Origin of the sequence: Lentzea sp. NPDC051208, assembly GCF_040682435.1 — a bacterium.
GTDB classification, from domain to species: Bacteria; Actinomycetota; Actinomycetes; order Mycobacteriales; family Pseudonocardiaceae; genus Lentzea; species Lentzea kristufekii.
This window is the reverse complement of the sequence record NZ_JBFBAW010000014.1, coordinates 1-112,309: the sequence shown is the minus strand read 5'-3', so window position 1 is coordinate 112,309 and position 112,309 is coordinate 1. Positions and strand designations below refer to the sequence as shown.

At 68.5% G+C, this 112,309-nt stretch carries 117 protein-coding genes and 1 tRNA gene (1 of these 118 cut by a window edge); 56 read left to right on the top strand and 62 right to left on the bottom strand.

Translation table 11 applies throughout. The features are described 5' to 3' along the window. Positions 1–243, bottom strand: the 5' portion of a protein-coding gene (locus tag AB0M48_RS30880; protein WP_363848759.1) for a hypothetical protein. 126 nt of this gene lie to the left of the window's left edge; 243 of the gene's 369 nt are visible here — the first part of the coding sequence; its start codon is at positions 241–243; its stop codon lies beyond the left edge, outside the window. Positions 244–553: 310 nt separating this feature from the next. Here AB0M48_RS30880 and AB0M48_RS30875 point away from each other — a divergent pair, with 310 nt between their 5' ends. Beyond that, the gene (locus tag AB0M48_RS30875) at positions 554–892 is read left to right on the top strand and encodes a hypothetical protein (protein ID WP_363848757.1); all 339 of its coding nucleotides are present in this window, start codon (positions 554–556) and stop codon (positions 890–892) included. Between the two features lie 12 nt (positions 893–904). Here the strand turns inward: AB0M48_RS30875 and dnaB are convergent, their stop codons facing one another. The 6 genes from dnaB to AB0M48_RS30845 form a co-directional block, all read right to left on the bottom strand. Continuing rightward, positions 905–2,932 carry a replicative DNA helicase gene (gene dnaB / locus AB0M48_RS30870; protein ID WP_319983419.1) on the bottom strand — a complete coding sequence of 676 codons (2,028 nt, stop codon included), beginning with the start codon at positions 2,930–2,932 and terminating at the stop codon, positions 905–907. A 597-nt stretch (positions 2,933–3,529) separates the two neighbouring features. After that, positions 3,530–3,982 carry a 50S ribosomal protein L9 gene (rplI, locus tag AB0M48_RS30865; RefSeq protein WP_363848755.1) on the bottom strand — a complete coding sequence of 151 codons (453 nt, stop codon included), beginning with the start codon at positions 3,980–3,982 and terminating at the stop codon, positions 3,530–3,532. 17 nt (positions 3,983–3,999) lie between these two features. Next, complete coding sequence (rpsR, locus tag AB0M48_RS30860) at positions 4,000–4,239, bottom strand: 30S ribosomal protein S18 (RefSeq protein ID WP_030480165.1); 240 nt, start codon at positions 4,237–4,239, stop codon at positions 4,000–4,002. Positions 4,240–4,297: 58 nt separating this feature from the next. After that, positions 4,298–4,810: a single-stranded DNA-binding protein gene (locus AB0M48_RS30855; RefSeq protein WP_084401535.1), complete on the bottom strand. Its 513-nt coding sequence runs from the start codon at positions 4,808–4,810 to the stop codon at positions 4,298–4,300. 29 nt (positions 4,811–4,839) lie between these two features. Then, entirely contained in the window at positions 4,840–5,214 is a 375-nt protein-coding gene (gene rpsF, locus AB0M48_RS30850) for a 30S ribosomal protein S6 (protein WP_258946620.1), read from the bottom strand. A 101-nt stretch (positions 5,215–5,315) separates the two neighbouring features. Next, positions 5,316–6,248 carry a hypothetical protein gene (locus tag AB0M48_RS30845; RefSeq protein WP_363848752.1) on the bottom strand — a complete coding sequence of 311 codons (933 nt, stop codon included), beginning with the start codon at positions 6,246–6,248 and terminating at the stop codon, positions 5,316–5,318. 131 nt (positions 6,249–6,379) lie between these two features. Between AB0M48_RS30845 and AB0M48_RS30840 the strand changes: the two genes are divergently transcribed. From AB0M48_RS30840 to AB0M48_RS30830, 3 genes are read left to right on the top strand one after another with little or no spacing between them, the layout of a single operon-like run. Beyond that, the gene (locus AB0M48_RS30840) at positions 6,380–7,150 is read left to right on the top strand and encodes a deoxyribonuclease IV (protein WP_363848750.1); all 771 of its coding nucleotides are present in this window, start codon (positions 6,380–6,382) and stop codon (positions 7,148–7,150) included. A 23-nt stretch (positions 7,151–7,173) separates the two neighbouring features. Next, positions 7,174–8,550 carry a hypothetical protein gene (locus AB0M48_RS30835; RefSeq protein WP_363848748.1) on the top strand — a complete coding sequence of 459 codons (1,377 nt, stop codon included), beginning with the start codon at positions 7,174–7,176 and terminating at the stop codon, positions 8,548–8,550. 18 nt (positions 8,551–8,568) lie between these two features. Next, positions 8,569–9,576 carry a GDSL-type esterase/lipase family protein gene (locus AB0M48_RS30830; protein WP_363848746.1) on the top strand — a complete coding sequence of 336 codons (1,008 nt, stop codon included), beginning with the start codon at positions 8,569–8,571 and terminating at the stop codon, positions 9,574–9,576. Here the strand turns inward: AB0M48_RS30830 and AB0M48_RS30825 are convergent. From AB0M48_RS30825 to AB0M48_RS30815, 3 genes are all read right to left on the bottom strand, one after another. Beyond that, entirely contained in the window at positions 9,488–11,101 is a 1,614-nt protein-coding gene (locus AB0M48_RS30825) for a glycosyltransferase 87 family protein (protein WP_363848744.1), read from the bottom strand. The genes AB0M48_RS30830 and AB0M48_RS30825 overlap by 89 nt on opposite strands. Before the next feature lie 101 nt (positions 11,102–11,202). Continuing rightward, positions 11,203–13,737, bottom strand: a complete 2,535-nt coding sequence (locus AB0M48_RS30820) for a transglycosylase domain-containing protein (protein ID WP_363848742.1) — start codon at positions 13,735–13,737, stop codon at positions 11,203–11,205. 347 nt (positions 13,738–14,084) lie between these two features. Next, positions 14,085–14,483, bottom strand: coding sequence for a DUF5318 domain-containing protein (locus AB0M48_RS30815; RefSeq protein ID WP_030480154.1), 399 nt, complete (start codon positions 14,481–14,483; stop codon positions 14,085–14,087). A gap of 164 nt (positions 14,484–14,647) precedes the next feature. Between AB0M48_RS30815 and AB0M48_RS30810 the strand changes: the two genes are divergently transcribed. Together AB0M48_RS30810 and AB0M48_RS30805 are read left to right on the top strand one after the other, a co-directional pair. Then, positions 14,648–15,184 carry a PadR family transcriptional regulator gene (locus AB0M48_RS30810; protein WP_030480153.1) on the top strand — a complete coding sequence of 179 codons (537 nt, stop codon included), beginning with the start codon at positions 14,648–14,650 and terminating at the stop codon, positions 15,182–15,184. A 31-nt stretch (positions 15,185–15,215) separates the two neighbouring features. Further along, positions 15,216–16,301 carry an inositol-3-phosphate synthase gene (locus AB0M48_RS30805; RefSeq protein ID WP_363848739.1) on the top strand — a complete coding sequence of 362 codons (1,086 nt, stop codon included), beginning with the start codon at positions 15,216–15,218 and terminating at the stop codon, positions 16,299–16,301. Between the two features lie 40 nt (positions 16,302–16,341). Here AB0M48_RS30805 and AB0M48_RS30800 read toward each other — a convergent pair whose 3' ends face one another. After that, positions 16,342–17,076 carry an SDR family oxidoreductase gene (locus AB0M48_RS30800; RefSeq protein ID WP_363848737.1) on the bottom strand — a complete coding sequence of 245 codons (735 nt, stop codon included), beginning with the start codon at positions 17,074–17,076 and terminating at the stop codon, positions 16,342–16,344. 94 nt (positions 17,077–17,170) lie between these two features. On the opposite strand from AB0M48_RS30800, the gene AB0M48_RS30795 reads away from it, so the two are divergent. After that, a complete protein-coding gene (locus tag AB0M48_RS30795; protein WP_363848735.1) occupies positions 17,171–17,752 on the top strand; it encodes a hypothetical protein in 582 nt (193 codons plus the stop codon). Here the strand turns inward: AB0M48_RS30795 and AB0M48_RS30790 are convergent. Then, entirely contained in the window at positions 17,701–18,330 is a 630-nt protein-coding gene (locus AB0M48_RS30790; protein ID WP_363848733.1) for an HAD family phosphatase, read from the bottom strand. The genes AB0M48_RS30795 and AB0M48_RS30790 overlap by 52 nt on opposite strands. A gap of 66 nt (positions 18,331–18,396) precedes the next feature. Between AB0M48_RS30790 and AB0M48_RS30785 the strand changes: the two genes are divergently transcribed. From AB0M48_RS30785 to AB0M48_RS30765, 5 genes are all read left to right on the top strand, one after another. Beyond that, positions 18,397–19,563 carry an MFS transporter gene (locus tag AB0M48_RS30785; protein ID WP_363848731.1) on the top strand — a complete coding sequence of 389 codons (1,167 nt, stop codon included), beginning with the start codon at positions 18,397–18,399 and terminating at the stop codon, positions 19,561–19,563. Positions 19,564–19,627: 64 nt separating this feature from the next. Beyond that, entirely contained in the window at positions 19,628–21,649 is a 2,022-nt protein-coding gene (locus AB0M48_RS30780; RefSeq protein ID WP_363848729.1) for a PhoX family phosphatase, read from the top strand. Between the two features lie 129 nt (positions 21,650–21,778). Next, the gene (locus tag AB0M48_RS30775) at positions 21,779–23,878 is read left to right on the top strand and encodes a PhoX family phosphatase (RefSeq protein WP_363848727.1); all 2,100 of its coding nucleotides are present in this window, start codon (positions 21,779–21,781) and stop codon (positions 23,876–23,878) included. Positions 23,879–23,993: 115 nt separating this feature from the next. Continuing rightward, a complete protein-coding gene (locus tag AB0M48_RS30770) occupies positions 23,994–24,533 on the top strand; it encodes a DUF3455 domain-containing protein (RefSeq protein ID WP_363848725.1) in 540 nt (179 codons plus the stop codon). 139 nt (positions 24,534–24,672) lie between these two features. Next, positions 24,673–25,119 (top strand): DUF3455 domain-containing protein, encoded by a 447-nt coding sequence (locus tag AB0M48_RS30765; protein WP_363848724.1) that lies wholly within the window; start codon positions 24,673–24,675, stop codon positions 25,117–25,119. Here the strand turns inward: AB0M48_RS30765 and AB0M48_RS30760 are convergent. Beyond that, positions 25,092–26,267, bottom strand: a complete 1,176-nt coding sequence (locus AB0M48_RS30760; protein ID WP_363848722.1) for an MFS transporter — start codon at positions 26,265–26,267, stop codon at positions 25,092–25,094. The two genes, AB0M48_RS30765 and AB0M48_RS30760, sit on opposite strands and share 28 nt — an antisense overlap. Before the next feature lie 12 nt (positions 26,268–26,279). On the opposite strand from AB0M48_RS30760, the gene AB0M48_RS30755 reads away from it, so the two are divergent. Then, positions 26,280–26,957, top strand: coding sequence for an SDR family oxidoreductase (locus AB0M48_RS30755; protein WP_363848720.1), 678 nt, complete (start codon positions 26,280–26,282; stop codon positions 26,955–26,957). A gap of 29 nt (positions 26,958–26,986) precedes the next feature. Here AB0M48_RS30755 and AB0M48_RS30750 read toward each other — a convergent pair whose 3' ends face one another. Beyond that, complete coding sequence (locus AB0M48_RS30750) at positions 26,987–28,300, bottom strand: amidohydrolase (protein WP_363848718.1); 1,314 nt, start codon at positions 28,298–28,300, stop codon at positions 26,987–26,989. Between the two features lie 221 nt (positions 28,301–28,521). Here AB0M48_RS30750 and AB0M48_RS30745 point away from each other — a divergent pair, with 221 nt between their 5' ends. Continuing rightward, positions 28,522–28,728: a hypothetical protein gene (locus AB0M48_RS30745; RefSeq protein ID WP_363848716.1), complete on the top strand. Its 207-nt coding sequence runs from the start codon at positions 28,522–28,524 to the stop codon at positions 28,726–28,728. Positions 28,729–28,894: 166 nt separating this feature from the next. Here the strand turns inward: AB0M48_RS30745 and AB0M48_RS30740 are convergent, their stop codons facing one another. From AB0M48_RS30740 to AB0M48_RS30725, 4 genes are all read right to left on the bottom strand, one after another. Then, positions 28,895–30,058: a histidine kinase gene (locus AB0M48_RS30740; RefSeq protein ID WP_363848714.1), complete on the bottom strand. Its 1,164-nt coding sequence runs from the start codon at positions 30,056–30,058 to the stop codon at positions 28,895–28,897. A gap of 295 nt (positions 30,059–30,353) precedes the next feature. Then, positions 30,354–31,460: a nitric oxide synthase oxygenase gene (locus AB0M48_RS30735; protein WP_363848712.1), complete on the bottom strand. Its 1,107-nt coding sequence runs from the start codon at positions 31,458–31,460 to the stop codon at positions 30,354–30,356. Positions 31,461–31,592: 132 nt separating this feature from the next. Further along, a complete protein-coding gene (trmB, locus tag AB0M48_RS30730) occupies positions 31,593–32,237 on the bottom strand; it encodes a tRNA (guanosine(46)-N7)-methyltransferase TrmB (protein WP_319983590.1) in 645 nt (214 codons plus the stop codon). Between the two features lie 68 nt (positions 32,238–32,305). Then, positions 32,306–32,710 carry a hypothetical protein gene (locus tag AB0M48_RS30725; protein ID WP_363848711.1) on the bottom strand — a complete coding sequence of 135 codons (405 nt, stop codon included), beginning with the start codon at positions 32,708–32,710 and terminating at the stop codon, positions 32,306–32,308. A gap of 260 nt (positions 32,711–32,970) precedes the next feature. On the opposite strand from AB0M48_RS30725, the gene mycP reads away from it, so the two are divergent. After that, positions 32,971–34,113 carry a type VII secretion-associated serine protease mycosin gene (mycP, locus tag AB0M48_RS30720; protein WP_363848709.1) on the top strand — a complete coding sequence of 381 codons (1,143 nt, stop codon included), beginning with the start codon at positions 32,971–32,973 and terminating at the stop codon, positions 34,111–34,113. Here mycP and AB0M48_RS30715 read toward each other — a convergent pair. The 3 genes from AB0M48_RS30715 to AB0M48_RS30705 form a co-directional block, all read right to left on the bottom strand. Beyond that, a complete protein-coding gene (locus AB0M48_RS30715) occupies positions 34,079–34,981 on the bottom strand; it encodes an ABC transporter ATP-binding protein (protein WP_363848707.1) in 903 nt (300 codons plus the stop codon). The two genes, mycP and AB0M48_RS30715, sit on opposite strands and share 35 nt — an antisense overlap. Before the next feature lie 93 nt (positions 34,982–35,074). Next, positions 35,075–35,836: a hypothetical protein gene (locus AB0M48_RS30710; protein WP_363848706.1), complete on the bottom strand. Its 762-nt coding sequence runs from the start codon at positions 35,834–35,836 to the stop codon at positions 35,075–35,077. Positions 35,837–35,841: 5 nt separating this feature from the next. Then, positions 35,842–36,753: an ATP-binding cassette domain-containing protein gene (locus AB0M48_RS30705; protein ID WP_363848704.1), complete on the bottom strand. Its 912-nt coding sequence runs from the start codon at positions 36,751–36,753 to the stop codon at positions 35,842–35,844. A gap of 130 nt (positions 36,754–36,883) precedes the next feature. Here AB0M48_RS30705 and AB0M48_RS30700 point away from each other — a divergent pair, with 130 nt between their 5' ends. Next, positions 36,884–37,318, top strand: a complete 435-nt coding sequence (locus AB0M48_RS30700; protein ID WP_363848702.1) for a PPOX class F420-dependent oxidoreductase — start codon at positions 36,884–36,886, stop codon at positions 37,316–37,318. Positions 37,319–37,428: 110 nt separating this feature from the next. Here AB0M48_RS30700 and AB0M48_RS30695 read toward each other — a convergent pair whose 3' ends face one another. Then, positions 37,429–38,217 carry an HAD-IIB family hydrolase gene (locus tag AB0M48_RS30695; protein WP_363848700.1) on the bottom strand — a complete coding sequence of 263 codons (789 nt, stop codon included), beginning with the start codon at positions 38,215–38,217 and terminating at the stop codon, positions 37,429–37,431. 48 nt (positions 38,218–38,265) lie between these two features. Between AB0M48_RS30695 and AB0M48_RS30690 the strand changes: the two genes are divergently transcribed. The 3 genes from AB0M48_RS30690 to AB0M48_RS30680 are packed head-to-tail and all read left to right on the top strand — an operon-like array spanning position 38,266 to position 40,176. Further along, on the top strand, positions 38,266–38,793 hold the full coding sequence (locus tag AB0M48_RS30690) for a TetR/AcrR family transcriptional regulator (protein ID WP_363848698.1): 528 nt from the start codon (positions 38,266–38,268) through the stop codon (positions 38,791–38,793). After that, positions 38,793–39,272 carry a pyridoxamine 5'-phosphate oxidase family protein gene (locus tag AB0M48_RS30685; RefSeq protein ID WP_363848696.1) on the top strand — a complete coding sequence of 160 codons (480 nt, stop codon included), beginning with the start codon at positions 38,793–38,795 and terminating at the stop codon, positions 39,270–39,272. The genes AB0M48_RS30690 and AB0M48_RS30685 overlap by 1 nt, the downstream gene beginning before the upstream one ends. After that, on the top strand, positions 39,256–40,176 hold the full coding sequence (locus tag AB0M48_RS30680) for an SDR family oxidoreductase (RefSeq protein WP_363848694.1): 921 nt from the start codon (positions 39,256–39,258) through the stop codon (positions 40,174–40,176). Before AB0M48_RS30685 ends, AB0M48_RS30680 begins: the two co-directional genes overlap by 17 nt. Positions 40,177–40,184: 8 nt before the next feature. Here the strand turns inward: AB0M48_RS30680 and AB0M48_RS30675 are convergent, their stop codons facing one another. Both AB0M48_RS30675 and AB0M48_RS30670 read right to left on the bottom strand, forming a co-directional pair. Beyond that, a complete protein-coding gene (locus AB0M48_RS30675) occupies positions 40,185–40,841 on the bottom strand; it encodes a response regulator transcription factor (RefSeq protein ID WP_363848692.1) in 657 nt (218 codons plus the stop codon). Between the two features lie 9 nt (positions 40,842–40,850). Continuing rightward, entirely contained in the window at positions 40,851–42,005 is a 1,155-nt protein-coding gene (locus AB0M48_RS30670; protein ID WP_363848690.1) for a sensor histidine kinase, read from the bottom strand. Positions 42,006–42,142: 137 nt separating this feature from the next. On the opposite strand from AB0M48_RS30670, the gene AB0M48_RS30665 reads away from it, so the two are divergent. Together AB0M48_RS30665 and AB0M48_RS30660 are read left to right on the top strand one after the other, a co-directional pair. Then, entirely contained in the window at positions 42,143–42,811 is a 669-nt protein-coding gene (locus AB0M48_RS30665; protein WP_363848689.1) for a hypothetical protein, read from the top strand. After that, on the top strand, positions 42,808–43,176 hold the full coding sequence (locus AB0M48_RS30660) for a GntR family transcriptional regulator (RefSeq protein WP_363848688.1): 369 nt from the start codon (positions 42,808–42,810) through the stop codon (positions 43,174–43,176). Before AB0M48_RS30665 ends, AB0M48_RS30660 begins: the two co-directional genes overlap by 4 nt. Here AB0M48_RS30660 and AB0M48_RS30655 read toward each other — a convergent pair. Beyond that, positions 43,161–43,610, bottom strand: a complete 450-nt coding sequence (locus tag AB0M48_RS30655; protein WP_363848686.1) for a hypothetical protein — start codon at positions 43,608–43,610, stop codon at positions 43,161–43,163. The genes AB0M48_RS30660 and AB0M48_RS30655 overlap by 16 nt on opposite strands. 54 nt (positions 43,611–43,664) lie before the next feature. Here AB0M48_RS30655 and AB0M48_RS30650 point away from each other — a divergent pair, with 54 nt between their 5' ends. The 3 genes from AB0M48_RS30650 to AB0M48_RS30640 are packed head-to-tail and all read left to right on the top strand — an operon-like array spanning position 43,665 to position 47,346. Next, entirely contained in the window at positions 43,665–45,167 is a 1,503-nt protein-coding gene (locus tag AB0M48_RS30650; protein ID WP_363848685.1) for a dynamin family protein, read from the top strand. Then, the gene (gene grpE / locus AB0M48_RS30645; protein ID WP_319983374.1) at positions 45,164–45,529 is read left to right on the top strand and encodes a nucleotide exchange factor GrpE; all 366 of its coding nucleotides are present in this window, start codon (positions 45,164–45,166) and stop codon (positions 45,527–45,529) included. The genes AB0M48_RS30650 and grpE overlap by 4 nt, the downstream gene beginning before the upstream one ends. Beyond that, the gene (locus tag AB0M48_RS30640; protein ID WP_363848683.1) at positions 45,526–47,346 is read left to right on the top strand and encodes a dynamin family protein; all 1,821 of its coding nucleotides are present in this window, start codon (positions 45,526–45,528) and stop codon (positions 47,344–47,346) included. The genes grpE and AB0M48_RS30640 overlap by 4 nt, the downstream gene beginning before the upstream one ends. Here AB0M48_RS30640 and AB0M48_RS30635 read toward each other — a convergent pair. Both AB0M48_RS30635 and AB0M48_RS30630 read right to left on the bottom strand, forming a co-directional pair. Beyond that, positions 47,308–47,445 (bottom strand): DUF397 domain-containing protein, encoded by a 138-nt coding sequence (locus tag AB0M48_RS30635; RefSeq protein ID WP_363848681.1) that lies wholly within the window; start codon positions 47,443–47,445, stop codon positions 47,308–47,310. The genes AB0M48_RS30640 and AB0M48_RS30635 overlap by 39 nt on opposite strands. 48 nt (positions 47,446–47,493) lie before the next feature. Beyond that, the gene (locus AB0M48_RS30630; protein WP_363848679.1) at positions 47,494–48,330 is read right to left on the bottom strand and encodes a helix-turn-helix transcriptional regulator; all 837 of its coding nucleotides are present in this window, start codon (positions 48,328–48,330) and stop codon (positions 47,494–47,496) included. A gap of 111 nt (positions 48,331–48,441) precedes the next feature. Here AB0M48_RS30630 and AB0M48_RS30625 point away from each other — a divergent pair, with 111 nt between their 5' ends. From AB0M48_RS30625 to AB0M48_RS30610, 4 genes are all read left to right on the top strand, one after another. Then, on the top strand, positions 48,442–48,681 hold the full coding sequence (locus tag AB0M48_RS30625; RefSeq protein WP_363848677.1) for a hypothetical protein: 240 nt from the start codon (positions 48,442–48,444) through the stop codon (positions 48,679–48,681). A gap of 43 nt (positions 48,682–48,724) precedes the next feature. Then, a complete protein-coding gene (locus AB0M48_RS30620; protein WP_363848676.1) occupies positions 48,725–49,411 on the top strand; it encodes a DUF6802 family protein in 687 nt (228 codons plus the stop codon). A 311-nt stretch (positions 49,412–49,722) separates the two neighbouring features. Continuing rightward, positions 49,723–51,534 carry a phosphoenolpyruvate carboxykinase (GTP) gene (locus tag AB0M48_RS30615; RefSeq protein ID WP_363848674.1) on the top strand — a complete coding sequence of 604 codons (1,812 nt, stop codon included), beginning with the start codon at positions 49,723–49,725 and terminating at the stop codon, positions 51,532–51,534. A gap of 74 nt (positions 51,535–51,608) precedes the next feature. Beyond that, the gene (locus AB0M48_RS30610; protein WP_363848672.1) at positions 51,609–51,818 is read left to right on the top strand and encodes a hypothetical protein; all 210 of its coding nucleotides are present in this window, start codon (positions 51,609–51,611) and stop codon (positions 51,816–51,818) included. Between the two features lie 287 nt (positions 51,819–52,105). Here AB0M48_RS30610 and AB0M48_RS30605 read toward each other — a convergent pair whose 3' ends face one another. The 6 genes from AB0M48_RS30605 to AB0M48_RS30580 all read right to left on the bottom strand — a co-directional run bounded on the left by AB0M48_RS30605 (position 52,106) and on the right by AB0M48_RS30580 (position 56,956). Beyond that, entirely contained in the window at positions 52,106–52,948 is an 843-nt protein-coding gene (locus AB0M48_RS30605; protein WP_363848671.1) for a septum formation family protein, read from the bottom strand. Beyond that, positions 52,945–53,280 carry a hypothetical protein gene (locus AB0M48_RS30600; protein ID WP_363848669.1) on the bottom strand — a complete coding sequence of 112 codons (336 nt, stop codon included), beginning with the start codon at positions 53,278–53,280 and terminating at the stop codon, positions 52,945–52,947. Before AB0M48_RS30600 ends, AB0M48_RS30605 begins: the two co-directional genes overlap by 4 nt. Continuing rightward, the gene (locus tag AB0M48_RS30595) at positions 53,277–54,191 is read right to left on the bottom strand and encodes a hypothetical protein (RefSeq protein ID WP_363848667.1); all 915 of its coding nucleotides are present in this window, start codon (positions 54,189–54,191) and stop codon (positions 53,277–53,279) included. Before AB0M48_RS30595 ends, AB0M48_RS30600 begins: the two co-directional genes overlap by 4 nt. 71 nt (positions 54,192–54,262) lie before the next feature. Continuing rightward, positions 54,263–55,897 (bottom strand): monocarboxylate uptake permease MctP, encoded by a 1,635-nt coding sequence (gene mctP / locus AB0M48_RS30590; RefSeq protein ID WP_363848665.1) that lies wholly within the window; start codon positions 55,895–55,897, stop codon positions 54,263–54,265. Then, entirely contained in the window at positions 55,897–56,163 is a 267-nt protein-coding gene (locus tag AB0M48_RS30585; RefSeq protein ID WP_363848663.1) for a DUF3311 domain-containing protein, read from the bottom strand. The genes mctP and AB0M48_RS30585 overlap by 1 nt, the downstream gene beginning before the upstream one ends. A gap of 106 nt (positions 56,164–56,269) precedes the next feature. Continuing rightward, positions 56,270–56,956, bottom strand: coding sequence for a GntR family transcriptional regulator (locus AB0M48_RS30580; RefSeq protein WP_363848661.1), 687 nt, complete (start codon positions 56,954–56,956; stop codon positions 56,270–56,272). A 96-nt stretch (positions 56,957–57,052) separates the two neighbouring features. Here AB0M48_RS30580 and AB0M48_RS30575 point away from each other — a divergent pair, with 96 nt between their 5' ends. Then, positions 57,053–57,832, top strand: coding sequence for a 5-oxoprolinase subunit PxpA (locus tag AB0M48_RS30575; protein ID WP_363848660.1), 780 nt, complete (start codon positions 57,053–57,055; stop codon positions 57,830–57,832). A gap of 276 nt (positions 57,833–58,108) precedes the next feature. On the opposite strand, the gene AB0M48_RS30570 is transcribed toward AB0M48_RS30575, so the two are convergent. From AB0M48_RS30570 to AB0M48_RS30535, 8 genes are all read right to left on the bottom strand, one after another. After that, complete coding sequence (locus AB0M48_RS30570) at positions 58,109–59,008, bottom strand: ROK family protein (RefSeq protein WP_363848658.1); 900 nt, start codon at positions 59,006–59,008, stop codon at positions 58,109–58,111. 11 nt (positions 59,009–59,019) lie between these two features. Further along, positions 59,020–61,188 (bottom strand): NEW3 domain-containing protein, encoded by a 2,169-nt coding sequence (locus tag AB0M48_RS30565; protein WP_363848657.1) that lies wholly within the window; start codon positions 61,186–61,188, stop codon positions 59,020–59,022. A 53-nt stretch (positions 61,189–61,241) separates the two neighbouring features. Next, a complete protein-coding gene (locus tag AB0M48_RS30560; protein ID WP_363848655.1) occupies positions 61,242–63,350 on the bottom strand; it encodes a hypothetical protein in 2,109 nt (702 codons plus the stop codon). A gap of 30 nt (positions 63,351–63,380) precedes the next feature. Beyond that, positions 63,381–64,148 (bottom strand): amino acid ABC transporter ATP-binding protein, encoded by a 768-nt coding sequence (locus AB0M48_RS30555; protein ID WP_363848653.1) that lies wholly within the window; start codon positions 64,146–64,148, stop codon positions 63,381–63,383. Continuing rightward, positions 64,145–64,942 carry an amino acid ABC transporter permease gene (locus AB0M48_RS30550; RefSeq protein WP_363848651.1) on the bottom strand — a complete coding sequence of 266 codons (798 nt, stop codon included), beginning with the start codon at positions 64,940–64,942 and terminating at the stop codon, positions 64,145–64,147. Before AB0M48_RS30550 ends, AB0M48_RS30555 begins: the two co-directional genes overlap by 4 nt. 69 nt (positions 64,943–65,011) lie before the next feature. Beyond that, positions 65,012–65,830: a basic amino acid ABC transporter substrate-binding protein gene (locus AB0M48_RS30545; RefSeq protein WP_363848649.1), complete on the bottom strand. Its 819-nt coding sequence runs from the start codon at positions 65,828–65,830 to the stop codon at positions 65,012–65,014. A 241-nt stretch (positions 65,831–66,071) separates the two neighbouring features. Then, positions 66,072–68,726, bottom strand: a complete 2,655-nt coding sequence (locus AB0M48_RS30540; RefSeq protein WP_363848647.1) for a glucosidase — start codon at positions 68,724–68,726, stop codon at positions 66,072–66,074. A gap of 78 nt (positions 68,727–68,804) precedes the next feature. Then, positions 68,805–70,223 (bottom strand): M20/M25/M40 family metallo-hydrolase, encoded by a 1,419-nt coding sequence (locus tag AB0M48_RS30535; protein WP_363848645.1) that lies wholly within the window; start codon positions 70,221–70,223, stop codon positions 68,805–68,807. A 354-nt stretch (positions 70,224–70,577) separates the two neighbouring features. Here AB0M48_RS30535 and pdhA point away from each other — a divergent pair, with 354 nt between their 5' ends. The 3 genes from pdhA to AB0M48_RS30520 are packed head-to-tail and all read left to right on the top strand — an operon-like array spanning position 70,578 to position 74,196. Further along, positions 70,578–71,774: a pyruvate dehydrogenase (acetyl-transferring) E1 component subunit alpha gene (pdhA, locus tag AB0M48_RS30530; RefSeq protein WP_363848643.1), complete on the top strand. Its 1,197-nt coding sequence runs from the start codon at positions 70,578–70,580 to the stop codon at positions 71,772–71,774. After that, positions 71,774–72,799 carry an alpha-ketoacid dehydrogenase subunit beta gene (locus tag AB0M48_RS30525; protein ID WP_363848641.1) on the top strand — a complete coding sequence of 342 codons (1,026 nt, stop codon included), beginning with the start codon at positions 71,774–71,776 and terminating at the stop codon, positions 72,797–72,799. Before pdhA ends, AB0M48_RS30525 begins: the two co-directional genes overlap by 1 nt. 14 nt (positions 72,800–72,813) lie before the next feature. Then, positions 72,814–74,196, top strand: a complete 1,383-nt coding sequence (locus AB0M48_RS30520) for a dihydrolipoamide acetyltransferase family protein (RefSeq protein ID WP_363848639.1) — start codon at positions 72,814–72,816, stop codon at positions 74,194–74,196. Between the two features lie 76 nt (positions 74,197–74,272). Here AB0M48_RS30520 and AB0M48_RS30515 read toward each other — a convergent pair whose 3' ends face one another. Next, positions 74,273–74,797, bottom strand: coding sequence for a hypothetical protein (locus tag AB0M48_RS30515; RefSeq protein WP_363848637.1), 525 nt, complete (start codon positions 74,795–74,797; stop codon positions 74,273–74,275). Between the two features lie 136 nt (positions 74,798–74,933). Between AB0M48_RS30515 and AB0M48_RS30510 the strand changes: the two genes are divergently transcribed. After that, entirely contained in the window at positions 74,934–75,854 is a 921-nt protein-coding gene (locus tag AB0M48_RS30510) for a MerR family transcriptional regulator (protein ID WP_363848635.1), read from the top strand. Positions 75,855–75,923: 69 nt separating this feature from the next. After that, positions 75,924–76,250 (top strand): hypothetical protein, encoded by a 327-nt coding sequence (locus AB0M48_RS30505; protein WP_363848634.1) that lies wholly within the window; start codon positions 75,924–75,926, stop codon positions 76,248–76,250. A gap of 5 nt (positions 76,251–76,255) precedes the next feature. Here the strand turns inward: AB0M48_RS30505 and AB0M48_RS30500 are convergent, their stop codons facing one another. The 3 genes from AB0M48_RS30500 to AB0M48_RS30490 form a co-directional block, all read right to left on the bottom strand. Further along, entirely contained in the window at positions 76,256–77,413 is a 1,158-nt protein-coding gene (locus AB0M48_RS30500; RefSeq protein ID WP_363848632.1) for an acyltransferase, read from the bottom strand. A gap of 105 nt (positions 77,414–77,518) precedes the next feature. Further along, the gene (locus tag AB0M48_RS30495) at positions 77,519–78,733 is read right to left on the bottom strand and encodes an acyl-CoA dehydrogenase family protein (protein ID WP_363848630.1); all 1,215 of its coding nucleotides are present in this window, start codon (positions 78,731–78,733) and stop codon (positions 77,519–77,521) included. Positions 78,734–78,743: 10 nt separating this feature from the next. Beyond that, complete coding sequence (locus AB0M48_RS30490) at positions 78,744–79,373, bottom strand: SCP2 sterol-binding domain-containing protein (RefSeq protein WP_363848628.1); 630 nt, start codon at positions 79,371–79,373, stop codon at positions 78,744–78,746. Between the two features lie 101 nt (positions 79,374–79,474). Between AB0M48_RS30490 and AB0M48_RS30485 the strand changes: the two genes are divergently transcribed. Continuing rightward, positions 79,475–80,110 carry a TetR/AcrR family transcriptional regulator gene (locus AB0M48_RS30485; RefSeq protein ID WP_363848626.1) on the top strand — a complete coding sequence of 212 codons (636 nt, stop codon included), beginning with the start codon at positions 79,475–79,477 and terminating at the stop codon, positions 80,108–80,110. Here the strand turns inward: AB0M48_RS30485 and AB0M48_RS30480 are convergent. Both AB0M48_RS30480 and AB0M48_RS30475 read right to left on the bottom strand, forming a co-directional pair. Next, positions 80,099–80,863 carry a MaoC/PaaZ C-terminal domain-containing protein gene (locus AB0M48_RS30480; RefSeq protein WP_363848624.1) on the bottom strand — a complete coding sequence of 255 codons (765 nt, stop codon included), beginning with the start codon at positions 80,861–80,863 and terminating at the stop codon, positions 80,099–80,101. The genes AB0M48_RS30485 and AB0M48_RS30480 overlap by 12 nt on opposite strands. 11 nt (positions 80,864–80,874) lie before the next feature. Then, on the bottom strand, positions 80,875–82,110 hold the full coding sequence (locus AB0M48_RS30475; protein WP_363848622.1) for a 3-oxoacyl-ACP reductase: 1,236 nt from the start codon (positions 82,108–82,110) through the stop codon (positions 80,875–80,877). Between the two features lie 54 nt (positions 82,111–82,164). Here AB0M48_RS30475 and AB0M48_RS30470 point away from each other — a divergent pair, with 54 nt between their 5' ends. Continuing rightward, positions 82,165–83,370 carry an acetyl-CoA C-acetyltransferase gene (locus tag AB0M48_RS30470; RefSeq protein WP_363848620.1) on the top strand — a complete coding sequence of 402 codons (1,206 nt, stop codon included), beginning with the start codon at positions 82,165–82,167 and terminating at the stop codon, positions 83,368–83,370. 79 nt (positions 83,371–83,449) lie between these two features. Beyond that, entirely contained in the window at positions 83,450–83,710 is a 261-nt protein-coding gene (locus tag AB0M48_RS30465) for a hypothetical protein (RefSeq protein ID WP_363848618.1), read from the top strand. 36 nt (positions 83,711–83,746) lie between these two features. On the opposite strand, the gene AB0M48_RS30460 is transcribed toward AB0M48_RS30465, so the two are convergent. Further along, complete coding sequence (locus tag AB0M48_RS30460; protein WP_319983341.1) at positions 83,747–84,361, bottom strand: SIMPL domain-containing protein; 615 nt, start codon at positions 84,359–84,361, stop codon at positions 83,747–83,749. 154 nt (positions 84,362–84,515) lie between these two features. Here AB0M48_RS30460 and AB0M48_RS30455 point away from each other — a divergent pair, with 154 nt between their 5' ends. From AB0M48_RS30455 to AB0M48_RS30435, 5 genes are all read left to right on the top strand, one after another. Then, entirely contained in the window at positions 84,516–85,709 is a 1,194-nt protein-coding gene (locus tag AB0M48_RS30455) for an ATP-binding protein (RefSeq protein WP_363848616.1), read from the top strand. Positions 85,710–85,868: 159 nt separating this feature from the next. Next, positions 85,869–86,015 (top strand): hypothetical protein, encoded by a 147-nt coding sequence (locus tag AB0M48_RS30450; RefSeq protein WP_169746017.1) that lies wholly within the window; start codon positions 85,869–85,871, stop codon positions 86,013–86,015. Positions 86,016–86,244: 229 nt separating this feature from the next. Beyond that, positions 86,245–87,096 (top strand): NAD(P)-dependent oxidoreductase, encoded by an 852-nt coding sequence (locus AB0M48_RS30445; protein ID WP_363848613.1) that lies wholly within the window; start codon positions 86,245–86,247, stop codon positions 87,094–87,096. 52 nt (positions 87,097–87,148) lie between these two features. Then, positions 87,149–88,519 carry a S28 family serine protease gene (locus AB0M48_RS30440; RefSeq protein WP_363848611.1) on the top strand — a complete coding sequence of 457 codons (1,371 nt, stop codon included), beginning with the start codon at positions 87,149–87,151 and terminating at the stop codon, positions 88,517–88,519. A 14-nt stretch (positions 88,520–88,533) separates the two neighbouring features. After that, a complete protein-coding gene (locus tag AB0M48_RS30435; protein ID WP_363848609.1) occupies positions 88,534–88,878 on the top strand; it encodes an NTP pyrophosphohydrolase in 345 nt (114 codons plus the stop codon). A gap of 160 nt (positions 88,879–89,038) precedes the next feature. Here the strand turns inward: AB0M48_RS30435 and AB0M48_RS30430 are convergent, their stop codons facing one another. Then, complete coding sequence (locus tag AB0M48_RS30430) at positions 89,039–89,812, bottom strand: HAD family hydrolase (RefSeq protein ID WP_363848607.1); 774 nt, start codon at positions 89,810–89,812, stop codon at positions 89,039–89,041. A 21-nt stretch (positions 89,813–89,833) separates the two neighbouring features. Then, positions 89,834–90,496, bottom strand: coding sequence for a TetR/AcrR family transcriptional regulator (locus AB0M48_RS30425; RefSeq protein WP_363848605.1), 663 nt, complete (start codon positions 90,494–90,496; stop codon positions 89,834–89,836). A 97-nt stretch (positions 90,497–90,593) separates the two neighbouring features. On the opposite strand from AB0M48_RS30425, the gene AB0M48_RS30420 reads away from it, so the two are divergent. After that, on the top strand, positions 90,594–91,511 hold the full coding sequence (locus AB0M48_RS30420) for an SDR family NAD(P)-dependent oxidoreductase (protein WP_363848603.1): 918 nt from the start codon (positions 90,594–90,596) through the stop codon (positions 91,509–91,511). A 28-nt stretch (positions 91,512–91,539) separates the two neighbouring features. Continuing rightward, a complete protein-coding gene (locus AB0M48_RS30415) occupies positions 91,540–92,208 on the top strand; it encodes a dienelactone hydrolase family protein (RefSeq protein WP_363848601.1) in 669 nt (222 codons plus the stop codon). Here the strand turns inward: AB0M48_RS30415 and AB0M48_RS30410 are convergent. Continuing rightward, positions 92,205–93,257, bottom strand: coding sequence for an NAD(P)-binding domain-containing protein (locus AB0M48_RS30410; protein ID WP_363848599.1), 1,053 nt, complete (start codon positions 93,255–93,257; stop codon positions 92,205–92,207). The two genes, AB0M48_RS30415 and AB0M48_RS30410, sit on opposite strands and share 4 nt — an antisense overlap. A 78-nt stretch (positions 93,258–93,335) precedes the next feature. Here AB0M48_RS30410 and AB0M48_RS30405 point away from each other — a divergent pair, with 78 nt between their 5' ends. Then, entirely contained in the window at positions 93,336–94,229 is an 894-nt protein-coding gene (locus AB0M48_RS30405; RefSeq protein ID WP_363848597.1) for a pentapeptide repeat-containing protein, read from the top strand. Between the two features lie 30 nt (positions 94,230–94,259). Continuing rightward, the gene (locus AB0M48_RS30400; RefSeq protein ID WP_363848595.1) at positions 94,260–94,658 is read left to right on the top strand and encodes a DUF4259 domain-containing protein; all 399 of its coding nucleotides are present in this window, start codon (positions 94,260–94,262) and stop codon (positions 94,656–94,658) included. Positions 94,659–94,715: 57 nt separating this feature from the next. Here the strand turns inward: AB0M48_RS30400 and AB0M48_RS30395 are convergent, their stop codons facing one another. Together AB0M48_RS30395 and AB0M48_RS30390 are read right to left on the bottom strand one after the other, a co-directional pair. After that, the gene (locus AB0M48_RS30395) at positions 94,716–95,273 is read right to left on the bottom strand and encodes a PIN domain-containing protein (RefSeq protein WP_363848974.1); all 558 of its coding nucleotides are present in this window, start codon (positions 95,271–95,273) and stop codon (positions 94,716–94,718) included. Between the two features lie 18 nt (positions 95,274–95,291). Then, positions 95,292–95,783 carry a helix-turn-helix domain-containing protein gene (locus AB0M48_RS30390; RefSeq protein WP_363848593.1) on the bottom strand — a complete coding sequence of 164 codons (492 nt, stop codon included), beginning with the start codon at positions 95,781–95,783 and terminating at the stop codon, positions 95,292–95,294. Between the two features lie 91 nt (positions 95,784–95,874). Between AB0M48_RS30390 and AB0M48_RS30385 the strand changes: the two genes are divergently transcribed. From AB0M48_RS30385 to AB0M48_RS30370, 4 genes are all read left to right on the top strand, one after another. Further along, positions 95,875–97,689, top strand: a complete 1,815-nt coding sequence (locus AB0M48_RS30385; protein ID WP_363848591.1) for an NHL domain-containing thioredoxin family protein — start codon at positions 95,875–95,877, stop codon at positions 97,687–97,689. A gap of 36 nt (positions 97,690–97,725) precedes the next feature. Then, on the top strand, positions 97,726–98,019 hold the full coding sequence (locus tag AB0M48_RS30380; RefSeq protein ID WP_084401587.1) for a co-chaperone GroES: 294 nt from the start codon (positions 97,726–97,728) through the stop codon (positions 98,017–98,019). Positions 98,020–98,095: 76 nt separating this feature from the next. Beyond that, complete coding sequence (locus AB0M48_RS30375; RefSeq protein WP_363848589.1) at positions 98,096–100,090, top strand: VanW family protein; 1,995 nt, start codon at positions 98,096–98,098, stop codon at positions 100,088–100,090. A gap of 46 nt (positions 100,091–100,136) precedes the next feature. Then, positions 100,137–100,928, top strand: a complete 792-nt coding sequence (locus tag AB0M48_RS30370; RefSeq protein ID WP_363848587.1) for a DUF1206 domain-containing protein — start codon at positions 100,137–100,139, stop codon at positions 100,926–100,928. Here AB0M48_RS30370 and AB0M48_RS30365 read toward each other — a convergent pair. Beyond that, a complete protein-coding gene (locus tag AB0M48_RS30365; RefSeq protein ID WP_363848585.1) occupies positions 100,918–101,364 on the bottom strand; it encodes a hypothetical protein in 447 nt (148 codons plus the stop codon). The two genes, AB0M48_RS30370 and AB0M48_RS30365, sit on opposite strands and share 11 nt — an antisense overlap. A gap of 228 nt (positions 101,365–101,592) precedes the next feature. On the opposite strand from AB0M48_RS30365, the gene AB0M48_RS30360 reads away from it, so the two are divergent. After that, positions 101,593–101,769: a hypothetical protein gene (locus AB0M48_RS30360; protein WP_363848583.1), complete on the top strand. Its 177-nt coding sequence runs from the start codon at positions 101,593–101,595 to the stop codon at positions 101,767–101,769. Positions 101,770–101,865: 96 nt separating this feature from the next. Next, on the top strand, positions 101,866–102,204 hold the full coding sequence (locus AB0M48_RS30355) for a hypothetical protein (RefSeq protein ID WP_363848581.1): 339 nt from the start codon (positions 101,866–101,868) through the stop codon (positions 102,202–102,204). A 58-nt stretch (positions 102,205–102,262) separates the two neighbouring features. Here AB0M48_RS30355 and AB0M48_RS30350 read toward each other — a convergent pair whose 3' ends face one another. Further along, positions 102,263–104,098, bottom strand: a complete 1,836-nt coding sequence (locus tag AB0M48_RS30350; RefSeq protein WP_363848579.1) for an acyl-CoA dehydrogenase — start codon at positions 104,096–104,098, stop codon at positions 102,263–102,265. A gap of 238 nt (positions 104,099–104,336) precedes the next feature. Continuing rightward, positions 104,337–104,975 (bottom strand): response regulator transcription factor, encoded by a 639-nt coding sequence (locus tag AB0M48_RS30345; RefSeq protein ID WP_363848577.1) that lies wholly within the window; start codon positions 104,973–104,975, stop codon positions 104,337–104,339. A 242-nt stretch (positions 104,976–105,217) separates the two neighbouring features. On the opposite strand from AB0M48_RS30345, the gene AB0M48_RS30340 reads away from it, so the two are divergent. Further along, a complete protein-coding gene (locus tag AB0M48_RS30340; RefSeq protein ID WP_363848575.1) occupies positions 105,218–106,726 on the top strand; it encodes a sodium:solute symporter family protein in 1,509 nt (502 codons plus the stop codon). Here the strand turns inward: AB0M48_RS30340 and AB0M48_RS30335 are convergent. Next, entirely contained in the window at positions 106,686–106,952 is a 267-nt protein-coding gene (locus tag AB0M48_RS30335; RefSeq protein ID WP_363848574.1) for a hypothetical protein, read from the bottom strand. The genes AB0M48_RS30340 and AB0M48_RS30335 overlap by 41 nt on opposite strands. Positions 106,953–107,042: 90 nt before the next feature. Between AB0M48_RS30335 and AB0M48_RS30330 the strand changes: the two genes are divergently transcribed. Continuing rightward, positions 107,043–107,459 (top strand): hypothetical protein, encoded by a 417-nt coding sequence (locus AB0M48_RS30330; RefSeq protein ID WP_363848572.1) that lies wholly within the window; start codon positions 107,043–107,045, stop codon positions 107,457–107,459. Positions 107,460–107,540: 81 nt separating this feature from the next. Here AB0M48_RS30330 and AB0M48_RS30325 read toward each other — a convergent pair whose 3' ends face one another. From AB0M48_RS30325 to AB0M48_RS30310, 4 genes are all read right to left on the bottom strand, one after another. After that, on the bottom strand, positions 107,541–107,912 hold the full coding sequence (locus AB0M48_RS30325; RefSeq protein WP_363848570.1) for a hypothetical protein: 372 nt from the start codon (positions 107,910–107,912) through the stop codon (positions 107,541–107,543). 167 nt (positions 107,913–108,079) lie between these two features. After that, a complete protein-coding gene (locus AB0M48_RS30320) occupies positions 108,080–108,496 on the bottom strand; it encodes a roadblock/LC7 domain-containing protein (RefSeq protein ID WP_245983082.1) in 417 nt (138 codons plus the stop codon). After that, the gene (locus tag AB0M48_RS30315; RefSeq protein ID WP_363848567.1) at positions 108,496–109,194 is read right to left on the bottom strand and encodes a hypothetical protein; all 699 of its coding nucleotides are present in this window, start codon (positions 109,192–109,194) and stop codon (positions 108,496–108,498) included. Before AB0M48_RS30315 ends, AB0M48_RS30320 begins: the two co-directional genes overlap by 1 nt. A gap of 425 nt (positions 109,195–109,619) precedes the next feature. Beyond that, a tRNA-Gly gene (locus tag AB0M48_RS30310) sits at positions 109,620–109,690 on the bottom strand. Between the two features lie 72 nt (positions 109,691–109,762). On the opposite strand from AB0M48_RS30310, the gene dcd reads away from it, so the two are divergent. After that, positions 109,763–110,344 (top strand): dCTP deaminase, encoded by a 582-nt coding sequence (gene dcd / locus AB0M48_RS30305; protein ID WP_266035997.1) that lies wholly within the window; start codon positions 109,763–109,765, stop codon positions 110,342–110,344. On the opposite strand, the gene AB0M48_RS30300 is transcribed toward dcd, so the two are convergent. Next, complete coding sequence (locus tag AB0M48_RS30300) at positions 110,341–111,321, bottom strand: cation diffusion facilitator family transporter (RefSeq protein WP_363848566.1); 981 nt, start codon at positions 111,319–111,321, stop codon at positions 110,341–110,343. The two genes, dcd and AB0M48_RS30300, sit on opposite strands and share 4 nt — an antisense overlap. A gap of 212 nt (positions 111,322–111,533) precedes the next feature. Here AB0M48_RS30300 and AB0M48_RS30295 point away from each other — a divergent pair, with 212 nt between their 5' ends. Beyond that, on the top strand, positions 111,534–112,085 hold the full coding sequence (locus AB0M48_RS30295; RefSeq protein WP_363848565.1) for a MarR family transcriptional regulator: 552 nt from the start codon (positions 111,534–111,536) through the stop codon (positions 112,083–112,085). Positions 112,086–112,309 lie beyond the last annotated feature (224 nt).

The window sequence follows — 112,309 nt, the reverse complement described above, 5'->3', positions numbered from 1 at the left end:
CGACCCGTCCCCGAAGTCGTGCTCGGCCAGCACCGCCAGCACCGCGTCGCCGAACCGCGCGACCGTGAAGTCGGGCCGGAGGTTCCGCCGCAGGCTTCGCGCCGCGGCCAGCACGTCGTCCGGCCCGGTGATCAGCACCAGCGTCACGAGCGTGCCGCGCGTGCGGGCGCGGATGAGCGCCTGCTCCAGGCGGTCGAGCAGCAGCGCGTGTCCGGGCAGCCCCGTGAGCGGGTCGTGCAGCACCCTCCGGTTCTAGTCGAGCCCAGGTCCGTTGACCAGCACCGCAACCCGCACGGGTGGGTCAATTCAGCGGCGCTTTCGCCGCCATCGGCGCCCCGTCGCTCGCAACCAGCTTCATCACCGCTTTGGCGACGGCGTCCAGATCGTCGCCGATCACCTGCTGGCCGCCAGTACGTGTCGCGGCTGGAAAAGCCGCCGCGGGGACTGAAGGAACTCCTTCGCCCGTAGCCCGCCGAGCCGGCCTCTGGGCTGGGCAGGTGAAGCCGTCTCATCGGCAGCGGGGTTCGCTTGCCGCAGCCATAGCCTGACCGCCATGGAGATCTCCGAGCTGAGCACCGACAGGCTGCACGAGTTCGCCGTTTACCTGGCCGCTGCTGAAGCAGCCCGCGAAACGCCGTACCGAATCAAGGTCGACGAAGAGGATCGGCGCTTCCGCCTGGAGATCAACGGCAAGCTCGCGCGGGTGTTCGCCCGCCGCACCGCACAGGAACGCCCGATGCGGCGTGGCACCCGGCAAGACACCGATGGAGCCCACGCGCTGGTGTTCGTGGACCTGTCCTCCGGCACACCGGCGTTCTACGTGACGCCACCCGAGGTGGAACGCGGCGAGGTCGAGCGGCACCGCTCCTGCTGGGAGCGGTTCGCGGGCTGAGCCCGGCGCGGCCTACGTCTGGGCCAGGTCCGTGAAGCGGCTGTAGTGCAGCTGGTGCGCCACGACGATGGTGGCGGTCGGGCCCGCGCGGTGCTTGGCGATGATCAGGTCGGCCTCGCCGGCGCGCGGGTCGTCGCGTTCCCAGGCGTCGGGGCGGTTGACCAGGATGACCATGTCGGCGTCCTGCTCCAGGGAGCCCGACTCGCGGAGGTCGGAGAGCATCGGGCGCTTGTCGGTTCGCTGTTCCGGGCCTCGGTTGAGCTGGGAGATCGCGATGACCGGGACGTGGAGTTCCTTGGCGATCAGCTTGAGGTTTCGGGAGAACTCCGAGACCTCCTGCTGGCGCGACTCGGTCTTCTTGCCCGACGACATCAGCTGGAGGTAGTCGACGACGACGAGCTTGAGGTCGTGGCGCTGCTTGAGGCGGCGGGCCTTGGCCCTGATCTCCATCATCGTGAGGTTCGGGCTGTCGTCCACGAAGAGCGGGGCCTCACTGATCTCGCTCATGCGGCGGGCCAGGCGGGTCCAGTCGTCGTCGCTCATCGTGCCGCCTCGCATGTCGCTCAGGCGGATGCGCGCCTCGGCGGAGAGCATGCGCATGACGATCTCGGTGCGGCTCATCTCCAGGCTGAAGATGGCGCTGGTCATGCCGTGCTTGACCGAGCACGACCTGGCGAAGTCGAGGCCCAGCGTCGAGTTGTGGGTCGGGATCATCGTCTCGCCCGCGAGGTACAGGTGGTCGTGGTTGTCGACCTGCACGCACCTGACCGGGACGGAGGCGACCGGGCGGACCGCGACGATCTCCACCTGGTCGTGCTCGCCCAGGCCGGCGATCAGCTCGTCGACGTCGCGGCGCAGGCGGGCGAAGCGGCCGTCGATCTGCAGGGCCGCCAGCAGTTCCGCGCGCTGCTTGTGGGACGCGCGCAGGTACGCGGCCGGGATGTGCGGGTCGTCGGCCAGGTCGAGTTCCTTGGCGACGCGCAGTTCGTCGTCGGTCAGCTCCATGTCGCCCAGGCCGGACAGGAACAGGCCGAGCGCGCGGGGGGACAGCGGCAACGACGCGGTCGGCAGGTCCCAGGCCGCGGACATGCGCACGAACATGCGGCACAGGCCGACCCGTTCGAACAGCTGCGCGGTGGTGCGGATCGCCCAGAAGCCGCCGGTCTCGCTGCACGACTCCGTCAGCCACTGGTGCTCGGCGTCGGCCACGATCACGGTGCCGTCGGAGAACTCGACCTCGAAGCACGGGCGGCCCGTCATCACCTCGGTCGCGGCGACCACGCGGGTCGGACGGCCGTCGGCGCCGATCAGGAACTCGCCCACCGACACGGAACCCATCGTCGTCCAGCCGGTCGGCGTGGGCAGCGGGGTGTCCAGGGCGAGCGCCTTGCCGACACCGGGGCGGGCCGCGACGATGATCATCTGGCCACCGTGCAGGCCGTTGGTCAGGGCGTCGAGGTCGGCGAAGCCCGTCGGGATGCCCTGCGACATGCCGCCTCGGGACGCGATGGCGTCGATCTCGTCCATGGTCGGCTGGAGCAGGTCTTCGAGGGCGACGTAGTCCTCGGTGGTGCGGCGGTCGGTGACCTCGTAGATCGCGGCCTGCGCCCGGTCGACCACCTCGTCGACGTCCGCGCCCTCGGCGCCGTTGTAACCCAGCTGCACGATGCGCGTGCCGGCCTCCACCAGGCGGCGCAGCACCGCCTTCTCGGCCACGATCTCGGCGTAGTAGCCGGCGTTCGCGGCCGTGGGGACCGTCGCGATCAACGTGTGCAGGTACGGCGCGCCACCCACGCGCAGCAGCTCGCCGCGGCGTTCGAGCTCGGCCGAGATGGTGATCGGGTCGGCGGGCTCGCCGCGGCCGTACAGGTCGAGGATGCAGTCGTAGATCGCCTGGTGCGCAGGGCGGTAGAAGTCGTTGGGCGCGAGTGCCTCGATGACGTCCGCGATCGCGTCCTTGGACAGCAGCATGCCGCCGAGCACGGACTGCTCCGCCGCGAGGTCCTGGGGCGGCTGACGCTCGAATGCGGGCTCAGCCATGCCCCGGTCGTCCACGAGCGCCACTGCCGAATCACCCCTGCGAGAAGTCGAGAGCCGGTGCCTGGATCACCTAGTTGTACCGCGCGGCACCGACAATTTCGGACGGCCACGCTGTGCGATGGCCTTGCCCTGACAGCGACGCTAGAGGGACCCGTCCGGAGCAAGCAAACCAGCGTGTGGATCGCCCTGTGGACAACTGGGGGACAACTTGTGGATGGTTGCCCACAGGGCTCACGGAGCTGGGGACAACCTGTTGACAACCAGTGGAGTGACAGAAGTAACTGCAGCTCAAAGGCTGTGCACAAGTTGTGGAAAAAGTTGTGCGCCACACCCTCGGCGTGTCGCGAAAAACACCCTCTTCGGCGTGTCGCGACCACGCTGAACACCCGGTTTATCCACAGGAAGTGGACAGGGCGGCAGTGCTCCGAACGAGCGAAAGCGCCACCCGCCCGGAGCATTCCGGGTGGGCAGCGCTTCAGCAAACCGAACCGTGGGCGATCCCAACCAACGTGTGGCATCGGGGCCTGCGGGGTCGCCTCCGCAACAGACACCCGAAGCCGAGCACTGCGAAGCCGCGTCAGCGGCGAGCAGGGCTAGCTACTCGGCGGAGGTGACTTCGAGCGGCAGGGCGACGGTGACCTCGGGGTGGAGGCGAACCGTGACCGAGTGCTTGCCGGTGGTCTTGATGTGACCCGGCAGCTCGATGGCGCGCTTGTCCAGGACCGGACCACCGGCGGACTTGACGGCAGCCGCCACGTCCGACGCGGTGACCGAGCCGAACAGCTTGCTGCTGCCGGCGGCGGCCTTGGCCTTGAGCGTCACGGAGAGACCCTCGAGCGCGGTCTTGATCTCCTTGGCGTGGTCCAGGTCGCGCACGCGGCGGGTGTCCTGCGCGCGGGTGATGACCTGGATCTGCTTCTGCGCGCCACGGGTCGCGACGATCGCGAGACCACGCGGGAGCAGGTAGTTGCGGCCGTAGCCGTCCTTGACCTCGACGATGTCGCCGGGAGCGCCAAGGCCGGAAACGTCAGCGGTGAGGATGAGCTTCATCGCGGTGTCTCCTTCTCTCAGCGAGCGGTCGAGGTGTAGGGCAGCAGGGCCATCTCACGGGCGTTCTTCACGGCAACAGCGACGTCGCGCTGGTGCTGCGAGCAGTTGCCGGTGACGCGGCGGGCACGGATCTTGCCGCGGTCCGAGATGAACTTCCGCAGCAGCGTCGTGTCCTTGTAGTCGATCAGGGACGCGCTCTTGTCCTTGCAGAAGGCGCAGACCTTCTTCTTGGGCTTGCGCACAGGCGGCTTGGCCATGTGTCTCTAACTCCTGGTTACGCGGTGAATGAAGTACTGGATGACCGGTGCAGTCGGTCTAGAAGGGGGGCTCGTCGGCGAAGCCGCCGCTGGAACCGGCCTGCGGGGCAGAACCCCACGGGTCGTCCGCGGGCGCGCCGCCGCCACCGCCGCGAGACTGCTGACCGCCGCCGCCGCCGAAGCCGCCGCCACCGCCGCCGTCTCCACGGCTGACCTTGTTGACCTTCGCGGTCGCGTAGCGCAGCGAGGGGCCGATCTCGTCGACCTCCAGCTCCACGACAGTGCGCTTCTCGCCTTCCTTCGTGTCGAAGGAACGCTGGCGCAGCCGTCCGGAGACGAGCACTCGCGAACCGCGGGTGAGCGACTCGGCCACGTTCTCGGCGACCTGCCGCCACACGTTGCACCGCAGGAACAGCGCTTCGCCGTCCTTCCACTCGCCCGACTGCTTGTCGAACGTGCGGGGCGTGGAGGCGACCGTGAAGCTGGCCACCGCCGCACCGGACTGGGTAAAGCGGAGTTCGGGGTCGGCAGTCAGGTTTCCGACTACCGTGATCGTCGTCTCACCAGCCATGTCTTGGGAGCTCCCCTAGTCGAGGTTCGTCAGGCCCTGGCGGCGGCGCGGGCCGCCGACTTGGCCGACTTGGCGTCCGACTTGGCCTTGGCCTTGGCGGCCAACTTGGCGGCCTTGGCGGGCTCGCGGCGCAGGACCTTCGTCCGGAGCACCGTCTCCTGCAGACCCAGCTGGCGGTCCAGTTCCTTCACCGCGTCCGGCGTCGAGGTCAGGTCGAGCACCGCGTAGATGCCCTCGCTGCTCTTGTTGATCTCGAAGCTCAACCGGCGCTTGCCCCACACCTCGACCTTCTCAACGTTTCCGCCCGTGGTGCGGATGACGTTGAGGAACGTGTCGAGCGACGGTGCGACAGTGCGCTCGTCGAGACTGGGGTCGAGGATGACCATCACTTCGTAATGACGCATGAGGACCACTCACCTCCTGTGGACTCGCGGCCACGGGCTTTCCGTGGCAGGAGGGTCGTCGCGTCAGCAACTGACAAAGGTTAACAGAGCGCGTCCGGCGACTACGCAGGGGTGCGGCGCAGCGCCCAGGTCCGCACCAGCGCACCGGTGACCAGGGCGAGCATCAGCACCGCGACCAGCACCGGAGCGCCGACACCGCCGGGTCCGCTCAGCCTGGGCAACGCCGTGGCGCGGCCGGCGGCCAGCACCGAGTCGCCCTCGACACCGGTGCCGTTGGACGCGCGGGGCACCTGCGAGCCGTACCGCACACCGGGCGACGGCGAGTAGAGGCCGGGCATCGCGAACGGCAGCGAGCCGTAGCTGAACAGCGGCACGCGGCCGAAGTTCGAGCCGATCGGGTAGAGCGCGAAGTCGCGGTTGCTGGGAGCACCCGCGCCCACGCCGGGAACGCCGGGCTGGGTGCCCGGCTGGGTGCCGGGGTTGGTCCCCGGCTGCGGCTGGGGCTGCTGACCAGGCGGTTTCGGTGCGCCGGGGATCGCGCCGGCGGCCTGCTGCGAGGCGTCCGCGACGGCCTTGGCGCCGTCCTGGACGGGCGCGACGGCCTGGTTCACGCCGACGACGGTCACCTGGCAGCCCTGCGTCAGGGTGGCGCGGACGGTCTTGTCGAGCGTGCCGAGGATCGGCCCGAGCAGCGGGATCTTGTTCACCTCGACCATCACCGCGTTGGCGATCGTGCCACCGCTGATGGTCGTCGTGCCGACCTGCACCGCGCCGATCGGCATGGGCTTGGCCTGCGCGAACGCCTGCTTGAACGGTTCGGCGAGCGGCGGCCCGAGCAACGGGACGGCGCGCACGAGGTCCGTGATCGGCTGCGTCACGGCGGCCGGACTCAGAGAGACGGGGGTGCCGGGCGCGCCCTGCACGGTCGTGGCACAACTGCCGACCACGATGGGATCTGCCGCGTGCGCGACCCCGCCCACCGAAGCGGACGCCAGGGCCAGCAGCGCCGTGGCGGCGACGCTCAACAGCCTCATGCGAACCCCTTTCCTACTCTCAAGTAACGACCGTAGGTCCTGGTGGTGACGTAGACCATCCCCAGTTTTTTCGATTACTCCTATCGGCGGCGGCTGCGATGGCGTTGTGGGCGCCGACTACCCTCCTGCGTATGCGCATCGGGGCCCATGTACGCGACGACGACCCGGTCGGCGCCGCGGCCGAACGCGGGGCCGAGGTCGTCCAGTTCTTCCTGTCGGATCCGCAGGGGTGGAAGAAGCCCAAACCCCACCCGCAGACGGAGGCCCTGCTCGCCTCCGGCCTGGACGTGTTCGTGCACGCCCCGTACATGATCAACATCGCGTCGCTGAACAACAAGATCCGGATTCCGTCCAGGAAGAACGTGATCCAGCACGCGGAGGCCGCCGCGACGGTCGGCGCCAAGGGCCTGATCGTGCACGGCGGCCACGTCACCAAGGGCGAGGACCCGGCGGAGGGCTTCGCGAACTGGCGCAAGTTCTTCGAGCGCCAGGTCGCCGAGGGCGGCTTCGCGGTCCCGGTCCTGATCGAGAACACCGCGGGCGGCGACGGAGCCATGGCCCGCACGTTCGACTCCCTCAAGCTGCTCTGGGACGCGGTCGGCGAGTTCGGCGCCGGCTTCTGCCTCGACACCTGCCACGCGTTCGCCGCCGGTGAGGACCTGGTCGGCATCGTCGACCGGGTGAAAGCGATCACCGGCCGGATCGACCTCGTGCACCTCAACAGCTCTCGCGACGAGTTCGGTTCCTCGCGCGACCGGCACGACAACATCAAGACTGGCACCATCGACGCCGACCAGTTGGCGGCCGTGGTCGCCGCGGCCGGATGTCCCGTCGTGGTGGAGACGCCCGACGAGGGCCAGGCCGACGACATCGCCTTCCTGCGCGACCGCGCCGGCCGGTGAACACGGTGCACGAGGTGGTGAGCGTGACGCCCGAGCGAGGCGACGCCGGGCGTTTCGTGAACCGCTTCGGCAGCGCTGCCGCCGCCGTGCTCGTGTTGCTGTGCGGGCTCACGCTGCTGCTGGGCTTCGTCAACAAGGACCGCTGCACCGGTCCCGCGTTCGACCAGTGGGGCCGCACGCAGCCCGACTACGACGAGCGCAACAAGGAAGACGTCTGCTACTCCGACATCCAGCACCTATGGATCGGGCGCGACATCGACCGGCACGTCTTCCCGTACGTCGACGGCAACATCAACGACAAGGGCATCCTCATCGGGGGCTCGGTCGAGTACCCGGTGCTCTCCGGCCTGCTCATCTGGGCGGGTGCGATCTTCGCGCACAACGACGCGGAGTACCTGCTCTACTCGTCGCTGCTGATGGCGCCGTTCGGCCTGCTCACGGGCTGGCTGCTGGGCAAGCTGGCCCGCTGGCGCGCGTTGCTGTGGGCGATCGGGCCACCGCTGATCCTCTACGCCTTCCACAACTGGGACCTGCCCGTCGTCCTGTGCTCGGTCGCCGCGGTCTTCGTGGTGCACCGGTGGAACCGGCCGCTGGTCGAAAGAGCGACGGTCGCGTCCGTGCTGCTCGGGCTCGGGTTCGCGTTCAAGGTCTACCCGGCCGCCTTCGTGCTGCCGCTGATGCTCTTCGTCGCCACCGGCGGCTGGCGCGGCCAGGAGATGCCGGACGGCAAGAAGGTCGACGTCGTCGGCGCGGTCAAGGTCGGCCTGGCCTCGATCATCACGGTCGTGCTCGTCAACCTGCCGTTCGCGATCGCCGGTTACGACGGCTGGGCGGCGTCGTTCGAGTTCCAGTCGCTGCGCAGGGTCGACATCACCACGAACTCGATCTGGTACTGGGGCCTGCGGCCGTTCATCGGCGACGACGCGATGCAGTCGCTGGTCGGCGTCATCTCGCCGATCACGATCCTGCTCTCGTTCGCGATCGCCGCGGGCTACGGCTGGCTGCGGTTCCGCCGTGAGGGCAGCTACCCGTGGATCGCGGTGTCCGGCGCGATGCTGTGCGGCTTCATGCTGCTGCACAAGGTCCACTCACCGCAGTACACGCTGTGGCTGGTGCCGTTCCTCGTGCTGCTGCGCGTGCGGCTGGTGTGGGCCTTCGCCTACTTCGCGGTCGACCTGGCCATGGGCATCGGCATCTTCCGCTGGTTCTGGGCGATCGAGTTCGGCCAGCCGGCCGGGATCTACGACAGCTTCTCCGCGCAGGCCGTGATGATCGGCGTGTGGGGCCGGGCCGCGTTGCTCGTGGCGCTGTTCGTGGCCTTCCTCAAGGCCAGGGACGTCACCGAGGACGACCGGGAAGACCTGAAGTTCATCCGCGGGGCTGTGGCAGCGAAGAGCTGATCGCCGCAGACTTCATCCGTGAGGGTGATCATCGTGCTGGCGTTGTTGCTGGCCTGCGGTGCCTCCGGTGTGCCCGTGCGCTCGGAGGTGATCCGCTGGCTGCCCGTGTGGCAGGCCGTGCCGACGGTGTCGGGTTCGGTGCCGGACCAGGGCGTGCGCACGACGGTCGACCTCGCGGCGGGCGGCACCTCGGTCCGTGTGCGCCTGTCCAACCTGATGGGCATCAAGCCGGTCCGCGTCGAGCAGGTGATGGTCACCGCGAACGGTGAGACGCGGCAACTCACGTTCGGCAGGTCCAAGGGCGTCACGATCAGAGCGCGCGCCGAGGTCTACAGCGACGCCGTGCAGCTCGAGGTCACCAAGACGCTGGAGATCAGCACGTACGCCCCCGCCGGTACGCCCTGCCAGGCCCGTGCGCATCGCACGATCACGTCCGCGCGTGATCAGATCTGCCTCGTCTCGGCCGTCGAGGTCGCGGGATTCACCGCGCCGGGCGCGGTCGTGATGTTCGGTGACTCGATCACCGAGGGGTTCTACGGAGACACCTGGCCGTCGTTGGTGCGAAGCGACTACGCGGTCCTGAACGCGGGCATCAGCGGCAACGGCGTGGTGCTGGGCAACGCACCGATGGTCACCCGTGTGCACCGGGACGTCCTGTTCAGCAACGAGGTCCGCAAGGTCGTGCTGCTGGGCGGCATCAACGACATCCAGGGCGGCGTCAGCGCGGAGAACGTCATCGCGGGCATCCGCACGGTTCAGCTGCGATGCCGCAACGAGGGCGTGGAGTTCCACGTCGGCACCATCACGCCGTGGCGCGGCTGGTACACCTGGACCGAGGAGAGGGAACAGCAGCGCCAGAAGGTGAACGCGTGGATCCGCGCCACCTTCCGCGACGCCATCGACTTCGACGAGGCCGTGCGCGACCCCGCCGATCCGCTCAGACTGCGTCCGGAGTTCGACTCCGGTGATCATCTGCATCCGAACGGGAACGCATTCGGTGCAATGGCTCGCCTCGTGCGGGTGTGATCAGCCGGCGGTCCGGCGCGTCGGCCAGCACGCCCGCCAGCGGGTCGTCGCCCGCCTGCCGCACGAGGTCGCGCTCCGGGTGGTAGATCTCCTTGAGGATCATCACGCACAACATGACGACGGCGGCGTCGCGCAACAGCACCGCGCCGAGGAACCAGTCGATCGGCAGGCCCTTGTTGTCCGTGCCGAGGTAGAAGTACATGCGCGGCACCCACACCAGCGCGTCGACCGTCATCCACGCCAGCAGCAGCTTCCAGCGCGGCAACGCCAGCACGGCCAGCGGCACCAGCCACAGCGAGTACTGCGGGCTCCACACCTTGTTCGTCAGCAGGAACGCCGCCACGACCAGGAACCCGAGCTGCGCCAGCCGTGGCCGCGTCGGTGCCGAGAGGGCCACGTAGGCGATGCCGGCGCAACAGACGAGGAACAGCACCATGCTGACCGTGTTGAGGATCGTCGGCGGTTGTCCCTGCGTCAGTCCGGGGTCGAAGCCCTGCCACCCCGTCCACTGCACGAGCACGTTGTAGAGCGTGTCCGGGTCCGCGTTGCGTTCGGTGTTGAGGCGGAAGAACTCACGCCACCCCGTCTGCGAGGCCGGGTTCAAGGCGATCGGCGCGTTGACGAGCGCCCACGCGCCTATGGCCGCGGCCGTGGTGGTGAGACCGACCTTGATCCTGTTGGACCGCCAGCACAACAGCAGCAACGGCCCGAGCAGGAACAACGGGTAGAGCTTCGCCGCACCACCGAGCCCCAGCAGCACTCCGGCGAGCACGGGTTTCTTCCGCGCCCACGCCAGCAGCCCGGCCGTCGCGAACGCCGTCGCGATCGTGTCGAAGTTGGTGAACGCGTGCACGACGACCAGCGGTGACACGGCCACGATCGCCGCGTCCCACGTCCTGCGCCGCGCGATCCTGGCGACCGAGAACACCGTCACCAGCCACGCGACCGCCAGCCAGAACGCCGTGACGTTGAAGAACACGATCACGGTCATCGGCATCCCCGGCACGAGCGCCACGAGCCCCTGCGCCACGCGCGCGTTGAGCCACATGAACAAGCCGGTGACCACCGGGTACTCCATGTACCGGACGTGCTCGGTCGGCTTGCCCTCGTCGTCCTTCCACGACGTGATGTACGGGAAGGAACCGCGCTGGTCGAGCCGTTCCGCGGTGTAGAGCGGCACCGTGTCGGAGTAGCAGAGCGCGGTGAACTGCTTGCTGCCCCGCCAGTCGAGCTGCACGACGCCCTTGTCGTCGGTGTACTGCTGGATGCACGGCGACTTCTGCACCCAGCCCAGCAGCAACGTGACCACGGCGAGCATCAGGATCACCCGCAGCGCCGTCCAGAAGTAGTTCCGGCCGACCTGCGCGTGCTCCCCGAGCGGACCGCCGAACGGTCTGCTCAGGCCGCGCGCGAGGGACTCGGTCCACGTGGGTGCGACGCGTTCTTCGCGGGTGAGCGAGTCGGTTTCCTCGGCGAGATCCGTCTCGGAGACCTCGGCGGGACGCTCGGCAGGGCTGCTGGGCACGGGGCGGATGTTACGGCCAAGACCGTTTCGCCGTGGTCAACATCCCAGGTACCGCACAAAGCGAAGGGGCCCGGTGCGTGTGCACCGGGCCCCTTCACTGGTCAGCCGTCTCCTGGACTACCGCCCCTGGGGCGGCCGCTGGTGGACGTACCGGGGTCGTCGGACGGATCGGGGCAGTTGATGCCCGGGATGCAGCCGGGGTTCGGCGGCTTCGTCTGCGACGGCTTGGACGGTTCCGTGCTCAGCGACGGCTGGGTGTTGCTCGGCGGGTTGTTGCTGCTGGGCGGAGCCGACGGCGGTTCGGACTTGCGCGGCGGGTTGAAGTTGCCCAGCGGGACCGGCTTCGGGAACGCCTCCTTCTGCACGCCCGCGAGTGCCCCGTCCATGAACTTCTTCCACATCTGACCGGGCAGTCCGGAGCCGAAGACGGCCTTGCCGGTCTTGTCCTTGATGGCCACGTTGCCCTGGTCCTTGCCGACCCACACGGAGGCGGACAGCTGCGGCGTGTAGCCGACCATCCACGCCTTCGAGTTCTGGTCGAGGCTGCCGGGGAGCTCGTGGGTACCGGTCTTGCCCGCGCACTCGCGGTTGCCCGCACACCCGATCTTCGAGAAGGCCGGGATCTCCTTCAACGTCTCGGTGACGTTGTCGGCGATGTCGCGGCTCTTCGTCTCGACCGGGTCGAACGCCGGCACCGGCTGGTCGACGTGCTGGTAGAGGACGTCGCCGGTGGGGCCCACGATCTTCGAGACGAAGAACGGCTGGCGGTAGACGCCGCGAGCCGCGAAGGTCGCGTACGCCGAGGCCATGTCGAACGGCCGCACCTGGGCGCTGTCGGCGCCGATGGCGATACCGGCCGTGGGGGCGTTGCCGCCCTCGCCGATCAGGGTCTGCTTCTCCTGGCCGCCGACCTTCACGACCTTCGGGATGCCGGCCGCGTGCGCCGCGTCCGCCACGGCCTTCGTGCCCGTGCCCTCAGGACCCGCCACCATGTCGTAGAACACGGTGTTGAGGGACTCCTTCATGGCCTGCTTGATCGGGCACTGCTTGCCGCACGTGCTGTTGCTCGCGTTGCGGACCTCGATGCCGGCGATCTTGCGCGGGGTGGCGTCGTAGGTGTCGCCGATGCCCTTGCCCGCCTTCAGGGCTGCGACCAGGTCGAACGGCTTGAACGACGAGCCGGCCTCCTGGATCGTGCCCTTGGCGTAGTCGATGCCCTTGAGGCCGTCCTTGCCCGGGTAGTAGGCCCTGACGGCGCCGGACTGCGGCTCGATCGCGCTGAGCGAGGTGCGCAGCTCCGGGTCCTGGCCCGCCATCACCGAGTCCACGGCGTCGAGCGCGGCCTTCTGCATCTTCGGGTCGATCGTCGTGGTGACGGTGACGCCGACCTTCTGCGCCTTCTCCATCGTGAGGCCGACGAGCTCGCTGTCGATCTCGTTCTGGACCTGCTGGCTCACGCGGGCGAGCGGGCCTTCGAGGGTCGCGGGCTGCGTCTGCTCGAACGGCAGAGGCTTCGGGAACTGGCGGGCGTCGTAGTCGGCCTGGCTGATCCACTTCTTCTGAAGCATCTGGTTCATCACGAACTCCCAGCGCTTCTTCGCGTACTCCTCGTCCTCCGACCACGAGGGGGTCTGGATCATGCCGGCGATGAGGGCGGCCTCGGACGGAGTGAGTTCCGCCATCGGCTTGTTGTAGTAGACCTGCGCCGCGGCCTTCATGCCGTTCGCGCCACGACCGAAGTACACCGTGTTCATGTACGCGGTGAGGATCGTGTGGTGGTCCGACTCGTTGCTCATCTTGAAGGCCTTGACGAGCTCCTTGAACTTGCGAGTCAGCGTCGCGTCCTCTTGACCGGTCGCCTTCTTGATGTACTGCTGCGTCAGACCGGAACCACCCGAGCTGCCGCCGGTCGCCTGGATCCAGACGGCGCGGACGATGGCCTTGGCGTCGAAGCCGGGGTTGTCGTAGAAGTTCGCGTCCTCCGCGGCCATGACGGCCTGCTTGACGGTGTCCGGAAGCTCCTCGAACGTCAGCAGCGTGCGGTTCTCGCCGGGCGAGGTGATCTTGCCCATCTCGGTGCCGTCGGAGTACAGCAGCGTGATCGTCTTGTCCTGGCCGGCCGCGATGTCGTTCGGGCGCGGCCACTCGACGAGCGGGTACGCGACCGCGATGGCGATCACCGGGCCCAGGATCATCAGGCCGATCGAGACGAAGGCGGCGATCCTGATGCGCTTCCAGATCTTCTTCTTGCGCAGACGACGCTCCTCCTCTTCGGTGAGTTCCGGCTCGTCGTCGTAGTACTCGTCGTCGTCATCGTCGTGCACACCGGCCATGAGGAACTCGTCGTCAGGCTCGCGGTGGGTGATGAGCTCGGGCTCGCGCTGCGTCGGCCGGTTGACCGGCGGCATCTGCGTGGTGCGGTCCTCACCGGGGTTGCGCGGGGGCATGGCGGGACGGCCGGGGCCGCCAGGACCGCCCTGCGGGCCACCGGGACCCGCCGGTCCACCGGGGCGACGGGCACCGGGAGGCGGGGCGATGGGCATGCCGCCGGGAGGCGTCGGAGGACGGTTGCCCGGACCGCCGGGACCGCCCTGGGGACCACCGGGACCGCCCTGGGGACCACCGGGACCGCTCATGGGGCCCGGCGGACGCCCTGGTGCACCCTGCGGGCCACCAGGACCACCCTGCGGACCGCCTGGTCCGTTCGGGCGGCGCGGGGGCTGCTGCTGTGGGAAACCACCGGGTGGCGTGCCACCCTGGGGAGGGCGCGCGAAACCACCGGGTGGGGTTCCCGGTCGCGGCTGATTCGGGACATCGCGCCTCGCGCCGCCGCCATCCGGGTCGTCCCCGGTCGGCCACTGCGGCTCGCCTCCGCGCTGCCGGTCATCATGCTGGTCGTTCACGTGAAAAGGCCTCCCAGACCGGTGTGCATCAGCACACGGTTCGGTGGTCGTACTTCATTCGGAGCAGTGTCACCTGTGGGTCATTCCGCCGCAGTCCTCCTGCGTGGCTTTTCCAGCCCACGCTTCCCCAGGACGTATGACTGCACCAGGTGGTTCCAACTGCACGTGCGACAAACTTCAACTAGGTACACGGAGAACTCGTCGAAGAGGTTCGCCATCTTCACCAGTTCTTCAGGTGTCCGCGCCGAGCCGGCCGCGTGCTTGAGCTCGTCACCGTAGACCCACGACACGTGCGTGAGCGGTTCCTTGCGGCACACGGGGCACGGCACGTCGGTTGCCGTCCCGTGGAACTTCGCAGCTCGCAGCAGGTACGGGTTGGCGTCGCAGACCTCCATGGTGCCCGTGCGACCGGCATAGACCTCCGCCAGCAGCGCACGCCGCTGCAGCGAGTAGTCCACCACCTGCCGTTGGGTCAACACGTCACCAGAGTACGTGCCGGGCGCTTTTGGGTGCTGGGCCGTTCAGGGCAGCGCGCCCTGGCGCGGTATCACGGTGTGCCACATCCCACAGTTACGAGGAGCCATCGATGTATCGAACCGATATACTCACCACACCTATCGGTGCAGGCGCGAGGAGGTGACTCGTGTTCGAGTTCGCGCTGCTCGGCCTGCTGCACGAGGCGCCCATGCACGGCTACGAGCTGCGCAAGCGCTTGCATGACCTGCTCGGAGCGTTTCGCGCGTTCTCGTACGGATCGCTGTACCCAACACTGCGGCGACTCCAACGTGCGGGCCTGATCGTGGAGGAGGGGCCGGAGGAATCGGCTCTTTCTTGGGGACGTCGGGCGCGCAAGGTCTACAAGCTGACGCCGGAGGGCAAGGAGCGGTTCGCCGATCTCCTGGCCAACGCCGGTCCGCAGACCTGGGACGACGACTCGTTCGGAGTCCACCTGGCGTTCTTCTCGCGCACGCCGGCCGACGTCAGGATGCGCATCCTGGAGGGCCGCCGGCGGTGTGTCGAAGAACGCAGGGAAGGGCTTCGCGAGCGGCTCACGCGCACGGGTGAGCAGATCGACCGCTACACCCGCGAGCTGCACAGCCAAGGCCTGGAGAGCACGGAGCGTGAGGTGCGGTGGCTCAACGAGCTCATCGCGCACGAGAAGTCCGAGCAGGACGAGTAGTACTTCACTGTTGATCAAGGAGGACTCGGCAATGGGCGAAAACCGCCGCACCGTTCGAGTGGCCATCGTCGGGGTTGGCAACTGCGCGGCGTCGCTGGTGCAGGGCGTCCACTACTACCGGGACGCCGACCCGAGCACCCGCGTGCCCGGTCTCATGCACGTGCAGTTCGGTGACTACCACGTGCGCGATGTCGAGTTCGTCGCCGCGTTCGACGTGGACGCGAAGAAGGTCGGGGTCGACCTCTCGGAGGCCATCGGAGCCAGCGAGAACAACACGATCAAGATCGCGGACGTGCCGCCGCTCGGCGTCGTCGTGCAGCGCGGGCACACCCTCGACGGTCTCGGGAAGTTCTACCGCGAGACGATCGAGGAGTCCGACGCCGAGCCGGTCGACGTCGTCGCGGCGTTGCGCGAGGCCGAGGTCGACGTGCTGGTCTCGTACCTGCCCGTGGGTTCCGAGGACGCGGACCGCTTCTACGCCCAGTGCGCCATCGACGCCGGTGTCGGCTTCGTCAACGCCCTGCCGGTCTTCATCGCGTCGGACCCGGAGTGGGCGGAGAAGTTCCGCGCGGCCGGCGTCCCGATCGTCGGTGACGACATCAAGTCCCAGGTCGGCGCCACCATCACGCACCGCGTGCTGGCGAAGCTGTTCGAGGACCGCGGCGTCCAGCTCGACCGCACCATGCAGCTGAACGTCGGCGGCAACATGGACTTCCTGAACATGAAGGAACTGGAGCGCCTGGAGTCCAAGAAGGTCTCCAAGACCCAGGCCGTCACGTCCCAGGTGGACCGCGACATGGGCAAGCGCAACGTCCACATCGGACCGTCGGACTACGTGGCGTGGCTCGACGACCGCAAGTGGGCCTACGTGCGCCTGGAAGGCCGCGCCTTCGGCGACGTGCCGCTGAGCCTCGAGTACAAGCTGGAGGTCTGGGACTCCCCGAACTCCGCGGGCATCATCATCGACGCGGTGCGCGCGGCGAAGATCGCCCTCGACCGGGGCATCGGCGGCCCGATCCTCTCGGCGTCGTCGTACTTCATGAAGTCCCCGCCCGTGCAGTACTCGGACTCCGAGGCGCACGAGGCCGTGGAGAAGTTCATCCGCGGCGAGGTCTGATGCCGTGAAGGGCCGCTCTCCTCGTGAGAGCGGCCCTTCTTCACCGCTTCGAGAGCCGCAGCTTCTGCCAGCTGCCGTCCGCGGTCCACCCGCCGTCGACGGGCAGTGCGACCCCGTTGACGTACCTGGAGTTGTCGCCGGCCAGGAACCGCACGGCCTGCGCGATGTCGTCCGGCGCCGCGAACCGGCCCGCCGGCACGTGGTCCGTGATGTCCTCGTCGACGTAGTGGCCACCGGCCTGCGACTCGACGTCCATCTCGGTCTTGACCCAGCCGGGGCACACGGCGTTGACCCTGATCCCCCGCCCGCCCCACTCGACGGCGAGCGTGCGCGTCAACCCGATCAGCCCGTGCTTCGTCGTGTTGTACGCGGCCCGGTCCGCCACCCCCTGCAGCCCGGCGACGGACGCGATGTTGACGACGCTGCCGCTGCCCTGCTCGAGCATGATCCTGCCCAGCGCCTGCGTGAGCAGGAACGGCCCGGTCAGGTTGACCGCCATGATCCGTTCCCACTGCTCCAGGCTCGTGTCCTCGAACGGCACGATGCCCGCGATCCCGGCGTTGTTGACCAGCACGTCCACCCGGCCATAGGTGCCGGTCACGTGCTCGGTGAGCCGCTGGACGTCCGCGGCGCTGGCGACGTTGCCGACGATCCCGTCCTCGCTCTCCCGCAGGTCGAACCCGACGACGGCGAACCCGTCCTCGCGCAGCACGTCGGCGATCCGCAGTCCCATGCCCTGCGCCGTGCCCGTGACCACGGCAACTCGTTGCGTCATGCCCGCCACGCTAGGCAGCGGCGGCCGTGCAGGCACAGACACATTCGCGTGTTCGGAGTCTCAGCGAAAGCCCTGCTTCCGCTAGGTTCGGCCGGTGCGCACGCTGCTGGTCGCCCTCCCCGGCCTGGTCCTCGCCGGCATCGGCCTGACCCACCCCCACCACCTGGACGCGTCGACCGCGCTGTGGTGGCAGAACATGCACATCATCCTGGCGGTGATCTTCCCGCTGCTCGGTGCCGCGCAATGGGTTCTGCTGGACGACGTCCCCAAGTACGTCCGCTACCCGGCTCGCGCCGCGACCTTCGGCTACGTCGTCTTCTACGGCGCGCTGGACGCGCTGGCAGGGATCGGCGGCGGGGCGATGACGCTGGCGAACGGCGGTCGCACCAGTGCCGACCAGCCGTTGTTCAAGATCGGTAACCAGCTCGGAACCGTTGGTGCGTGGTGCTTCTTGGCGGCCAGCGTCGCGATCGTGGTGTACGCGCTGGTCAAGCACCGCCTCAAGGCGATCCCCGGCGCCGTCTTCCTGCTGTTGGGCAGCTACCTGTTCCTCAGCAGCCACATCTACTGGCCGAAGGGTGTCCTCGCCTGCACGTGCATCGCGATCGGGATGGCCGCGACCAGTTACGCCAGCGCGTCCGGCAGGCCGGCGATCGAGGACAGCACCCGAACCTGAGCCAGCACGTCCTCAGCGGGTGGGAAGTGCGGGTTCGGCACGGCGAGCACGGTCATGCCCGCCGCCAGGGCCGCCTTCAGGCCGTTCGTCGAATCCTCGACGGCGTAACAAGAAGACGCTGGAACGCCGAGTCGCGAAGCCGCCAGCAAGTACACGTCTGGTGACGGCTTGCCCGCGGCGCACTCTTCCGAGGACACCGCGACGGGCACGGGCAGCCCGGTCACATCGAGGAACACCTTGATCAGCACGGCGGGTGCCGAAGACGCGATCGCGACCGGGAAGCGCGACGCCACCGCGCGAACCGCGTCCACCGCGCCCGGGATCACCGGCAGGTGCGCGGCGTAGGCCTTCTCCATCTCGGCGATCACGCCGCCGGACGCCTCGGCGGGCGTCAGCTGGACACCCACGTCCGACACCAGGTACGCGCCCCACTCCGGCGTCGACATCCCCTGCATGGCGCGGGTCGCCTCGGCGGTCCACACCCCGCCGTGAGCGGCGGCGAAGGACTGGCGCACCTCGTCCCACACCTGCTCTGAGTCGATCAGCACGCCGTCGAGGTCGAAGATCACCGCATCCACGCCGTGAACGGTACCCTGTGGCGCAGGATACTTCGCCATGCTAATCAAATCGGTTAGGATGGCGAAGTGAATTTCAAGGCTCAGCCCAAGCAGGTGTGGATCACGGCGTTCGCCGCGGTCATCGCCTTCATGGGGATCGGGCTCGTGGACCCGATCCTGTTGTCCATCGCAGAGGGTCTGCACGCGACACCGTCGCAGGTCACCCTCCTCTTCTCCTCCTACCTCGGCGTCCAGGTCGTGGCGATGCTCTTCACGGGTGCCGCGACGGCCCGGTTCGGCGCCAAGCGCACGCTCGTCGGCGGGCTCGCGCTGATCGTCGTCGCGACGCTGCTGTGCTCGGCGGCGGGCAGCATCGGTCAGCTCGTCGGACTGCGGGCCGTGTGGGGGCTCGGCAACGCGTTCTTCATCGCCACCGCGCTCAGCGTCATCGTCGGCGCCGCCAGCGGCGGGCAGAAGTCCGCGATCCTGCTCTACGAGGCCGCGCTCGGCCTAGGCCTGAGCGTGGGGCCGTTGCTGGGGGCGCTGCTCGGCAGCTTCTCCTGGCGCGGGCCGTTCCTCGGCACCGCGATCCTCATGGCGGCCGCGCTGATCCTTTGTGCAACGTTCCTGGCGAAGGACTCGCACCTCGAACGTCCGAGGATCAGCGTGCTCGACCCGCTGAAGGCCCTCAGGAACCCCGTCCTGCTGCGCACCTCGATCGGAGCGGCGCTCTACACGGCCGCGTTCTTCACAGTTCTCGCCTGGTCGCCCTTCGTCCTGCGGTGGGGTGCCGTCGAGATCGGGCTGATCTTCTTCGGCTGGGGTGTGTGCGTCGCCGTCTCGAGCGTCTTCCTCGCTCCTCGGCTCGCGGAGCGCGTCGGCGAGAAGCGGGCGATCATCGGATCTGTACTGGCTTTCGCCGTGCTCATGCTGCTGATGGCGGTGCCCGGCAAGCCGTTGCTGGTGGTCGCGGTGATCGTGAGCGGCCTGGTGAGCGGGCTGCTGAACACGCTGTTCACCGGTGCCGCGATGAGCGTCAGCGACGCGCCGCGGCCGGTGGCGAGTGCCGGGTACAACTTCCTGCGCTGGCTCGGCGGCGCTCTGGCGGCGACGTTCGTCAGCCACCTGGCCCAGCCGTTCGTCGTCGCCGCTGTCCTCTGCGTCGTCGCCGCCGGACTGCTGACCCTCAACCGGACGGACACAAGGGACGTTCCGTCCGAAGCTGTCCTCGCGGGTGAACAACTTGTGGGTTAACAAAGCATGAACGGAAGCCTACGGTCGGTGCTGGTTCCCGCACCGACCGTAGGAGGCCACCACCATGATCCCTCTGCCACTCGTCAACCACCGCGTCGGCAGAGCGGCGGTGACATGCGAGTACCGCTGCGGGGACGCGTGCTTCCACGAGGTTCCGAACACCTCGGACAACCCCTACTTCGGCGATCTGATCAGCCGCCGCACCGCGCTCAAAGCCGGTGCCGTGGTCGCCGCCGCGGCAACGGTCGCACTGCCCACGACCGCTGCCGCCGCCGAGCCCGAGACCCGGAGCCACCGCCCGCCGAGGGGTCTCGACTTCAAGCCCGTCGAGATCAACACCAAGGACGAGGTCGTCGTGCCCGAGGGGTACGAGCAGGGCGTCGTGATCCGCTGGGGCGACCCGCTGTTCCCCGGCGTCCCCGAGTTCGACTTCGACGACCAGACCGCGGCCAAGCAGGAGAAGCAGTTCGGCTTCAACTGCGACTTCGCCGCCATCCTGCCGCTGGACCCGTTGGAACTGACCGGGATCATGGTCACCAACCACGAGTACACCAGCGAGCCGTTCATGTTCCGCGGCTACGACCCGAACAACCCCACCGAGGAACAGGTGAAGATCGCCTGGGCCGCGCACGGCCTGTCGATCTTCATGATCAAGCGCTCGCTGTTCTCCGGCCACTACAAGGCGAAGTTCAGCAAGTACAACCGCCGCATCACCGTGCACACGCCGTTCGAGGTGCGCGGCCCTGCCGCGGGCAGCGACCTGCTGAAGACCTCCGTGGACCCCACGGGCAAACGGGTCTTAGGCACGCTGAACAACTGCGCGGGCGGCGTCACGCCGTGGGGCACGATCCTGTCCGGCGAGGAGAACTTCAACCAGTACTTCGGCAACGCCGCCGGTCGCAACGACCCGAGGCTCACGAGGTACGGCGTCACCGGCACCGCCACCACCCGCAAGTGGGAGCGCTTCGACAAGCGCTGGGACCTCGCGCAGGAACCCAACGAGGTCAACAGGTTCGGCTGGGTCATCGAGCTCGACCCGAACGACCCGGACTCCACGCCGGTCAAGCACACGCACCTCGGCCGGTTCAAGCACGAGACCGCGAACATACGGATCGCCGACGACGGCCGCGTGGTCGCGTACTCCGGTGACGACGAGCGGTTCGAGTACATCTACAAGTTCATCTCCACCGGCAAGATGAAGCGGGGCAACAGCAAGGCCGCGCGCCGGCACAACATGACGCTGCTGGACGACGGCACGCTCTACGTGGCCCGCTTCAAGGGCGACAGCCCCGCCTCCGAGATCGACGGCACCGGAAAGCTGCCCAGCGACGGCAAGTTCGACGGCACCGGCGAGTGGATTCCGCTGGCGGCGGGCACCAAGTCGTTCGTGCCCGGCATGACCGCCGAGGAGGTGTACGTCTTCACGCGCATCGCGGCGGACAAGGTCGGTGCGACGAAGATGGACCGCCCCGAGGACATCGAGTGCCACCCGCGCACCGGCACGGTCTACTGCGCGCTCAGCAACAACGTCGAACGCGGCGTCACCCCGGGCAAGGAAGGCGCGACCGAGCCGAACCCGCGCGTCAACAACCGGCACGGCCAGGTGCTGGAGCTGGTCGAACGCCGCGGTGACGCGCTCGCCCTGACGTTCGACTGGGGCCTGTTCCTGGTCTGCGGCTTCCCGGAGGACCCGAACACCTACTTCGGCGGCTACGACAAGTCGCAGGTCAGCCCGATCTCCAGTCCGGACAACGTGGCGTTCGACCGGCACGGCAACCTGTGGATCTCCACGGACGCGGACGGCAAGCTCGACGGGCTGAACGACGGCCTCTACGGCGTGCCGCTGGAAGGCCCGGAACGCGGCCACCTCAAGCTGTTCCTCACGGTGCCGCGCGGCGGTGAGACGTGCGGTCCGGTGATCGGCGAGCGGGTGATCACGGTGTGCGTCCAGCACCCCGGCGAGGTGGACGGCGCGAACGCCGACAAGCCCGTCTCGAACTGGCCGGACCGGGGTACCTCGCGGCCGCGTCCGTCGGTCGTCGCGGTGTGGCGCAAGGGCCGTCGTCAGCTGGGTGAAATCGGTTGATCACCCTGCGTGCTGTGATCGTTCGGGAGTAGTACGAGTTCGCCCGCCGTTCACCTTCTGGACGGCTGGCGAACTCGTTCGGCTCTTAGGTTCGGCCAGTTCCCACACTGACCGATCTCGGAGGCCTGCGTGTCCTCACCCACCGATCGGGGCCGTCGCCTGCTGCCCCTGCTCCCGACCAACCACCCGCTCGGGCGTCAGGCCGTCACCTGCGAGTTCCGCTGCGGCAACGCCTGTGCCCACGAGGCGCCCAACACGTCGCAGAACGCGTACTTCGGTGACGTCGTCAAGGAGGTCGTGAGCCGCCGCGGCATGCTGAAGGCCGGTGCGGTCGTCGCGGCCGCCGGCGCCGGTGCGCTCGCGTTCTCCGGTGCGGCCGCCGCCGCCCCGGCGCACGCCGACCTCGACGTCGACCTGAAGTTCGGCGGCGGCAAGAACGACGACGGTCTGAACTTCGAGCCGGTGCAGCCCAACACCCTCGACCAGATCGCCGTGCCCCAGGGCTTCCAGCAGGACGTCGTCATCCGCTGGGGTGACGCGGTGCTGCCCGACGCGCCGAAGTTCGACTTCGACAACCAGACGCCCGAGGCGCAGGCCAAGCAGTTCGGTTTCAACAACGACTTCTGCGGTCTCGTGCCGGTGCCGGGCTCCTGGGACAGCTGGCTCATGGTGAGCAACCACGAGTACTCGTCCGAGTCCTTCATGTTCAAGGACTGGGCGGCGGACAAGGTCACCGAGCGCCACGCCAAGATCGCGTGGGCCGCGCACGGCATGTCGGTCGTGATGGTCGACCGCGAGCACCGCACCGGCAAGCTCGTCGTGTGCAAGGACGACATGAAGAAGTACAACCGCCGGATCACGGCCACCTCACCGTTCGAGGTGCGCGGTCCCGCGGCCGGGTCGAAGCACCTCAAGACCTCCGCCGACCCGTCCGGCAAGAAGGTCCTGGGCACGCTGAACAACTGCGCCGGTGGCGTCACGCCGTGGGGCACGATCCTGTCCGGCGAGGAGAACTTCAACCAGTACTTCGCCAACGCGAACCAGGTCGCCGACCCGGACACGAAGGCCAAGCTCGCCCGCTACGGCATGAGCGGTGGCGCGACAACGCGCCAGTGGGAGAAGTTCGACAAGCGCTTCGACCTGGCCCAGGAGCCGAACGAGGCCAACCGCTTCGGCTGGATCGTCGAGATCGACCCGCTCGACCCCAAGTCGACGCCGGTCAAGCACACCGCTCTCGGCCGCTTCAAGCACGAGGGCGCGAACGTCATCGTCGCCAAGGACGGCCGCGTGGTCGCGTACATGGGCGACGACGAGCGCTTCGACTACATGTACAAGTTCGTCACGGACGAGCGCATGCAGAAGGGCGACTCGAAGCGCGCCCGCGAGCACAACAAGAAGCTGCTGGACAAGGGCACGCTCTACGTCGCCAAGTTCACGGGTGACAGCCCGGCCGCCGAGATCGTCGGCGACGGCACGCTGCCCAAGGACGGCGAGTTCGACGGCTCGGGCGAGTGGATCGCCCTGGCGCACAACGACAAGTCGTTCGTGCCGGGCTTCACGGCCGAAGAGGTCTACATCTTCACGCGCCTGGCCGCCGACAAGGTGGGCGCCACGAAGATGGACCGCCCGGAGGACGTTGAGCCTTCGACGCACAACCGCCGGATCTACGCCGCGCTGACCAACAACACCGACCGCGGCAAGGCGGGCAAGGAAGGCCCGACCGAGATCAACCCGCGCAACGGCAACAGGCACGGCCACGTGCTGGAGATCGAGGAGCGCCGCAGCGACAACACGGCGCTGACGTTCTCCTGGAAGCTGCTGCTGGTCTGCGGTGACCCGAAAGACCCCGGCACGTACTTCGGCGGCTTCGACAAGTCGCAGGTCAGCCCGATCTCCTGCCCGGACAACGTCGCGTTCGACACGCACGGCAACCTGTGGATCTCCACGGACGGCAACGCCTTGGGCTCCAACGACGGCCTGTTCGCGGTGCCCGTCTCCGGCAAGCGCCGCGGCCAGGTGAAGCAGTTCCTCACCGTGCCCCTGGGTGCGGAGACCTGCGGCCCGGTCATCACCGAGGACTTCGTGCTGGTGTCCGTGCAGCACCCCGGCGAGATCGACGGCGCCTCGGCCAACAACCCGCTGTCGCACTGGCCGGACGGTGGCACCTCGCAGCCGCGCCCGTCCGTCGCGGTGGTGTGGCGCAAGGACCGTCGCAAGATCTGCGACTGATCGTGTGCCCTGGCTCACTCTGATCTTGTGAACCGGTGCAGCCGCCCGTCCGTGTGATGGGTGGCTGCACCGCGGACAGCCAAGTCCACATTGGTCGTCCACTTTGGAGTGAGTTGTGAATGTTCGTCTTGTTGTTGGTGTTGCTGCTCTTCTGGGTCTTGCTGCGTGTGGCACCTCCACCACCGGCACCGCAACGCCCACTCCCGTCGCTCAGGCGGAGAACGTTCCCGTCGCGGCGGCCGTCCAGGTCCCGGCAGGTCAGGAGCTGGTCGGCGAATACCGGGCCACGGGCGTCCAGACGTACTCCTGCACGGGCAACGCGTGGAAGGGTCTAGAGCCCACCGCGACGCTTGTCGACAAGAACGACGAGCCGATCATCATCCACTCCCGCGGCCCCGTCTGGATCTCCACGGTGGACGGCAGCGCGGTCGAGGCGGCTCCGGTCGACGGAGCCAAGAACGACGTCAAGGGCGCTGTCCCCGAGCTCCTGCTGAAGACCAAGACCGCACGCGGCGACGGCCTGTTCGGCAAGGTCACCTACGTCCAGCGCCTCGCGACCGAGGGTGGCCTCGCCCCGTCCGGCGGCTGCACGGCCGGCGCGCAGACGTCCGTTCCGTACAAGGCCCTCTACACCTTCTTCGCGCCCGCCAACTGAGACGGTACTGAACCGGCCCGGAAACCCGGCCGTACGCACTGAGGTGATGAAACGTGCTGGCATCGTCCTGGTCTCATCAACTCTTCTGGGCATCCTCGTGGGAGGTGCCGGCTCCACCGCCGCGCCAACCCCGGAAGCCATGAACGGGTCTGACGCGAGGGTCGCACCCGCGGTTCAGGTCCCGTCCGGCAACAAGATCGTCGCCAAGCTGTACGCCAAGGGCGTGCAGACCTACACCTGCACGGCCGGAGCGTGGAAGGGCCTGGAACCCGCCGCAACGCTGGCGGACCGGCTCGGCAGGGCGGTCGGACTGCACTCGCGCGGTCCGGTCTGGGTCTCCACCGTCGACGGCAGCGCGGTCGAGGCCGCCCCGGTCGACGGCGCTCGCAACGACGTTCCCGGAGCCGTTCCGGAACTCCTGCTCAAGGCCAAGTCGACCAGGGGCGAAGGAACGTTCGCCGGGGTCAGCTACGTGCAGCGCCTCAACACCAAGGGCGGCGTCGCACCCGCCGGCAGCTGCACCGAGGGCGCCCAGACCTCCGTCCGCTACGAAGCCCTCTACACCTTCTCCGTCCCCGCCCTCTGAACGAGCGCGACCACCGCTGCCGTGATCATCGTGATGCCGACGACCCAGAGGCCGGTCTTCTGGGTCCCGGTGACGTCACGCAGCCAGCCGGTCACGTAAGGCGCCACGAAACCGCTCACGTTGCCCAGTGAGTTGATCATCGCGATCCCGCCCGCCGCGGCCGCACCGCCGAGAAAACTCGTGGGCAGCGCCCAGAACGTGGGCAGGGCGGAACAGACACCGATGGCGCACACCGAGACGGCGACCATCGCCGCGACGGGACTGTCGAGGTAGAGCGCCACCGGAATCGCCGCACCACCCAGCAACATCGGCGCGGCGACGTGCCACTTCCGTTCTCCGGTGCGGTCGCCGTGCCTGGCCCACAGGACCATGGCGACCGCGCCGAGGACGTACGGGATCGCGTTGATCAGCCCGCGCTCGACGATCCCGGCTCCGGGCGCCAGCCCCTTGATGATCGTCGGCAGGAAGAACCCCAGCGTGTAGAGCCCGTAGACGATCCCGAAGTACACGAAGCTCAGCGCCAGGATCCGGGGATGCGTCAGGGCCTTCTTCAACGGCCAGTGCTCTTCGGCAGGCTCCTCCGGCGCGTCCTCGGGCTTGTCCGGCAGCCAGAACCACGTCACGAACGCCAGCGCGATCGCCGGCAGCCCCTCGATCAGGAACATCGTGCGCCAGTCCGTCCACTGGATCAGCAACGCGCTGAACGTGGACCCGATCGCCGTCGAGATCGGCACCGCCACCATGAACAGCGCGACGATCCGCGCCCGGTCCTTCTGCGGGTAGAAGTACGTCAGGTACAGGATGATCCCGGGGAAGAACCCGGCCTCGGCCACGCCGAGCAGGAACCGCAGCACGACCAGCACGGTCCCGTTGGGCACGAACGCCATGGCCGTGGCGACGATCCCCCAGCTGACCATGATCCGCGCGATCCACTTGCGCGCCCCGAACCTGTGCAGGGCCAGGTTGCTCGGCACCTCGAGCAGCAGGTACCCGATGAAGAACACGCCGGACGCGAACCCGAACACCGTCGCCGAGAGCTGGAGCTCCTCCGACATGCCGTTCGGCCCGGCGAACCCGATGTTGACCCGGTCCAGGTAGTTGATGAAGTAGAGCAGGCACAGGTACGGCAGGATCAACTTCCTGGGCACTATGGTCCCCCCATGAGTGATCGTCCGGTCGCCCTCGTCACCGGGGCATCCAGCGGAATCGGCTCGGCCATCGCCAGAAGTCTGGCCTCGACCCACGACCTGCTGCTAGGCGGCCGCGACGAGACGTCGCTGTCCCTGCTGGCCGCCGAGCTCCCCGGCGCGCAGGCCTGGCCGTTCGACCTGACGAACGTCGCCAGCGCCGACCTGACCGCCGTCTCACGCCTCGACGTGATCGTCCACAGCGCCGGCATCGCCCTGCTCGGCCCGCTGGCCGAGGCCTCCCAGGACGACTGGCGCAGGACGTTCGACGTGAACGTCTTCGCGGTGGCCGAACTGACCAACCTCGTCCTGCCGCAGCTGCGCGCGGCCTCCGGCCACGTGGTGCTGATCAACTCGGGCGCCGGCCTGAACGCCAACCCCGGCTGGGGCGTCTACGCGGCCTCGAAGTTCGCCCTGCGCGCCTACGCCGACGCCCTGCGCGGCGACGAGCCGTCGTTGCGGGTGACCACGGTCTACCCCGGCCGCACCGCGACGCCGATGCAGGAGGAAGTGCGGCGCCAGGAGGGCGGCGAGTACGACCCGTCGAAGTACATCGACCCGGCCTCGGTGGGGCGGGCGGTGGCGTCGGCCGTGCTGGCGACGCCCGACGCCCACATCACCGAGATCAACGTGAGGTCCCGGCCCCACTAGTTGTCCACAGGCTTGTCAACAACCTGTGGCTAGACGTTGACGCTGCGCAGTCGCCGTGCCACCGCGGCGACTCCGGCCTGCACCTCGTGCCGATCCACCCGAGTGGACTCCCCACCTGCGACGACGTGGTCGCCGGCCACCCACACGTCGGTGACCCGGCGCGACCCGGACCCCCACACGAGGTTCGCCAGCAGCTGCTCGTCCGGCGCGTCCAGGCCGGTGGCGAACGCGGGGTCGTCGGCGGCGACGTGCACGACGTCACCCCAGCGCCCGGCCTCCAGCGCACCGATGTCATCCCGCCCCAGCGCGGAGGCGCCGCCCCGAGTGGCCATCAGCAACGCCTGCGCGGCCCCGAGCACGGTCGCGTCCATCTTGGAGACGCGGGCGAGCAGGCCGGCCAGCCGCGCTTCCTCCAGCAGGTCCAGGTCGTCGTTGGACGCGGGGCCGTCGGTGCCGAGGCCGACCGCCACGCCCGCGGCCAGCATCTCGGGCACCCGCGCGATCCCCGAAGCGAGCTTCGTGTTGGAGCCGGGGCAATGTGCGACGCCGACGCCGTACGCCGCGTACAGGGCGATGTCGTCGTCGGACAGGTGCACGGAGTGCGCGGACAGCACCCGTCCGCCCAGCACGTCCGAAGCCTTCATCAGGGCCGGCACGGACCCGAACTCGGCGCGGGCGGCCTCGTCCTCGAACGCCGACTCCGCCACGTGCACCATGAACAGCGCGCCGCGGGCCCGTGCCTCGACCGCGATCGCCGTCAGCTGCGGAGCAGACAGCGTGTACGCGGAGTGCGGCCCGTAGGCCAGCTCGACCCGCTCACCAGGCCCGAACCGCAGGCCGTCGGCGTCGATCCACGCGGAGATCTCGTCGGTCTGCGACTTCCAGTCCATGCCCGGCACGTCGAGGATCGCCCCGCCGAACACCACCCGTGACCCGGCGGCCAGGACGGCGTCCGTCAGCTCGCGGCCGTGGAAGTACATCTCGGCGGAGGTGGTCACGCCGTGCCGCAGCATCTCGACGGCGCCGAGCAGCATGCCGGTGCCGACGTCGGCGGGGGTCATCCGGGCCTCGTTCGGCCACATGTGCTCCTGCAGCCACCTCAGCAGCGGCAGGTCGGAGCCCAGGCCGCGCAGCACCGTCATGGGGCTGTGCGCGTGGGTGTTCACGAGGCCGGGCATCAGGATCCCCGACAGCGAGCGGACCTCACCGTCGAAGGCGGGAGCATCGGAGTGGGCACCCACGTAGGTGATCCGGCCGTCGACGACGTCCACGACCGCGTCGCGCAACACGGCGCAGGACGGGTCGCAGGGCAGAACCACCGGGGCGTGCAGACGCAATGACATGGGACGAATCCTGCCACTGTGACGCCGATCACATGGGTGCATACATCTGGACGCGATGGGCATCCTCGCTGTGTCGGGCGCGGGCCGACCCCCAGGGTCCGCCCCGGCCTAAAACTTCTCCCCAACCGAGGGGCCCGTCACGCGTTGTGCGACGGGCCCTTTGTGCATCCAGAGCAACCACGGGCAGGACAGGGGCGTCTCAAGATCATGTCGAAGAAGCCGTGCACGTCCAGTGGACAGTTCCGCCGCGCGCAGAAGCCCGCCACCCCCAAGCCGCCGACCCGGCGCTGAGTTGGCATGATCACACTCCACGACCGGGCGTGATCATGCGGAGGCAGCCAGTGGCCGACATCGACCCTCAGAACGACGACCAGCAAAGCGATGTCGAGATGACTCAGGAGTTCGAAGTCATCCGCGACGACATGTGAGCCAGCGCCGCGACCGGCAACCCTCACCTCGTCTTCCGGCGCCCAGCAGGGCGCCTCACGGCACCGGACCCACGCCCGCAGCCAACCAGGATGAGGACGTGGGGCCGGCACCGCGATGCACCCGTCTGGACACCGAAATACGGGGCAAAGGCTGCCGGTCGCGGCGCTAGCTGATGGGCAGATCGGCGCGGACCGTCCACCCAGTCGGTTCGCGTCGGCCTGCGGAGAAGGTGCCGCCCAGCAGTTCCGCGCGCTCGCGCATGCCGACGAGCCCGTAGCCTCCCGAGCCGCCCACGGGCACACCCGACGCCACGCCGTCGTCGACCACGTCCAGGTGCAGCACACCGTCACTTGAGGACAGTGAGAGGTCCACAGAGGACACGGCTGCCGCGTGCTTCTGGATGTTCGTCAGAGATTCCTGCACCAGCCGCAGCACCGACCGCGCCAGCTCCTGCGGCACGGCGTCCTGCAGGTCGAACGAGAGCCGCACCGGGAGTCCGGACTCCGCCGCCAGCGACCGCACGTCGTCCACCAGGGACGAGGACGCGGCCGGTGTGGACGACTCGCCGTCCCGCAACGTCCCGACCAGCCGTCGCATCGCGGTCAGCGCCTCGTGGCCGGACGCCTCGATGGTCGGCAGCACCTGCTCGGCGGCGGCGCGGTTGATCTGGCCGGCCTGCGCGTGCACGACGATCGCGGTCACGTAGTGCGCCACCACGTCGTGCAGTTCGCGGGCGAGCGCCAGCCGTTCGGAGTTCTGGGCCGCCGCAACGGAAGCAGCCAGCTGAGACGTGCGTTCGTTGTCGCGGGCCCGGAAGTACAGGCCGGTGCCCACCGCGATCACGAACATGAGGACCGCGCCGAACAGGTAGCTCCCCGGGTCGGGTTCGTAGGTCCGGTAGTCCCGTGGCGCCACGACCGGATAGCTGATGACCTCCGCGGCCACCATCGCCGCGAGGACGATCGCGGTGCCCGACACCGCGTACCAGCGCGGCGCCTCGCGCACGACGATCGCGATGGTCGCCATCGCCGCGCCCGTCACCGAGATCGACGCACCGCTGATGAAGAAGTGCGGCTGCATGGACAGGTCGAGGAACCGCAGGTAGACGGCGGTGAAGACGATCGCCGCGGCGAGGGCCAGGGTCGCGTCGAAGGGACGCCGGGGCGCCAGCACGGCGATCGCGCAGATCACCGCGACACCGGGGGCCTGCCACCAGGGGTTCGTGTAGTCGGCGGTGAACAGCTCCAAGCCCGCGATGAAGGCGAGTGAGAGCGCCAGCGGCCACTGGCGTTTGGCGAGCAACCGCCAGTTCAGTTCCTTGCTCTCCACCCGACACACGGTAAAGCCGGAAGGCTGATCCCGCGTCCGACCGGGGTCTACCGCGGGGTCAGCCATAAGGCTGACTGGGCGACCTGCGGAAATACCCTCACGGCGGATGCCGGATCACGCCGCGGTCACGGACTCTGGAGGAGCAGGAGTCGGGGAAGTGGAGGACGCCATGTTGTCAGTTGTGTTCACTTGGGCCGCCGCGGTGGTCGGCCTGTTGGTCCTCGCGCTCATGGCACTCTCGGGCGTGATGATCGACTCGAAGCACTAGGTCCCGGGCCGGCGTGTGATGGGGAAGTCAGACGCTGGTCAGGGAATGGTGCTGGCGGAGGAGTTCCGCCAGCCTGCTCGTCGGTTGAGGACGGGTCTCGTCCAACGCGGCCGTGAAGCGCGCCGGAGAACCGTTCCGTGCGCGTGCCGCGGCTGCGGTGTCGAGCCGGAACGCGGGCCGCGCGGCCGAAGGCCGTTGGCGGGAACGCAGCCAGGCGAGGCGGTGCAACGCTTCCGCGTGGTGGTCGGTGATGGTGACGGCCGCCTTGTCGAACGAGTGCAGCACTGCAGCGTTCAGGTGAACGGTCGCGAAGTCCCGCCACAGCGTGCGTTCGGACGAAGTGTCCAAACCCAACGCATCGGCAACCTCACGCGCCACACCGTAAGCACCTTCCTCGGCCAGTGACCGCGTGCCGATCTCGGCGCCGACGAACCACGAGTTGAACGGCGCGGCGGGGTAGTGCACGCCACCGATCGACAGCCGCATGTTCGAGATGACCGGAACCGCGTGCCAGCGCAGGCCCATCTCGCCGAACCACGGCAGAGTCGGGTGCTCCAAGGGAACTTCGTGCACGATCTCGGACGGCAGCGTGAACAGCCGCGGCCCCTCGTGCTGCGTCTCCACAACCAACGGCAGCAGGTCGAAGCGTGAACGCCGCACCGGCGGACGCCAGCCCATGCCCTGCATGGTCTCGGTGAACTGGGTGTACCGGCGGTCCCCCATGCCGTCGGCGTACCCGGCGTACCGGATCAGCTGCTCGTTCCAGATCACCGGTCCGGGCGAGCCGGGTGCGTCCGGCGCGAAAACCGTTACCAGTGGCCGGATCTCGCCACCGTTGGTCGCGAGGCGCAGGTGTTCGACGCATTCGCCGGCGACGGCGGCGGCGTTGCGGTAGCCGCGCAGATCGCGGACTTTCAGGCGGCGCCAAGGCACACCTGAGGTGCACCAGCCGCTGTCTCGCAACGCGATCCGCGCGCCGTACGCGAGCTCGTTGGTCGTGTGGCGGTAGGTTCCGGTCTCGGCGATCTCGGCGCGCACCTGGGCGATGCGGGCGGACAGCGAGCCTGCGTCGGAGTGCGCCGCGTGGAACATGCGGACGAACTCCTCCGCGACGGGGAGGACGTCGGGGGTCACGGAGCGAGACGCTAAGCCCGGAACAGCCTCACGCGTCACTGCCACTCGGGGCATTTCGGGTGATCAACACCAGCCACTCCAACGAGTGAAGATTAGACCCAGGGTGCTCACCCGATCGGCTTGAGACCTCGATCAGGTGAGGTCGTTCCGCCGGAACATCAGGTCGTGCGAGACACGGTCTTCGTTCACCGCGCGCTGCTCGAACTTCGTGACGGGCCGCCAGTCCGGCCGCGGCGCCCAGCCGTCGTGCACGTTGGTCAGCAGCCGCTCGCCGGAACAGACCTCCAGCATCTGCTCGGCGTAGTGCTCCCAGTCCGTCGCGAGGTGCAGCACGCCACCGGGCTCCAGCCGGGACGCCAGCAGCGCCACGAACTCCGGCTGCACGAGCCGGCGCTTGTGGTGCTTCTTCTTCGGCCACGGGTCCGGGAAGAAGATCCGCACGCCGTGCAGCGACGCGGGCGCGATGTGGTCGGTCAGCAGGTCGACGGCGTCACCGCGCAGCACGCGCAGGTTGTCGAGTCCGCCGAGGTGCTCGGCGCGCAGCAGCAGCTGGGCGAGTCCTGGCTTGTAGACCTCGACGGCGACGTAGTTGAGCTCGGGCGCGGCGGCCACGAGCTGGGAGGTGGTCTCGCCCATGCCGGAGCCGATCTCCAGCAGCACGGGCGCGGAACGGCCGAACCAAGAGTCGAAGTCCAGGGGCCCCTCGGGCAACGACTTGACGTCGTTGCCCATCTTCTCCCAGTACGTGTCCCAGGCACGTTCCTGTCCCACGGTCATGCGCTCGCCGCGCTGGACGAAGCTGACGATGGAACGGGGGAACTCAGGCCTGGTCACGACGGGACATTCTAGGCAATGAGTTCGATGTCCTCGATCTGAGCACGCAGGTCAGCCACGGTGAAGTCGATCGCCTGGGGCCGGCCCGCCCCGCGATGGGCCGGAACGAGGTGCACGAACCCGCGATGCGAGTCGGTGAACTGCACGGTTGTCGGGGTGGCAGGCCCGTAGACACCGCTCTCGGACGGCACGTACTCCCAGTACCCGACCTCGCCGAGGTCGACCCAGGGCACGAATACCCAGCCGGGGCGTGCGCAGAGCAGTTCGCTCACCGCGTCCTCGACGGCATGACCTTCGGCACGGGAACGCAGCCGCCCCCGGTCTAGCGCACGCAGCCACCACGGCGCGGGAGCGTCCTCGACGTCCCGCACGGAGCGGTACATCGTGAGGACTTCGCTCTCCGGGGCGCGATTCACCCACGAATGGCGGGCGTCTGCAGGGGTGAGGGCGATTTCGGCAGGGTTGGGAGCTTCGAGCGCACTGGACCACTCGAGGCCGAGCATTGCTTCCACACGGACCACTGGCCACCTCCGCAGCGGGGATAACCCCATTCAACGGGAACTCAAACGCCGGTGATGTCCAGAATGCCGCTTTTCACGGCTTGTTAACAGCACCCTTACGCAACGTGTGACGCCAGGCACGTTGCGCCTTCAGGTGGAAACACGATGTAGCTGACGTGCACCTGCTCTCCGCGCTCGCCGTCGCGCTGCCGTTGCTGCTCGCCGGGCAGACGATCGAGGAACAGGAGTGGCACCTCGACGCGCTGGACGTCTACTCGGCGCAGGCCCAGGCCCGCGGGGACGGCGTGATCGTCGCGGTGATCGACTCCGGTGTCGACGCCAAGCACCCGGACCTCGCCGGACAGGTCCTGCCCGGAACGGGCTTCGGCCGCTCCAAGGGCACCGACGGCACGACCGACGCCGACGGCCACGGCACCGGGATGGCCGGGATCATCGCCGCGACCGGCAAGAACGGCGGGGCGCTCGGCATCGCGCCCGGCGCCAAGATCCTGCCGATCGCCAGTGCCGACGAGAAGGAGCAGTTCGGGCTCGAGGCCGTCGCCGAGAGCATCAGGTGGGCCGCCGACCACGGCGCCAAGGTCGTCAACATGTCGCTGGGCTTCTCCAGTTCGATGACGCCGACGCTGGTCAAGGCCGTGAACTACGCGATCGAGAAGGACGTCGTCCTCGTCGCCGCCACCGGCAACGACGGCAAGGAGGTCTCCGCGCCCGCCAACATCAACGGCGTGATCGCGGTCGCGGGCACGAACGAGGACGGCAAGCCCTGGGCGTCGTCCAACGTTGGTGCGGACACGGTGCTCGCGGCTCCGGCGGAGGGCATCGTGACGATCGCGCCGCAGAGCGTCTACGCCAGTGGCTATGCGGAGATGGACGGCACGAGCGCGGCGTCGGCGATCGTGTCCGGCGTCGCCGCGCTGGTGCGCGCGAAGCACCCGGACATGGCGGCGAAGGACGTCGTCAACGCGCTGGTCAAGACCGCGACCGACCTGGCGGACCCCGGCAGGGACGCGGCGACCGGGTTCGGCATGGTCAACCCGATGGGCGCGCTCACCGCGCAACTCCCGCGGGTGGAACGCAATCCGCTGCTGCCGCCGGTGCCCTCGACCGCGCAACCGACCCCGACGCTCGCGGCCCAGCGCCCCCAGCAGCCGGTCGACGTGGAGGACCGGCTGCCGTTCGTCGCCGCCGTCGCGGGCGGCACCGCCGTGATGACCGGACTGCTGATCGCGTTGCCCGCCATCCGGTCACGGCGTCCCGAGCCCGTCAGTGCGCGTGATACTCCACCGACTCCTTGGTGAGCTGCATGAAGGCCTCCTCCAGCGAACCGCGCTGAGGGCTGAGCTCGTGCAGCACGATCTGGTTCTCCGCCGCGAGCTCACCGATCTGCTGGGCCGCGATCCCGTGCACCACCAGGCTTCCGCTCGCCGAGTCGTCGGTCACCGTCGCGTGCGCCGCGAGGATCTCGCGCAGCTTCGCGGCGTGGGGTGACCGCACCCGGACGGTGTCCTGGGTGGCGTCGGCGATGAACTGCTCGGTCGAGGTCTGCGCGATCAGCTGACCCTTGCCGATGACGATCAGGTCCTGGGCGGTCTGCGCCATCTCGGACAGCAGGTGGCTCGACACGAACACCGTGCGGCCCTCGTTCGCGAGCCGGTGCATGAACTGCCGGATCCAGAGGATGCCCTCGGGGTCGAGGCCGTTGACCGGCTCGTCGAACAGCAGCACCTCGGGGTCGCCGAGCAACGCGCCCGCGATGCCGAGCCGCTGCGACATGCCGAGCGAGAAGCCGCCGGCGTTCTTGTGCGCGACCTCGGTGAGGCCGACGATCTCCAGCACTTCCCGCACCCGGCTGACCGGGATCTTGTTCGAGACGGCGAGCCACTTGAGGTGCGCCCGCGCGGAACGGTTGGGGTGCACCCACTTCGCGTCGAGCAGCGCGCCGACCTTGCGCAACGGCTGCTTGAGCTGGGCGTAGTGCTTCCCGTCGATCGTGACGTCGCCGCCGGTGGGGGTGTCGAGGCCGAGGATCATCCTCATGGTCGTGGACTTGCCGGCGCCGTTCGGGCCGAGGAAGCCCGTGACGCGGCCGGGCCGGACGGTGAACGACAGGTCGTCGACGGCCTTCGTCCTGCCGTAGTGCTTCTGCAACCGCACTGCTTCGATCATGGCCTCTCCCGGTTCGCTCGACAGAACTGACAGGGACCTGGGTCATCCCCCGACGGATGACCCAGGTCCCTCTCCCCCTTCATTCGGAACTGGTCACGCGTCCCGCCGCTTCGCGACGATCAGTGCGACCACCAGCAGCGCCACCGCGATGCCGGCGAAGTAGGCCAGCGATCCCCACTGGCTCAGCTTGAAGTCGATGCCCATGCCGGCCTGTTCCGCCCCCGCGGCTTCAGGTCCGCTCAGCATCAGGAAGTGGTTGGCGTTCTGGAACGGCAGCCACGCCTGGATCTTCACGCCGGCCTTCGGGATGATCCCGATCAGGCCTTCGAGCAGCATGTTCCAGACGAGCAGGATCGCCACGGCGCCGGCGGTCTGGCGGACGAGGATGCCCACCGCGATCGCGAGGATCGCGCCGATGCCGTAGAGCAGGCCGACGCCCGCGACGTGCCGCCACTCGGCGCCGGAGTTGATCGCGAGGTCCGAAGCGGGCGACAGCAGCTTGGCCATGCCGACCGAGCCGAAGGCGATGATCTCGCCGAGGATGGCGGCGATGAACGCCACCACGACGGTCTTGGCGACCAGCGCGGACGTCCGGTTCGGCACCGCGAGGAACGTGGCGCGGATCGTGCTGAAGCGGTACTCGGTCGTGACCGCGAGAGCCGCCATCACCAGCACGACGGACAGCGCGAGCTGACTGCTGCCGAACTGCGTGACGCCGAGGGACAGCTGGCCGTTGTCGGTGGACGCCGCGATGATCGCGGTGAGGCCGACACCCAGGACCAGGGCGAGTGCGCTGCACCAGTAGGGCGAGCGGGTCGAGAAGAGCTTGATTCTCTCAACTGCCAACAGGGTCATCAGACTCACTTCCCGATCTCTGCGTGGTACTCGACAGCATCGCCGGTCAGCTGCATGAACGCCTCTTCGAGCGAACCGCGCTGGGGGCTCAGCTCGTGCAGGACGACACCGTTGGCGGCAGCGATGTCACCGATCTGGTCACTGGTTGCACCCGATACGGACAACGCGCCGTCCGCACCGTCACGAACGGTGAAGCCCTTGTCGACGAGCAGCGGGCCGAGCTTGGAGAGCTGAGGACTGCGCACGAGGACGGTGTTACCCGTCGAGCCGTCGATGAACTCCTGCGTGCTGGTCTGCGTGATCAGCTTCCCCCGGCCGATCACGATGAGCTCGCTGGCCGTCAGGGCCATCTCCGACAGCAGGTGGCTCGACACCAGGACCGTGCGGCCCTCGGCGGCGAGGTTCTGCATGAACGTGCGGATCCAGAGGATGCCCTCCGGGTCGAGGCCGTTGACCGGCTCGTCGAACAGCAGCACCTTCGGGTCGCCGAGCAGTGCCGCGGCGATCCCCAGCCGCTGCGACATGCCGAGCGAGAACCCGCCTGCGTTCTTGCCGGCGACCTGCGTGAGACCGACGGCCTCCAGCACCTCGTCGACGCGGTTCTTCGGCAGGTCGTTGGACTTGGCGAGCCAGCGCAGGTGAGCGCGGGCGGAGCGGTTCGGGTGAACCCACTTGGCGTCGAGCAGCGCACCGACCGTCTGCAGTGGACGGTGCAGCTCGGTGTAGGGCTTGCCGTCGATCAGCACGCGGCCTGCCGTCGGACGGTCGAGCCCCAGGATCATGCGCATGGTGGTCGACTTGCCGGCGCCGTTCGGACCGAGGAATCCGGTCACCCGTCCAGGTTGGACGGTGAACGACAGGTCGTCGACCGCGACCGTCCTGCCGTATCTCTTGGTGAGGCCGATTGCCTCGATCATCGTCTGTCCCCTCTCGGTGATGGGACTACTTTGACGCTCCGAGGGGTCCTGCCACATCGGCCTGCGGTCTGCGGTCGCGTCAACTTCCGTCGACGGGTGCCGCTACCTCCGTCGTAGTTGAATGAGCCACATGGGATACACGGAAGCCCCGGACGGCTGGTGGCGCGAGTTCGTCCTGGCCAAACCCGCCCGCACCGGCAAGCTCGCGGTCACCCGCAAGGACGGCTCACCGCACGTCGCCCCGGTCTGGGTGGACCTCGACGGCCCCGACGTCGTCTTCCTGACCGCCCGCGACACGGTGAAGGGCAAGTCGATCCTGCGCGACGGCCGCGTGGCCCTGTGCTTCGACGACGAGACACCGCCGTTCAACTTCGTGACGATCACCGGCCAGGCCGTGATCGACGAGGACCCCGAGCAGCTCAAGTACTGGGCGGGCCGCACCGCGGCGCGCTACATGGGCGCCGACCGCGCCGACGAGTACGCCGAGCGCAACGGCGTGCCCGGCGAGATGGTCGTGCGGGTGAAGGTCGACAAGGTCGTCGCCGTGCAGAACGTGTCGGACTGAATCAGGTTGCCGTCCTGGCACCGGCTCGGCGACGCTGAACCGGTGCCAGGGCTGTGCGGCCGCGAGACCCACCCCGCCACGTACCGGCTGAGCGTGTTCGTCCCGAACCCCTAGCCGGGGAAGAAACGGTTGAGCACCTGGGCGGTGCCGTCCTCCAGCACGGTCGGCGCCACCTCGTCCGCCACCGCCTGCACGTGCGCCGGCGCCTGGCCCATCGCGACGCCGAGCCCCGCCCACTTCAGCATCTCGACGTCGTTGGACCCGTCGCCGATCGCGAGCGCGTCCGAGGCGTCGATGCCCAGCCGCGCGACGAGTTCGTCGAGCGCCGAGCCCTTCGAGACGTCCGGAGGCACCGCGGTCAGCCACGCCTCGGTGTGGTCGACGGACCACTCGATGCCGGGCAGCTCCAGCTCGCGCACGGCGAACGCCAGCTCGGCCGGCGTGTGGTCCCGCCAGCGCATGACCAGCCGCGAGGTGGGCACCGCCGCCATCTCCTCGAACGTCACCTGGGTCGTCACGCCCCACAGGTCACCCGGCAGGAACTCGCCCAGCGACAGGTTGCCGACGCCGGTCTGCTCGACCGCGAACACGGCACCGGGCAGCAGCGCCTGCAACGTCTTGACGGTCGGTCCCGGCTCGAACGTCACGCGTTTGGTCACCTCGTCCAGCGCCGGGTCCCACCACACCGCGCCGTTCGAGCACAGGGCGTAGGAGGCGGGCAGTTGCGGGGCCACCGCACCGATGCCGACGAGGCTGCGGCCGGTGCAGAGCACGACGACGGCACCGTGTTCGGTGGCGCGGGTGATGGCCGCTTTCACGGCGGGCGAGATGTCGTTCGAGCCGACAGCGGTCAGCGTTCCGTCGATGTCCAAGGCCACCAGACGCGGTCTCCAGTTCACGTGAAGCCACCCTATGCGAAGGTTAGTGAATTGTGGTTCACTAATGACGTGGCACGACCTCGCACCATCACCGACGAACGGATCCTGAACGCCGTCGCGGCCGTCATCGACCGTCGCGGACCGGAGTTCACCGTCGCGGACGTGGCGGCGGAGGCCGGGGTGTCGGTCGGGGCGGTGGCGAAGCGGTTCGGGTCCAAGAGCGGGCTGCTGCAGGCGCTCACCAGGGCGGGCACCGAGGAGGTCGTCCGCAGGATGCGCGAGGCGGGCACGGTCCGCGAGGCGTTGCTGACCTGGTTCGACCGGCTCGCCGACCCGGTGGTCGCCACGAACAACCTGGCGCAGCTCGGGGTCGACCTGATCGACCCGGAGCTGCGCGCGTTGCTGGCCCGGCACTACGCCGTGCTGGAACAGGAACTGGAAGTCCTCTGCGCGGCCGAGGCGTTGCCGCCCAACGCGGCCCGCGTCCTCGCCGCGCTGGTCTACGGGATCTCGATGGACTGGTCGGTGCGACCGCGTGGCGATCTGCTGGCGCGCACGTCCGAGGACATCGATCTGGTGCTGGAAGGGATGCGTTGATGGCTACCTGGGCGGAGTTCGCGGCCGAACAGCCCGACATGGCCGCGTTCGTGCAGGGCAGGTTCGCCGCGGACCGGCACGCGTTGATCGCGACGCTGCGCAAGGACGGCTCACCGCGGATCAGCGGTGTGGAACCGGACTTCGCCCGCGGCGAGTTGTGGGCGGGCATGATGCCGGACTCGCTGAAGTCGAAGGACCTGCGGCGCGACCCGAGGTTCGCGCTGCACTGCACCACCACGGTGGCCTCGATGACGGAAGCGGGTGACGCGAAGATCAGCGGCACCGCCGAGTTCTGGACGGACAAGGACGCCTATCTGAAAGACCTGTTCGACCGCACGGAATGGCAGCCGAAGCCGGAGGAGATCGACCTGTTCCGGTTCGACGTCACCGAGGTCGTGCAGCTCATCGTCGAGGGCGACGGAATGATCGTCCTCTCCTGGCACGAGGGAAGGGGAACTCGCCGTGTCGACAAGAAATGATCCCGATCTGAGCGGGAAGGTCGCGGTCGTCACCGGCGCCACGCGCGGTGCGGGACGGGCGATCGCCGTGGAGCTGGGGGCGGCGGGGGCCACGGTGTTCGTCGCCGGCCGGACCACGCGGACGCAGCAGTCCGAGGTCGGGCGGTCGGAGACGATCGAGGAGACCGCCGAGCTGGTGGACGCCGCCGGTGGCAAGGGGATCGCGGTCCGCTGCGACCTCACCGACCCGTCCGATGTGGACGCTCTCGCCGCGAGGATCGACAAGCTCGACATCTTCATCGACAACGCGTGGGGCGGCGAGAACCTCGTCGAGTGGGGCAAGTTCTGGGAACACGACCTCGACAAGCAGCTGCGGATGTGGCGCAACGGCGTCGAGACGCACCTCGTCGCGTTGCACAAGCTCATGCCGATCCTGATCAGGTCCGACGACGGGCTCGTGGTCGAGGTGACCGACGGCGAGGACGGCGAGGCGTACTTCGTGAACCTCTCCTACGACGCGGTGAAGAGCTCGGTGCGCCGGTTCGGTGAGGTGCTGGCGAAGGACCTGAAGGACCACCCGAACGTGACGGCCGTCGCGGCCACGCCGGGGTTCCTGCGCTCCGAGCAGATGCTGGAAGGGTTCGGCGTCACCGAGGCGAACTGGCGCGACGCGATCGAGAAGGTGCCGGACTACGCGTTGTCCGAGACGCCGCACTACCTCGGCCGCGGTCTCGCGCACCTCGCGGCGGACAAGGACCGCAAGCGGTTCGCCGGGCAGTGCCTCTCGTCGTGGAAGCTCAAGCGCGAGTACGGGTTCACCGACCTCGACGGCTCGCAGCCCGACTGGGGCCGCTGGTGGGACGAGGTCGTGAAGCCGCGGATGGAGGGCCAGACCGTGGACGCCGACCCGGAGAAGTACCGGTAGGGCACGCCCTACGCGTCGCCGGGGCGGACGAGACCGGTCTCGTAGGCCAGCACCACTGCCTGCACCCGGTCTCGCAGTTCCAGCTTCGCGAGGATCCTGCCGACGTGCGTCTTCACCGTCGCCTCGGACAGGAACAGCTTGCGGGCGAGCTCGGTGTTCGACAGGCCCTTCGCGATCAGCACGAGCACCTCGCGCTCGCGTTCGGTCAGCACGTCGAGCACCGAGGCGTCCCGGAGCTCACCGCCGCCGTCGCCGAGGAACCGGCCGAGCAGCCGCTTGGTCACCGACGGCGAGACCACCGCGTCGCCGGAGGCCACCGCGCGCAGGGCCGACACCAGGTCGGACGGCGGGGTGTCCTTCAGCAGGAACCCGCTGGCGCCGTTGCGCAACGCCGACAGCGCGTACTCGTCCATGTCGAAGGTGGTCATGACCAGCACCTTCGCGGTGTCGGCCTCGGCGATGCGCTTGGTCGCCTCCACGCCGTCCATCACGGGCATGCGGACGTCCATCAGGACGACGTCGGGCCGCAGCTTCTCCGCCATCTGCACGGCGTCGAGGCCGTCGGCCGCCTCGCCGACCACGTCGATGTCCTCTTGCGCGCCCAGCACCATGCGGAAACCCATCCGCATCAGTTCCTGGTCGTCCACCAGCAGCACCCGAATCACTTGATCACCCTATGCGGCTAGCGGGAATGTCGCGCGCACGCGCCAGCCCCCACCGGGGTTGGGACCCGCCTCGAACTCCCCGCCCAGCACCGCTGCCCTTTCCCTCATGCCGATCAGTCCGTTGCCGCCGGAGACCTTGACCACGTCGTGGGGCGTGCCGAACCCGTTGTCGGTCACTTCCAGCCGCAGTTCCTCGGGCGAGCGCGCCAGGCGGACCAAGGCGGTGGTGCCTGCTCCGGCGTGCTTGATGGTGTTCGTCAGTGCTTCCTGCACGATCCGGTACACGCTCAGGCCGACGCCCGCAGGCAGGTCGTCCACGTCACCGTTGATCTCCAGGCGCACCGGCACGCCGGCGGCCCTGGTGTTCTCGGCGAGTTCGACCACGCCACGCGCGTCGGGCTGCGGGGCCCACTGCGTCTCGGACTCCTCGCTGCGCAGAACGCCGAGCAGGCGGCGCATCTCGGTCAGCGCGAGGCGGCCCGTGTCGGCGATCGTGCGGACCGCCTTCTCGGCCACCTCCGGCTGGGACCTGATCGTGTACGCGGCGCCGTCGGCGTGGACGATCATCACGCTCACCGCGTGGGCGACGACGTCGTGCAGTTCGCGGGCGATCCGGGAACGCTCCTCGCCCACGGCGATCTTGGCCTGCTGGTCGCGTTCGGTCTCGAGCAGCGCCAGGCGTTGCTCCATCTCGTGCTGGTAGGCACGGCGCGCGCCGATGAACTCGCCCATCGCCCAGCTGAACCCGAAGATCACGAAGACCAGGAACACGAGGAACACGGCCTGGAGCTCGCCGACCTGGAAGATCGCCCAGAGCAGCGTGCCGGCGACCAGCCAGCCCAGGTAGATCAACGCCGTCTTGCGGTTCGTGTTCGCGACGAGCGTGTACAGCGCGATGGCCAGCGCGAAGTCGGACATGCGGACCGGGATGCCGTCGATGCCGCCGTGCGAGAAGAGCTGCAGGAACCCGCCCGCGAGGATCAGGTAGCTGGTGCCGAGCGGGTGGTGCCGGCGAAACGGCAGCGGTCCGAGCATCAGCAACGTCACCGCCAGATAGGCGGAGAACGACACTCCCTGGTCGACCACTGTGACCGCGATGCCCATGTCGAAGAGCAGCAGGATTCCGGCGATCAGGGAGTCCCCGAACGCCGGATGAGCCTTCATCCACAGACTGAACCGCCGCACTGGACAAGGTTAGGTGCGGGCCGAACTTCCGCGCGTCGCGCCACGGGCTGACGCTGCGTACGACTTCAGTGTGAGTTATTGTGTCGAGGGGTTGATACAAAGTTCGGGGGTTCGCCATGTACGACGTCCTGTGGGCCGCCGGCGTCGGTCTGTTCCTGCTGGTCGCTCTGTGGCCGACGCGGTCGACGGGCAAGCGCCTGCTGAAGAGCTGGAAGGTGTCCGATCCGACGCCGGCGCAGATCGACGACGCCATCCGCTACCTGAAGCGGCGGCGGTTGCTCTGCCCGTGGCTCTTCGTCGGGATGTCGTTCGTGCCGTTCGCCAGCGGTCGTGGTCTCGGGTCCTTCGCGGCGGTCGTGCTCGGGGGAACGTTGCTCGCCGAGCTGATCGCGTTGTCGCTGCCCCGCGAGGGCCGGCAGCGGGTGGCCACGCTCGCGCCGCGCGGCCTGTTCGACATCGGGTCGCAGTACGTGCTGATCGCGTACGCCGCGATCGTGCTGTTCGGGCTGGCCTGGCTGCTCGTGCGGCTTCAGATCGCGCAACTGCCCGTGTTCGTCGTGTCCGTCGCCGCGGTCGCGGTGGTCATGTGGGCGGCGGTGGCCCGTCCGGCGGACGGTGACGAGGAGGTCGACCGGGCGCTGCGCACCCGCAGCGTGCACGTGTCGGCGGGGATCGGGGCGGCGATGGTCGGCGCGCTCGTCGGCGGCCCGTTCCTGTTCGCCGGCGTCGTCGCCTGGGTCCTGATGGCCAACACGAACGTCGTGTCCAAGAAGATTGCCTGGTGACCGCACCCCGCATCGTCGTCGACGTCGAGAACGGTGTCCCGCCGTGGCGCCAGGTCCGGGACCAGCTCATCCGGTTGATCAACGGTGGTGTGCTGCCGGTCGGGTCCCGGCTGCCGACGATCCGGCAGCTCGCCGTGGACCTCGGCCTGGCCGCCGGCACGGTCGCGCGGGCCTACCGGGAGCTGGAGACCAGCGGGGTGCTCACGACAGGACGAAGGCAGGGCACCGTCGTGGCTGCCCTGCCTTCGCATTCACCGGACCCGCTCTCCGCCGCCGCGGCGGAGTTCGTCGCCATCGCTCGGTCACTCGGCGCCAGTGAGGGGGAGGCACTGAACGCCGTGCGAGCCCATTACTTGGGTGAGTAAGGCGACTCGATCTTGGGTGCGGATCGCGGTTCGTTGATGTGGGCCTGACGTTCCTCTTGCCGTTCCTCGTAGATTCGGTGTTCCTCGGCCATCTGGTCAGCGAGTTGCTGCTGCATCTGGCGGTCCCGAATCCTGGACAGGATCGCCATCGTCGCGCCGTGGGCCAGTGCCAGTAGCAGCAGCACGATGCCCAGCTTCACGACCACGTTCTTCACCGGGTCACCGGTCTCGACGTTGATGATCGACACCAGTGCCAACAGGCCGAGCACGACGAGGTGGAACAGCACGGCCGTCAGCTTCATCATGCTGCCGGCCTGCTCTTCGTCGTACGCGGCGCGCTTGAGGTATCCCTTGCCACCGCGGTAGATCAGCTGGCCGTCGATCGCGACCAGGACGATCCCCAGCACTAGGAACGTCACGTAGCTGTCACCCATGCGCTGTGGCTACCCGCGCACGGACGCACACAAACCGTGGCACGATCAGTGCCTGTGACGGCGTTGCAGGGACAACAACTGGCCGGACCGCTGTGCGCGGCGGTGGCCAACCTGTGCGTTGCCCTGCAACCGCAGGTCTCTCCGCAGACCGCCGCGGGATTCCAGGAAGTGCTGCGCCGTCTGCACGCGCCGTTGCAGGTCGCGGTCGCCGGCCGTATCAAGTCCGGCAAGTCGACGTTGGTGAACGCCCTGATCGGCCGCCGGGTCGCGCCCACCGACATCGGCGAGTGCACCCGCCTCGTCACGCGCTACCAGTACGGCACGGTCGACCGCATCGAAGTCGTGCTGCGGGACGGCAGGCGGCAGGTGCTGCCGTTCGACGCGAACGGCATGATCCCCGCCTCTCTTGGCGTGGAGGGCATTTCGCACATCGAGGCGTACCTGACGAACGCCGTGCTGCGCGACATCACCGTCATCGACACACCAGGGCTCGGTTCGCTGGACTCGGCGTCGGTCGCGCGCACCGAGGAACTGCTGGATCCCGTGTCGCGCAACGCGGTCGCCGGTGCCGAGGCCGTTCTCTACGTCGTGACGCAGGGCGTGCGCGCGGATGACCACTCGACGCTGGCCGCGTTCACCGCCGCGACCGCCTCCCGTGAAGCAGGCCCGGTCAACGCCATCGCCGCGTTGAACAAGGTCGACGCCGTCGCGCCGGAGACCGTCGAGGGCTCGGAAGGCGATGTCTGGAAGGCCGCGCAGATCCTCGCGGCGAAGCAGGCCGAACTGCTCAGGCCGCGGGTCGCCGACGTGCTGCCGGTGATCAGCCTGCTCGCCGAGTCCGCGGAGACCGGGGAGTTCACGTCGGCCGACGCGGAGGCGCTGCGGGCGTTGGCGGCCCTCGACGCGGACACCCGCACGATGATGCTGATGTCCGGAGACCTATTCACGTCGTGGGAGTGCGACGTCGCGGCCGGTGTGCGCTCCCGGTTGCTGGAGAAGCTCGACCTCTACGGCATCGGCCAGGCGCTCCAGGCGCTGGACGCCGAGCCCGCGCTGCCCGCCGGGGCGTTGCGGCGGGTGCTGTTCGACGCGTCCGGGTTCGCCGCGGTCCGGGGCCGGCTGGACGCGGTCTTCCGGGCGCGGGCCGACGGCATCAAGGCCGCGGCCGCGCTGGCCTCCGTCGCGTCGCTCGCCTCGGGCGACTCCGGCGAACGGCAGCGCGTGCACGACGCGATCGAGGTGCTGCTGGCCCGTCCCGAGGCGCACCAGCTGCGGCTGCTGGAGGCGCTGACGCTGGTCTCGTCCGGCGCGGTCGCGCTGGCCCCGGACCTGACCGAGGAGGTGTTGCGCGTCGGGAGCACCCGGGACGTGGCCGCTCAGCTGGGCATGCCGGGCAGACCGGGCGCGGAACTGGTCGCGTTCGCGCTGGAACGGGCCGGGTGGTGGCGCTCATTCGCCTCCTTCGGCGCGACTCCGGCGCAGGCTCGGGTGGCGCACGTCGTCCACCGGGCGTATTTCCTCATTTGGCAGCAACTACGTGCTGGGGGGCACCGATGAGCGTGAACGGAACCGAACCCGCCGATCTGGCGTCGGATGACGGTGTGGAGACCATTGCGGACGAGCTGCTCGACCAGGCGCTGGCCGAGCGCCGCGCGCTGGTCCAGCTGTGCCTGTACGCGCTGGACCGCGCCAGCGCGGGCGTGGTCGCACGCATCGAGGAAGGGCTGTCGTCCATAGGCGTCGTGGCGCTGCGGGTGGACGGTGAGCGGTTCGACCCGTCGCAGCACGAGGCCGGTGGCGCCGTGCCGACCGACGACCTGTCGTTGCAGGGCCTGGTCGCCGAGACCGAGGTGCCCGGCTTCTGCGACCGAGGCCGTCTCCTGCGGGCTCCGATCGTGACGGTCTACACGTCCCGATGAGCAACCTTTCGCAGACAGTCCGGCAGACCCGCGAACGCCTCACCTCTCTCGTGCGCGAGCTCGACCCGTCGATGGCCGACTGGGTCGCCCGTCGCGGGGCGCCCGAGGTGTCGTCGGTCGTCATCGTCGGTGAGACGAACCGCGGCAAGTCGTCGCTGGTCAACGCCCTGCTGTCGGCTCCGGGTCTCTCCCCGGTCGACGCGGACGTGGCCACCTCCACCTACCTCGTCTTCCAGCACGGCCCGTCCTGGGCGGCCCGTGCCTGCTATCCCGGCCTGCTCGCGCCCGTCGGCTTCCCGCTGCCCGCGCTGATCAACTGGGTCTCCGCCGCCCACGACCTGCCGGAGGGCGAGCTGCCCCCGCGTTACGTCGAGGTCGACGCCCCGATCCCGCTGCTGGAACGGATGTCCATTGTGGACACCCCCGGCGTCGGCGGCCTGGAGTCGGTGCACGGTGAACTGGCGCTGGAGGCCGTCACGTCGGCCACCGCCCTGATCTTCGTCGTGGACGCCTCGTCGCCCTTCACCCGCGGTGAGCTGGACTTCCTCAAGCGCGTCGGCGATCGGGTCGAAACCGTCGTCTTCGCGCTGACCAAGACCGACCAGTACCGCGGCTGGCGCCAGGTCCTCGACGCGAACAAGGCGTTGCTGGCCCAGCACGCCCCGCGTTTCGCCGACGCCCCCTTCTACCCGGTGTCGTCGCGCATGTTCGGCATGGCCGCCCAGGCCCCGAACCCGGACGCGGCCTCGATGCTCCGCGAACGCTCCGGCATCTCCGCGCTGCAGACCGCCCTGCAGGAACTCGTCACGGGCCGCGCCGGCATGCTCGCCGAGGCCAACGCCCTGCGCGCACTGTCGACCGTGCTGGCAGAGCTGGAAATCCGCCTCGAACACGAGAAGCGCGCTCTGTCCGTGGGCGAGGACGAGGCTGCGGTCCTTCGCGCCCGCCGCGAAGAACTGCAGACCGAACGCCGTTCCTCGACCCGCGGCTGGCAGGTCCGGTTGCGCGGCGAGGTCCAGCGAGCCCGCATCGAGAACTCCCACGAGATCTCCCGCCAGATGCGCGACCTGCAGACCTGGTACCGCCAGGCCATCGACGCGGCCGACCGCACCGCCCTGGCCACGTTGCCGCAGCAGGTGGACACCGCGCTGCAGGTCGTCTCCGGCCGCATCTCCACAGCGCTGTCCGTGCGTCTCTCGCAGGTCACCGACGCCGTGCTCGCCACGCTGTTCAGCGCCGAGGAACTGACCATGATCCGCGGCCAGTTCGCCCGCGGCGAGCAACCGCCGGTCGTGTTGCGCCCCAAGGAAAAGCGCCCGCCGACGGCCGAGGACAAGCTCCTCGTGTTCATGGGCGTCTCCGGCGGCCTGGGCGCGGGCAAGCTCGCCGTCATGCCGCTCGCGGGCCTCGGCATCGCCGCGCTGAACCCGATCGTCCTGCCCGTCACCATCGCCCTGGGCCTCGGCGCGGGCTGGTGGATGGCCCGCACCCGCACCCACACTGCCGAGAAGCAGCACGTCAAGCAATGGCTCTCCGACGCCATCGCCGACGCGCGCTCCACAGTGGACCAGCTCGCCGCCGAGCAGCTGATCGAGGCCGAGCAGGCCCTGTCGCTCGCGTTGGACGAGGCACTGGCCAAGCGCATCGAAGCCATCGAGGCCGAACTGCGCGAGGTCGACCGCGCGTTGCGGATGGAGGCAGGCGAACGCGGCCGCGAGCTGCAGGCCGTGACCCGGCAGCTCGCGGAGGTGGAGCAGGGACGCTCGAAGGCCGAGGAGCTACTGGGCCGGATCAGGTCCGTTCGGGACCGAGCCTAGGAACGCGAGCCACGCTCCCGGCGAGACAGCGAACGACGACCCCTCGGGATCCTTCGAGTCGCGAACGGACACCATGACGTCGGTGAGCGACAACTCCACGCACGCGCCTTCGCCTGAGCTATAGCTGCTTTTGATCCACGCGGTCAACTACGAGCTCCTCGCGAGAAATTCTGCCAACGCTGTCCGGGTGTCCCTCGGACTCCACGCGATGTCGGCAATTCGTTCGAAGAGCTTCCGCATCCGTTCCGTGTGGGACGGCTGATCGTAATAGATCGGCGGACCGTAAAGGCTGGTGGCGTAGGTAATGGGTGCGGATGCGTCGTACTCGAGGGAGACGAGTCCACCGCCGAGCCCTGGATTGTCGCATGTGTCCAGGCCGATGATGCGGATGTTGAGCGCCGGGTGCTGCTCCTGGAGCTGGAGCAGGTGCAGGACCTGCTCCCGCATCACCGACGCATCGCCGACGACGTGGAGCAGGGTGTCCTCCGTGAAGACGATGTCGATGGCTTCCGCTTTTCCCATCGACAGCACGTGGTGCTGGAGGTTCAGCCGGAAGGCGATGCGCTCCGCGGTCTCCTCGTCCGGGCGCAGGGAGCTGCCGGCGCGGTGCACACCGGTGACGTAACTCGGTGCCTGCACCACGCCCGGAATGATGCCGCACTCGTACCAGCTGATCCGCTTCGCCGCCGCGAGCAGGTCCATGAAGCGGACGTAGGAGTCGGGCAACGTGTCCAGGTAACCGAGCCGGGGCTGTCTGCGCCTGCTGGCCCTGCCGAGCGCGAGCACCGTGATGCGTTCGTCGTCGGTCACCCGGTAGAAGTCGAGCAGCCGGGTCAGCTCCTCCGTGCCCAGAGCTCCCTTGCCGTTCTCCACCTGGCTGAGCCTGCCCGCGCTGCGGCCGATCAGGTCGGCGGCTTCCTGCTGGGACTTCCCGGCGGCCAGCCGCAGGCGCTGGAGGGTGAGCCCCAGCTGGAGGCGCTCCACGGTCTGCCGGGCTTGACCCACTTGGTTGCCGTCCAATCATTCGCTTAGGCGAGCGACTTTAGCCTCAAGTAGCTCTAAAGTTAAGTCTAATGTCGGCGGTCTGGGGCGAAGATGAGGTTGACCATGGGCGTCAAGCGCGAGTGGCTCCTTCGCTGCAGCGACAGCTACGCGGACCGTGCGGTGTGCGAGATCAGCGTGAGCGCGGGTGCCGTGGAGATCGCCGGCCCCGACGGCCAGGCCTTCACGTTCGCCGGCCAGGAGATCGAGGAGTTCCGCGCGGCCCTCGACGCCGCGATCAGCCAGAGCGAGATCGACCGGCGCGAGGTTGGCGACGGAACCAAACCGGCATAACGTGGGTCATACCGGAACATGAGCAAGTAGGAGGTGTGTCCCGGTGTACATCGACGAGAACGGTGCGGCCGACGCCGAGCTGAAGGTCACCGTCGAGGATGAGGAGTACACCGCCGACGTCACCTTCGACCTCGACCACGACGGCGTGAACGACTCCGCCGTCGTCGAGACGGATGACGGCGGACATCTCGCGTTCACCGACACGAACGGCGACGGTGACGCCGATCTGATGAGCACGTTCGACAAGGACGGCAATCTCCTGAGCCAGGCGCGGTTCGAGGAGAATTCCGGCGAGTGGGTTGCCGTCGACCCGAACGACCCCCGTCAGGAAAAGACGAATTCTTCGCCCACGCAGGCGATTGTCGTGGACACCGACGACGGTGAACGAAACGTCGGGCAGGCCACCGAGGACACCGACGGAGACGGCAAGGCCGACACCGCCGTCGTCCGGGACGACGCCGGCGACACGTGGTTGTTCACGGACAAGAACGGCGACGGCAAGGCCGACCTGGCGACCGAGATCACACGATCGGGCGAGGTCACGATGTCGGAACACCGTGGTGACGACTGGGTCGAGGTCGAGCACGGGCACATCGAGTCCGACGGCCGGTACGTGACCGACTCGAAGAGCGGCATTTTGGACGACTCGGACGACTGGCTCGAGGAAGAACGGTTCGACGGAGTCGTCCGAATCGATTCCACAACCGGTCAGTGGATCAGTCCGAACTGACCCCGTAACTGAAGCGCAGGTCACAGGCCCCGGTGTGGTGAGAACCGCACCGGGGCCTCTTGTGTTTTTCCCACCTCAAGCCGGCCTTAACGCCGTCCGGGTGCTGAATCGATTACAGAATCGGTTTTGTGAGGGAACCGACAGGCTGGGGGTGCTTTACCTGCCATTCACCGGGCTAACCTCGGTCCATCCCACTTCACACACGCCCGGCCCCACCGGGCGTGTGGAGCTATTCCCGAGGACGACGAAGTCCTGCACCGGACCACCACGTGCTCGGGTTGCCGAGGCGTTCAGTCAGGAGACGAGACGAGATGACGGCAGTGACCATTCCCGGTCTCGAACAGGCACCTACCAACCACGCGCGTCTGCTCGCATGGGTTCAGGAAGTCGCTGAGCTGACCTGCCCCGACGAGGTTGTTTGGGCTGACGGGTCTCAGGGCGAATGGGACCGTCTCACGAAGAAGCTCGTCGACGCCGGCACGTTCGTGCCGCTCAAGAAGAAGCAGAACTCGTTCTGGGCGGCCTCGGACCCGACCGACGTCGCGCGCGTCGAAGAGCGGACCTACATCTGCTCCGTGCGCGAAGAGGACTCGGGCCCGACGAACAACTGGATGGACCCTTCAGAGATGAAGGCCATCATGACCGAGCTCTACCGGGGCTGCATGCGTGGCCGCACGATGTACGTCATCCCGTTCTGCATGGGCCCGCTGGACGCGGAGAAGCCGATGCTCGGTGTCGAGATCACCGACTCGGAGTACGTCGTCGTCTCCATGCACATCATGACCCGCATGGGCAGCAAGGCCCTCGCGCTGTTCGGTGAGGACGCTCCGTTCGTCCCCGCGCTGCACTCCCTCGGCGCTCCGCTGGAGCCCGGCCAGGAAGACGTGCAGTGGCCGTGCAACGAGACCAAGTACATCTCGCACTTCCCGGAGACCCGCGAGATCTGGAGCTTCGGCTCCGGCTACGGCGGCAACGCCCTGCTCGGCAAGAAGTGCTACTCGCTGCGCATCGCCTCGGCCATGGCGCGCGACGAGGGCTGGCTCGCCGAGCACATGCTGATCCTCAAGCTCACCTCGCCGGAGAACAAGGCCTACTACATCGCCGCCGCGTTCCCGTCGGCCTGTGGCAAGACGAACCTCGCCATGCTGGAGCCGACCATCCCCGGCTGGAAGGTCGAGACGCTCGGCGACGACATCGCCTGGATGCGTTTCGGCAAGGACGGCCGCCTGTACGCGGTGAACCCGGAGAACGGCTTCTTCGGCGTCGCGCCCGGCACCGACTACCACACCAACCCGAACGCGATGCGCACCATCGCGAAGGGCAACTCGCTGTTCACGAACGTCGCGCTGACCGACGACGGCGACATCTGGTGGGAGGGCATGGGCGAGCCCCCGGCCCACCTCACCTCGTGGAAGCACCAGGACTGGACGCCCGACAGCGAGGAGCTGTCGTCGCACCCGAACTCGCGCTACTGCACGCCGATCGAGCAGTGCGACATCAAGGCGCCGGAGTGGGAGGACCCGAACGGCGTCCCGATCTCGGCGATCTTCTTCGGTGGCCGCCGCGCCACGACGATCCCGCTGGTCACCGAGTCGCGCGACTGGCAGCACGGCACCTACATGGGTGCCACGCTCTCGTCCGAGACCACGGCCGCCGCGGTCGGCAAGACCGGCGTCGTGCGCCGCGACCCGATGGCGATGCTGCCGTTCATCGGCTACAACGCCGGCGACTACTTCCAGCACTGGGTCGACCTCGGCAAGCGCGCCGACGCCGACAAGCTGCCGAAGATCTTCTACGTCAACTGGTTCCGCCGCGGTGAGGACAAGCGCTTCCTGTGGCCCGGGTTCGGCGAGAACTCGCGCGTGCTGAAGTGGGCCATCGAGCGCCTCGAGGGCAAGGCCGCCGCGCAGGAGACGCCGATCGGCTACGTGCCGACCGCCGACGACCTCGACCTCGAGGGCCTGGACGCGTCGCGTGAGGACATCGAGGCCGCGCTCGAGTTCAACGCCGACGAGTGGCGTGCCGAGATCCCGCTGGTCGAGGAGTGGTTCGCGAAGATCGGCGAGAAGGTCCCGACCACGCTCCGCGACGAGCTGGAGAACCTGAAGCAGCGCCTGGGCTAGCAGGCCGAGGTGTTTCGAAGCCCCAGCGGTCAACGGCGACCGCTGGGGCTTCTCTTTGGGGTATCACTGGTGGTGTGACGCAGGACGACTTCCTCGGTGGGCTGAACTTCGACGGTTCGAAGCGCGATGTGGAGGTCGGTCCGTCGACTGGCATCGTGCGTTACTACCCGGTGCCGACCGCCCCGCCTGTTCACCCGTCGCGGTGGCGTTACGTGCTCGTCTTCGGTCTCGGTTTAGCCATCGGCGCGGTCGCCGGCGTGGTCCTGTGCAGCAATTTTCTCTGAATCACCGCAGCTCATCGTCCACAAGAGACGAAGTTGTCCACAGGTGTGGACGGCTTTGTGCACATGTTGTGGATAGCTGTGGACAAGCCTGGGGAGTTCTCCACAGGCTCTAGGAAACGGTCTTGCTCCAGGAATGAACCCGGCACCTTCCGGGAACGTCTTAAGTACGTGATGGCGGTCACAAAGATCGTCACTTGAGGCGGAGAGGGAGGTGTGCCGTGGGGATCGCAGGAATCGCGATGCTGGTGCTGTCCCTGGCTGCCGTGCTGATGGTCGTGATCGCCGGATCAGTTCGGGAGCGGGTTGTCGCGGATGCCGAGGAGGGTGCCGTTGAAGGTCTTGGTGGCCTCCGCGTAGCAGACGGCGTTCGTCCAACCCTCTGACCACGCCTGGGAGCCGGGGTTCCGCCACGCGGGGAACACGTCCGAGCGCTTGGTCGAACCGAGGTAGTCGTGCACGGCCTTGGTGCACTTCTCGTTCGCGATCGAGTTCATCTGCTCCTTGGACGGAGCGGGGTCGGTCGACTTGCCCAGCGACACGACACCGGCGGGCACTGCCTCGGCCATGTGCGCGGTGGTGCAGGCGACGACCTTGACCTCCTGGTCCTTCGACGGCGAACCCTGGGTGCAGGTCTGGAAGGTGCCGAAGCCGTTGGCCTTCAGCACGTCCTTCACAGAACCCTTGCGCGCCAGCGGCTTCTCGTCCGGGCTGATCTCCACGACGGTGCACAGCCGCCAGCGCTGGCCGTCCTTCCAGCCCTGCTCGTTCGGCCAGAACGCCCAGACGCGCAGGCGCGTCGAGTCCGCGTCGCCGCTGCCCAGGTACTCGGTGAGCGTCTGGCGGCACGGCGGGAGCGCCGCCTTGCGCAGCGCCTGCGTGTCCGGGTAGGTCGTCGGCAGGCCGGTGAGCTCACCGACGCTCATGACTTCGGCCTCGTGCGATTCGGTGCACTGCAGCACCTTCAGCTCGTAGGCGTTCATGCACTGCCCGGCCTTGGGCAGGGCCGGTGCGGAGGCGGAGGCCGTCGAAGGCAGGGGTCCGGGGACCGCCTGCCCTCCCACCTGGATCGCACACGCGGACAGGGTCAGCGTGCTCAGGACAATTGCCACCGCCAGCCGCACACGAGTCACACCACAGAGACTAGGGCCTTCACCTGATCGGCGATGTCCCGACGCTGCTTTTCGAACGCCGGATCGGTCAGCGCGGCCGGGTCGACCGGCTGCCCGAGCACCGGCGTGTGCAGGTGTCCACCGAGGACGTTCGTTGCGCCGTAACCGATTCGCAGCCGGTTGGCCCGGTACATGCTCTCGTTGGACAGGTAGTCACCGCCGCCACCGGACGCCGCGACCCTGCCGGGAGCGGGGTTGTCCGTGCGGCACGACTGCTGGGAGCCGACGACGATCCACTCGCAGAAGCTCAGGTTGTAGTTCACCGCGAACGGGCCGGTGCCCGCGTCGATCATCTTCTGGAACGGCAGGCTCGTCTCGATGAACTCGTCGACGGGCTGCGGCCAGCCGCGGCGTTCGGGACGCTGCCGAACGAACCGACGTTGTTGTTGTCCCCGAACCCACCGCGCCAGCGCGCCGCCCACCGCTCGACGTCGAACCGGCCGGGCCTGCCCTGGCTGATCGTCACGAACGCGTCGGGCTTCTGCTGCAACGCCGAACCGTAGAACTGCTCGACGATCCCCTCGTCGAACGCGCCCCACAGCACCGGCAGCACCGCCGCCTGCAGGACGACCTTGCCGTCCGGCGTCGAGATCTCCCGGCCGTCGAGCTGCAACGCCGCCGCGCCGGCCGGGTTGGCGCGCCGCACGTTCACGCCGGTGAGCTGGAACGGGTCGAAGCCGGTGACGGCGATCTTGCGCACGCCCGGCCTGCTGGGGAACGCCGAGTCGCTCAGGCCCCGTGAGGCCCAGTCGAACCGCTGGATGAGCTTCGCGCGGTCGTTCGGCTGCATGGCGAACTTCGGCTTCCACTGGCGCAGCGCGGAACTGAGCTGCAGCCGGGCCCAGTAGAGCGGGCGGTCGTCGTAGGCGTCGTGTGTCACGGGTGTTGTGCTCTGCGCGCGGGCGACCGCGGCCTTCCACAGCGCGTTGCCTTCGCGTTCCACGAACTGCTGCGCCTGCTTCGGCACGACCTGGCGGCACAGCTTGGTGGTGAAGTCCGTGACGCGGCCGTCGAACCCGGCCAGCTTCACCAGTGAGGGGCCGACGGCGGGGCCGCCGATGACGAGCGTGTCGTCGAGCCGCTGTTCTTCGACGGTGAGCGGCACGGAGGTGTCGTAGCAGTTGACGTCCTGCGCGTGGGCGACGGCAGGACTCAGGGTGAGGGCGATCGCGGTCAGCCCGACCAGTCCGGCGATGGTTTTCACGTACTCGATCCTCAACGCAAAGGGCCACCCGTCGTAACCGACGGGTGGCCCATAGTGTCGACGACTGCGTCTCAGTGGGCAGCGATGGGCTTGACCCTCGGGCTGTCCTCGTCGACGTGGTAGTCGGACGGATCGGTCTGGTCCGTGCCGTTGAACCACTTGGCCTTCTTGGCGATCAGCGTGACGATCACCGCGACCAGGAGGTTGACGAACACCGCGACGATGCCGACGTAGATCTGCGTCGTCGAGGCGCCGAACGGGTGCCACCCGAAGATCGAGATGTTGCCCAGCGGCAGCGCCGAACCGGCGAAGTGCGCCTTGCCGATGGCCGGGTTGCCGATCGTGTAGAGCAGCCACATGCCGTAGCCCATGCCCGCGAACCAACCGGCGATCAGGGCGTGCACGTGGAACCAGCGCGTGTACAGCGCGATCGCGACCGCCGGGAGCGTCTGCAGGATCATGACGCCGCCGATGAGCTGCAGGTCGATCGAGAACTGCGGGTCGACGAAGACGATGAACGCGACGGCGCCGAACTTCACGACCAGCGACGCGAGCTTGGCCTGCTTGGCCTCCTCCGCCGGGGTGGCGTTCTTCTTGACGTACTCCTTGTAGACGTTGCGGGTCCACAGGTTCGCCGCCGCGATCGACATGATCGCCGCGGGCACGAGCGCGCCGATGCCGATGGCCGCGAACGCGATGCCCGCGAACCACGACGGGAAGTTCGCGCCGAAGAGCTCGGGCACGATCGTGTTGGTGTCGGGACGGCCGGTCGCCTGGTTGACGAGCGGCTTGGTGCCCGCGCTGATCGCGACGAATCCCAGCAGCGCCAGCAGACCCAGCAGCAGCGAGTACGCCGGCAGCGCGACCATGTTGCGCTTGATGACGTTGCGGCCGCGGCTCGCGAGGATGCCGGTCAGCGAGTGCGGGTAGAGGAACAGCGCGAGCGCGCTGCCCAGTGCCAGCGTGGCGTACTGCAGCTGGTTGGTGCCGGTGAGCAGGATGCCGTCGGTCTTGCTGGGCGTGGCGTCGAACTTGGCCTGCGCGTCGTTGAAGATCTCGCCCCAGCCGCCGAACTTCGCGGGCAGGTAGACGATCGCCACCAGGATCACCAGGTAGATCAGGATGTCCTTGACGAACGCGATCAGCGCCGGCGCCCGCAGACCCGACTGGTAGGTGTAGAGCGCGAGGATCAGGAACGCGATGAACAGCGGCAGGTGTCCGAGGATGCCGGAGCCGTTGAGACCCATGCTGCGCAGCACGGCTTCGAGGCCGACGAGCTGCAGCGCGATGTACGGCATGGTCGCGACGATGCCCGTGATGGCGATGATCAGCGCCAGCCAGTGCGAGCCGTAGCGGCCCTTCACGAAGTCGGCGGGCGTGACGTACCCGTGCACGCGGCTGACCGACCACATCCGCACCAGCGGCAGGAAGACCAGCGGGTACAGGATCACCGTGTACGGCAGCGCGAAGAACCCGGTCGCGCCCGCACCGAACATCAGCGCCGGCACCGCGACGAAGGTGTACGCCGTGTAGAGGTCACCGCCGACCAGGAACCACGTGATCCAGCTGCCGAACTTGCGACCGCCGAGACCCCACTCGTCGAGGTGTTCGAGGGTGTCGCCCTTCTGCCACCGCGCAGCCAGGAACCCCATCACGGTGACGAGGAGGAAGAGAGCGCTGAAAACGATCAGCTCGGTCCACTGCATCAGTTCGCTCCCTCGTCCAGGTCGTCAACGCCGAGCTTGTCGGGCTTGCCGGTGACCACGGGCTCGTCCTTGGTCTTGATGTAGACGAGTCCGACGCACAGGACGCCGAGCGGGACGAACAGGAACTGGTACCAGTAGAAGAACGGCAGCCCGAAGATCCGGGGCTCGTCCTGGTTGAACCACGGCGTGACGAGCATGAACAGCGGGAGTATCAGCAGCAGGTTCCAGTTGCTCCAGCGCAAGCCGGTCTTGTGATCCGACGGCATGGTGGCCCCTCCGTGTACGCGGTGTTGCGCGGATGTTAGGCCTGATGAACGGTGCCGTCAGCCTCGTGATCGGAATCGTTGCCTTCGACTTAACGTTCTCTTTGGACTAATGCGCCACCAGGCGGCCGACGAGGTCCTGTTCGGCGGCGTCGAAGTAGTCGTCGAGCTGCTGGACCGCCTGGTCGACCGTGCCGTTGTTCAACAGTTCTACGATCCTGCGGTTCCACGGCAGGTAGGTCTGGTGGAAGGCCTCGACCTCGTGCGCGACGCGGAAGGCGAGCATGAGCTCGGCGAAGAGCCGGTCGGACTCGTCGCTCAGCCGGGCGCTGCCCGCGAGGCCGACGATGCCGCGGTGGAACTGGATGTTCGCGCTGCCGGTCTTGGTGAAGTCGTTCTTCTCGGCGCGTGCCACCGCCTGGCGGACCGGTGCCCGCACCGCCTCCCGCTGGGCGTCGCTCACGTCGTTCCAGAGCCTCAACGCGCCGCACTCGATCACCCGGCGCGCGGCGTAGAGGTCGCGCACGTCGTCACCGGTCGGGCGGCGGACGAAGACGCCGCGGCTGTGCTCGTGCACCAGGATCCGGTCGCGCGTGAGCAGCCGGAACGCTTCCCTGAGCGTGTTGCGGCTGACGCCCAGCGCCCCGCCGATCGCCTCCTCGCTCAGGCGCAGGCCCGGCTCGAGCTCACCGAGGAGCACCCGCTCGCGCAGCATGTCGGCGACCTTCTGCGCGGTGCTCGCGCGCTCCAGATCAGCCTTGTTCTGGGCCAGCGTCGACACCCACGTCTCGGTCACCTCGGCAGTCTATTTCCAGGATCGTTCCATTGCACTATCGTAGAATCGTTCAACAATCCAACAATCCACCGATCGAGCGCGCATGGGAGGACGGCCATGGACCTGAACGCGGACCTGGGCGAGGGCTTCGGCCACTGGACCCTCGGCGACGACAAGGCATTGCTGGCCGTCGTGACCAGCGCGAACGTCGCCTGCGGCTACCACGCCGGCGACGCGGACACGATGCGCGAAACCTGCGCCCTCGCCGCAGCCGCAGGTGCGGCGGTAGGCGCCCACGTCGTCTACCGGGACCTGGCGGGCTTCGGCCGCAGGTTCATCGACGTGGCCCCGGACACGCTCACCAACGAGGTCCTGGCCCAGCTGGGAGCGTTATCGGCGTTCGCACGCGCCGCCGGCACCCGGATCTCCTACGTCAAGCCACACGGCGCCCTCTACAACACCCTGGTCCGACACGAAGCCCAGGCAGACGCCGTGGTCGACGCGGTCCGCCTGTTCGACCCGACGCTGGCGGTGCTGGGCCCACCGGGCGCGGTCTGGCTGAAGCGAGCCTCGGTGGCAGGCCTGCGCGTGTGGCACGAGGCCTTCGCGGACCGCGCCTACACCCCGTCCGGAACGCTGGTGCCCCGCGGCGAACCGGGAGCCGTCCTGCGCGACCCGGCCGAGATAGCGGCCCGCTGCGTACAACTGGCGACCGAGGGCTGGATCCGCAGCGTGTCCGGCCGCCCGGTGCGAATCCAGGCCGACTCGATCTGCGTGCACGGGGACACACCGGGAGCGGTCGAGATCGCCCGCGCGGTCCGTTCGGCTCTGGAGGCGGCGGGCGTCGCGGTGGCCAGGGTCGAGTCGCCACTCCGCCACACCCGCCAGGCGGTCTGACGTTCCCACAAGGCGCCGCCACACATCCGGCTCCCAGCTGGACAGGCGTGGTCGAACGGGCTGACCGGTCGGCGAACGCCCTCGTCAGCCGGACGGGTTGAGGCCCCCGGACCAACTGGTTCGACGCGGTCGCTCTGGTCACCGTCCGTCCACTCAGCACAGCGACCAGTCAGTTCGACCTGCCTGCCCGTCCAACCTGCCTGCCTGATCTGCCTGCCCTACGAGCCAACCCACCAGCTCAGTCAGCCCTGGCAGCCCGTCGACCCGGCCACCCGTTCACACGGACTGACGAACCAGCGCAGCCGCCCCCACCAGTCCGGCCTCCCCGCCCAACTCGGCCGCCCGCACCTCCAGCCCCGCGAGGTACGACAATCCGGTGTGCGTTTTCAACGTCCGCCGCACCGGCTCGAACAACAACTCCCCGGCCTGCGCCACCCCACCCCCGATGACGGCGAGCTCCAGGTCGCACACCGCGGCGGCGCCGGCGATCGCCATCCCGACGGCCTGACCGGCACGTTCGAAGGCCGCCAGCGGGATCTCCTCGCCGGACAGAGCGGCGGCGGCCAGCAGGGCGGCGTCGGCGTGGTCCGGTGCCGGCCAGCCGGCGTGGCGCGCCCAGGCCACCATGCGCGGGCCACCGGCGATGGTCTCCACGCACCCGCGGCCGCCGCACGTGCAGGGTTCGCCGTCGGGTTCCACGACGATGTGGCCGATGTGGCCCGCGTTGCCGGTGCGGCCGCCGAACGGCCGTCCGTCCAGCACCAGGCCGCCACCGACACCCGTGGACACGACGAGGCCGATCATGAACGTGCTGCCCTGGCCCGCGCCGCGCCAGTGTTCGCCCAGCGCCATGCACACGCCGTCGCCCGCGAGTTCCACCGGGACGCCGGGGAACAGCGACGCCACCGACGCCCGCAGCGGGAACTCCTGCCACGACGGCACGTTGATCGGCGAGACGGTGCCGGCGGCGGTGTCCACCGGGCCCGCCGAACCGATGCCCACGCCCGCGACAGCCGCGTCCCCCACCACCTCGGAGATCACCGAAACCACTGCGTCCCATGGGTTTTCGGACGGCGTCGGGACGCGCGAGGAGCGCACCACCGAGCCGAAGGGGTCCACCAGGGCGGCGGCGATCTTGGTGCCGCCGAAGTCCAGTGCCAGCACCAGATCAGTCACGGTGTCGCAGCTTAACCAGCCACTTCGAGACGGATGGGCGCAGTGGTGCGGACCAGGTCGCCCGCGGCCACGCGCACGACGGCCGGCCACGTGCCCGGCGTGGCCCAGGCGGGCGCTGCGAGCGTGAAGTCGAGCGGCAGCCGGCCCTGCCCCGGCACCACCCCGCCCACGCAGAACGGCCCGACGAACTCCCACGAGGAGCGCGGCGACAGCAACCGGGCCTGAACCGGCAGGTCACCGTGTGCGCCGGAGGCGAGCACGACCCGCACCGACGCCGATTGCCCCGGTCTGACCGACACCACGTCCGGCGACGAAGCCACCCACAGCACCTCGACGGGGTCGTCGCCGTCCCACTCGGGCACGGTCAGCAGCGCCACGTCGTAGACGTCGAAGGGGAGTCCCTCCAGCGTGGCGCGCACCGGGTGGCAGCCGGGTGTGCGCGGCGGCACCAGGCGCACCTCGGCCGACACGTAACCGCCGGCCGGCAGCGACACCGGCAGCGAGTCCCACGACGCCGACCAGCCGTCGGGCAGCGAGAGCCGGACGAGGCCGGAGAACGCCGGGCCGTCCGACACGGCCACCACGCGCAGCCGGGTCGGGCCGAGCACCTCCAGGTGCACGTTCGCGGGCAGGCCGCCCAGCGGCGCGGGCTCGTGCAGCCAGTAGCGCGCGAACACCGGGGTCACGGCAGGTGAGACGGGCCCCAGCGGCGGCCCGGCCAACGCCAGCCGCGGCGGCACGGACGGCAAGGTGCCGCTGGAAGGTCGGCGGGTGCCGAGCACGGCGTACAAAGAGGAAGGCCCCAGGTGCCCGACCTCGTTCCACAACGTGAACGTCGTGGAGCCGACCATCTTCTCGCCGACCTCGCTGTGCCACACGCTCACCGGCCCGACCAGCCGAGGCGCTTCCAGAACAGGGCCGTCGACGGCGACAAGTGAGGCGATCGGGTCGTACGACAGGACGTAGTGAGTGGACGCGATCTCGGTGCCGTAGCCGCGCTTCCAGCCGTGATCGATGTCGTCCTCGACCAACGAGTAGGTGCGCCATCCGCGTGCGGGCACGTCACGCGCCAAGAACGTCACGGTCACGCCGTCCACCAACGTCGGCAGCACAACGCCGTCGAACTCCACGTGCACGTTGCGCTCGAACGGCAGGTGCACGGACACGATGTCGGTGCACGCCGAGGACGACGGGTTCCACACGACCACCGACGAGTCCACAGTGGACGTCAAGGCCGCGAGCGACCGCGAGATGACGTCGGACTGCAGGTCGAAGGCCTCACGCGGGTGCGCCACCGCAGCGCGTGAGAGTGCGGCGGAGGGATACGTGGCACCGGTCAGCCGAGCCGCGTGCGAAGCGAACACGGCGGCAGGCGAGTCGTCCACAGGCGCGGGCGGCACGGGCGCAGACCCGCGCACGTAGTAGTCGCGCGGCAACGAGCAGATGATCCGCGGCCACGTGTAGCGCGCGCTCCAGTCGTGATGGATCGCGATCACCCACGGGTTCGGAGCCTCCCGATCGGAACCGACCGGCAGCATCACGTGCGGCGCGGCGGCTCCGGATCGCGCTTCCAGGAACGAGGAGTAGACCGACCGCTCGGCCTCGGCAAGCGACGAGACCATCAGCGACGGCCCGGGCGGCAGCGAGGACAACAGCGGCGGCACACCGACCACACCGGGCGCGGACCCGACGACCTCGACCCGGCCCTCGGAGATCAGCCGCAGCAGCAACGAGCGGTGCTGCGGGAACGTGTCCCAGTACGGCTGCAGCAACTCGACCGACGTCACCGCGAACCGGTAGGCGGGATCGGTGAGCGCCAGGTCCAGGTGGGCGCGCACAGCCGTGAACGGCGCGTCGCCCGCGACGTGTCCGACCAGGTGCACCGTCCACCCCGGCGAGCCGACGACCAGCGAGAACGTGCACGACTCCTCGCCGGCGGCCGACCGCACGACGGCCTGGGCGGGCACCACCGCACCGGGCGGGTGCTCGGACACGTCGACGGCGAGCTCGTAGCCGAACGGCCCCGGCGCCAGCGAACCGCCGTGCCGCGGCGAGTGCAGGCCCGGCCCGTACACGTGTGCGTGCACCGGTCCGGCCAGCGTGGGCGAGGTCAGTCGCACCACCTGCAGCAGTGCGGTCCGAGGTCCGACGAACAGCTCGGTGGACTCGGCGGCGATCACCGGACGATCGCACCACTGTTCACCAGGCGGCGAAATACCCCGATGGTGGCGTTCTACCTCTTCAGCATCCGGGTCAGACCGGCGGCCACGGTCGTCGCCAGGAGCCAGCCCGTCACGATCAGCCCGGACGCGATCCACTGCGACGCGCCCGGCGTCTGCCAGCGGTTCTTGTTGCCGAAGTCGACGATCGGCACCACCAGGTCGATCGTGTAGAGCCAGGCGTTCCACGGCAGGTGGTCGTCGTCGTTGATCTCGATCAGCGGTCCCTTGACCTGGAACCAGATGCTGCCGACGACCCACGCCGCGATCAGCCAGCCCAGCGCACGCGCCGGCCGGTAGCCGTAGCCGACCATCGACCGTTGCAGGAAGCTCCACACCAGCACCAGCGGGCCGAAGAACCGCATGCCCTCGGCGACCGCGCGGTACCGCAGGCGTTGCTTCTCGATCAGCACCGTCGAGGCGTGCTCCTCGTTGCCGGCCGCGGTCAGCATCTCGGCGAACTGGTCGTACGGCCGAGGGCGGTAGCTGCGCCGCATCGCCTGCCGCAGCCAGCGCAGCCGCTGCTGCACCTGGTCGTCGTCGCGCAGGTCGATCGGATAGGCGAGCGAGTCGTAGCGGAAGTCGTCGAGATCGATGAATCCCGTGGTGTTCCAGAAGTTCTCGTTGTCGTCCAACGACGTGCAACGCGCCTGCCGCAGCGTCACGAGACCTTTGGGCGGCGACACGACGTTGAGCATCAGCTCCTGCACCTGCATGCCCATGGCGTTCAACGCGTGGCTGTCGAGCTTGTAGCCGAGCACCGCGCCGTTGAAGTTCGCCATCCGGCCGATCATCGCGCGACGGCACCGCACGCCGCCATGCGCGACGAACTCCTTGTCACCGCGCGCGCAGATGAGGTCGCGGCCGATCGTGGCGCCACCGATGTCGAGCGACGGCTTCTCGCGCGGCTGGTGCCGGTACTTGCCGGGCTTGATCAACCGGCTGCCGCGCAGGTCCAGGTTCGCGCCGACGGTGATGCCGCGCAGCTCCAGCCCGCCGGCGATGTCCGACTCGCGCACCACGAAGTTGCTGCCGATCTGGGAACGGTTGGCCAGCACGGCGTCCGCGGCCGGGTTGTCCACAATGGCCCGTTCGATGGTGATGCTGCCGCGCACGTGGGTGTCGACCATGCGCAGCTGGCCCTTGATCCGCACGCCACGGCCGACGACGTCACCGCCGATCTCCGCGCCGTCGACGTGCAACGCGCGGCCCGAGCCGGTGGGGTCGGTGCCGACCGACGGTGGCGACACGGCGTCCAGCACTGCTTCTGCCAGCGAGAACGTGCCGCCGATCTTCGCGTTGACGGCGCGGATCGTGCCCATGCTGGTGAAGCCGCGGTCGAGCTGCAGGTCGCCCGACACGTCCACGCGGTCGAGGAAGAGCGTCGCGGACGGGTCGGCGTGCGGGTCGCTGGAGGCCGCGAAGTCCGGCCCGCGGGAGAGCGTCGCGCCACTCAACGACAGCGTCGAACTGATCCGCGCGTTGGCCAGGAACACGACGCCGTGCGAGGTGAACGCGCCGAGGAAGTTGCCGCCGACCTGCATGCCGTTGCCGTTCAACGTGAAGCCGTCGGCGTTCTCCAGCACCGCGCTGCCTAGGTTGACGTTGCCGCCGATGCGCGCGCCCGCGAGCCGCACCTCGCCCTCGGTGACGATGCCGAACCCGAGCAGCGCGCCCGCGACCGTCAGCCGGTCACCGTGCACGCACAGCCCGCCCGGCACGCTGAACCTGGTGTCCCGCAACAGGACCGAGCCCGCGATCTCGGCGTCGGTGAAGTCGGTCAGGCCCGAGACGCGGCAGTCGAGCAGCGACACGTCGTTGCCGCTGCTCAGGTTGCGCGCTTCGAGACCGGGTAAGTCGCAGTCGGTGAACGAGATGCCCGCCAGGTTCGCCTGCCGCAGGTCCGGCGCCGCCTCGAACTGGCAGCGTTCGAACTCCAGCACGTACGGCACCTCGACCGCGCGCAGGTCGAGCACGTCGGTGACCACCCGGTCCACAACGCGGATGACGGGTGGGGTGCTCGGCTTCCGCCGAGGCAACCTCCACCCGCCGCCACCAGAGTTGTCGTTCTCCCCCAACAGCCCCCGCAGCACGTCCGCCGCGGCGACTTTCCCCCTCGCCACCAGACCAGGCTAGCCCGTGCAGGACACGGACTAGACCGGGTCGCTCGGGCCGTGGTGCGTCGGGTCGAGCACGCGGGCCAGGAACTCCTGGGTGCGCGGCTCCTGCGGGTTGCCGATCACCTCGGCCGCCGGGCCCTCCTCGACGATGTAGCCGCCGTCCATGAAGATCACCTTGTCGGCGACCTCGCGGGCGAACTGCATCTCGTGCGTCACGACCAGCATCGTCATGCCCTCGTCGGCGAGCTGGCGCATCACGCCCAGCACGTCACCGACGAGCTCGGGGTCGAGCGCCGAGGTGGGCTCGTCGAACAGCATCACGTCGGGGTCCATCGACAGCGCGCGGGCGATCGCCACGCGCTGCTGCTGACCACCGGAGAGCTGCGCGGGCATCGCGTTGGCCTTCTCCTTCAGGCCGACCCGGTCCAGGTTGCGCAGGGCGATCTCCTGCGCCTCCTTCTCGCCGCGCTTGAGCACCTTGCGCTGCGCGACGGTGAGGTTCGCGAGGACGTTCAGGTGCGAGAACAGGTTGAACGACTGGAAGACCATGCCGATCTTCGTGCGCGCCTGGTCGATGTCGACGTCGTGGTCGGTCAGCTCGACACCGTTGACGACGATCTTGCCGTCGTTCGGCTCCTCCAGCAGGTTCACGCAGCGCAGCAGCGTCGACTTGCCGGAACCCGACGGGCCGATGATGCAGACCACGTCACCGCGGTTGACCGTGACGTCGATGCCCTTGAGGACGTCCAACGAGCCGAACGACTTCTTCAGCCCGGTGATCTCAACGGAAATCTCGCTCACAGGACGGACACCTTCTTCCCGCCGGAGCGGCGCTCCAGGTACCTCGACAGGTACCCCAGAGGCAACGTGATGATCAGGTAGCACAGACCGACGACGAGGATCGGGGTGAGCGACGGGCTGCGGCTCAGCGTCTCCCGCCCGAACTTCGTCAGCTCGTACTGGTCACGGGCCAGGCCGATGATGTAGATCAGCGAGGAGTCCTTGGTCAGCAGGATCAGCTCGTTGGTCAGCGGCGGCAGGATGATCCGGAAGGCCTGCGGGATCACGATGGTGATCATCGCGCGGCCCTGCGACATGCCCAGCGAGCGCGCGGCCTCGACCTGCCCCTTCGGCACGGCCTGGATGCCGGCGCGGATCGTCTCGGCCATGTAGGCGGCACCGACGATGCCGAGCGCCAGCATGACCGTGGAGTAGATGTCGAACTGGATCTGGAACGCCAGCGGCACACCGAACGCGAGGCCGATGAACACCAGCAGTGCCGGGATGCCGCGGAAGAACTCGATGTAGATCGTCGCGATCCACCGGTACGGCGCGATCGACGAGAGCTTCATCAACGCGAGGACGAGCCCGAGCGCGAGGCCGAAGGCGAAGCCGAGTGCGGTGTAGATGAGAGTGTTCTTCAACGCGATGGTGATGACGTTGGGGAACATGTCCCCCATCGTCTTGAAGTTGAAGAACGCCGTGCGGATCTGCTCCCAGTCGGCGAGGAACGCGATCACCAGGGCGATGACGACGAGCAGCGTGTACTGCGAGTACCGGAAGTATTCGGCCCGCTTGCGCTTGGACAGCGCCATGTACGACTCCTAGCGGATGTGGTCGGACGCCAACGGGGCGGCGCCTGCGCCGCCCCGTTGGCTAGAGAGCTACTTCTTCTCCGGCTTCTTGCCGAACCACTTCTCGTAGATCTTGTCGTACTCGCCGCTCTCCTTGGCCTTCTTCAAGACCTCGTTGACCTTGGCGGCCAGCGCGGTGTTGCCCTTCTTGATGCCGATGCCGTACTGCTCGTTCGTGTCGAACTCGGCGGAGACGGCGGTGTCCGGGAACTCCTTGACGTAGTCGAGGAGCACGCCGTTGTCGTTGATCGCGGCGTCGACGGCGCCGGTGCGCACGGCGGTCTCCATCAGCGGGAGGTCCTCGAACTGGATGACCTCGTAGCCGTTGGCGGCCTTGTTGTCGTTGGCGTAGATCTCACCGGTGGTGTCCTGCTGGACACCGATCTTCTTGCCCTTGAGGTCCGCCAGCGACTTGATCGGCGAGTCCTTCTTGACCAGCAGCGCCTGCGAGGCCTCGAAGTACGGGTCGGAGAAGTCGATCGCCTGCTTGCGCTCTTCCTTGATCGTCATGCCGGCGGCCGCGAGGTCGCACTGGTTGGCGTTGAAGCTCGCGCCCGACGTGATCGTCTCGAACTGGGTGTCGAAGATCTCCTGCTGGACACCCAGGTCCTTGGCGATCAGGTCGACCAGATCGACGTCGAAGCCGACGGTCTTGTCGCCATCGGTGTACTGGAACGGCTTGTAGGACAGGTGGGTGCAGGTGACGAGCTTGCCTTCTTTGACAAGCTTGATCCCACCATCGGTGGTGCCACCGCCGCTGTTGGTGCTCGTCGCGCATCCGGCGAGCGCGGTCAGCGCAAGGGCCGCTGCGGGCAGTAGGGCGAGCACGTGCCTGGGTCGACGAGCCACTGCGTCACTCCTCGTAACTGTCGCGGACGAGTGAACGGGATCCTGCCACTCGGGTGACGCGCTGGACAGCACGTGGGTGTTACAGGCCACTGCCTTGCAATGATTTTGCGTCAAATCGGGCTTTCAGACACAGAATCTTGTGCGATTTGGCCCAGATCACACAACATCTTCACGTATTGCGCACGAATGATAACCATCCGTGAGCGTGCCCTTGATCAGGATTTGATCACGACGGCGCTGGTCAGCGTGTTCTTTCGGCCAGCAGACCCGCCACCAGGGCGGTCCAGCCGGTCTGGTGCGTGGCTCCGAGGCCCTCACCCGTGTCGCCGTCGAAGTACTCGCTGAAGGTGACGTGCCTGCGCCAAAGAGGTGACTCGGAGGCCTCGATGCGCTTGCCGTCCGACGGCCGGCGCCCGTCGTGGTCGGGCAGGAAGAGCCCGACGAGCCGGTCGCTCAGCTCGTCCGCGACGGTGCCCGCGGTGACCCAGCGTCCGGAGTGCGTCGGCATCTCGACCTGGAACATGCCGTCGTGGAACGCGCAGACCGTGCGCAGCGCCTCCACCAGCAGCGCGTTGGTGGGCAGCCAGACCGGGCCGCGCCAGTTCGAGTTGCCGCCGAACATCGGCGTGTGCGACTCGCCCGGCTCGTAGCCCATGCGGTGGTCCTGGCCCGCGACCTTGACCTCCAGGCCCTCGCGGTGGGCCGCGGACAGGCTGCGGATCCCGTGCGGAGACAGGAACTCCTGCTCGTCGAGCATCCGGTGCAGCACGCGCTTGAGCTTCTGCTCGTCGAGCAACGACACGAACGCGCCGCGCTCGTAGTGGAACGTGATGAACTGCCGCAGCTCGGGCCGCCGCTTGAGCAGGTGCTCCAACCGGCTCGTGAACCCCTGCAGCTCTTCGAGCACCCACGGTTCGAGGACAGCGCTGGCCAGCAACGGGATGAGGCCGACCATCGACCGCACGCGCACCGGCTCGGACTCGACGCCGCCGTCGGGGCGGCGCCGCGAGACCCGGTCGTAGCAGAAGCCGTCCTCGTCGTGCCAGATTCCGCCGCCGTGCGACCCGAAGTGCGTGAACGCCTCCGCGATCGACAGGAAGTGCTCGACGAACTTCGTCGCGACGTCCTCGTAGGACTCGTCGTCGCGCGCCAGCTCCAGCGCGATCTGCATGAGGTGCAGGCTGTACGCGGCCATCCACGACGTGGCGTCGGACTGCTCCAGCCGCCACTCGCCCAGCATGGGCTCGGACCGGTTGACCGGCCCGATGTTGTCCATGCCGAGGAACCCGCCCTCGAACAGGTAGCTGCCGTCGGCGTCCTTGCGGTTGACCCACCAGGAGAAGTTGAGCAGCAGCTTGTGGAAGATCTTGGCGAGGAACCCGCGGTCCCTGCTGCCGTCCGCGCGGTAGACCTGCAACGCCGCCCACGCGTGCACCGGCGGGTTGACGTCGCCGAACTCCCACTCGTAGGCGGGGATCTGGCCGTTCGGGTGCATCATCCACTCACGGCAGAACAGCAGCAGCTGCTCCTTCGCGAACGCCGGGTCGACCAGCGTGAACGGGATGGTGTGGAACGCGAGGTCCCACGCCGCGAACCACGGGTACTCCCACTCGTCGGGCATCGAGATCACGTCGGCGACGTCGAGGTGCCGCCAGTGCACGTTGCGCGCCTCGCGCGTGCGTCGGGAACTGGGCGCCTCGGGCTTCGTCGGGTCGCCGTCGAGCCAGTCGCGGGTGCGGAACCGGTAGTGCTGCTTCGTCCACATGAGGCCGGCCAGCGCGCGCCGCAGCACATGCTTCTCCTCGGGCCTGGTCTGCGGCGCGATGGCGTCGTGGAACTCGTCGGCCTCGGCCCCGCGCTGCTGCATCGTCTCTTCGAAGCTCGGCCCGAACGGGTCCAGGTGCCCGTCGCCGCCGATGAGCCGCAGCCGGATCGTCACCGTCTCGCCCGGCTCCACGGGGTCGAACGAGTACCAGGCCGCGAACTTGGTGCCCGCCACCCCGGCGTCGTCCGGCCCCACGACCTGGCAGGTGCTCGTGCTGCCGCGCACCACGTAGTCGCAGATGCCGTCCTTGGTCCACGGCGACGGGTTGCGCTCAGCGCCGAACAGCGACACCTCGTTGGTCTCGTTGTCCGTCATGAGCATCGACGGCGAGTCGTCCAGATGCAGCGTGTACCGGCCGAGGTTGCCGTGGTCAGCCGTGACCTTGCGTCCGGCCGTGGTGCTCGCAACGAGCTGACACGGCCGTTGGTCGCGGCCCCACGCCCACGTGTTGCGGAACCACAGCTGCGGCAGGAGGTGCAACGGCGCGTCCTCGGGCCCGTGGTTCGTCGCGCTGATCTCGATGCAGATGTCGTCCGTCTCGGCCTTCGCGTACGTGACCTGGACGTCGAAGAACCTGTTCTGGTCGAGCACCCCGGTGTCGCTCAGTTCGGGCTCGCGGTTCTCCCGGCCGGCGTTGCGCGCCATCTCGCGCAGCTGGTCGTAGGGGAACTCGCGCTGCGGATACCGGTAGACGACCTGCATCCAGGAGTGGGTGGGCGTCCCGTCGGTCACCCACCAGTGCTCCTTGACGTCCTCACCGTGGTTGCCCTCGTCGTTGGTGAGGCCGAAGTACCGCTCCTTGAGGATCGGGTCCTTGCCGTTCCACAGGGCGACGGCGAAGTTCATGAACCCGTGCACGTCGCAGATGCCGGCGATGCCGTCCTCGCCCCACCGGTAGGCGCGCGAACGGGCGTGGTCGAACGGGAACGACGCCCACGCGTCACCCTCGGGCGAGTAGTCCTCACGGACTGTGCCCCACTGGCGACCCGAGAGGTACGGCCCCCACAGCCGCCACGGCGAAGTCGGTGTGTCCGACTCCGCGAGACGCGCCCGTTCCGCATGTTCGCCCATCACCCCAGTGTGGGACACCGGAGACCACACCCGGTCGGGCCCGGGTGTGGTCTGAGTCCTACCTCACTAAAAGCGGGGTCAGGACTGCTTCGCGTGCGAGTCGAGGACGAGCGCCACGGCCTCGGTGATCCGGGCGGCGTGCGCCAGGTGCAGCCACTCGTCGGGCACGTGGCAGTTGGAGTCCGGCCCGATCGCCCCGGTCACCACGAACTGCGCGTCCGGGTAGGCCTCGTGCAGCAGCCCCATGAACGGGATCGAGCCGCCCAGCGACACGGTCCGCCAGGGTGCGCCGAACACGTCCTTGCCGGCCTCGTCCAGCACCTGCGAGAGCCAGGGAGCGAGCTCAGGCGCGTTCCAGCCGTCCGCGAACTCGACCCGCGAGAGCTCCACGGTCGCGCCGTAGGGCACGTCGGTGGTGAGCTTCTGCTTGACGGCCTCCAGTGCCGTGGCGGCGTCGGCCGTCGGCGGCAGGCGGAACGAGAGCACCAGCGTCGTGAACGGGCGCAGCACGTTGCCCGCGTCGTCCGGCAGGGGCAGGCCCTCGGCGCCGGTCACGGACAGGGTCGGCCGCCAGCCCGAGTTGAGCGCCAGCTCGACCTCGTCGTCGGACATCGGCCGCAGGTCACCGACGCGCGGCACGGCACCCCACAGGGCGCCCGGCGCGGCCTCGACGGCCTCGCGGACCTCGGCCAGCCGTCCCGCCGGGATCTCGACGTGCATCTCCGGCACGAGGACCTCGCCGGTCTCCGAGTTCTCCAGCCGGTCCAGCAGCACCCGCGCGATCCGGAACGACGACGGCACGATGCCGGACGCCATGCCGGAGTGCAGGCCGCCGTCGAGCACCCGCACGGTGGCCGTGACCTGCACCAGGCCGCGCAGCGACGTCGTCAGCCACATGCGGTCGTAGTCGGAGCCGCCCGAGTCCAGGCAGACGACGAGCGACACGCGGCCCAGGCGATCGGACAGGTGCTCCAAGTACGCCGGCAGGTCGGGCGAACCCGACTCCTCGCCGGTCTCCAGCAGCACTACGCAACGGGCGTGGGAACCACCGGCGGCACGCACGGCCTCGATAGCGGCGACCGCGGCGTATCCGGAGTAACCGTCATCGGCCGCACCACGGCCGTAGAGACGTCCGTCACGCAGGACAGGGGTCCACGGGCCGAGGCCTTCGCCCCAACCGCCCACCGGCGGTTGCTTGTCGAGGTGTCCGTAGAGCAACACCGTGTCGTCGGACGAGTTACCGGACGCGGGCACGTCGACCAGCAGAAGCGGCGTACGTCCCGCCAGTTGGACGACTTCCAGCACCGCTCCGGGAAGGGCGCGTGACTCGATCCAGAGGCGCACGTGCTCGATCGCGGCGGCCAGTTCGCCGTGCTCTTCCCAGGCGGGATCGAACGCGGGCGAGATCGCCGGCACGGCGACGAGCTGAGACAGGCTCGGGACGATGTCGTCGTCCCAGAGCGTCCTGACGGTGCTGGTCACAAGTGATCGGTCCACCTCTCGATCCTGTCACGACTCCGCCTCCGCTCGCGTCCGTAACCTCTACCCGGAGGCCCGCAGCTAAGTTAACGATCGGTAACCGGGACATCGACGTCCGGTAGTCGGACGGCCTAGTCGGAGGACAAAAGGTCGAACCTCCGACTGTTGTCGCTGATCAGAACGTTGACTCGTGTGTTACGAAGTGGGACGGGTCTCACCAACTCGGGTGAGGCCGTGTCAGGATGTGGTCGTAAGCCACCGTCACCGTCGACGGCTGCCTCCGGCCCCACAGGGTTGGCGGCGACCGCCGACGTCGCCGCACGAGGTCGTCACGAGCGATCAGGCGGTCGGAGTAGACAGAGGAGAAGGCGCATGTCGTCCCCTGAGCAATGGACGCACCCTGAGCCGGATGCAGCGCCGGCCGCCACTGCCGCGAAACCGACAGCGGAGCAGGTGATCGCAGGCTTGCGAGCAACAGACGAGGGCGGCGCCGACCTGGTGCAGCTCCTCACTCCGGAGGGTGAGCGGGTCCAGCACCCCGACTTCGACATCGACATCACGCCGGAGGAGCTGCGCGGTCTGTACCGCGACATGGTCCTGATCCGCCGGGTCGACCGCGAGGCGAACGCCCTGCAGCGCAAGGGCCAGCTCGGCATCTGGGTGCCGCTGCTCGGTCAGGAGGCCGCGCAGATCGGCGCCGGCCGCGCGATGCGCCAGACGGACATGGCGTTCCCGAGCTACCGCGAGCACGGCATCGCGTGGACGCGCGGGATCAACCCGACGGAGCTGCTCGGCATCTTCCGCGGCACCGACCAGGGCACCTGGGACCCGGTCGAGAAGCGCTTCCACCCGTACACGATCGTCATCGGCAACCAGGTCCTCAACGCGGCCGGCTACGCGATGGGCCAGAAGTTCGACGGCAAGGTCGGCGACGACGAGGGAGAAGCCACCATGTGCTTCTTCGGCGACGGCGCGACCAGCCAGGGTGACGTGCACGAGGGCTTCGTGTGGGCCGCGGTCTACGACGCGCCGCTCGTCTTCTTCTGCCAGAACAACCAGTGGGCCATCTCCGAGCCCACGGAGCGCCAGTCGCGCCTGCCGCTGTACCAGCGCGCCCGCGGATACGGCTTCCCCGGCATCCGCGTCGACGGCAACGACGTCCTCGCGACGCTCGCCGTGACGAAGTGGGCGCTGGACGAGTGCCGCCACGGCAACGGCCCGATCCTGATCGAGGCGTTCACCTACCGGATGGACGCGCACACCACCTCCGACGACCCGACGCGCTACCGGCTGTCGGACGAGCTGGAGATGTGGAAGCTCAAGGACCCGATCGAGCGCGTGAAGGTCTACCTGGTCCGCCAGCAGTGGGCCGACCACGAGTTCTTCGAGAGCGTCGAGGCTGACGCCGACGAGCTGGGCGAGGAGCTGCGGGAGTTCTGCACGAACATGCCCGATCCGCCCGCTGAACGGATCTTCAGCAACGTGTACGCGGAGGGCAGCCCCGTCCTCGACGCGCAGCGCGACGAATTCCTCGACTACGTCTCGGGTTTTGCTGGAGGTGAGCACTGATGGCTGCTCCGACCATGGACCGTTCCTCGGCTGCTGCTCCGGCGTCCCCGGTGCAGACGCTCACGATCTCCAAGGCGCTCAACATGGGCTTGCGGGCGGCCATGGAGGCCAACCCCAAGGTCATCATGATGGGCGAGGACATCGGCAAGCTCGGTGGCGTCTTCCGCATCACGGACGGCCTGCAGAAGGACTTCGGTGAGCAGCGCGTGCTCGACACGCCGCTCGCGGAGTCCGGCATCATCGGCACCGCCGTGGGTCTCGCGATCCGCGGCTACCGCCCGGTGTGCGAGATCCAGTTCGACGGCTTCATCTTCCCGGGCTTCGACCAGATCGTGTCGCAGGTCGCGAAGCTGCACTACCGCACCCAGGGCAAGCTCAAGCTGCCCATCGTGATCCGCGTGCCGTTCGGTGGCGGCATCGGTGCGGTCGAGCACCACTCGGAGTCCCCGGAGTCGTACTTCGCGCACACCGCCGGCCTCAAGGTCGTCTCGTGCTCGAACCCGGCCGACGCGTACTGGATGATCCAGCAGGCGATCGACAGCGACGACCCGGTGCTGTTCTTCGAGCCCAAGCGCCGTTACTACGAGAAGGGCGAGGTCGACACCACGGCCCAGCCCGGCAAGCTGTTCGAGTCGCGCGTTCTGCGGCCCGGCACGGACGCGACGCTGGTGGCCTACGGCCCGATGGTCCGCACCTCTCTCGACGCCGCGAACGCGGCCGCTGAGGACGGCACGTCGCTGGAGGTCATCGACCTGCGCACGCTGTCGCCGCTGGACCTCGCGCCGGTCTACGACTCGGTGCGCCGCACCGGCCGGTTGATCGTCGTGTCCGAGGCGCCTTCCGAGTCCTCGATCGCCAGCGAGATTGCAGCCAAGGTCCAGCAGGAGTGCTTCTACTCGCTGCAGGCACCGGTGCTGCGGGTGACCGGTTTCGACACCCCGTACCCGCCGTCGAAGCTCGAGGAGGAGTTCCTCCCCGACCTCGACCGGGTGCTGCACGCCGTCGACCGCTCGCTCGCCTGGTAAGGGGACAACCGGAAATGCCGCAGTACAAGCAATTCCCCCTGCCCGACACGGCAGAGGGGCTGACCGAGGCCGAGATCCTCACCTGGCACGTGAAGCCGGGTGACACCGTCAAGGTCAACCAGATCATCGTCGAGATCGAGACGGCCAAGGCCGCCGTCGAGCTGCCCTGCCCGTGGGCGGGCGTCGTGACCGAGCTCCTCGCGGAGCCCGGTCAGACCGTCGAGGTCGGCGTCCCGATCATCACGATCGACACCGACCCCGGTGGCGCGGCCGCACCTGCCGCCGCTCCCGTCGCGGCGGAGGCGAACGGCGCCTCGTCCGGCAAGATCGGCGAGGAGATGCCGGGCGGTCGCATCGCGACGCTCGTCGGCTACGGCCCGAAGTCCGGCACCGCGAAGCGCCGTGCCCGCAAGGACTCACCCGCCCCGGCTCCGGCCGCGGCTGTCGTGGCCCCGCCCGCTCCCGTCGCCGCACCGGCACCTGCGCCCGCTCCGGTCGTGGTCGCTGCTCCGGTCCAGACGCCGGGTGGGTACGTGCCGCTGGCCAAGCCGCCGGTGCGCAAGCTGGCCAAGGACCTCGGCGTCGACCTGCACGCGCTCACGGGCTCCGGCCCCGGCGGCGTCATCACGCGTGAGGACGTCGAGACCGCCGTCTCCGCACCGGCTGCCGCTCCTGTGCAGTCCGTTGTGGACAACGGCTCGCGCGAACGCCGGGTGCCCATCAAGGGTGTCCGCAAGGCGACCGCGCAGGCGATGGTGGACAGCGCGTTCACCGCACCGCACGTCACCGAGTTCCTGACGGTCGACGTGACGCCGATGATGGAACTGCGCGCGCGCCTCAAGAACGCGCCGGAGTTCCGCGGCGTGAAGCTGACGCCGCTCGCGTTCTGCGCGAAGGCCGTCATCCTCGCGGCCCGCCGCACGCCGGACGTCAACGCGACGTGGGACGCGGCGGCGAACGAGATCGTCTACAAGGACTACGTCCACCTGGGCATCGCGGCCGCCACGCCGCGCGGCCTGGTCGTGCCGAAGGTCCGCGACGCCGACCGCATGTCGTTGAAGGAACTCGCGGTCGCACTGGACGAGCTCGCCACGGTCGCCCGCGACGGCAAGACGTCGCCGGCCGACATGATGAACGGCACCATCACGATCACCAACGTCGGCGTCTTCGGCGTCGACACCGGCACGCCGATCCTCAACCCCGGCGAGTCCGCGATCCTGGCGCTGGGCGCGATTCGCGACATGCCGTGGGTGGTCGACGGCGAGATCAAGATCCGCAAGATCTGCCAGCTCGCGCTGTCGTTCGACCACCGCGTGGTCGACGGCCAGCAGGGCTCGCAGTTCCTGGCCGACGTCGGCGCGCTGCTGGCCGAGCCGGGCATCGCGATCACGTACTGACAGCACTGACACTTGGTCGTGGGTGCTCTCCGCCGCTTTGCCGGCGGAGAGCACCCACGACCGCTTTTCGGGTCTCCTACTGGACGAGGCCCGTGACGGCTTCCAGGCGCAGGCCCTGGCCCGTGGTGCCGACGACGTTCTCCTCACCGGCCGACTTGCACGCCCTGCCCGCCCAGCCGACGTTCTGCACGTGGGCCTCCAGGCACAGGCCGCGCGTGTTGTGGCTGAGCGAGACCGCCTCGATCCGGCGGTTCAGCCCGGTGGTGCCGACCGTCGCCTCCAGACCGTCGGGCAGGCACGTCTGGTTGCTCCAGCCCTGGTCCTGGACGTGAGCCCGGACGCAGGTCAGGCCGCCCGTGTTGTAGGTGATGACGCGGAGCGCCTCGAGTCTGCGGTCCTGGCCGGTCGAACCCGCGAAGGCCGGGTCGCCGTCGTTGTCGCAGTTCCACGGCTGCCAGCCGACGTCCTGGACGTGTCCGCTGAAGCAGATCACCGGAGGCGGTTCCGCCGCGACAGCCGGTGTGGCCAGGGCACCGAGCAGAGCGGCGGCGAGCCCGAAGCCACCGAGGACGAGTTTCAGCGCACGCGAAGTGGTGCCCACTTTGTTCCCCCAGAACAAATCGAGGTCGGTGCACAACGCCCCCAAGGCGATGCCGACGTGCCCGAAAGTAGCAGCCGAACCCCCGATGGGGTTCTCAGTTGACTCTCCAGTAACTGGAGACTGCACAGTTGTCCCCGTGACGCGCTACCAGATCGGCGAGCTCGCCAGGATGACCGGACTCACCGTCCGCACCATCAGGTTCTACTCCGACTCGGGCCTCATCCCGCCCACGGACAGGACCGCCGGCGGCTACCGCACCTACGACACCGACGCGCTGGCGAGGCTGAAGCTCGTCCGCACGCTCAGAGACCTGGGCGTCGACCTGCCGACAGCCGGCCGCGTGCTGGCCCGCGAGGTGTCGGTGACCGACGTGGCGCGTGCACACGCAGACGCGATCGACGCGCAGATGAAGACGTTGCGGTTGCGCCGCGCCGTCCTGCGCGCCGTCGCCAAAGGAGGGGAGATGGAACTGATGAACGAGTTGGCACGCATGTCGGACGAGGAGCGCCAGCGGATCCTCGACGACTTCTTCGAGGAGGTGTTCGGGCCCTACGAGCTGGATCCGCAGTTCGAGCAGCACATGCGATCCGTGCGGATCGAACTGCCGGACGACCCGTCGACCGAGCAGCTGGAGGCGTGGGTCGAGCTCGCGAAGCTCGTGCAGGACCCGGACTTCCGCGCCGCGGTCAAGCGGATGTCCCAGCAGCACGAGGAGCAGCGTCGCGCAGGCGCCGACCTGAGCCCGCCCCGGGGTGACCAGATGGCGGCGTTCAACTTCGCGATCGCCCAGGCGCGCGAGGCCCTCGACGCGGGCATCGCGCCGCAGTCCGCCGAGGCTCGCGAGGTCGTGGACCGCGTGAACGCCAACTGGGCGGAGGCGCTGGGCCTGCCGAACGACGACACCCTCGTCGAACGGCTGCGCGAGCTCTCCGACTTCGCGGACCCCCGGGCCGAGCGGTACTGGGTCCTGATCGCGAAGATCAACGGCTGGCCCGCCATGCCGGACCACTCGCGCGAGCGGGCCTGGCTGCGCGAAGCCGGCCAGCCGTTCGGCTAGACCTCCGAGATCCCGCGGGAACCAGCTGGGCGCCCAGCTCGTTCCTGTGGCAACGAAGGGGGAATCACCATGTCTGCTCTGTTCGAAATTCTCGGGGGCGTGCTCGGCGAGGCGTTCGGCCCGTCCGGCGACGACAACACGCGTGGCGACGGCGACGTCTTCCTCGACGGCGAGTGGCAGGAGGGCGAGCTGTTCTTCGGCCCCACCAAGATCATCTGGGCCGAGCGGATCGTCTTCAGCGACGCGGAGGGCCGCGTCGAGCAGATCGTCGACCAGGACCCGCCGCACCCGGACTTCGTGGTGCTGCACTTCCGCCGTCCGCACGACACGGTGGTGCTGGCCGTGCACCGCCGCGAGCTCAAGCGCGTGGGCGCGGTCCTGACCCTGCCGCTCTGATCGGATCAGGCGTTGACCGGGACCGGGGGAACTTCCTTGGTCGGCGGGTTGACCGGTGCCGGCTTCTTCGAACGGCGCGCGATGATGCGGCGGCCCAGTTCGATCGCCGGGTGCTCGACCCAGCGGTAGACGACGTCCGCGAGCAGCAACGACACCAGCGTCACCACGACGGCGGTGAGCGTGCCGTAGACCGCGAAGCGCGGCAGCAACCCCGCCACCATGAAGCCCGCGATGCCCTGGAACAGGTACAGCGAGTACGAGCGGTCGCCGACGAAACGCGCGGGCGCGGTCGACAGCACCCACGTCACCGGATTGCGGTTCATCAGCGACGCGATCAGCGTCGCTGTCAGCACCGCGTAACCCAGCAGCAGCACCACGGCGTTGCTCGTGGCGTGCCAGAGGGTCTCCATGTTCACGTGCAGCACCGCGAACCCGATCATCGCCACCGGCGCGATCAGCGGGTGCGTCAGCGGCTGCACGAGCGCGTAGAGGCGCTTGCTGTGCATGACGATCGCCAGCAACGCGCCGATCAGCAGCACCACGTAGTGCACCGTCGAGGTGTACAGCGCGGTCATCGAGTAGCTGGTGTACCAGCCGGCGGTCAGCGGGATGCAGGCGATCAGCACGGCCATCGCGCCCAGCGCGATGTAGACGCGGCGACGGGCCGCGGCAACCCCGGCGACGACCATCAGGGCAGGCCACACGAGGTAGAACTTCTGCTCGATGCCGAGCGTCCACGAGCCCGAGAAGTAGTCGTTCGGCGCGCCCGCCATGCCCGCCGGCAGGAACTCGTTCATGAACGGCAGGTAGTACTTCAGCGTCTCCGGGTACCGGATCGTGAAGAAGTCACCGCGCAGGTAGAAGAACGCCATGATGAACGCGAAGATCACGAAGTACGGCGGCATGATCCGGAAAACGCGCCGGATGTAGAAGTTCTTGAGCGAGATCCGGCCCTTGAGGTCCTGTTCGCGCAGCAGCAGCGTGGTGATCAGGAAGCCGGACAGCACGAAGAACAGGTAGACGCCGACCCAGCCGGAGAGCCACTTCCACTCGGCGCCGCCGAAGTGGAAGAACACCACGATGACGGCCGCGAACGCCCGGAGCCCGTCGAGCGCGGGAAACCGCCGCATCTCCATGAACTCGGCATGGGTCAACGTGCGCACGACGTTCCTCCAAGATGGGGTTCGCCCAGACCACCGGGGCGCCCGGCACGTTACCAAACGCGGGTGATCGCGGGCCGGGGCGCACGTCCCGGCCCGCGCCCGGCCCTACCGGATCTGCATGCCCGAGATCGCCCGCGACACGACGAGCCGCTGGATCTCCGACGTCCCCTCGAAGATGGTGAAGATCTTGGAGTCCCGGTGCATCCGCTCCACCGGGTGCTCCCGCGTGTACCCGGCCCCACCGAGGATGTGGATCGCCCGCTCGGTGGCCCACACCGACACCTCGGACGCCTTGAGCTTCGACATCGACCCCTCACCCGCGGTGAACGGCACGTTGTTGCGGCCCATCCAGGCCGCGCGCCACACCAGCAGCCGCGCGGCGTCGATCTCCATCCGCATGTTCGCGAGGTCGAAGGCGATCGACTGGTTCTCGATGATCTTGCGCCCGAACGCCTCGCGGTCCTTCGCGTAGTCGAGCGAGTACTCGTAGGCGGCGCGGGCGACGCCGACGGCCATCGCGCCGACGGTCGGGCGCGTGGTCTCGAACGTCGCCATCGCGGCCTGGCCGCCGGACTTCTGGCCTTCGCGGGCGCGGGCGAGACGTGCTTCGACTCGCTCGCGGCCGCCGAGCACGCAGCGGCCGGGCACTCGCACGTCGTCGAAGAACACGTCGGCCGTGTGGGAGGCGCGCATGCCGTGCTTCTTGATCTTGCCGGGGGACGACAGGCCCGGCGTGCCGGGCGGGATGATGAAACCGGCCTGACCGCGTGAGCCCAGTGCCGGGTCCAGCACGGCGGTCACGACGTGGACGTTCGCGATGCCGCCGTTGGTGGCCCAGGCCTTCTGGCCGTTGATCACCCACTCGTCGGTGGCCTCGTCGTAGCGCGCCCTCGTGCGATAGCCGGCCACGTCGGAGCCCGCCTGGGGTTCGGAGGCGCAGAACGCGGCCAGCTTCGGGTCGCTCTCGTCGCCGAAGCACTCCGGCACCCACTCGGCCAGCTGCTCCGGCTCACCGGAGGCGAAGATGCCCGCCACGGCGAGGCCGGTGCCCATCAGGGCCAGCGCGATTCCGGCGTCGCCCCAGAAGAGTTCCTCGGTCGCGATCGGCAGGGAGAGGCCGATCGGGTCGGCGAACCAGGTCGCGAGGGCCTCGAAGCCGTAGAGGCCGATCTTCGCCGCCTCCTGGATCACCGGCCACGGCGTCTCCTCGCGCTCGTCCCACTCGGAGGCCGCCGGCCTGATCACGTCACGAGCGAAGCCGTGCACCCAGTCGCGCAGGTCGGTCTGGTCTTCGTTCAGTTCGAGCGAGAAGCCACCCACAGGAACTCTCCTAAGCCTTCGGGATGTTGAACAGGCTCATGAACCCGGCGGCGAACCCCAGGTCGCCCTTCACCTTCAGCTTGCCCGTCATGAACAGCACGGGCGCGGAGGCGTTGCCGGTCGCGAGCTTCAGGAAGTCGGCGGGCGTCAGCGTCACGATGGCACGGGCCTCGCGCGTCACGCCCTTGTTGATGGTGCACTCGGCGTTCTCGATGATGGCCTCGTAGACGTCTTCCAGCACGTGGAAGTGCACGACGGCCTTGGTCGCACCGGCCCGGTCCGCGCGGAAGTGGACCTCCATGCGGCGGAACACCTCGTCCAGCACGCGCGTGCGCAGGGCGGGGTCGGCGACGACGGCCTCGATCTGGTCCTTCGAGGCGCGCGAGATGATGCGGGCGAAGTTGGACGGGTCCATCTTCGCCAGGTCGAGGTCGGCGCCGCCGTCGGCCAGCGCGCCCAGGGCGTTCAGCATCGCCGCGAAGTCGTCCTTGCCGAGCTTCTTCGGATCGATGCCGCGGGCGATGACGTCGATGTTCACCCCGGCCAGCGCCGGGTCGTCCGGCGAGATCTGCTGCAACGTGCTGATCAGCTCGGCCGGGCTGAGCTTCGCGATCGCCTCGGTGGTGAGGTCGAGCGTCATGGACACACCTCCTGGTACCTACTGGCGAGTAAGACTACTGGTGAGTAGATAGAGCGGCAAGCCGATCCGATAATCTTGCCGCTCCGAACCGAGGGGTAGTGATGCGCACAGAAGGTCGAGCCAAGCGCTTGCCACGCGCCGTGCGTGAGCGGCAGATCATGGATGCCGCTGTCGAGGTGTTCTCGCGGCTCGGCTTCCACACCGCCTCCATGGACGAGATCTCCGAGGTCGCGGGCATTTCGAAGCCGATGCTCTACGCCTACCTCGGCTCGAAGGAGGAGCTGTTCGCGACGTGCATCCGGCGCGAGGCCACCCGCATGATGGAGGCCATCGCGACGGGCGTCGAGCCGGATCAGGAACCGGACGTGCAGCTGTGGAGTGGCCTGCGGGCGTTCTTCGGGTTCGTCGGCGAGAACCGGGCGAGCTGGATGGTGCTGCACAGGCAGGCGTCCAGCCAGGGCGGGCCGTTCGCGGTCGAGCTCATGGACATGCGCGCCCGCGCGGTGTCACTGGTCGCGGCACTGCTCACCCAGTCCACGAAGGCGCCCGCGACCAAGCTGGAGGCCGAGTCGCTGGCCGCCGCGCTGGTCGGGGCCGGCGAGTCGCTCGCGGACTGGTGGCTCGACCACCCGGAGGAACCCGCCGGCGTCGTCGCGGCCCGCCTCATGAACCTCGTCTGGATGGGCTTCGGCGACCTGGTCGACGGCAACGTCTGGCATCCACCGTCACGTCGTTGAACCGATCAGGTGGGGCCCCTTGCCCCACACGGCGAAGTCCCAGCCCGTGCTGTTCTCGGTCGCCGAGAACTCGACGCGGCCGGGGATGAGCAGCGGCTTCTTGAACCGGACGGCCACCGTCACGGCCTCGGGGAGCCGCCCCTCGAGCGCCGCGAGGCAGCGCGCCTTCGTCCACATCCCGTGGGCGATCGCGCGCTTGAAGCCGAACAGCCTGGCGCTCAACGGGTGCAGGTGGATCGGGTTGCGGTCGCCCGACGCCGCGCCGTAGCGCCGTCCGATGTCCGCGGGCACCCGCCACACGGCCGACCCGACCGGCCGCTCCAGGTCCTCGCCCGTGCCGGAAGCACCGCCGGTGCGCCGCAGGTAGGTCGAAACGCCTTCCCAGACACCGGAAACCGACGTCACGACGTCGACCTGGGTGCCCTGCGGATGAGGCCGCAGATCGCGCGCGGACACCGTGATCTCCAGCGGCTCGTCCAACGTCAGCGGACGCGACTGGGTGATCCGGTTCGCGACGTGCACGAGCCCTGGCAACGGGAACGGGAAGCCGGCGCCGGACATCAGCATCATCTGCAGCGGAAAGCCGAGCACGTGCGGGTAGGTCAACGGCAACGCGTCGCGCAACCCGAACCCGCACACCGCGTTGTACGCCGCCAGGTGCTTCAGCGACACGTCGACCGTGGCCGAGACCGGTTGGGCGGCAAGCGTTTCCCCGCGCCGGAACGACGTCAGGGCGGCACGGAGAAAAATCATTCTGGGCGACATCAGGCCCCCAGGAGCATCTGGCCGCACACCCGCACGACGTTCCCGTTCACGCCACCGGATCCGGGCGACGCGAACCACGCCACGGTCTCCGCGACGTCGGAGGGCAACCCTCCCTGCGACAGGCTGTTCATCCGCCGCCCGACCTCCCGCGTCGCGAACGGCACCGCCGCGGTCATCTTCGTCTCGATGAAACCGGGTGCGACGGCGTTGATCGTGGCTCCGCGAGCGGCCAGCACGGGCGCGAGCGTCTGCACCATCCCGATCACACCGGCCTTCGAGGTGGCGTAGTTGGTCTGGCCGACGTTGCCCGCGATGCCGGCGATCGACGACACCCCGATGATCCGGCCGCCGGTGCGCAGCACGCCGCCGTCCAGCAGCGCGTCGTTCACCCGCTCCTGGCAGGCGAGGTTGACCTCCAGCACCGAGTCCCACTGCGAGGAGTCCATGCGCGCCAACGTCTTGTCGCGCGTGATGCCCGCGTTGTGCACGACGACGTCGACGCCGCCGTGGCGTTCCAGCAGGTACGAGGTGAGACGAGCGGGATCGCCGGTGATGTCGAGCTGCAACGCCGACCCGCCGGCGGAGTTCGCGACCTTCGACAGCTCGTCGCCGGCAGCCGGGACGTCGAGGCACACCACGTGCGCGCCATCACGGGCGAGAGCGGCCACGATCGCCGCGCCGATGCCCCGCGACGCACCCGTGACCAGCGCGACCTTGCCGTCCAGCGTGCCGGTCGGCGAGTTCCCGGACACGTGGACGACCTGCCCGGACACGTACGCGGACCGCCCGGACAGCAGGAACCGCAGCGTCGACTCGACTCCGTCCTCGGCGCCGTCCGCCACGTAGACGAGGTTGGCCGTGCCACCGCGGCGCAGTTCCTTGCCGACCGATCGCACGAACCCTTCGAGGGCCCGTTGCGCCACGGAGTTCGGAGACCGCCCGATCACGACGACCCGTCCGCACGGCCCCAGCTGGGTGATCGCCGGGTGGAAGAAGTCGTGCAGCTGCCGCAGGTCCGCGACGGCCGAGATCTCGGACGCGTCGAACACCAGCGCGCCATAGGGAGCGGAGCCTGTTTCCAGTTGCTTCAGAAAGGGCAGCCGGGAGGCGCCGCCGACCAGCACCGGTGTGGCCAGTGCGGCGTCGCGGCGAAGTGGATACGGGTTCGGCAGGCCGAGCCTGCGCACGAGCTGGCGCCCCAGCCCCGACGTTGCGAACTTCTGGTACCTGTCCACGTCACATAACCTACTCGCTAGTAAGTCTACCCGCTAGTAGGTAGTATGGCGGGCATGCGAGTAGCGATCATCGGCGGCAACCGCATTCCGTTCGCCCGCTCGAACGGCCCGTACGCCACCGCGTCGAACCAGGACATGTTCACGGCGGTGCTGGACGGCCTGGTCAGCCGCTTCGGCCTGCAGGGCGAGCGGCTCGGTGAGGTGGTCGCGGGGGCGGTGCTCAAGCACTCGCGCGACTTCAACCTCGTCCGCGAGTCGGTGCTGGGCAGCAGGCTCAGCCCGGAAACCCCCGCGTACGACCTCCAGCAGGCGTGCGGCACCGGTCTGCAGGCGATCATCGCCGTGGCCAACAAGATCGCGCTCGGCCAGATCGAGGCGGGCATCGCGGGCGGCGTCGACACCACCAGCGACGCCCCGATCGGCGTGAACGAGAACTTCCGCAAGCTCCTGCTGGAGTTCAACCGCACCCGCAAGATCAGCCTGCTCACGCGGTTGCGTCCCAGCCACGTCGTGCCGCACCTGCCGCGCAACGGCGAACCGCGCACCGGCATGTCGATGGGTGAGCACGCGGCCATCACCGCCGCGCGGTACGAGATCACGCGCGAGGATCAGGACGAACTGACCGCGCGCAGCCACCAGAACCTCGCCCGCGCCTACGACGAGGGCTTCTTCGACGACCTCGTCACCCCGTACCTCGGCCTGACCCGCGACCAGAACCTCCGCCCGGACAGTTCCGCGGAGAAGCTCGCGAAGCTCAAGCCCGTCTTCGGCGACACGATGACCGCCGGCAACTCGACCCCGCTCTCCGACGGCGCCTCCGCGGTCCTGCTCGCCACCGAGGAGTGGGCCCGCGCACGCAAGCTCCCGGTGCTCGCCTACCTGACGTTCGCCGAGACCGCCGCCGTCGACTACGTGCACGGCGACGAGGGCCTGCTCATGGCACCGGTGCACGCCGCACCGCGCATGCTCGACAAGGCGGGCCTCACGCTGCAGGACTTCGACTTCTACGAGGTGCACGAGGCGTTCGCGTCACAGGTGCTCGCCACGCTCAAGGCCTGGGAGAAGGAACTCGGCGAGATCGACAGGTCCACGCTGAACGTCAACGGCTCGTCTCTCGCGGCAGGCCACCCCTTCGCCGCCACCGGCGCCCGGATCGTGGCGACCCTGGCGAAGTTGTTGCACCAGCGGGGAAGTGGACGCGGTTTCGTGTCCATTTGTGCAGCCGGAGGTCAAGGGATCACGGCGATTCTGGAACGGTGACGCACTTAGTCTTGCCGAACTCGACAGTCCCTCCTGCACACTCACGGTGTCGCAGCGTTGCGACACTGGGGGTGGGGGAATGCATGACCTGCAGGTTGATCCCGAGAAAGATCCGGTGCTGGCGCGCGCACTCGTCGGCACGCTCCGCGACGAGTGGCGGCCGGCCGCCGACGCGATGCGGTCGGCGCACGAGTGGGAGCGCCGCGCCTACATCACGCTGACGCTGGCATCGGCGGCCAGGCGTCGCGTCGAGTGGCTCAAGAACTGGCTGAAGGCGCGTCCGGGCGACGCCGATGCCACCGCCGTGCACCACGCGATGGAGTCGCTGAACGGGCAGTAGCGGCGTCACCCACCAACAGGACCAGTGCTGTCTGCCTCAGTCGAGCAGCGACCAGGCGGCCGTGCACGACGCCGACACGGTGATCTGCTGCGCCTTCAGGTTCAGCTGGTCGACCATCCCGGCGGGCCCGGCCATCTCGAACGACGCGGCGCCGCTCATCATGCGCGGCTGGTAGTGCGAGCCACCCTCGGTGTCGCCGATGCGCAGCAACGGCCCGAGCCGCCGCCCCAACGCCGTGGCATACCCCTCGGCGCGTCGCAGTGCGTCTGCCACGGCTTCCTTCTGCGCCTCACGGATCGCCTCGGTGTCGTCGACGAGCGTCCACGACGGCCCGTTGATCCAGGACGGCTCCGCCTGCACGAGTTCGGCCAGCAGCGCGTCGAGGCGGTCCAGGTTCTTCACCCAGATCACGTACTGCTGGGACGCGCGGCTGCCGACGCGCTGGTTGTTGTCCCAGTTGTCGTGCGCGGACAGCTGGCGCGACCGCACCTCGAACTCCTCGAGCAGCGGCTCGATGGCGGAGATGCGCTGGTTGAGCGTGCTCACCGCCTCGGAGCGTTCGGCGCCGAGAGCCTCGAACGTCACGTCCACCTGGGCGCGGTCGGCAGTGCGCTCGACCTCGCCCGTTCCCTTCGTCACGACTTCAGCCACGTGTGCCAGCCAACCGCCACAGGGGTTCATCCGCAACTATTAGGCTGTATTGCTCAATCACTAGATAATCGAATACAGCGGCATCCGGCCGCACTTCGAGGGTGGTCTGCGCGTCTCTACGGCGCGCACTAGAAACGCGGATACGGTGCGAGCCATGGACCCGGTGCGCAACCCGTTCGCTCCCGGTGCAGGCCAGCGGCCTCCTGAGCTCGCCGGCCGGGACAAAGAGGTCGGCGCGTTCGAGGTGGTGCTCGAACGCGTGGCCCGCGGCCGTCCCGAACGCAGCCTCGTGCTGACGGGGCTGCGAGGCGTCGGCAAGACCGTGCTGCTCGGCGAGTTGCGGTCGATGGCCGTCAAGCGGGGCTGGGGCGCGGGCAAGGTCGAGGCCAGGCCCGACGCCGATCTCCGGAGGCCGCTGTCGGCCGCGCTGCACCGGGCGATCCGCGATCTCGCGGTCCGGCACCGCGCGCCGGACCGGGTCGAGGCGATCCTCGGCATCCTCAAGGCGTTCGCGCTCAGGGCCGCACCGGACGGCGCCAAGCTGCGTGACCGCTGGCAGCCCGGCATCGACGTGCCCGCGGCGTCCGGCCGGGCGGACTCCGGCGACATCGAGATCGACCTGGTCGAGCTGTTCACCGACGTCGCCGGGCTCGCGCAGGACGTCGGCACGGGCGTCGCGCTGCTCATCGACGAGATGCAGGACCTCAAGCCGGACGACATCAGCGCGTTGTGCGCGGCGTGCCACGAGCTGTCGCAGATCGGTGCGCCACTGGTGGTCGTCGGCGCCGGCCTGCCGCACCTGCCGGCGGTGCTGAGCGCGAGCAAGTCGTACTCCGAACGCCTCTTCCGCTACGTCCGCATCGACCGGCTCAGCCGCGAGGACGCCGACCGGGCCGTGCTCGCTCCCGTCGAACGCGAGGACGCGGGGATCACCGACGAGGCGCTCGACGCGTTGTTCGACGCGTCCGGGGGCTACCCGTACTTCATCCAGGCCTACGGCAAGGCCGCGTGGGACGCCGCTCCAGCCGATCCGATCACCGCGACGGACGTGTCCGTGGCCGCTCCGGAGGCCGACGCGGAGCTGGCGGTGGGCTTCTTCGGCTCCCGATACGAGCGTGCGACGCCCGCTGAACGCGAGTATCTCCGGTCGATGGCCGAGTTGACCGACGGAAAGGATGCGGGCGTCAACACCGCCCAGGTGGCCGACCACCTGAAGCGCAAGCCCTCGTCGTTGTCGCCCGCGCGGGACTCGCTCATCAAGAAAGGCCTGGTCTACAGCGCGGAACGGGGTCAGATCGCCTTCACCGTGCCCCACTTCGGACGGTTCCTGCTCGGCCGTGAGGAGTGACCTGACGCACCCCGCCGTTGTCCGGCTGTTCACCTGGTCTGCCGATGATTCATCGGCATGTGCGCCACCTCACCGGATAATCACGTGCTTTCGCGCGCGCGTAGGTGCATACTTGGGTTACCAACCAAACAGACCTCACAGAGGGAAGTGCAGACCCAGATGAACTTCGCAGCGAAGCTCCGCGCCCGTCGTGCCGAGGCGCGTAACCGGAAGGCCGTGGCTCGCGCGATCGACATGGCGACCACCCCGTCCATGCGTCACGAGCTGATGGCAATCGCCCAGGCTCAGGTCACCACTCTCCGCTGACTCTCGACCCGGCACTCGCGCGGCGCCCCGTCGCGAGTGCCTCCCTACGGGAACCCCTGGAGCACCTCCCGCGCTCCAGGGGTTTCATTCATTCTGTTAAACGTGATCCACGCCACACTACGATGGCGTTGTAACAGCGCACGTCGGTCCGCCGATGTCACTGTTGACCTCGCGGTGCTGTCGGACCCCCGACCTGGCAGCACCGCGAGGTTTCTTGTTTGCTGGGGACATGAAGATCGCCGTGCTCGGCACCGGCCTCATGGGTGCCCCCATCGCAGCCAACCTCGCCGCAGCCGGACACACCGTCCGAGTGTGGAACCGCACGCGAGCCAAGGCCGAACCGCTCGCCGCGAAGGGCGCGACCGTCACCGACAGCCCCGCCGAGGCCGTCGAGGGTGCCGAGGTCGTGCTGACGGTCCTGAACGACGGCGCCACGGTCACCGCGGCCATGCAGGACGCCGCGCCCTCCCTGTCGCACGACGCCGTGTGGATCCAGTCGTCCACGGTCGGCGTCGCGTACACCGAGGACCACATCGCCCTGGCGCGCTCGCTCGGCCTGGAGTTCGTCGACGCGCCCGTGCTCGGCAGCACGAAGCCAGCAGCCGAGGGCAATCTCGTCGTGCTCGCCTCCGGCGCCGACGAACTGCGCGAGCGCGTGCAGCCCGTGTTCGACGTGATCGGCGCCCGCACGATGTGGGTCGGCGAGGCCGGTGCGTCGTCGAAGCTGAAACTGGTCGCGAACAGCTGGGTGCTCGCGCTGACCGCCGCCGCCGGCGAGGCCGTGTCGCTCGCCGAGGCGTCCGGGATCGACCCGAAGCTGTTCCTGGAAGCCGTCTCCGGTGGCGCGATGGACTGCGCGTACCTGCAGATGAAGGGCAACGCGATCATCGAGCGGTCCTTCCCGCCCGCGTTCACCGTGCAGAACGCGCTGAAGGACGCGCTGCTGGTGAACGAGGCCGCGGTGCGGGCCAACGTGCACCTCGACGTCGCGCAGGCGTCGAGCGCGCGGCTGAACCGCGCCGTCACCAAGGGGCACGGAGACGAGGACATGGCCGCGTCGTACTACGCGAGCTTCCGATAAGCCCGACGATCGGCCGGTCCGGCGGGGCGTGCGGGCTCAATAGCTTGGCCTGGTGAACAGACTCGCACGCTCCCTGCTGGCGTTCGGCCTGGCATCGGCGCAGGTCGTGGCCACCGCCGCAGTCGTGTCCGCCGCCCCCGACATCAAGGACCGCATCGCCGCCATCCCCGGCGTGCGGATCATCAGCGAAGGGACGTCCGGCGCCGCCCGGACGTTCGTCCTCGGCATCCAGCAGCCCGCGGACCACCGCAGACCGCGCGGCCTGAAGTTCGAGCAACGCTTTTCGTTGCTGCACAAGGCGGAATCGAAGCCGATGGTGCTGCACACCAGCGGCTACAACCTGTCCGGCACGATCAGCCCGTCCGAGCCCGCCCGGCTCGTCGACGGCAACCAGATCAGTGTCGAGCAGCGGTTCTTCACGCCGTCGCGGCCCGCCCCCGCCGACTGGGACGACCTCAACATCTGGCAGGCGGCCAGCGACCACCACCGGATCGTCGGCGCGTTCAAGAAGATCTACGGCGCGAAGTGGCTGTCGACGGGTGCCAGCAAGGGCGGCATGACGTCGATCTACCACCGCCGGTTCTTCCCGCGCGACGTCGACGCGACCATCGCGTACGTGGCGCCGAACGACGTGGTGAACGACCGCGACGTCTACGGCGAGTTCATCCGCGAGGTCGGCGACGACCCGGCGTGCAACCGCCGCCTGGAAGGCGTGCAGCGGCAGATCCTGCAGCACCGCGACGAGTTCGTCTCGCGGCTGGAGGCCAAGGGCTACACGTACAAGCAGTTCGGCAGCGCGCACAAGGCGCTGGAGATTCTCGTGCTCGACACGCCGTTCACGTTCTGGCAGTACGGCACGCAGGCGCAGTGCGCGCTGGTGCCCGGTGCGGGTGCCTCGGTGGACGACCTCTGGAAGTTCATCGACGCGACCGTGGGCTGGGACTTCTACACCGACGCCGGCGTCGCGCCCTACACGGCGTACTACTACCAGGCGGGTACGCAGCTCGGCTGGCCGGAAGCGGACGAGTCGGCCGTGCGCGACCTGCTGCGCCACCCCGGTTCCTCCGTGCCGCGCTCGATGGTCTCGCCGGACATCCGGTTCCCGCGGTTCGACCGCTCGGCGATGCGCGACGTGGACTCGTGGGTGCGCCACCAGGGTTCGCGGCTGCTGTTCGTGAACGGGCAGAACGACCCGTGGAGCGCGGAACCGTTCCGCCTCGGCCGGGGCACGCGCGACTCGCTGTCGCTCACGGTGCCCGGCGGCAACCACGGTGCGAACATCGCGAAGCTGCCCGAGAAGGAACGCGCTGCCGCCACGGCCGCCGTCCTGCGCTGGGCCGGCGTCACGTCCGCTCCTGTTGCGGCACTTGCCGTGGACGAGGGCCCGGACTCGCTGGACGCGCTGCGGGCTCGCCGGGGCTGAGGCACGCTGGAGGCGTGAAGCCGTTGCTCGTGGTCGACGCAGCCAACGTCGTCGGGTCGGTCCCCGACGGGTGGTGGCGCGACCGGGCGGGCGCGGCCGAACGCCTCCGCGACGCCCTGCGCGGCCGTGACGAGGAAGTCGTCCTGGTCGTGGAAGGCAAGGCGCGCAACGTGTCCTCTGTCGACGGCGTCCGCGTGGTCTCCGCCCCCGGCGATGGCGACGACACGATCGTCGAGGTCGTGCGCGCCGAGGGCACCGGTCGTGCGGTGACGGTGGTGACCGCCGACCGCGAGTTGCGGCAGCGGGTGATGGCTCTGGGTGCCGAGGTGGCAGGTCCCACCTCGGTGCCCCGCCGTTAGTGCCTGTATCGAAGTCTGATCCGCGATAGCCGGGCCCGAGGCGGCCCCTGGCGGCACGGCCGGAGGGCCCACATACAACACCGGTATGCGGGCCCTCCGGCCGCACCACCAGGAACCACCTCAAGCGCAGCTCTCATCGAACCAGACTTCGATACAGGCACTAGAGCTTGAAGAGACCTTCGAGGATCTGCGCGACGCCGTCCTCGGTGTTCGGCGGGGCGTGGTTGCTGCAGGCCTGCTTCACGAGCGGGTGCGCGTTGCCCATCGCGTACGCCGTGCCGGCCCACCCGAGCACCGACAGGTCGTTCGGCATGTCACCGAACGCGACGACCTCGTGCTTGCCGATTCCCCTGGTGTTGCACAGGGATTCGAGCGTGGCGGCCTTCGAGACGCCCGGCGGGCTGATCTCCAGCAACCCGAGCCCGCCCGAGTGCGTGACCGAGACGTGCTGCCCGACCGCCTCCCTGGCGATCTCCATCATGTGGTCGACCTCGGCGTCCGGTGCCCACGCGAGCATCTGCACGACCTGGTGCGCCTCCTCGAAGACGTGGTCGAGCAGCTCCAGTGTCCTGTGTGGATTCTTCGGCCCGAAGCCCTGGAAACCGGGCTCCGACAACACTTCCAGCCCGGTCTCGACCGCGATGCCGACGTTCGGGATCACCTCGGCCAACGCCTCGGACACCTTCCGCACGACGTCGAGCGGCACCGTCTGCGCGTGCGTCACCTCGCGGTTCGTCAGGTCGTAGATCATCGCGCCGTTGGAGCAGATCGCGGTGCCGGTCAGCTCCAGGTCCTGCACGAACCGCGGCGGGCGGGCCGTGACGACCACGACATCCGCGTCGACGTCGTGGAGCGCGGCGCGGGTGCGATCGCTCAGCACGCCGCCCGGTTGCAGCAGCGTGCCGTCGAGGTCGGTCGCGATCAGCCTGATCATCGGCTGATTATCGGTGAGGCACTACCGGCTGCGGGCGAGAAGCCCGGAAGCCGTCACCTCGACGGCGCGGCGCACGACGTCGGCGAAGTCGACGCACATCACGGCCAGGGCCGGATCGGCGGCGTAGGCGTCGAGGACCGCCTGCGGGGGGCGGCTGGCCGGCCACGCGGCGACCGCGACCAGCATGACCGTCCGCATCAGGGCGGCGGCGTCCTCGTCGCCCAGTTCGGGGAGGTGCGTTCCGGCGAACCGGACGAGCGTCTCGAGGTACCCGTGGACGGCGCGCTTGTGCTGGAGCGCGGTCTCGGCGGAGATGTTGCGCTCCAGCACGGTGGACTGGGCACTGATCAGGTCGCACAGCGCGGGGCGGCGCACCAGCGAGGTGGCCAGGAGGTCTGCCAGCCGGTCTCCGCGTTCCCGGGCGGTGCCACCGACGGGGAACGCCGTGGACTCCAGTTCCGCGATCCAGTCCGCGACCTCCGCCTCCAGCAGCGCCAGCAGCACCGCCTCCCGCGACTCGAAGTAGCGCAGGACGTTGGCCTTGGCCAGGCAGACCCGGCGGCTGAGCGCGGTGAGGGTCAGTTCGGCGACCGGCATCTCGGTGAGCATCGCGGCCGCGGCGGCGAGGATCTGCCGCCGCCGTTCGCTGCGCTGCTCGTCGGTGCGCGCCCGCTGGAAACTCATGTCACGCATGTTACAGACCAGCGGTACTTTACTAAGATACCGTCGGTCCGTTACGTTGGGAGCATAAGAGACCGTCAGTCCTTAATGAGGGGTAGCGATGTACCAGGTTCCTGACCAGCACGGAAAGCGCATCGTCGTCACCGGCGCGAACAGCGGCACCGGCAAGGAGGCGGCCAAGCGGCTGGCTGGAGCCGGGGCCCATGTCGTCCTCGCGGTGCGCACCGAGACCAAAGGCCGCCAGGCCGAGGCGGAGATCCTCGCCGCGCATCCCGGAGCCAGCGTGGAGGTCCGGCGGCTCGACCTGGCCGACCAGGCATCGGTGCGGACGTTCGCCGAGGAGCTGATCGCCGGGGGCGAGCCGTTGGACGTCCTGGTCAACAACGCCGGCGTGATGAACGTGCCCGCGCGGACCGAGACCGTCGACGGCTTCGAGCTCCAGCTCGCCAGCAACTTCCTCGGCCCGTTCGCCCTGACCGTCCGCCTGCTGCCGTTGCTGCTGGCGGCGCCCGCGCCGAGGGTCGTGACGATGAGCAGCGGTGCCGCGTACCGCGGGCGAATCGACTTCGACGACCTGCAGTCCCGCCGCCGGTACAGCCCCACGCTGGCCTACGCGCACTCCAAGCTGGCCGACCTGCTGATGATGGTGCGTCTGGCGGACCTCGCGGCCGAGAACGACTGGCCGCTGCTCTCGGTCGGCGCGCACCCCGGCTACACCCGCACCAACCTGATGACCTCGGGCCCGCACCTGAACGGCGGCAAGCCCGGTCTCCTCGAGTCGGTGGGGTACCGGGTCGTGCCCTCGCAGGGCGTCGAGCAGGGCACCGAACCGCTTCTGCACGCGGCGGCCGACCCCTCGGTGGTCGCCGGTGGCTACTTCGGACCGCGCTGGGCGCTCGTCGGCCCGACCAGGCCCGCCTCGATGCCGCGGGCTGCCAGGGACAAGGCGCTGGCAGCCCGGCTGTGGGCCGAGGCCGAACGCCTCACCGGCACGTCGGTGGAGGTCGTGGGCCGCTGAACGGCGATCCTCGGGCAAGATCGGTTCCATGACCCATCGAGTTGACGACATGCCGTTGCCGGTCTGGCTCCCGGAGTCCGGCTCCGGCCCCGGCATCGTGCTGATCCAGGAGATCTTCGGCCTGGACGGGTACCTGCGCGGCATCGCGGAGAAGCTCGCCGCGCTCGGCTACGTCGTGGCCGTGCCCGAGCTCTTCCACCGCTTCCAGCCGGGCTGGGTCGGCGAGCACGACGAGGCGGGCATCGCGAAGTCGATGGAGGTCGTCGGCAACCTCGACTTCCCGCTCGCCGTGCAGGACGTCGTCAAGTCCGTGCAGTACCTGCGCGGCCTGCCCGAGGTGACCGGCGGCGTCGGCGTGCTCGGCTTCTGCCTCGGCGGCACCCTCGCCTACGCCGCGGCCACCGCCTCCGCCCCGGACACCGCCGTCTCGTTCTACGGCTCTGGCGTGCCGGACCAGATCGGCACGCTCGACCAGGTGTCGTGCCCGATCCAGTTCGTCTTCGGCACCGAGGACGCGTTCATCACCGGCTACCAGAAGGTCGTGGACGCGGTGGCGGCGCACGAGGGCGCCGAGATCCACCTGGAGGCCGCGGGTCACGCGTTCCTCAACCACCTCGGCCCCTGGTACGACGAGGCCGCCGCGGACCGCGCTTGGGACGTCGCCACGCAGTTCCTCGCGCGCACGCTGCCTGCCTAGGAAATGCACGGCACCGCGAGCTGCTGCGAGAAGAACCTCTCCAGCGGCTTGCGGTGCAACCGGCGCTCGACCGCGATCAGCTCGTTGCGCCGGTAGTGCCTCACCTGCGTGCTCGTGACGACGAACCCGTGCCGTTCGGTGGTGGGCATCTCGTCGTAGAGCAGCGCGTGCTGTCCCTGTGTCACAACGACATCCGCCAGTCCGTCCGGGATCTTGCTCGCCCGCGTCGCGATCGTGGCCGCCAGCGCGTCCGGCCGGTTGCGCAACCGCCGATGCGGCCACGGCACCCCGTGGTGCTCGGCCTCCAGCGACCGGTGCAACGCCCTGGCCGCGTGCCGGATCGCCTTGATCGAGTCGCCGCCGAGCACGTGCACGCCGGGTCCGTCCAGCGCGGTGTCCCTGCGGAACCCGGTGCACACGACGACCTTGTCGTACCGCAGCTCGCCGCTGCCGTCGATCGTCGCGATGAACTCGTTGCCGTCCTTGACGATCCGCTGCACGGACCGCCCGACGGTGTGCGTGACCCGTGCCGTGGAAGCGATGTTGTCGGCCGTCTCGAACGCACTGGGCCCGCGCCCGACGATCAGCACGCGCTTGCCCGCGTACTCGGTCGGATCGGTGCTCGCGCTCGCGTACGTCTCGGCGTGCTCGAAGCCGGGAACGCCCGCCACGTGAGGCTTCTTGCCGGTCGCGATGATGACGTGCCGCGCCTGGTACTGACCCAGATCGCGGACCGGCGTGCGGTAGCGGACGTTCAACGGGCGCGCGAAGTCCTCCAGATAACGCACGAGATCGTCCGCGCTCGGAAAGGACCGCTTGCTGTAGCGCGCGAACGGCACACCCTCGAACAGCGAGTTGTCGTCCGTCGAGAGCACGCGGTGCCGCGGAAACGTCCGGAAGAAGCTCGCCGGCCCGGGTTCCTCCTCGACGATCAGGTAGTCGCGGCCCGCACGGTGCAGGAAGCGCCCCATCTGCAAGCCCGCCGGACCCGCACCGATCACCAGGTACTCCACCATCACGCACCTCCCGGCGTCCTCTACGCCGAACACGGCGAAAAGGTTCAGACGGGCGGTCTGCGTTCCATGATGAGGGCTACCGGTGGGTTCCGGTCAACTAGCGTCCACCTCGTGGATTCCGGCCTGCTCTGGTCAGTCAAGAGGCACATCGGCCTGGTCGTGCTGATCGGCCTAGCGGTCTTTGCGTCGTCCGCCGTACTTCTGTGGTCCGCCTTGGGTTTTCCGTCGACCGCATCGTCCAGGCTCGACATCATCAAGGTCGCCCTGACCGTGGTGGCTGGCGTCGGCGGCGTCGTGGCACTCGTGGTCGCCTACCGCAAGCAACGCATCAGCGAGTCCGCCGAGACCCGCGAACTGACGAAGCTGCGCAACGAACGCTTCGGCGCCGCCTGCAACCAGATCGGCAACGAGTCCCCGGCAGTCCGCCTCGCCGGCATCTACGCCCTCGCCGCCCTGGCAGACGAATGGACCGCACAACGCCAGGTGTGCATCGACGTGCTCTGCGCCTACCTGCGCATCCCGTACGAGCCGGAGCTGGAGTCGGAGTGGTACCTCGACGCCGAGTCCGAGGTGCGCCTGGCGATCACCAGCGTGATCTCCCGCCACCTGCGCGACGGTGCGCCGGTCAGCTGGCAGGGCCACGACTTCGACTTGGTCCGCGCGGTACTGCGCTCAGCCGACTTCTCCGGCGTCCAGATGTCGTCCGGCAAGTTCCTCCTGAGCCTGGCGCGGTTCCCCGCCGGCTGGATCTCGTTCGACGGGATGGTGGTGAGCGGCGGCGAGGTGTGGTTCGGCGGCGCCTCGTTCGACGGCGCACGGGTGACGTTCGACGGCGCCGAGTTCCGCGCCGGCCGCATGCGGTTCGAGGGCGCCGAGTTCAACGGCGGCGAGGTGTCGTTCCGCGGTACCCGGTTCACCGGAGGCGAGGTGGACCTGTCCGAAGCGGTCATCTCCGTGGCGCCGGTGTTCGACGACGGCGAGAAGCCCGGCTTGAAGCTGCCGTAATTGTCGGTGCCGGATGTCAAGATCACCGCCATGGGAACCTGGGACATCGGACACTTCGACAACGACACCGCCGCGGACTTCTCCGGCACGCTGGACAAAGCGCTCGAGAGCGAGCGCGAGGACATCGTCCGCACCGCGCTGACCCGCACGATCGGGACCGAGGGGTACCTCGACAGCGACGACGCGTGCACGGCCGTGGCCTCGGCCGCGCTGATCGCCGCGCAGTGTCCGGGCGGCAAGCCGATCTCGGCCTACGGCCCTCACGAGCCGCTGCCGGTGTTCTCGGCTGATCTGCGACCTCTCGCCGTTCAGGCGCTGGACCGCGTGCTGGCACCGGAGTCGGAGCTCACCGAGCTGTGGGACGACGCCGGCCACGGCCCGCTGTTCCGGAAGGGAGTCACCGACCTCAAGGCCGTCCTTCTCACGTGATGGACGCCGGAACAGGACGAGCGTCCACAGGGTTCTGAACGGTCTGTTGGCAGAAGGTCAACTTCTCCACGTGCCGAACGAGTCGGCGTTTCGGAACGCCTCGGTGAACTTCGCACAGCGATGACCGTCGTTGGCCAAGAGGTCGAGCAGGTCGTCGACAGAGCGGGGTGCCTTCCGGTACCGGGACACCTGTCGGCGAAGCGCTGCGATCACCAGCTCGGGCGCAAGGTCCAGCTGGTCGAGCGGGAACTCGTCCTGGTGCAGGACTTCGATGACGAAACGGCTGACTGCCGTGTCGGGGAAGTCCCTGAGGTTCTCCGTGACCAGCAGCTCGGCGCCACCCCACACGGCTGCCGCGAGGACGTGTCGATCCTTGGGATCGTTCTCCATCGCGCCGATCAGGTGCTGGTAACCGGTTACCTCGGCATCCGGGAAGTGTCGTCGCATCTGATCGAGCCGGTGAGCCACCTGGTGCTCGGACGCGCCTCGCTTGCGCAGGTTCCGGTCAAGCTCGATCAGCACGTCTACCGACCACAGTGGCCGGTAGACGCCGCATTCGCTGATCGTCAGCAGTGTGTCGCACAGGTATGGCTTGAGCAGAACGCACGTGTCCATGAAGACGGGGAGCACTGATCACCTGGAGTCGTCGTGCGTCGGCATCCGCTCGAACGGCGTGTCCAGCGGAAGGTCGTAGAGGCCACTGTCCTCACCGGCCCGGACCATCTCGTCGAGGCCTGCGGCGCGCGCTCTGCGGGAACGGTCCTGGTAGGCGAGGAGGTCGGCCAAGCGAACTCGGCGATGCCTGTTGGGCTGTTCGTAAGGGATCTCTCCCGCTTCGAGCAACCGCACCAGGGTCGGCCGGGAGACACCCAGCAGATGGGCGGCTTCGCTCGTGGTGAGAACGGTGTGTTGCGGGGCGACAGTGATCGCCAAGCCCCGCGACATCGCGAACACGACTTCCCGCAGCACGTCGAAGACCTCTGCGGGAAGTTGGAGATGTGTGCCGTCCGGTGCCACCAGTGCGGCCGGCTCGTTCCCCGAACGTGCCAGCGCGGCGATCCACGGCGTCAAGCTCTCCGGTCGTGCCGGGGGCAGCACCGTTCGTTCGCTCGCGCCTGCCGTCATGACTTCATGCTAGCCCAAAACGAACAAAACGAAAGCTTTCCACCAAGTGGACGCCGGAACAGGACGACCGTCCACAGTGTTGGATACGGCCGTGACGACTGTGAAGCGCCGTGCCCGTGTCCGTGCCCCTGAGCTGGTCGGACGCGGCTGGCTGAACACCGGTGACACCACGGTCAGCCTCAAGGACCTGCGCGGCAAGATCGTGCTGCTCGACTTCTGGACGTTCTGCTGCATCAACTGCCTGCACGTCCTCGACGAGCTGCGCCCGCTGGAGAAGGAGTTCGAGGACGTCCTCGTCACGATCGGCGTGCACTCGCCGAAGTTCGTGCACGAGGCCGACCCCGAGGCGCTCAAGGCCGCCGTCGAGCGGTACGGGGTGCACCACCCGGTCCTGGACGACCCGGAGCTCACCACCTGGCAGAACTACGCCGTGAAGGCGTGGCCGACGCTGACCCTGGTCGACCCCGAGGGCTACGTCGTGCACGTCGCCGCTGGTGAAGGCCATGTCGAGGCGCTCAGGACCATCATCAAAGAGCTGGTCGAGGAGCACGACGAGAAGGGCACGCTGCACCGCGGCCAAGGTCCGTACCAGGCGCCGGAGCCGGAGAACACCACGCTCCGCTTCCCAGCCAAGGCCGTCGTGACGCCGAGCGGCACGATCCTCGTCAGCGACTCGGCCCACCACAGCATCGTCGAGCTCGAAGCGGACGGGGAGACCGTCATCCGCCGCATCGGCACCGGCGAGCGCGGCCGGCAGGACGGGCTGAACCCCACCTTCTCCGAGCCTGCGGGGCTCACGCTGGTTCCCGGTACCAACGACGTCGTCGTCGCCGACACGGTCAACCACCTCCTCCGCAACCTGAACCTCGACACGGGCGAGGTCACGACGATCGCTGGCACCGGTGAGCAGTGGCGCGACGGGGAGACCGACGGGCCGGCCGACAAGATCGACCTGACGAGCCCGTGGGACGTGGCGTGGTGGAACGGTGGTGTCGCCATTGCGATGGCCGGCAACCACACGCTGAGCTTCTTCGACCCCGCCCAGAACACCGTCCACCGCCTCGCCGGCACCACTGTCGAGGGCATCAACGACGGCCCGGCCGAAGGGGCGTTCTTCGCGCAGACGTCCGGGCTCGCGGCGGACGGCGACCGGCTGTGGATGGTCGACTCCGAGACGAGCGCGCTGCGCTACCTCGAGAACGGCGAGGTCCACACCGTCGTCGGCAAGGGGCTGTTCGCGTTCGGGCACAAGGACGGTGACGCGGACGAGGCGCTGTTGCAGCACCCGCTGGGCGTCACGGTTCTCAACGACCACTCGGTCGTCATCAGCGACACCTACAACAACGCGATCAGGCGTTTCGACCCCGAGACGAACACCCTGACCACGATCGCCACGGACATCGCCGAGCCGTCCGACGCGCTCGTCGTCGACGGTGAGCTCGTCGTCGTCGCGAGCGCGGCCCACCGGCTCGAACGGTTCGCGGCGTCCGCCACGAAGATCGACGGCGCGGCCCACGAGGTGAAGCGGCCCTCCACCGACATCGCGCCGGGCGAGTTCGAGCTCGCGGTCGTCTTCACGCCGCCGACCGGGACGAAACTGGACGAGAGGTACGGCCCCTCGACCCGTCTGGAGATCACCAGCTCACCCCCGGAGCTGATCCTCGAGGGCGCGGGCGTCGGTACCGAACTGGTACGGGCGTTGCGGATCAACGATCAGGTCACGAACGGCGTTCTGCACGTCGTAGCGCAGGCCGCCAGTTGCAGTGACGATCCTGCCGACGAACACCCGGTGTGCCGTCTGACCAGGCAGGACTGGGGGGTGCCGGTTCGAGTTGTTGCCGATGCACCTACCCGTCTCCCGCTGTTGATGGGCGGCATGGACGAGGAAGGTCGTCAAGGCACGTAGACTCTGCTGGTGCCTGATGTCAAGCTCGAGATCCAGATGCTGTACGACCGTGTGATGGTCCGCATCTCGCCCGAGGACGGCGAGCGGCGTTCCAGCGGAGGCATCGTGATCCCCGCTACGGCCCAGATGGCGAAGCGGTTGGCGTGGGGTGATGTGTTCGGAGTCGGTACCAGCGTGCGCCACGTGAAGGTCGGCGACCGGGTGATGTTCAACCCGGAAGATCAGCTTGAGGTCGAGGTGCACGGCACCACGTATCTCGTGATGAGGGAACGCGATCTGCACGCGGTTGCGACCGAGCTCACCGAGCACGGTACCGGTCTGTACCTATGAGCCGCCGGTTCGCGATCGACGCCTGATAGCTGCACACATATGCCACCTCAGGAGAGACAGGGCAACGGGGAGAGCTGTGCCGTACGACGCTGACAAGACGAGAGCGATGCCTCCGGTGGGTCCCGGAGGCACGTCCTCGGAGCAGACGACCAAGATCGCTCCGGTCCAGGTGGACGCCTCGACCGAGGCGTGGCCGTCTGAGGAGCCGGACTCGAACGAGCCGACCGTCACCGCGGCTGTGACCGGTGTCGGCTTCCCGGCCGGCGAGGACGCCACGGAGTACATGAGGCCGGTGGCGCCGCCCGAGCCGCAGCCGGAGGACTCCGGCGTCTACGGGCCCGTGATGATCGAGCCGGGCGAGGACGAGGCCAAGCCGAAGAACACGAAGAAGAAGGCGTTGATCGTGGCCGCGGCCGTGGTCGGCGCCTTCGGCCTGCTCTACGGCCTCGACATCCTCGTCTCCAGCGGCAACGTGCCGCGCGGCGTGACGGTGGCGGGCGTCGACGTCGGCGGCATGAGCCACGACGAGGCCGAGAAGAAGCTGCGCGACGAGATCGGCCCGCGGCTGGACAAGCCCGTCGCGCTCAAGGCAGGCGACGTCACGTCCGAGCTCGACCCGAAGTCCGCGGGCCTGGAGCTCGACTGGAACAGCACGATCGAGCGTGCCGGCAGCCAGCCGCTCAGCCCGTTCACGCGTGTCACCTCGTTCTTCACCAGCCGCGAGGTCGGTGTCGCGACGAAGGCCGACGACGCGAAGGTCTCCGGCGCGCTGGAGGCCCTGCGCCCCAAGCTCGACCACGAGCCGATCGAGGGCACCATCAAGTTCGAGGGCGCGAACCCCGTCGCCGTCGAGCCGCACGCCGGCCAGAAGCTCAAGGCCGAGGACGCCGTGAACGCGGTCGTCGCGAACTGGGCGTCCGGCAACCCGGTCGAGGTCCCGATGGACTTCACCCCGGTCAAGACGACCAAGGAGGGCGTCGAGAAGGCGCTCAACGAGGTCGTGAAGACCGCGGTGTCCGGTCCCGTCGTCATCAAGGGCGAGGGCAAGGACGCCACGCTCACGCCGGAGCAGATCGGGACCACCCTGGCTTTCGCTCCCGGCGAGGGCGGCGCGCTGAACGTCACGCCGAACAAGGACAAGCTCGCCGAGGTGACCGGGCCGCAGCTCAAGGACACGGTCAAGCAGGGCAAGGACGCCCAGATCGTCTTCGAGGGCGGCAAGCCGACCGTGAAGCCGTCGGTGGACGGCCTCGACCTCGACTGGGACAAGAACCTCCAGCCCTACTTCGACACGCTGAAGAAGACGGACGCGCGCGAGGTCAAGTTCGAGTACAAGCACACGCCCGCGAAGGTCACCACCGAGCAGGCGAACAAGATGGGCATCAAGGAGGTCATCGGCGAGTTCCAGACCGGTGGCTTCGCTCCCGCCTCGGGCGTCAACATCCGGGTCGTGGCCGAGAAGGTCAACGGCGCGATCGTGAAGCCCAAGGAGACGTTCAGCCTCAACAAGCACACCGGCCCCCGCGGTACCGCGCAGGGCTACGTCGAGGCGGGCATCATCGAGAACGGCATCCCCGGCATGGCGGTCGGTGGCGGCATCTCGCAGTTCGCGACCACGCTCTACAACGCGTACTACTACGCGGGCATGAAGGACGCGGGTCACAAGGAGCACAGCTACTGGATCACGCGGTACCCGAAGGGCCGCGAGGCCACCGTGTTCATGGACGGCGCGGGCAACAGCCTGATCGACATCGCCTTCACGAACCCGGACGACACGGGCGTCGCCATCCAGACGATCTGGACCCCGGGGTCCATCAAAATCGTGCTCTGGGGCACCAAGAACTACGACGTCACGGGCTCCACCAGCGGTGACTTCAACCCCACCCAGCCGCAGGAGAAGAAGGTCAACAAGGCCGGTTGCTCGCCGAGCAACGGCGCTCCGGGCTTCTCGGTGACGGACACCCGCACGATCACGGACCGCCGCACGGGCCAGTCGCGCAGCGAGTCGCGCACGGTCCGCTACGACCCGCAGTTCAAGATCATCTGCGAGCCACCGCCACCCGGCGGCTGAGCGACTTTCAGGTTGACGGTGGCCACGCGCGGGTAATCACCCGTTCGTGGCCACTGTTGCGCAAGAGGCGCGAAGACACCCCGTCGTCCAGACGCTCGGACGGGCGGGAATGGTGCTGTACGGGGTCGTGCACGTCCTTGTGGCGTGGCTCGCGATCCAGGTCGCGTTCGGTGCTTCCGAACAGGCCGACTCGAAAGGCGCGCTGAGCGACGTCGCTCAGGGCGGCGCGTGGTTGCTGTGGACGCTCGCGATCGGACTCGTGTGCTTCGCGCTGTGGCAGCTGCTGCTCGCCTTCGTCGGGTACACCTACATCAGCAAGAAGCGGAAGCGCATCTTCAAGCGCATCGGCTCCGCGGCCCGCGCCGTCACGGCGACCGGTATCGCGCTGGGTGCCTTCAAATACGCGACGGGCTCTGGTGGCTCTGGTGACCAGAACCAGCAGCAGAAAGAACTCACGGCGCAGGTGCTCTCGTGGCCCGGCGGCCAGTTCATCGTCGGTGCCATCGCGATCGGCATCCTCTGGATCGCCGGTGTGATCATCTACAAGGGCATCAAGAAGTCCTTCGAGAAGGACCTCGACATGGGCAAGGCCCCGACGTGGATCGAGCCCGTCGGCCGGATCGGCTGGATCGGCAAGGGCACCGCGTACGGCGTGATCGGCGTTCTCGTCGGACTCGCCGCGATCAACGCCGACCCCCAGCAGTCCGGCGGCATGGACAAGGCCCTGAAAACGTTGGCAGCACAGCCTTATGGTGTGTTCCTGCTGTCCGCGGTGGCGATCGGCATCGGCGCGTTCGGCGTCTACTGCTTCGCCGCCGCGCGAGCGATCAAGGAGTGACGCCGGTGGCCGCGAGCCTGTGCCGATGCCGGGCCGCGGCCGCCTGCGCCTCCACCGTCATGGACGACAGGACCTGTCCGGGCGCCACGTAGAGGACGTTGGGACTGGCGGAGTCCGGCCCCCAGCCGGGGCTGCCGCGCAGCAGCAGGAGGTCGCCGGGACTCGGGTTCATCCCCTCGAACCACGAGTCCTGCTCGACTCCGGTGCGCTCCCACGCGATCACGGCTTTGGTGCCGCTCTTCGCCCCTTGGTACACCTGCGAGACCCTCGCCAGTTCCGCTTCCGGCGACACCGCGCGCAGCGCGTCCATGTGCTGCTCGTACCCGAACCACAGCTCGTCCTGGCGCACCTGCCGGTTCTTCAGGCGTCGCAGGACGATCGTCGCGAGCGCCAGGACGCCGACGACCGCGCACAGCATCAGCAGGTACAGGAACACCGTCCAATCTTTGATTCCGAACGAGGGACTGTCAACTGACAACGAAATCAAGCTGCATCGTGTGAGGTGATCGCGCTACCGTGCCGATCATGTCGAGTCCTGAGGCATCCAGGGTCGGGTCTGCGGTCTGAACCGTCAGCCCCGGTGAACCCCTCGTCCTCGGAGCTCCTCCGTGCATTTTTCGCTGTACCTGCTCGCCCTGCCCGTGTTCGCCATGGGCACGAGTTCATGCTCTCCGGGCTGCTGCCCGCCGTCGCCGCCGATTTCCACGTGTCCGTGGGCACCGCCGGCACGCTCACCTCGGCCTTCGCGGCAGGAATAGTCGTCGGCGCACCGCTGATGGCCGCGCTGGCCCGCAACTGGCCACCGAGGCTCAGCCTGCTGCTCGGCACCGCACTCGGCTGACGAACCACGTTCCTGGCCGTCGCGGTCCTCTGCGTGCCGGCCGCGGCCGGTGTCCTGAAAGGGATTCCGTCCCGGCGGCAGCACACCACCGTCGCGTTGCGACCTGAGTTGGCGGAGCTGCGCAAACCGCGACTGGTGCTGGTGATCGTGCTCGCGGTGCTGGTGAACGCGGTGACCTTCGGCCACTTCACGTTCCTGGCCCCGGTCGTCACCGGCGTCGCCGGCTGGTTCAGCCTCGACGTGCTCGGCCGTGAGCCGATCGTGTTGCTGCCGTTGGTCTTCGTGCTCGGCGTGCTGTCGTTCGCGGTGGGCAGCACGTTGATCGCGAGGGTGCTGCACCACGCGGCAGGAGCGCCGACGATGGCCGGCTCGTACGCGACCGCCGCCCTCAACATCGGTGCGACGGCCGGTCCGCTCCTCTTCGCGGCGCAATGAAAAACGGGTCCTCGCACCTCGGGCAGGAGGTGCGAGGACCCGTAGTCCGTCGAGGCGCTTAGAAGACGCTCTCGTCGATGTCCATCAGCGCGTTGTCGGTGGACTCCGCGATCTTGCGACGGGCGGTGAGCTCCGGCAGCACGGTCTTGGCGAAGAACGACGCCACCGCGATCTTGCCCTCGTAGAACGCCTTGTCCTTGGCGGACGGCGTGCCGCCGAGCTTCTCCAGCGCGACCTCGGCCTGGCGCAGCAGCAGCCAGCCGACGAGGACGTCGCCCGCGGTCATCAGCAGGCGGACCGAGTTCTGGCCGACCTTGTAGAGGTTGCGGACGTCCTCCTGCGAGGTGGTCAGGAACCCGACCAGCGCGCCGAGCATGCCCTGCAGGTCTTCGAGACCCTGCTTGAGCAGCGCCCGCTCCTCCTTCAGGCGACCGTTGCCGCCCTCGTTGTCGAGGAACTTCTGGATCTCGCCGTTGATGAACGTGAGCGCCTGGCCCTTGTCGCGGATGATCTTCCGGAAGAAGAAGTCCAGCGACTGGATGGCCGTGGTGCCCTCGTACAGCGAGTCGATCTTCGCGTCGCGGATGTACTGCTCGATCGGGTACTCCTGCAGGAAGCCCGAGCCGCCCAGCGTCTGCAGCGACTGCGCCAGCTGCTCGTACGCGCGCTCCGAGCCGACGCCCTTGACGATCGGCAGCAGCAGGTCGTTGACCTTGGCCGCGAGCTTGGCGTCGTCGCCGCCGAGCATCACCTTGTCCTGCAGCGTCGCGGTGTACAGGTACACGGCGCGCAGGCCCTCGGCGTACGCCTTCTGCAGCATGAGGCTGCGGCGGACGTCCGGGTGGTTGGTGATGGTGACGCGCGGGGCGGTCTTGTCCGTCATGCGCGTCAGGTCGGCGCTCTGCACGCGCTCCTTGGCGTAGGACAGCGCGTTCAGGTAGCCGGTCGACAGCGTCGCGATGGCCTTGGTGCCGACCATCATGCGGGCGTACTCGATGACGTCGAACATCTGCGCGATGCCGTCGTGCACCTCGCCGAGCAGCCAGCCCTTGGCGGGCACGCCGTGCTGGCCGAAGGTCAGCTCGCACGTCGTGGACGCCTTGAGGCCCATCTTGTGCTCGACGTTGGTGACGAAGGCGCCGTTGCGCTCGCCCAGCTCACCGGTCTCCGGGTCGAAGTGGAACTTCGGCACCAGGAACAGCGACAGGCCCTTGGTGCCGGGCTTCGCCTCGATGCCTTCGCCCTCGGGACGCGCGAGCACCATGTGCATGATGTTCTCGGTCAGGTCCTGGTCGGCGGACGTGATGAACCGCTTCACGCCCTCGATGTGCCAGGAACCGTCCTCCTGCTTGAAGGCCTTGGTGCGGCCGGCACCGACGTCGGAACCGGCGTCCGGCTCGGTCAGCACCATCGTGGCGCCCCAGCCGCGGTCGATCATCAGCTGCGCCCACTGCTTGTCGCGCTCGGTGCCGTTGTTGTAGACGACCGTCGCGAAGCTCGGACCCGCCAGGTACATGTAGACGGCCGGGTTCGCGCCGAGCAGCAGCTCGGAAGCGGCCCACGTGACCGACGGCGGGGTGCCGAAACCGCCCAGCTCGTTCGGCAGGAACAGGCGGTACCACTCGCCGTCCCACACCGCCTGGTACGACTTCTTCAGCGACTCGGGCAGGGTTGCCGAGTGCGTCGCCGGGTCGAACACCGGCGGGTTGCGGTCGGCGTCCACGAAGGAGTCCCCGAGGACACCCTCCGCGAGGTTCTTCACCTCGGCCAGCACGCTGCGCGCAGTGTCCTCGTCGGACTGCTCGAACGGCCCCTTGCCGAGGTGGTCCTGCACGTTGAAGACCTCGAACAGGTTGAACTCGAGATCCCGGACGTTGCTCTTGTAGTGGCCCATCTCGTCAGCTCACTCCTCAGGGTCGCGGCGGGGTCGCCTACTGACCGGTAACAACAGAGTATTACTCGACAGTAACCCCGGCAAGGCCGACCACCCACTGGTGGCGAAGTAGACAGTCCTCCGGGTGACCTGAATCGGGCATGAGGGCCGGTCAGACGCGTGCCGCACGTGCGGGGGGCCAATTTTCGGCGGCACCTGCTCGCCTGTTCACGAAGCTCGGTCAGGCTGCGCGTCCGGACTACTCGAACACGGCCGGACAGCCGATCAGCAGTCCCGACCGATAGGCGAGCGACACCGCGTGCGTTCGGTCGCGTGCGCTGAGCTTGCGCAGGATGCCTTTGACATGGGTCCGCACGGTCTCCACGGACACGATCAGCTCGTTCGCGACCTGCTGGTTCTCCAGGCCGTCCGCGATCAGCGTGAGCACCTCGTACTCGCGCCTGGTCAGCGTCGGTCGTTCCTTCGGCCGCAGGTCGGGATGCACGTAACCGCGCGAGCGGACCGTCTCGGCGATCACCCGCACGATCTGGCCGGACTCGGCACTGCGCGGCACGACGCCGCGGACCCCTGCTTCTAACGCGGACGTCACGTAGTTCGCGTGCGAATGCGCGTCGCGGACCAGTCCGATGACCAGCAGAGCCGGGTCGCGTTCAGCCAGCAGCCGGGTCAGGTGGCCGACCGGGTCGAGCACGGAGTCGATGAGCAGCACGTCGGGACGCAGTTGTTCATGTAGGCGAACGGCAGCGTGCGGATCGCCGGTCGAACCGAGCCAGCGCAGGCCGGGAGTCCGCCTGATCAGGGCGGACAGGCCTTCGCGGTAGAGCGGCACGGGGTCGATCAGCGCGACGCCGGGGGCAGGCCGGCCGGGCGGGAGCATCAGCACCTCCGTTCGTGCTTCTGGAGGAGAGACGTCGTTCCCACGGACGTGTGACGCGGTCCGGTCGGTTCACGTGGATGAACAAGGGTCACGAATGTGATTCAAGACGGCCGAAGGTCTTCCATCCCACCGCAACAGTCTCGTAAGACCTACGTCACATATCCCGTGCGGATGTGCCAGGTTCCGCCGCCATGAGGCCTGGTGCTCTCGCGGGCACACGCGTGTGCACGCAAGGAGGTCACATGGGCACCCTCGATTGGATCGTGGTTGTCGGCTATTTCTTCGTGATGGTCGGGATCGGCCTCTGGTCGCGCGGGCGGGTCCACAACATCGCCGACTTCTTCACCGCGGGCGGCAAGATGCCGTGGTGGTTGTCCGGCATCTCGCACCACATGTCGGGCTACAGCGCGGTCATGTTCGTCGCGTTCGCCTCCGAGGCGTACCGGCTCGGGCTCACGGTCTACGTGTGGTGGTCACTGACGATCGGCATCGGCGTCGGCATCGGCGCGTTCCTCTTCGCGCCGCGGTGGAACCGGCTGCGCTCGAAGCACGACGTCAAGTCGCCGCTCGAGTACCTGGCGAAGCGCTACAACGTGCCGACCCAGCAGGTCATGGCCTACGCGGGTGCGTTGCTCAAGGTCGTCGACATCGCCGCCAAGTGGGCGGCCGTCTCGATCCTGCTCCGCGGGTTCGCGGGTGTCCCGATCACCTGGGGCATCATCATCATCGGCCTGGTCACGATGATCTACTCCGTGCTCGGCGGCCTCTGGGCCGACGCGCTCACCGACTTCGGCCAGTTCATCATCCAGGCGGCCGCGGGCTTCGCGATGTTGTTCGCCGTCGCCAGCACGCTCGGCTGGGACTTCCCGGTGACGATCTGGGACAAGCTCCCGGACAGCCACAGCGACCCGCTGGCGGGCCCGTACACGTCGACGTTCCTGATGGCGCTCTTCCTCATCAAGACGCTCGAGTACAACGGCGGCATGTGGAACCTGGCGCAGCGCTACATGGCCGCGCCGTCCGGCTTCGCGGCCAAGCGGTCCGCGCTGCTCTCGTCCGTGCTGTGGCTCGTGTGGCCGCTCGTGCTGTTCCTGCCGATGTGGGCCGCGCCGCTGATCGTGCCGGGCCTCCAGGGAGCGCAGGCGGAGAACGCGTACATCGAGATGGGCAAGGAGATGCTGCCCGCGGGCATGATCGGCCTGGTCCTGGCGGGCTTCTTCTCCCACACCATGGCCATGGTGTCGTCGGACGCGAACGTCATCGCCGCGGTCATCAACCGCGACATGCTGCCGCACCTCTGGAAGAAGGTGAAGACGTTCTCGGCGGACAACCAGTTGAAGCTGGCCCGCATCACGACGTTCACCTTCATCGGCGTCAGCATGATCATCGCCATCGCGTCGGGAGGCCAGGGCTTCGTGCTCAAGGTGGTGGTCGACCTGGTCGCCGCCACGATGGGCCCGATCGCGATCCCGCTGATGCTCGGCCTGCTGCCGTGGTTCCGCAAGGTCGGCTCGACGGCGGCGATCGCCTCGGTGGTCGGCGGTCTGGGGATGTGGGCGTTCCTCTACATCGAGCAGATGAACAAGGCCGCCTGGGTCACCAAGGGCGTGCTCGTGTCGTGGCCGCTGCTGCTCTCGCTGGTGCTCTACCTGTCGATCGGCTTCCTGAAGAAGGAGCCCTCGACCGAGCGCGACGTCCTGCTCGACTCGCTCAACTCCGACGAGCCTGAGCCGGAGCGGGTGAAGGCGTAAGCCGTTCGTTCCTCATGATCCTCGCGGCGGCGCACCCGAACAGGGTCGCCGCCGCGAGCCACACGTAGGGCATCGGTGTTCCGGTGTAGGTCTGCGCCGTGCTCGCCAGCACCATCGTCGCACCCGCGACCAGCCCGGTCGTGTGCGTGACCGGGAAATCGCTCCTCAGCACCGTGACGACCGCGACGGGCACGAGCAGGAAGCCGTAGGCCAGCACGCGCGTCATGCGCTACAGGACGTATGTGTGGCGCATCGGTTGCCGTGGCGTGCGTCATCGTCACGAGACTCTTTCCGCTCTCGCATGCACAGTGGATGCATGGGTAAGTGGTCTCCCGCAGACGACGCGGAACTCGCCACGGGCTGGCGGCTTTGGCTGGAGCTGAGCGACCGCGTGTGGCCGGACCCGTCGTGGGACGGCACGCCGGCCGACGCCATCCGTCAGGTGCGGTCGCTGCTGGCCGTGTGCGAGGAGATCCGCCTTTGCTACCTCGCGGAGACCGCGCGACCGTCTGTCGCTCTGCTGCAACTCCTGCAGTCGATGTCGTTCGTCGCTTCGTTCGCGGTCGACCTGTGGCACGACGACACACACCCGTTGGACGTCGAGCGCGCCGAACTGCTGCACGGGGACTTGGCGTCGTTCGCTGAGCACGTGGCCGGTGTGCGCGCCGCACTCGCACGCGGTGGCGGCTGGGTGGAACTCGACCGCCGGCCGTGGGGCCTACCGGTCGACTAGCGCTTCTCGATGATTGTTCCGGAAATGCCGAAAGCCCTCACGCACGGAGGGCTTTCGGCATTTCTGCGGCGTTGATCCGGACTAGACGATCAGGTCGGCCTCGATGCGCTTGAGTTGGTGCCGGGCCAGCGCGAGGTTCGCGTTGTCCCTTTCCAGCACCAGGTACAGGAAGAGCGAACCCCTGTTCTTCACGCCGCCCATCAACCGGATCAGGTGGTACTGCCGGTGCAGCGTGATCAGGATGTCCTCGATGGTGTCGCTGAGCCCGAGCGACTGCATCACCCGCAGTTTCGAGCGAATGACCTCGGTGTTCCCGGCCGCCGCGATCTCCAGGTTCAGCCAGTCACCTCCGCCGCTGGTGCCGAGCGACATCCCGCTGTCGTAGTCGACCAGTGCGACACCGACAGCGCCGGAGATCGACATGGCCTCTTTCAACGCGGTATCGATGTTCATCAAACTCCACTTCCCTGTGTCTAATGGTGATCGAGGCGGCGCATCCGAACTGCCGCGACTCGGTCGTGTGCGGATGTGTCCCCAAAAAGAGGACATAATTGATGAGAGCTGTGAACCGAGCCTGGACATGGGCTGCGACCATTTTTCACACTGGTGCTTCTGGTGCTCTACGAGGAAAGGATCACGCCGACTCGCTCGATGACGGGCCGGGTCTCGTGCAGAAGGCGGCCGAGGTTCAATCCCTTGTCCCCGAGCACGACCATCAGTGACAACCTGCCGATGGCGTACACGGCCATGTAGCCCTCGCTGCCGAACACCACGGTCTGGCTGAGGGTGCCCAGGCCGATCACCTCCGCGGCCTGACGTGCGATGCCGAGGTCGGCGGCGGCCAGGGCCGAGATGTGGGCGGGGTCGATGTTCTTCGCCACGTCGGCGACGATGGGGATCCCGTCGGACGCGGCGATGACGGTGTCGGTCACTCCGGCGACGTTTTCTCGAAGCTTTCGCAGTTCGGCGCTCAGAGCGTCGTAGTCCAATTCACTCCCTTTCAGAATCGGAAATGTCGAACCGCTCAGGACAAACATCACACCTCCGAAGACCTCGGGGAGATTTCGAATTCCGGTCCGGTCTGCGCCCGCGGGCGCAACGCAGCCAACCCCCAGTGCGAACATCGGAACGACGTCGCGGGCGAGGCGATTTCCAGCAGTCCGTCCTCGAGCATCAGGGCGATCTCGACGACGACCGGATGAAGACTCCGGCCGAGCGCGAACGCCAGGTCCCGAGCGGTGCGCCGTCCGTCGGCGTGCGCGACGATCTCCCGTCGTTCCGCCGTCAGGCCGGCCGGCTCCGTCAAGCGGCCGGGCACCACCCGGTCCCGGTACGGCGACAGGGAGAACGCGGCGATCGCGTCCAACCGCCGAGCGGTCCCGGCCAGCAACAGGTCCGGCGCGACGCCTTGCTCCGCAGGTAACAGCGGTGGATCGATGCACTCGTCGATGACGTATCGCTCGATCTCACCCACGGCCGTGGCGAACGCCCCGTCCTGCACAGCGACCATCACGAGGCTCTGGAGCTCGGCGGCGCCGATCCCGCGGGCGACGAGCGCCGCCTGCAGGGACCGCGTCTCGACGCTCTCCACCAGAGCCGCGGTCCAGTCCCCTTCCTCGATCCGGCCCGAACTCAGCAGCAACATCTCCGCTCCGGGCGATCCGGGGCTGTCCACCGAGATCACCAGGCCGTCGCGGAAATGAAACAGCCCGCCCGCGTTGCCGACAATGCGCAACGTTCCGGTGACTCGATCCGCGTGACATCGCGCCAAAGCCTGCGCGAGGACGTCGAATGCGGCTCGATTGTCGCGTCTCAGGGGTGACTCCGGGTTAATTCGAACTTACGGAGAGGGACTGTCTGGCGAAGCGATCATCCGATCGAGTGCGGTACTCGAATCGAAAGAGCGACCGCCAGGGCTACTTCTTACCTTCCGATAGTCCCGATCCCTGTCAAGCGTCACCTGATCGAGTGAAGCATTCCAATTGAGACGGCAGAGCTTTCATTTCTGATAGATGAATCGCCGGATAAAGGGATATCCGCTGCGGCGTCGGGGGGTCCGGGGGCGGAGCCGCCTGGCCGGCGTCTGGGGGCTCGGCCCCAGAAAACACCGAAGCCGGTGCGGCCTGCGCTTTCCGCAGGCACACACCGGCTCCGGGTTCGAGCGGGTGACGGGAATCGAACCCGCCTCTACAGCTTGGGAAGCTGTCGTTCTACCAATGAACTACACCCGCGTGAGCGAGCTCGTCGCCGATCATACACAGCGCGGGAACCTGCGGTGCGCCCGCTTCGGTTAGCCTGTCCGGGTGCTGCTGAGTGACCAGGATCTGCGCAAAGAGGTCGAGTCAGGCCGTCTCGTCCTCGACCCCTTCGACGTCGAGATGCTCCAGCCGTCGAGCTTCGACGTGCGGCTGGACCGGTTCTTCCGGGTCTTCAACAACACCAAGTACACCCACATCGACCCCTCGCAGCAGCAGGACGAGCTGACGAGCCTGGTCGAGACGCCGGAGGGTGAGCGGTTCGTGCTGCACCCCGGCGAGTTCGTGCTCGGGTCGACCTACGAGATGGTGACGCTGCCGGACGACCTGGCCGGGCGGCTCGAGGGCAAGTCCAGCCTCGGCAGGCTCGGTCTGCTCACGCACTCCACCGCGGGCTTCATCGACCCCGGCTTCTCCGGCCACATCACGCTGGAGCTGTCGAACGTCGCGAACCTGCCCATCACGCTGCACCCCGGCATGAAGATCGGGCAGCTGTGCCTGTTCAAGCTGTCGAGCCCGGCGGAGCACCCGTACGGCTCGAAGCAGGCCGGCAGCCGGTACCAGGGGCAGCGCGGGCCGACGCCGAGCCGCGCCTACCTGAACTTCCACCAGACGGACACCCGCCGCTAACTCAGGTCGCCGTACCGCTCCAGCACCCGCCGGCGCAGTTCGGGATCGGTGCGCGGGACGGGTTCGAGGAAGATCTCGTCCAGGTCCGGGAACTGCGTGCGCAACTCCGCGGAGATGCGCACGCACGCGTCTTCCAGCTGGTGTGCCGTCAGCGCGTCGTCGAAGTCGAGTCGCGCGCACAGCAGCACGCGGTCGGTGCCGATCGACATCGTCAGGACGTCCACGACGGCGTCGACCTCGGACACCTCGGCGAGCCGGCGCCAGATCGACTTCACCATCACCGGGTCTGCCTGCTGCCCGATCAGCAGGCCGCGGTTCGTGCGTGCCAGGACGTAGGCGACCAGCGCGAGCAGCACGCCGATCGCCAGCGACGCGAGGCCGTCCCACAGCGACGAGCCGGTCAGCTGGTGCAGGCCGAGGCCCGCGAACGCCAGCACCAGGCCCATCAGGGCGGCCGAGTCCTCCAGGAACACGGTCTTCACGGTCGGGTCGTCGGAGACGCGCAGGAAGTCCCAGAACCCGCGGCCGTGCGCGGCGGACTCGGAGCGGACCTGCCGGAACGCCTGCGTCCACGAGACGGACTCCAGGACGAACGCCAGGCCCAGCACGACGTAGCCGACCAGTGGCCTGGTCTGCTCTTCCGGCTCACCGAAGACCGTGCGGAAGCCCTCGTAGAACGCGAACATCGCGCCCGAGGCGAAGATCGAGACCGCGGCCAGCAACGACCAGAAGTAGCGCTCTTTGCCGTAGCCGAACGGGTGACGGCGGTCGGCCGGCCGGCCTGAGCGGCGCAGAGCCGTCAGCAGGAGTGCCTCGGTGAACGTGTCGGCCACCGAGTGCGCGGCTTCGGAGAGGATCGCGGCTGATCCGGTCAAAACGCCCGCGACGGCCTTCATGACCGCGATGGCCAGGTTGACCAGCAGTGCGAGGACGACGGTCAGCGTGCTTTCGCCCGAGCCCTGCGGCTTCTCGCTCATGTCGATCAGCCTAGGGCGCGGCGCGCGAAGCATCCGGCCACTACTGCATTCGAGTGACATTCGGCGGTGGGAGCAACATCAGCCGCGGCTGAGGTGTCTTACAGGCGGGATCTGCACCAGGGGGACGCTGATCACCAGGGGGTGAGACGGAACGGCCCGCGTCCGGGAGAGACGCGGGCCGTTCCGCATGCGGGCGCAACTACCATTGCGGGATGGGCAACCGTGGTGCTGACGACACCGATGCCGAGGTCGAGTCGTGGAGGGCCATGGTTCCGGCGATCGATCCGGTGGTCGAAGGCGTGGTCGACCGGGTCCACCAGATCAGCAAGTACCTCGACTTCCTCGCCACGGAGATCGCCGCGCCGCACGGGCTGAACCGCGCGGACTACGAGATCCTCGCCCGGCTCTTCTGGATCGGGCCGCCGCACCGGCTCACGCCCAAGCAACTCGCGAACGGCACGCTGAGCCCCGCCACCACGATCACGAGCCGCCTCGACCGGCTGGAGAAGGCGGGCCTCGTGGTCCGCGCGCTCGACCCGAGCGACCGCCGCTCGTTGCCCGCGACGCTGACCGACGCCGGCCGCGAGATCTTCCTGCAGATCGTCGCGGGCCAGGCGGAACGGGAACGCGACCTCTTCACCGCGCTGCCCGGCGCCGACCTGGAGCACCTGCGCGACCTGTTGCGCCAGGTGATGGAGGTGCTGTCCGGCGAACTCGGGCCGGCCCACCGTCGCACCAGGCTCGCACTCGACAACAAGGAGTAATTGCTACGAACTCGTACTATCCGATATCGTGCTAACCGGCGCGAGAGGGAGGGGTGCGAGATGGGTGGCTACCCGCTGTCTGAGTGATCTAGAACACGCAACGCTGGCCCCCGGTGTGCCGATGTCCTAAGAGGTCCTAACAGAATGATCAACTTGCTGGCGGGCAGCGCGTCCGATGTGGATCATGTTTGGTCGTGAGGAGGGGTCAGTCGCCGCCGTGGATC

Coding starts and splice junctions, on each gene's coding strand:
- AB0M48_RS30340 (WP_363848575.1), top strand. CDS start 105,218: ATGGGCACCCTCGATTGGATCGTGGTTGTCGGCTATTTCTTCGTGATG.
- AB0M48_RS30415 (WP_363848601.1), top strand. CDS start 91,540: ATGACCCATCGAGTTGACGACATGCCGTTGCCGGTCTGGCTCCCGGAG.
- AB0M48_RS30655 (WP_363848686.1), bottom strand. CDS start 43,610: ATGGGTGACAGCTACGTGACGTTCCTAGTGCTGGGGATCGTCCTGGTC.
- AB0M48_RS30335 (WP_363848574.1), bottom strand. CDS start 106,952: ATGACGCGCGTGCTGGCCTACGGCTTCCTGCTCGTGCCCGTCGCGGTC.
- AB0M48_RS30550 (WP_363848651.1), bottom strand. CDS start 64,942: ATGGCGCTGTCCAAGCGCAAGCGGGCCGAATACTTCCGGTACTCGCAG.
- AB0M48_RS30345 (WP_363848577.1), bottom strand. CDS start 104,975: ATGCTCCCGCCCGGCCGGCCTGCCCCCGGCGTCGCGCTGATCGACCCC.
- AB0M48_RS30685 (WP_363848696.1), top strand. CDS start 38,793: ATGGCTACCTGGGCGGAGTTCGCGGCCGAACAGCCCGACATGGCCGCG.
- AB0M48_RS30330 (WP_363848572.1), top strand. CDS start 107,043: ATGGGTAAGTGGTCTCCCGCAGACGACGCGGAACTCGCCACGGGCTGG.
- AB0M48_RS30450 (WP_169746017.1), top strand. CDS start 85,869: ATGAACTTCGCAGCGAAGCTCCGCGCCCGTCGTGCCGAGGCGCGTAAC.
- rplI (WP_363848755.1), bottom strand. CDS start 3,982: ATGAAGCTCATCCTCACCGCTGACGTTTCCGGCCTTGGCGCTCCCGGC.
- AB0M48_RS30585 (WP_363848663.1), bottom strand. CDS start 56,163: ATGCCGTCGGATCACAAGACCGGCTTGCGCTGGAGCAACTGGAACCTG.
- AB0M48_RS30765 (WP_363848724.1), top strand. CDS start 24,673: ATGAACGGGTCTGACGCGAGGGTCGCACCCGCGGTTCAGGTCCCGTCC.
- AB0M48_RS30505 (WP_363848634.1), top strand. CDS start 75,924: ATGTCTGCTCTGTTCGAAATTCTCGGGGGCGTGCTCGGCGAGGCGTTC.
- AB0M48_RS30800 (WP_363848737.1), bottom strand. CDS start 17,076: ATGACGCAACGAGTTGCCGTGGTCACGGGCACGGCGCAGGGCATGGGA.
- AB0M48_RS30840 (WP_363848750.1), top strand. CDS start 6,380: ATGCGCATCGGGGCCCATGTACGCGACGACGACCCGGTCGGCGCCGCG.
- AB0M48_RS30320 (WP_245983082.1), bottom strand. CDS start 108,496: ATGTTTGTCCTGAGCGGTTCGACATTTCCGATTCTGAAAGGGAGTGAA.
- mctP (WP_363848665.1), bottom strand. CDS start 55,897: ATGCAGTGGACCGAGCTGATCGTTTTCAGCGCTCTCTTCCTCCTCGTC.
- AB0M48_RS30670 (WP_363848690.1), bottom strand. CDS start 42,005: ATGAAGGCTCATCCGGCGTTCGGGGACTCCCTGATCGCCGGAATCCTG.
- AB0M48_RS30710 (WP_363848706.1), bottom strand. CDS start 35,836: ATGACCCTGTTGGCAGTTGAGAGAATCAAGCTCTTCTCGACCCGCTCG.
- AB0M48_RS30400 (WP_363848595.1), top strand. CDS start 94,260: ATGGGAACCTGGGACATCGGACACTTCGACAACGACACCGCCGCGGAC.
- rpsF (WP_258946620.1), bottom strand. CDS start 5,214: ATGCGTCATTACGAAGTGATGGTCATCCTCGACCCCAGTCTCGACGAG.
- AB0M48_RS30300 (WP_363848566.1), bottom strand. CDS start 111,321: ATGAGCGAGAAGCCGCAGGGCTCGGGCGAAAGCACGCTGACCGTCGTC.
- AB0M48_RS30665 (WP_363848689.1), top strand. CDS start 42,143: ATGTACGACGTCCTGTGGGCCGCCGGCGTCGGTCTGTTCCTGCTGGTC.
- AB0M48_RS30750 (WP_363848718.1), bottom strand. CDS start 28,300: ATGTCATTGCGTCTGCACGCCCCGGTGGTTCTGCCCTGCGACCCGTCC.
- AB0M48_RS30520 (WP_363848639.1), top strand. CDS start 72,814: ATGCCGCAGTACAAGCAATTCCCCCTGCCCGACACGGCAGAGGGGCTG.
- AB0M48_RS30430 (WP_363848607.1), bottom strand. CDS start 89,812: ATGATCAGGCTGATCGCGACCGACCTCGACGGCACGCTGCTGCAACCG.
- AB0M48_RS30465 (WP_363848618.1), top strand. CDS start 83,450: ATGCATGACCTGCAGGTTGATCCCGAGAAAGATCCGGTGCTGGCGCGC.
- AB0M48_RS30360 (WP_363848583.1), top strand. CDS start 101,593: ATGCTCTCCGGGCTGCTGCCCGCCGTCGCCGCCGATTTCCACGTGTCC.
- AB0M48_RS30295 (WP_363848565.1), top strand. CDS start 111,534: ATGGGCAACCGTGGTGCTGACGACACCGATGCCGAGGTCGAGTCGTGG.
- AB0M48_RS30875 (WP_363848757.1), top strand. CDS start 554: ATGGAGATCTCCGAGCTGAGCACCGACAGGCTGCACGAGTTCGCCGTT.
- AB0M48_RS30420 (WP_363848603.1), top strand. CDS start 90,594: ATGTACCAGGTTCCTGACCAGCACGGAAAGCGCATCGTCGTCACCGGC.
- AB0M48_RS30855 (WP_084401535.1), bottom strand. CDS start 4,810: ATGGCTGGTGAGACGACGATCACGGTAGTCGGAAACCTGACTGCCGAC.
- AB0M48_RS30425 (WP_363848605.1), bottom strand. CDS start 90,496: ATGAGTTTCCAGCGGGCGCGCACCGACGAGCAGCGCAGCGAACGGCGG.
- AB0M48_RS30755 (WP_363848720.1), top strand. CDS start 26,280: ATGAGTGATCGTCCGGTCGCCCTCGTCACCGGGGCATCCAGCGGAATC.
- AB0M48_RS30820 (WP_363848742.1), bottom strand. CDS start 13,737: ATGAGCGGTCCCGGTGGTCCCCAGGGCGGTCCCGGTGGTCCCCAGGGC.
- AB0M48_RS30350 (WP_363848579.1), bottom strand. CDS start 104,098: ATGGGCCACTACAAGAGCAACGTCCGGGATCTCGAGTTCAACCTGTTC.
- AB0M48_RS30470 (WP_363848620.1), top strand. CDS start 82,165: ATGCGAGTAGCGATCATCGGCGGCAACCGCATTCCGTTCGCCCGCTCG.
- AB0M48_RS30485 (WP_363848626.1), top strand. CDS start 79,475: ATGCGCACAGAAGGTCGAGCCAAGCGCTTGCCACGCGCCGTGCGTGAG.
- AB0M48_RS30600 (WP_363848669.1), bottom strand. CDS start 53,280: ATGATCGACGCGGGCACCGGCCCGTTCGCGGTGAACTACAACCTGAGC.
- AB0M48_RS30700 (WP_363848702.1), top strand. CDS start 36,884: ATGGGATACACGGAAGCCCCGGACGGCTGGTGGCGCGAGTTCGTCCTG.
- AB0M48_RS30445 (WP_363848613.1), top strand. CDS start 86,245: ATGAAGATCGCCGTGCTCGGCACCGGCCTCATGGGTGCCCCCATCGCA.
- AB0M48_RS30490 (WP_363848628.1), bottom strand. CDS start 79,373: ATGACGCTCGACCTCACCACCGAGGCGATCGCGAAGCTCAGCCCGGCC.
- AB0M48_RS30480 (WP_363848624.1), bottom strand. CDS start 80,863: ATGATTTTTCTCCGTGCCGCCCTGACGTCGTTCCGGCGCGGGGAAACG.
- AB0M48_RS30640 (WP_363848683.1), top strand. CDS start 45,526: ATGAGCAACCTTTCGCAGACAGTCCGGCAGACCCGCGAACGCCTCACC.
- AB0M48_RS30845 (WP_363848752.1), bottom strand. CDS start 6,248: ATGAGGCTGTTGAGCGTCGCCGCCACGGCGCTGCTGGCCCTGGCGTCC.
- AB0M48_RS30455 (WP_363848616.1), top strand. CDS start 84,516: ATGGACCCGGTGCGCAACCCGTTCGCTCCCGGTGCAGGCCAGCGGCCT.
- AB0M48_RS30615 (WP_363848674.1), top strand. CDS start 49,723: ATGACGGCAGTGACCATTCCCGGTCTCGAACAGGCACCTACCAACCAC.
- dnaB (WP_319983419.1), bottom strand. CDS start 2,932: ATGGCTGAGCCCGCATTCGAGCGTCAGCCGCCCCAGGACCTCGCGGCG.
- grpE (WP_319983374.1), top strand. CDS start 45,164: ATGAGCGTGAACGGAACCGAACCCGCCGATCTGGCGTCGGATGACGGT.
- AB0M48_RS30625 (WP_363848677.1), top strand. CDS start 48,442: ATGAGGTTGACCATGGGCGTCAAGCGCGAGTGGCTCCTTCGCTGCAGC.
- pdhA (WP_363848643.1), top strand. CDS start 70,578: ATGTCGTCCCCTGAGCAATGGACGCACCCTGAGCCGGATGCAGCGCCG.
- AB0M48_RS30575 (WP_363848660.1), top strand. CDS start 57,053: ATGGACCTGAACGCGGACCTGGGCGAGGGCTTCGGCCACTGGACCCTC.
- AB0M48_RS30395 (WP_363848974.1), bottom strand. CDS start 95,273: ATGGACACGTGCGTTCTGCTCAAGCCATACCTGTGCGACACACTGCTG.
- trmB (WP_319983590.1), bottom strand. CDS start 32,237: ATGACCGTGGGACAGGAACGTGCCTGGGACACGTACTGGGAGAAGATG.
- AB0M48_RS30540 (WP_363848647.1), bottom strand. CDS start 68,726: ATGGGCGAACATGCGGAACGGGCGCGTCTCGCGGAGTCGGACACACCG.
- AB0M48_RS30525 (WP_363848641.1), top strand. CDS start 71,774: ATGGCTGCTCCGACCATGGACCGTTCCTCGGCTGCTGCTCCGGCGTCC.
- AB0M48_RS30705 (WP_363848704.1), bottom strand. CDS start 36,753: ATGATCGAGGCAATCGGCCTCACCAAGAGATACGGCAGGACGGTCGCG.
- AB0M48_RS30780 (WP_363848729.1), top strand. CDS start 19,628: ATGATCCCTCTGCCACTCGTCAACCACCGCGTCGGCAGAGCGGCGGTG.
- AB0M48_RS30380 (WP_084401587.1), top strand. CDS start 97,726: ATGCTGTACGACCGTGTGATGGTCCGCATCTCGCCCGAGGACGGCGAG.
- AB0M48_RS30325 (WP_363848570.1), bottom strand. CDS start 107,912: ATGAACATCGATACCGCGTTGAAAGAGGCCATGTCGATCTCCGGCGCT.
- AB0M48_RS30715 (WP_363848707.1), bottom strand. CDS start 34,981: ATGATCGAAGCAGTGCGGTTGCAGAAGCACTACGGCAGGACGAAGGCC.
- AB0M48_RS30390 (WP_363848593.1), bottom strand. CDS start 95,783: ATGACGGCAGGCGCGAGCGAACGAACGGTGCTGCCCCCGGCACGACCG.
- AB0M48_RS30805 (WP_363848739.1), top strand. CDS start 15,216: ATGGGCGAAAACCGCCGCACCGTTCGAGTGGCCATCGTCGGGGTTGGC.
- rpsR (WP_030480165.1), bottom strand. CDS start 4,239: ATGGCCAAGCCGCCTGTGCGCAAGCCCAAGAAGAAGGTCTGCGCCTTC.